This is a genomic window from Pseudoalteromonas sp. OF7H-1 (assembly GCF_022347825.1).
GTDB classification, from domain to species: domain Bacteria; phylum Pseudomonadota; class Gammaproteobacteria; order Enterobacterales; family Alteromonadaceae; genus Pseudoalteromonas; species Pseudoalteromonas maricaloris.
On sequence record NZ_JAKRFX010000007.1, the window covers coordinates 57,672 to 173,014 of the forward strand.

General features: G+C 41.1%; 110 protein-coding genes, 4 tRNA genes and 1 pseudogene (1 of these 115 only partly in view). 27 read left to right on the plus strand and 88 right to left on the minus strand.

Features of this window, described 5'->3' with window-relative positions:
• From MHN30_RS10375 to MHN30_RS10425, 11 genes are all read right to left on the minus strand, one after another.
• A protein-coding gene (locus tag MHN30_RS10375) for a DUF1302 domain-containing protein (protein ID WP_130163974.1) crosses the window boundary here: on the minus strand, positions 1 to 1,940 show its 5' portion. 160 nt of this gene lie to the left of the window's left edge; only the first 1,940 of its 2,100 coding nucleotides appear in the window; its start codon is at positions 1,938 to 1,940; its stop codon lies beyond the left edge, outside the window.
• Positions 1,941 to 2,189: 249 nt separating this feature from the next.
• Positions 2,190 to 2,411 carry a DUF2835 domain-containing protein gene (locus tag MHN30_RS10380; protein ID WP_010604628.1) on the minus strand — a complete coding sequence of 74 codons (222 nt, stop codon included), beginning with the start codon at positions 2,409 to 2,411 and terminating at the stop codon, positions 2,190 to 2,192.
• Positions 2,412 to 4,997 (minus strand): aminopeptidase N, encoded by a 2,586-nt coding sequence (pepN, locus tag MHN30_RS10385; RefSeq protein ID WP_239359500.1) that lies wholly within the window; start codon positions 4,995 to 4,997, stop codon positions 2,412 to 2,414.
• Between the two features lie 135 nt (positions 4,998 to 5,132).
• Positions 5,133 to 6,614, minus strand: a complete 1,482-nt coding sequence (nhaC, locus tag MHN30_RS10390) for a Na+/H+ antiporter NhaC (RefSeq protein WP_039495721.1) — start codon at positions 6,612 to 6,614, stop codon at positions 5,133 to 5,135.
• Positions 6,615 to 6,838: 224 nt separating this feature from the next.
• Positions 6,839 to 8,875, minus strand: a complete 2,037-nt coding sequence (prc, locus tag MHN30_RS10395; protein WP_239359502.1) for a carboxy terminal-processing peptidase — start codon at positions 8,873 to 8,875, stop codon at positions 6,839 to 6,841.
• Positions 8,876 to 8,885: 10 nt separating this feature from the next.
• Positions 8,886 to 9,536 carry an RNA chaperone ProQ gene (gene proQ / locus MHN30_RS10400; protein WP_039495719.1) on the minus strand — a complete coding sequence of 217 codons (651 nt, stop codon included), beginning with the start codon at positions 9,534 to 9,536 and terminating at the stop codon, positions 8,886 to 8,888.
• 15 nt (positions 9,537 to 9,551) lie between these two features.
• Complete coding sequence (locus MHN30_RS10405) at positions 9,552 to 9,830, minus strand: hypothetical protein (protein ID WP_010371557.1); 279 nt, start codon at positions 9,828 to 9,830, stop codon at positions 9,552 to 9,554.
• Positions 9,830 to 10,288, minus strand: a complete 459-nt coding sequence (locus tag MHN30_RS10410; RefSeq protein ID WP_010371559.1) for a GAF domain-containing protein — start codon at positions 10,286 to 10,288, stop codon at positions 9,830 to 9,832. The genes MHN30_RS10405 and MHN30_RS10410 overlap by 1 nt, the downstream gene beginning before the upstream one ends.
• Positions 10,289 to 10,409: 121 nt before the next feature.
• Entirely contained in the window at positions 10,410 to 10,787 is a 378-nt protein-coding gene (locus MHN30_RS10415; RefSeq protein WP_239359504.1) for a hypothetical protein, read from the minus strand.
• Between the two features lie 181 nt (positions 10,788 to 10,968).
• A tRNA-Ser gene (locus MHN30_RS10420) sits at positions 10,969 to 11,059 on the minus strand.
• Positions 11,060 to 11,101: 42 nt separating this feature from the next.
• Positions 11,102 to 11,192: transfer RNA gene (locus MHN30_RS10425), tRNA-Ser, on the minus strand.
• A gap of 297 nt (positions 11,193 to 11,489) precedes the next feature.
• Between MHN30_RS10425 and MHN30_RS10430 the strand changes: the two genes are divergently transcribed.
• The 5 genes from MHN30_RS10430 to MHN30_RS10450 are packed head-to-tail and all read left to right on the plus strand — an operon-like array spanning position 11,490 to position 13,506.
• Positions 11,490 to 12,155 (plus strand): Bax inhibitor-1/YccA family protein, encoded by a 666-nt coding sequence (locus tag MHN30_RS10430; protein WP_010604622.1) that lies wholly within the window; start codon positions 11,490 to 11,492, stop codon positions 12,153 to 12,155.
• Positions 12,156 to 12,210: 55 nt separating this feature from the next.
• Positions 12,211 to 12,564: a sulfurtransferase complex subunit TusD gene (gene tusD, locus MHN30_RS10435; protein WP_130163968.1), complete on the plus strand. Its 354-nt coding sequence runs from the start codon at positions 12,211 to 12,213 to the stop codon at positions 12,562 to 12,564.
• A complete protein-coding gene (locus MHN30_RS10440; protein ID WP_130163967.1) occupies positions 12,561 to 12,920 on the plus strand; it encodes a DsrE family protein in 360 nt (119 codons plus the stop codon). Before tusD ends, MHN30_RS10440 begins: the two co-directional genes overlap by 4 nt.
• On the plus strand, positions 12,917 to 13,171 hold the full coding sequence (locus MHN30_RS10445; protein ID WP_130163966.1) for a DsrH/TusB family sulfur metabolism protein: 255 nt from the start codon (positions 12,917 to 12,919) through the stop codon (positions 13,169 to 13,171). The genes MHN30_RS10440 and MHN30_RS10445 overlap by 4 nt, the downstream gene beginning before the upstream one ends.
• Positions 13,172 to 13,176: 5 nt before the next feature.
• Positions 13,177 to 13,506, plus strand: a complete 330-nt coding sequence (locus MHN30_RS10450) for a TusE/DsrC/DsvC family sulfur relay protein (RefSeq protein ID WP_045989037.1) — start codon at positions 13,177 to 13,179, stop codon at positions 13,504 to 13,506.
• Positions 13,507 to 13,574: 68 nt separating this feature from the next.
• On the opposite strand, the gene MHN30_RS10455 is transcribed toward MHN30_RS10450, so the two are convergent.
• The 5 genes from MHN30_RS10455 to MHN30_RS10475 form a co-directional block, all read right to left on the minus strand.
• Positions 13,575 to 13,928 (minus strand): hypothetical protein, encoded by a 354-nt coding sequence (locus MHN30_RS10455; RefSeq protein ID WP_130163965.1) that lies wholly within the window; start codon positions 13,926 to 13,928, stop codon positions 13,575 to 13,577.
• Positions 13,929 to 13,963: 35 nt separating this feature from the next.
• On the minus strand, positions 13,964 to 14,665 hold the full coding sequence (locus tag MHN30_RS10460; protein WP_130163964.1) for a hypothetical protein: 702 nt from the start codon (positions 14,663 to 14,665) through the stop codon (positions 13,964 to 13,966).
• A 47-nt stretch (positions 14,666 to 14,712) separates the two neighbouring features.
• Positions 14,713 to 15,612, minus strand: a complete 900-nt coding sequence (locus MHN30_RS10465) for a hypothetical protein (RefSeq protein WP_130163963.1) — start codon at positions 15,610 to 15,612, stop codon at positions 14,713 to 14,715.
• A 516-nt stretch (positions 15,613 to 16,128) separates the two neighbouring features.
• Positions 16,129 to 17,358, minus strand: coding sequence for an amidohydrolase family protein (locus MHN30_RS10470; RefSeq protein WP_239359506.1), 1,230 nt, complete (start codon positions 17,356 to 17,358; stop codon positions 16,129 to 16,131).
• A gap of 12 nt (positions 17,359 to 17,370) precedes the next feature.
• Positions 17,371 to 18,753 (minus strand): amidohydrolase, encoded by a 1,383-nt coding sequence (locus MHN30_RS10475; RefSeq protein ID WP_130163961.1) that lies wholly within the window; start codon positions 18,751 to 18,753, stop codon positions 17,371 to 17,373.
• Positions 18,754 to 19,205: 452 nt separating this feature from the next.
• Here MHN30_RS10475 and MHN30_RS10480 point away from each other — a divergent pair, with 452 nt between their 5' ends.
• Positions 19,206 to 19,550 (plus strand): DUF3718 domain-containing protein, encoded by a 345-nt coding sequence (locus MHN30_RS10480; protein WP_039495709.1) that lies wholly within the window; start codon positions 19,206 to 19,208, stop codon positions 19,548 to 19,550.
• Between the two features lie 71 nt (positions 19,551 to 19,621).
• Here MHN30_RS10480 and MHN30_RS10485 read toward each other — a convergent pair whose 3' ends face one another.
• On the minus strand, positions 19,622 to 20,314 hold the full coding sequence (locus MHN30_RS10485) for a DUF445 domain-containing protein (protein ID WP_193521782.1): 693 nt from the start codon (positions 20,312 to 20,314) through the stop codon (positions 19,622 to 19,624).
• A 125-nt stretch (positions 20,315 to 20,439) separates the two neighbouring features.
• Here MHN30_RS10485 and MHN30_RS10490 point away from each other — a divergent pair, with 125 nt between their 5' ends.
• Complete coding sequence (locus tag MHN30_RS10490; protein ID WP_045989032.1) at positions 20,440 to 21,294, plus strand: fructosamine kinase family protein; 855 nt, start codon at positions 20,440 to 20,442, stop codon at positions 21,292 to 21,294.
• Between the two features lie 70 nt (positions 21,295 to 21,364).
• Entirely contained in the window at positions 21,365 to 21,568 is a 204-nt protein-coding gene (locus tag MHN30_RS10495) for a CPXCG motif-containing cysteine-rich protein (RefSeq protein ID WP_039495704.1), read from the plus strand.
• Between the two features lie 124 nt (positions 21,569 to 21,692).
• Here MHN30_RS10495 and MHN30_RS10500 read toward each other — a convergent pair whose 3' ends face one another.
• Complete coding sequence (locus tag MHN30_RS10500; RefSeq protein ID WP_239359508.1) at positions 21,693 to 22,334, minus strand: riboflavin synthase subunit alpha; 642 nt, start codon at positions 22,332 to 22,334, stop codon at positions 21,693 to 21,695.
• Positions 22,335 to 22,509: 175 nt separating this feature from the next.
• Between MHN30_RS10500 and MHN30_RS10505 the strand changes: the two genes are divergently transcribed.
• From MHN30_RS10505 to opgC, 5 genes are all read left to right on the plus strand, one after another.
• Positions 22,510 to 23,868: an MATE family efflux transporter gene (locus MHN30_RS10505; protein ID WP_239359510.1), complete on the plus strand. Its 1,359-nt coding sequence runs from the start codon at positions 22,510 to 22,512 to the stop codon at positions 23,866 to 23,868.
• On the plus strand, positions 23,843 to 24,838 hold the full coding sequence (locus tag MHN30_RS10510) for a DUF3080 family protein (RefSeq protein WP_239359512.1): 996 nt from the start codon (positions 23,843 to 23,845) through the stop codon (positions 24,836 to 24,838). Before MHN30_RS10505 ends, MHN30_RS10510 begins: the two co-directional genes overlap by 26 nt.
• Before the next feature lie 124 nt (positions 24,839 to 24,962).
• Positions 24,963 to 25,039 (plus strand) — tRNA-Val (locus tag MHN30_RS10515).
• An 11-nt stretch (positions 25,040 to 25,050) separates the two neighbouring features.
• Positions 25,051 to 25,127: transfer RNA gene (locus MHN30_RS10520), tRNA-Val, on the plus strand.
• Between the two features lie 248 nt (positions 25,128 to 25,375).
• A complete protein-coding gene (opgC, locus tag MHN30_RS10525) occupies positions 25,376 to 26,476 on the plus strand; it encodes an OpgC domain-containing protein (RefSeq protein ID WP_130163956.1) in 1,101 nt (366 codons plus the stop codon).
• A 21-nt stretch (positions 26,477 to 26,497) separates the two neighbouring features.
• Here the strand turns inward: opgC and MHN30_RS10530 are convergent, their stop codons facing one another.
• Genes MHN30_RS10530 through MHN30_RS10540 form a run of 3 tightly spaced genes read right to left on the minus strand, consistent with a single transcriptional unit; the run spans position 26,498 to position 28,332 of the window.
• Entirely contained in the window at positions 26,498 to 26,911 is a 414-nt protein-coding gene (locus MHN30_RS10530) for a GNAT family N-acetyltransferase (RefSeq protein WP_239359514.1), read from the minus strand.
• A 57-nt stretch (positions 26,912 to 26,968) separates the two neighbouring features.
• Positions 26,969 to 27,961, minus strand: a complete 993-nt coding sequence (locus MHN30_RS10535) for an NAD(P)H-quinone oxidoreductase (RefSeq protein ID WP_206472824.1) — start codon at positions 27,959 to 27,961, stop codon at positions 26,969 to 26,971.
• Positions 27,943 to 28,332, minus strand: a complete 390-nt coding sequence (locus tag MHN30_RS10540) for a hypothetical protein (RefSeq protein WP_239359516.1) — start codon at positions 28,330 to 28,332, stop codon at positions 27,943 to 27,945. The genes MHN30_RS10535 and MHN30_RS10540 overlap by 19 nt, the downstream gene beginning before the upstream one ends.
• 134 nt (positions 28,333 to 28,466) lie before the next feature.
• Between MHN30_RS10540 and MHN30_RS10545 the strand changes: the two genes are divergently transcribed.
• On the plus strand, positions 28,467 to 29,303 hold the full coding sequence (locus tag MHN30_RS10545) for a hypothetical protein (protein WP_239359518.1): 837 nt from the start codon (positions 28,467 to 28,469) through the stop codon (positions 29,301 to 29,303).
• Positions 29,304 to 29,367: 64 nt separating this feature from the next.
• On the opposite strand, the gene MHN30_RS10550 is transcribed toward MHN30_RS10545, so the two are convergent.
• The 5 genes from MHN30_RS10550 to MHN30_RS10570 all read right to left on the minus strand — a co-directional run bounded on the left by MHN30_RS10550 (position 29,368) and on the right by MHN30_RS10570 (position 38,591).
• Positions 29,368 to 32,049 carry an ATP-binding protein gene (locus tag MHN30_RS10550; protein WP_239359520.1) on the minus strand — a complete coding sequence of 894 codons (2,682 nt, stop codon included), beginning with the start codon at positions 32,047 to 32,049 and terminating at the stop codon, positions 29,368 to 29,370.
• Between the two features lie 104 nt (positions 32,050 to 32,153).
• Complete coding sequence (locus MHN30_RS10555) at positions 32,154 to 34,394, minus strand: TonB-dependent receptor (protein ID WP_239359522.1); 2,241 nt, start codon at positions 34,392 to 34,394, stop codon at positions 32,154 to 32,156.
• 204 nt (positions 34,395 to 34,598) lie between these two features.
• Positions 34,599 to 36,842 carry an NAD(P)-binding protein gene (locus MHN30_RS10560; RefSeq protein ID WP_239359524.1) on the minus strand — a complete coding sequence of 748 codons (2,244 nt, stop codon included), beginning with the start codon at positions 36,840 to 36,842 and terminating at the stop codon, positions 34,599 to 34,601.
• A gap of 114 nt (positions 36,843 to 36,956) precedes the next feature.
• Positions 36,957 to 37,934, minus strand: coding sequence for an acetoacetate decarboxylase family protein (locus MHN30_RS10565; RefSeq protein WP_239359526.1), 978 nt, complete (start codon positions 37,932 to 37,934; stop codon positions 36,957 to 36,959).
• A gap of 69 nt (positions 37,935 to 38,003) precedes the next feature.
• Positions 38,004 to 38,591 carry a hypothetical protein gene (locus tag MHN30_RS10570; RefSeq protein ID WP_239359528.1) on the minus strand — a complete coding sequence of 196 codons (588 nt, stop codon included), beginning with the start codon at positions 38,589 to 38,591 and terminating at the stop codon, positions 38,004 to 38,006.
• A gap of 283 nt (positions 38,592 to 38,874) precedes the next feature.
• Between MHN30_RS10570 and MHN30_RS10575 the strand changes: the two genes are divergently transcribed.
• On the plus strand, positions 38,875 to 39,705 hold the full coding sequence (locus tag MHN30_RS10575; RefSeq protein WP_239359529.1) for a transporter substrate-binding domain-containing protein: 831 nt from the start codon (positions 38,875 to 38,877) through the stop codon (positions 39,703 to 39,705).
• Positions 39,706 to 39,891: 186 nt separating this feature from the next.
• Here MHN30_RS10575 and MHN30_RS10580 read toward each other — a convergent pair whose 3' ends face one another.
• From MHN30_RS10580 to MHN30_RS10595, 4 genes are all read right to left on the minus strand, one after another.
• Complete coding sequence (locus MHN30_RS10580) at positions 39,892 to 40,464, minus strand: YceI family protein (protein ID WP_017218664.1); 573 nt, start codon at positions 40,462 to 40,464, stop codon at positions 39,892 to 39,894.
• 3 nt (positions 40,465 to 40,467) lie between these two features.
• On the minus strand, positions 40,468 to 41,043 hold the full coding sequence (locus MHN30_RS10585; protein ID WP_130163945.1) for a cytochrome b: 576 nt from the start codon (positions 41,041 to 41,043) through the stop codon (positions 40,468 to 40,470).
• A 153-nt stretch (positions 41,044 to 41,196) separates the two neighbouring features.
• Positions 41,197 to 42,579: a cytochrome c oxidase accessory protein CcoG gene (gene ccoG / locus MHN30_RS10590; protein WP_069019052.1), complete on the minus strand. Its 1,383-nt coding sequence runs from the start codon at positions 42,577 to 42,579 to the stop codon at positions 41,197 to 41,199.
• 141 nt (positions 42,580 to 42,720) lie between these two features.
• Positions 42,721 to 44,148: a sigma 54-interacting transcriptional regulator gene (locus MHN30_RS10595; RefSeq protein WP_239359530.1), complete on the minus strand. Its 1,428-nt coding sequence runs from the start codon at positions 44,146 to 44,148 to the stop codon at positions 42,721 to 42,723.
• A gap of 154 nt (positions 44,149 to 44,302) precedes the next feature.
• On the opposite strand from MHN30_RS10595, the gene rsmF reads away from it, so the two are divergent.
• A complete protein-coding gene (gene rsmF / locus MHN30_RS10600; RefSeq protein WP_130163943.1) occupies positions 44,303 to 45,742 on the plus strand; it encodes a 16S rRNA (cytosine(1407)-C(5))-methyltransferase RsmF in 1,440 nt (479 codons plus the stop codon).
• Between the two features lie 263 nt (positions 45,743 to 46,005).
• Here the strand turns inward: rsmF and MHN30_RS10605 are convergent, their stop codons facing one another.
• The 20 genes and pseudogenes from MHN30_RS10605 to MHN30_RS10700 form a co-directional block, all read right to left on the minus strand.
• On the minus strand, positions 46,006 to 46,188 hold the full coding sequence (locus MHN30_RS10605; protein WP_239359635.1) for a Fe-S-cluster oxidoreductase: 183 nt from the start codon (positions 46,186 to 46,188) through the stop codon (positions 46,006 to 46,008).
• A 219-nt stretch (positions 46,189 to 46,407) separates the two neighbouring features.
• Positions 46,408 to 46,590 carry a hypothetical protein gene (locus MHN30_RS10610; protein ID WP_130163942.1) on the minus strand — a complete coding sequence of 61 codons (183 nt, stop codon included), beginning with the start codon at positions 46,588 to 46,590 and terminating at the stop codon, positions 46,408 to 46,410.
• Positions 46,591 to 47,431: 841 nt separating this feature from the next.
• The gene (locus MHN30_RS10615) at positions 47,432 to 48,136 is read right to left on the minus strand and encodes a hypothetical protein (protein ID WP_239359531.1); all 705 of its coding nucleotides are present in this window, start codon (positions 48,134 to 48,136) and stop codon (positions 47,432 to 47,434) included.
• A 15-nt stretch (positions 48,137 to 48,151) separates the two neighbouring features.
• Complete coding sequence (locus MHN30_RS10620; protein WP_165384094.1) at positions 48,152 to 49,045, minus strand: EamA family transporter; 894 nt, start codon at positions 49,043 to 49,045, stop codon at positions 48,152 to 48,154.
• Positions 49,035 to 50,459 carry an aminotransferase class V-fold PLP-dependent enzyme gene (locus MHN30_RS10625; protein WP_130163938.1) on the minus strand — a complete coding sequence of 475 codons (1,425 nt, stop codon included), beginning with the start codon at positions 50,457 to 50,459 and terminating at the stop codon, positions 49,035 to 49,037. The genes MHN30_RS10620 and MHN30_RS10625 overlap by 11 nt, the downstream gene beginning before the upstream one ends.
• Positions 50,460 to 50,472: 13 nt before the next feature.
• Positions 50,473 to 51,255 carry a hypothetical protein gene (locus tag MHN30_RS10630; RefSeq protein ID WP_239359532.1) on the minus strand — a complete coding sequence of 261 codons (783 nt, stop codon included), beginning with the start codon at positions 51,253 to 51,255 and terminating at the stop codon, positions 50,473 to 50,475.
• 243 nt (positions 51,256 to 51,498) lie between these two features.
• Positions 51,499 to 52,623 (minus strand): alanine racemase, encoded by a 1,125-nt coding sequence (gene alr / locus MHN30_RS10635; protein ID WP_239359533.1) that lies wholly within the window; start codon positions 52,621 to 52,623, stop codon positions 51,499 to 51,501.
• A gap of 3 nt (positions 52,624 to 52,626) precedes the next feature.
• Positions 52,627 to 54,672 (minus strand): amino acid adenylation domain-containing protein, encoded by a 2,046-nt coding sequence (locus MHN30_RS10640; protein ID WP_239359534.1) that lies wholly within the window; start codon positions 54,670 to 54,672, stop codon positions 52,627 to 52,629.
• A gap of 16 nt (positions 54,673 to 54,688) precedes the next feature.
• On the minus strand, positions 54,689 to 55,603 hold the full coding sequence (locus MHN30_RS10645) for a D-alanine--D-alanine ligase (protein WP_130163933.1): 915 nt from the start codon (positions 55,601 to 55,603) through the stop codon (positions 54,689 to 54,691).
• Positions 55,604 to 55,608: 5 nt separating this feature from the next.
• A complete protein-coding gene (locus MHN30_RS10650) occupies positions 55,609 to 56,358 on the minus strand; it encodes a thioesterase domain-containing protein (RefSeq protein ID WP_130163932.1) in 750 nt (249 codons plus the stop codon).
• A complete protein-coding gene (locus MHN30_RS10655) occupies positions 56,358 to 56,588 on the minus strand; it encodes an acyl carrier protein (RefSeq protein ID WP_130163931.1) in 231 nt (76 codons plus the stop codon). Before MHN30_RS10655 ends, MHN30_RS10650 begins: the two co-directional genes overlap by 1 nt.
• The gene (locus tag MHN30_RS10660) at positions 56,585 to 57,037 is read right to left on the minus strand and encodes a VOC family protein (protein ID WP_130163930.1); all 453 of its coding nucleotides are present in this window, start codon (positions 57,035 to 57,037) and stop codon (positions 56,585 to 56,587) included. Before MHN30_RS10660 ends, MHN30_RS10655 begins: the two co-directional genes overlap by 4 nt.
• Positions 57,038 to 57,040: 3 nt before the next feature.
• Entirely contained in the window at positions 57,041 to 57,901 is an 861-nt protein-coding gene (locus MHN30_RS10665) for a DMT family transporter (protein WP_165384092.1), read from the minus strand.
• 68 nt (positions 57,902 to 57,969) lie between these two features.
• Complete coding sequence (locus MHN30_RS10670; RefSeq protein ID WP_130163928.1) at positions 57,970 to 58,884, minus strand: chlorinating enzyme; 915 nt, start codon at positions 58,882 to 58,884, stop codon at positions 57,970 to 57,972.
• Between the two features lie 635 nt (positions 58,885 to 59,519).
• A pseudogene (locus MHN30_RS10675) lies at positions 59,520 to 60,684 on the minus strand (IS3 family transposase).
• A 154-nt stretch (positions 60,685 to 60,838) separates the two neighbouring features.
• Positions 60,839 to 62,001, minus strand: a protein-coding gene (locus tag MHN30_RS10680) for an IS3 family transposase (RefSeq protein WP_130163927.1) whose coding sequence is annotated in 2 segments (ribosomal slippage) — positions 60,839 to 61,746 and positions 61,746 to 62,001 — 1,164 coding nt in all. Because the reading frame shifts where the segments join, the coding sequence is not laid out codon by codon here.
• Between the two features lie 177 nt (positions 62,002 to 62,178).
• The gene (locus tag MHN30_RS10685; RefSeq protein ID WP_130163969.1) at positions 62,179 to 62,463 is read right to left on the minus strand and encodes a YkgJ family cysteine cluster protein; all 285 of its coding nucleotides are present in this window, start codon (positions 62,461 to 62,463) and stop codon (positions 62,179 to 62,181) included.
• Between the two features lie 107 nt (positions 62,464 to 62,570).
• Positions 62,571 to 62,876 (minus strand): hypothetical protein, encoded by a 306-nt coding sequence (locus tag MHN30_RS10690; protein WP_239359535.1) that lies wholly within the window; start codon positions 62,874 to 62,876, stop codon positions 62,571 to 62,573.
• A 236-nt stretch (positions 62,877 to 63,112) separates the two neighbouring features.
• Positions 63,113 to 63,931, minus strand: coding sequence for a hypothetical protein (locus tag MHN30_RS10695; RefSeq protein WP_130163920.1), 819 nt, complete (start codon positions 63,929 to 63,931; stop codon positions 63,113 to 63,115).
• A gap of 789 nt (positions 63,932 to 64,720) precedes the next feature.
• Positions 64,721 to 65,479: a hypothetical protein gene (locus tag MHN30_RS10700; protein ID WP_130163919.1), complete on the minus strand. Its 759-nt coding sequence runs from the start codon at positions 65,477 to 65,479 to the stop codon at positions 64,721 to 64,723.
• A 213-nt stretch (positions 65,480 to 65,692) separates the two neighbouring features.
• Between MHN30_RS10700 and MHN30_RS10705 the strand changes: the two genes are divergently transcribed.
• Positions 65,693 to 66,868, plus strand: a complete 1,176-nt coding sequence (locus MHN30_RS10705) for an efflux RND transporter periplasmic adaptor subunit (protein WP_239359536.1) — start codon at positions 65,693 to 65,695, stop codon at positions 66,866 to 66,868.
• Positions 66,869 to 66,873: 5 nt separating this feature from the next.
• Complete coding sequence (locus MHN30_RS10710) at positions 66,874 to 70,044, plus strand: efflux RND transporter permease subunit (protein ID WP_130163917.1); 3,171 nt, start codon at positions 66,874 to 66,876, stop codon at positions 70,042 to 70,044.
• Between the two features lie 67 nt (positions 70,045 to 70,111).
• Here MHN30_RS10710 and MHN30_RS10715 read toward each other — a convergent pair whose 3' ends face one another.
• On the minus strand, positions 70,112 to 71,326 hold the full coding sequence (locus MHN30_RS10715; RefSeq protein ID WP_069019047.1) for a pyridoxal phosphate-dependent aminotransferase: 1,215 nt from the start codon (positions 71,324 to 71,326) through the stop codon (positions 70,112 to 70,114).
• Positions 71,327 to 71,513: 187 nt separating this feature from the next.
• A complete protein-coding gene (locus MHN30_RS10720) occupies positions 71,514 to 71,858 on the minus strand; it encodes an Hpt domain-containing protein (protein ID WP_039495682.1) in 345 nt (114 codons plus the stop codon).
• A 119-nt stretch (positions 71,859 to 71,977) separates the two neighbouring features.
• On the opposite strand from MHN30_RS10720, the gene MHN30_RS10725 reads away from it, so the two are divergent.
• Complete coding sequence (locus MHN30_RS10725) at positions 71,978 to 72,568, plus strand: tRNA-uridine aminocarboxypropyltransferase (RefSeq protein ID WP_130163916.1); 591 nt, start codon at positions 71,978 to 71,980, stop codon at positions 72,566 to 72,568.
• A gap of 9 nt (positions 72,569 to 72,577) precedes the next feature.
• Entirely contained in the window at positions 72,578 to 73,366 is a 789-nt protein-coding gene (locus MHN30_RS10730; RefSeq protein WP_130163915.1) for a CLCA_X family protein, read from the plus strand.
• Here the strand turns inward: MHN30_RS10730 and MHN30_RS10735 are convergent.
• The 3 genes from MHN30_RS10735 to apbC form a co-directional block, all read right to left on the minus strand.
• On the minus strand, positions 73,326 to 75,791 hold the full coding sequence (locus MHN30_RS10735) for an EAL domain-containing protein (RefSeq protein WP_130163914.1): 2,466 nt from the start codon (positions 75,789 to 75,791) through the stop codon (positions 73,326 to 73,328). The two genes, MHN30_RS10730 and MHN30_RS10735, sit on opposite strands and share 41 nt — an antisense overlap.
• Before the next feature lie 622 nt (positions 75,792 to 76,413).
• Positions 76,414 to 76,998, minus strand: coding sequence for a dCTP deaminase (gene dcd / locus MHN30_RS10740; protein WP_010371648.1), 585 nt, complete (start codon positions 76,996 to 76,998; stop codon positions 76,414 to 76,416).
• Positions 76,999 to 77,000: 2 nt separating this feature from the next.
• Positions 77,001 to 78,104 carry an iron-sulfur cluster carrier protein ApbC gene (gene apbC, locus MHN30_RS10745; RefSeq protein WP_239359537.1) on the minus strand — a complete coding sequence of 368 codons (1,104 nt, stop codon included), beginning with the start codon at positions 78,102 to 78,104 and terminating at the stop codon, positions 77,001 to 77,003.
• A 202-nt stretch (positions 78,105 to 78,306) separates the two neighbouring features.
• Here apbC and metG point away from each other — a divergent pair, with 202 nt between their 5' ends.
• Positions 78,307 to 80,343, plus strand: coding sequence for a methionine--tRNA ligase (gene metG, locus MHN30_RS10750; protein WP_239359538.1), 2,037 nt, complete (start codon positions 78,307 to 78,309; stop codon positions 80,341 to 80,343).
• A gap of 56 nt (positions 80,344 to 80,399) precedes the next feature.
• Here metG and MHN30_RS10755 read toward each other — a convergent pair whose 3' ends face one another.
• The 8 genes from MHN30_RS10755 to MHN30_RS10790 form a co-directional block, all read right to left on the minus strand.
• The gene (locus MHN30_RS10755) at positions 80,400 to 81,023 is read right to left on the minus strand and encodes a LysE family translocator (RefSeq protein WP_130163911.1); all 624 of its coding nucleotides are present in this window, start codon (positions 81,021 to 81,023) and stop codon (positions 80,400 to 80,402) included.
• A 92-nt stretch (positions 81,024 to 81,115) separates the two neighbouring features.
• The gene (locus MHN30_RS23895) at positions 81,116 to 81,916 is read right to left on the minus strand and encodes an AraC family transcriptional regulator (RefSeq protein WP_130163910.1); all 801 of its coding nucleotides are present in this window, start codon (positions 81,914 to 81,916) and stop codon (positions 81,116 to 81,118) included.
• Positions 81,917 to 81,965: 49 nt separating this feature from the next.
• On the minus strand, positions 81,966 to 82,592 hold the full coding sequence (locus MHN30_RS10765) for a LysE family translocator (RefSeq protein ID WP_130163909.1): 627 nt from the start codon (positions 82,590 to 82,592) through the stop codon (positions 81,966 to 81,968).
• Between the two features lie 62 nt (positions 82,593 to 82,654).
• Complete coding sequence (locus tag MHN30_RS10770; protein WP_010371660.1) at positions 82,655 to 83,797, minus strand: ABC transporter permease; 1,143 nt, start codon at positions 83,795 to 83,797, stop codon at positions 82,655 to 82,657.
• The gene (locus MHN30_RS10775) at positions 83,781 to 84,713 is read right to left on the minus strand and encodes an ABC transporter ATP-binding protein (RefSeq protein WP_039495669.1); all 933 of its coding nucleotides are present in this window, start codon (positions 84,711 to 84,713) and stop codon (positions 83,781 to 83,783) included. Before MHN30_RS10775 ends, MHN30_RS10770 begins: the two co-directional genes overlap by 17 nt.
• Positions 84,710 to 85,657 carry an HlyD family efflux transporter periplasmic adaptor subunit gene (locus MHN30_RS10780; protein ID WP_239359540.1) on the minus strand — a complete coding sequence of 316 codons (948 nt, stop codon included), beginning with the start codon at positions 85,655 to 85,657 and terminating at the stop codon, positions 84,710 to 84,712. Before MHN30_RS10780 ends, MHN30_RS10775 begins: the two co-directional genes overlap by 4 nt.
• Positions 85,654 to 86,301 carry a TetR/AcrR family transcriptional regulator gene (locus MHN30_RS10785; protein WP_239359542.1) on the minus strand — a complete coding sequence of 216 codons (648 nt, stop codon included), beginning with the start codon at positions 86,299 to 86,301 and terminating at the stop codon, positions 85,654 to 85,656. Before MHN30_RS10785 ends, MHN30_RS10780 begins: the two co-directional genes overlap by 4 nt.
• A gap of 545 nt (positions 86,302 to 86,846) precedes the next feature.
• Positions 86,847 to 88,151, minus strand: coding sequence for an NAD(P)/FAD-dependent oxidoreductase (locus MHN30_RS10790; RefSeq protein ID WP_130163926.1), 1,305 nt, complete (start codon positions 88,149 to 88,151; stop codon positions 86,847 to 86,849).
• Between the two features lie 399 nt (positions 88,152 to 88,550).
• Between MHN30_RS10790 and MHN30_RS10795 the strand changes: the two genes are divergently transcribed.
• A complete protein-coding gene (locus tag MHN30_RS10795; protein WP_130163905.1) occupies positions 88,551 to 88,814 on the plus strand; it encodes a RebB family R body protein in 264 nt (87 codons plus the stop codon).
• 176 nt (positions 88,815 to 88,990) lie between these two features.
• Here MHN30_RS10795 and MHN30_RS10800 read toward each other — a convergent pair whose 3' ends face one another.
• Together MHN30_RS10800 and MHN30_RS10805 are read right to left on the minus strand one after the other, a co-directional pair.
• Positions 88,991 to 90,256 carry an amidohydrolase family protein gene (locus MHN30_RS10800; protein WP_239359544.1) on the minus strand — a complete coding sequence of 422 codons (1,266 nt, stop codon included), beginning with the start codon at positions 90,254 to 90,256 and terminating at the stop codon, positions 88,991 to 88,993.
• A gap of 90 nt (positions 90,257 to 90,346) precedes the next feature.
• Positions 90,347 to 92,092, minus strand: a complete 1,746-nt coding sequence (locus MHN30_RS10805; protein ID WP_239359546.1) for an MFS transporter — start codon at positions 92,090 to 92,092, stop codon at positions 90,347 to 90,349.
• Between the two features lie 74 nt (positions 92,093 to 92,166).
• Between MHN30_RS10805 and MHN30_RS10810 the strand changes: the two genes are divergently transcribed.
• Positions 92,167 to 94,581 carry a hypothetical protein gene (locus MHN30_RS10810; RefSeq protein ID WP_239359547.1) on the plus strand — a complete coding sequence of 805 codons (2,415 nt, stop codon included), beginning with the start codon at positions 92,167 to 92,169 and terminating at the stop codon, positions 94,579 to 94,581.
• A 167-nt stretch (positions 94,582 to 94,748) separates the two neighbouring features.
• Here the strand turns inward: MHN30_RS10810 and MHN30_RS10815 are convergent, their stop codons facing one another.
• From MHN30_RS10815 to MHN30_RS10855, 10 genes are all read right to left on the minus strand, one after another.
• Positions 94,749 to 95,723: a transposase gene (locus MHN30_RS10815; protein ID WP_239359548.1), complete on the minus strand. Its 975-nt coding sequence runs from the start codon at positions 95,721 to 95,723 to the stop codon at positions 94,749 to 94,751.
• Between the two features lie 175 nt (positions 95,724 to 95,898).
• Complete coding sequence (locus MHN30_RS23805) at positions 95,899 to 96,204, minus strand: GNAT family N-acetyltransferase (protein WP_343224342.1); 306 nt, start codon at positions 96,202 to 96,204, stop codon at positions 95,899 to 95,901.
• Between the two features lie 3 nt (positions 96,205 to 96,207).
• A complete protein-coding gene (locus MHN30_RS10820) occupies positions 96,208 to 96,399 on the minus strand; it encodes a hypothetical protein (protein WP_239359549.1) in 192 nt (63 codons plus the stop codon).
• Between the two features lie 261 nt (positions 96,400 to 96,660).
• The gene (locus MHN30_RS10825; protein WP_239359550.1) at positions 96,661 to 97,194 is read right to left on the minus strand and encodes a GrpB family protein; all 534 of its coding nucleotides are present in this window, start codon (positions 97,192 to 97,194) and stop codon (positions 96,661 to 96,663) included.
• Between the two features lie 31 nt (positions 97,195 to 97,225).
• On the minus strand, positions 97,226 to 97,774 hold the full coding sequence (locus MHN30_RS10830; RefSeq protein WP_039495654.1) for an HPP family protein: 549 nt from the start codon (positions 97,772 to 97,774) through the stop codon (positions 97,226 to 97,228).
• Positions 97,775 to 97,805: 31 nt separating this feature from the next.
• Entirely contained in the window at positions 97,806 to 98,201 is a 396-nt protein-coding gene (locus MHN30_RS10835) for an ACT domain-containing protein (protein WP_239359551.1), read from the minus strand.
• Positions 98,198 to 98,635: a GFA family protein gene (locus tag MHN30_RS10840; protein ID WP_239359552.1), complete on the minus strand. Its 438-nt coding sequence runs from the start codon at positions 98,633 to 98,635 to the stop codon at positions 98,198 to 98,200. The genes MHN30_RS10835 and MHN30_RS10840 overlap by 4 nt, the downstream gene beginning before the upstream one ends.
• A 2-nt stretch (positions 98,636 to 98,637) precedes the next feature.
• Positions 98,638 to 99,096 (minus strand): YaiI/YqxD family protein, encoded by a 459-nt coding sequence (locus tag MHN30_RS10845; RefSeq protein WP_010371749.1) that lies wholly within the window; start codon positions 99,094 to 99,096, stop codon positions 98,638 to 98,640.
• A gap of 35 nt (positions 99,097 to 99,131) precedes the next feature.
• Positions 99,132 to 99,578 carry a GNAT family N-acetyltransferase gene (locus tag MHN30_RS10850; protein ID WP_239359553.1) on the minus strand — a complete coding sequence of 149 codons (447 nt, stop codon included), beginning with the start codon at positions 99,576 to 99,578 and terminating at the stop codon, positions 99,132 to 99,134.
• Positions 99,565 to 100,362, minus strand: a complete 798-nt coding sequence (locus MHN30_RS10855) for a PhzF family phenazine biosynthesis protein (RefSeq protein WP_239359554.1) — start codon at positions 100,360 to 100,362, stop codon at positions 99,565 to 99,567. Before MHN30_RS10855 ends, MHN30_RS10850 begins: the two co-directional genes overlap by 14 nt.
• Positions 100,363 to 100,508: 146 nt before the next feature.
• Between MHN30_RS10855 and MHN30_RS10860 the strand changes: the two genes are divergently transcribed.
• Complete coding sequence (locus tag MHN30_RS10860) at positions 100,509 to 100,694, plus strand: hypothetical protein (RefSeq protein WP_010604566.1); 186 nt, start codon at positions 100,509 to 100,511, stop codon at positions 100,692 to 100,694.
• Positions 100,695 to 100,745: 51 nt separating this feature from the next.
• Here the strand turns inward: MHN30_RS10860 and MHN30_RS10865 are convergent, their stop codons facing one another.
• From MHN30_RS10865 to MHN30_RS10875, 3 genes are all read right to left on the minus strand, one after another.
• Positions 100,746 to 100,964, minus strand: a complete 219-nt coding sequence (locus MHN30_RS10865) for a DUF6500 family protein (protein ID WP_069019013.1) — start codon at positions 100,962 to 100,964, stop codon at positions 100,746 to 100,748.
• 119 nt (positions 100,965 to 101,083) lie between these two features.
• A complete protein-coding gene (locus MHN30_RS10870) occupies positions 101,084 to 101,554 on the minus strand; it encodes a DUF3291 domain-containing protein (RefSeq protein WP_239359555.1) in 471 nt (156 codons plus the stop codon).
• Positions 101,555 to 101,669: 115 nt separating this feature from the next.
• Positions 101,670 to 102,677: a phytanoyl-CoA dioxygenase family protein gene (locus MHN30_RS10875; protein ID WP_239359556.1), complete on the minus strand. Its 1,008-nt coding sequence runs from the start codon at positions 102,675 to 102,677 to the stop codon at positions 101,670 to 101,672.
• A 133-nt stretch (positions 102,678 to 102,810) separates the two neighbouring features.
• Between MHN30_RS10875 and MHN30_RS10880 the strand changes: the two genes are divergently transcribed.
• Positions 102,811 to 103,272 (plus strand): carboxymuconolactone decarboxylase family protein, encoded by a 462-nt coding sequence (locus MHN30_RS10880; protein ID WP_239359557.1) that lies wholly within the window; start codon positions 102,811 to 102,813, stop codon positions 103,270 to 103,272.
• Complete coding sequence (locus tag MHN30_RS10885; protein ID WP_239359558.1) at positions 103,250 to 104,014, plus strand: helix-turn-helix domain-containing protein; 765 nt, start codon at positions 103,250 to 103,252, stop codon at positions 104,012 to 104,014. The genes MHN30_RS10880 and MHN30_RS10885 overlap by 23 nt, the downstream gene beginning before the upstream one ends.
• Before the next feature lie 43 nt (positions 104,015 to 104,057).
• Here the strand turns inward: MHN30_RS10885 and MHN30_RS10890 are convergent, their stop codons facing one another.
• The 9 genes from MHN30_RS10890 to MHN30_RS10930 form a co-directional block, all read right to left on the minus strand.
• On the minus strand, positions 104,058 to 104,912 hold the full coding sequence (locus MHN30_RS10890; RefSeq protein ID WP_017218617.1) for an acyl-CoA thioester hydrolase/BAAT C-terminal domain-containing protein: 855 nt from the start codon (positions 104,910 to 104,912) through the stop codon (positions 104,058 to 104,060).
• A gap of 17 nt (positions 104,913 to 104,929) precedes the next feature.
• Positions 104,930 to 105,640, minus strand: coding sequence for a LytTR family DNA-binding domain-containing protein (locus tag MHN30_RS10895; RefSeq protein ID WP_239359560.1), 711 nt, complete (start codon positions 105,638 to 105,640; stop codon positions 104,930 to 104,932).
• Entirely contained in the window at positions 105,634 to 106,656 is a 1,023-nt protein-coding gene (locus MHN30_RS10900) for a histidine kinase (RefSeq protein WP_239359562.1), read from the minus strand. Before MHN30_RS10900 ends, MHN30_RS10895 begins: the two co-directional genes overlap by 7 nt.
• Positions 106,657 to 106,807: 151 nt before the next feature.
• Positions 106,808 to 107,740, minus strand: a complete 933-nt coding sequence (locus tag MHN30_RS10905; protein WP_239359564.1) for a class I SAM-dependent methyltransferase — start codon at positions 107,738 to 107,740, stop codon at positions 106,808 to 106,810.
• Between the two features lie 116 nt (positions 107,741 to 107,856).
• Positions 107,857 to 108,441: a GNAT family N-acetyltransferase gene (locus MHN30_RS10910; protein ID WP_174169005.1), complete on the minus strand. Its 585-nt coding sequence runs from the start codon at positions 108,439 to 108,441 to the stop codon at positions 107,857 to 107,859.
• 88 nt (positions 108,442 to 108,529) lie between these two features.
• Positions 108,530 to 109,753 (minus strand): DUF418 domain-containing protein, encoded by a 1,224-nt coding sequence (locus MHN30_RS10915; protein WP_239359566.1) that lies wholly within the window; start codon positions 109,751 to 109,753, stop codon positions 108,530 to 108,532.
• On the minus strand, positions 109,746 to 111,089 hold the full coding sequence (locus tag MHN30_RS10920; protein WP_239359568.1) for a peptidoglycan DD-metalloendopeptidase family protein: 1,344 nt from the start codon (positions 111,087 to 111,089) through the stop codon (positions 109,746 to 109,748). Before MHN30_RS10920 ends, MHN30_RS10915 begins: the two co-directional genes overlap by 8 nt.
• 1 nt (position 111,090) lies before the next feature.
• Positions 111,091 to 112,419 (minus strand): M23/M56 family metallopeptidase, encoded by a 1,329-nt coding sequence (locus MHN30_RS10925; protein WP_130163882.1) that lies wholly within the window; start codon positions 112,417 to 112,419, stop codon positions 111,091 to 111,093.
• Between the two features lie 3 nt (positions 112,420 to 112,422).
• The gene (locus MHN30_RS10930) at positions 112,423 to 112,803 is read right to left on the minus strand and encodes a BlaI/MecI/CopY family transcriptional regulator (protein ID WP_010371797.1); all 381 of its coding nucleotides are present in this window, start codon (positions 112,801 to 112,803) and stop codon (positions 112,423 to 112,425) included.
• A 159-nt stretch (positions 112,804 to 112,962) separates the two neighbouring features.
• Between MHN30_RS10930 and MHN30_RS23900 the strand changes: the two genes are divergently transcribed.
• Positions 112,963 to 114,522: an ATP-binding protein gene (locus tag MHN30_RS23900; RefSeq protein ID WP_239359569.1), complete on the plus strand. Its 1,560-nt coding sequence runs from the start codon at positions 112,963 to 112,965 to the stop codon at positions 114,520 to 114,522.
• A 24-nt stretch (positions 114,523 to 114,546) separates the two neighbouring features.
• On the opposite strand, the gene MHN30_RS10940 is transcribed toward MHN30_RS23900, so the two are convergent.
• Positions 114,547 to 115,302 carry an SDR family oxidoreductase gene (locus MHN30_RS10940; protein WP_239359571.1) on the minus strand — a complete coding sequence of 252 codons (756 nt, stop codon included), beginning with the start codon at positions 115,300 to 115,302 and terminating at the stop codon, positions 114,547 to 114,549.
• Positions 115,303 to 115,343 lie beyond the last annotated feature (41 nt).

Below are 115,343 nucleotides of genomic sequence, written 5' to 3' on the forward strand. Positions count from 1 at the left end.
AAGAACATAGGATCCGGGGTGATACCGTTAACATCATGTGAGAACACTACGCGTGGAGAAAAATTCACACCACTGAATAGGTTGTTATACTCACCCTTAGCAATAAGGCGATAGCCCCATGCAGAAGCCGATGGGAATGGATTGGTCTCTGGACCATTTGAAACCGCTTGGTGGATAAGATTGTAATCTCGGCCAGAAAGCCCCTCAATCGTGCCGCTTCGGCCAGTACCTGAAACATTCAAACGAAGCTCATCGTACTCTGGCATGTCTTTAATAGTAACAGCACCTACTTCACCAACCACTGCCCAGCTATCTGCGCCTAGCGATGGTCCAAACAAATGTGTTGCAGTAAACTGTGCTTGAATAGTGTCTCGCAAAATATAACCTTGCGCGACTTCACCAGGACCCACATAAGCAACATCGTCCCCTTGACTAAGCTGAGATAAACCAGCCAAATCATCACGCAGACCCGCAGCGGCTAACTGCTCAACCATACCCGCGTAAAGTAGTTCAACGTCATCTATCTGTAGTGGTTCATCTTGTCTATATGCCACTTCACCAGCAAATGCGGTTTCACCAATTGCGGTATTAAAACTTAAACCATACAGTTTGATGTCTTCTGGGTAGGTAATTTGCGCTTGAGTAAAGGCATTTAGGTTAGTGACATTGTCTGCGGTAATTTGATTTTGTGCGATGTAAGCTAAATCAGCCATGATCGCTTGCCCTGTAAAGTTAGAAGCTTTACCGGAAATCAGAGGTCTACGGCTGTGGTAATTAATGTAATACAAACCAAATTCAGTGTCGTTTAGCTCTGGAGAGAAAATACCTAAGCGTAAACCGTACTGACCACCATCATCAGGTTCGCTCTTACCGTTATTCCCTTTTCCTTTAAGCGCCACTTTAGTCGGATAAGCCATATACATGGACGCTGCAGCGCTGCCAACTGCTTGTGCTGTTGGCACTACGCCTTGAGCAACCAATGCGGCAGTTGCATCAGCATATAAACTGTTTAATGCGTCAGTGAGGTGATACAAATCGATATCAGGGTTTGAGGTAAAACCAAGCTGAACATTTTGCATATAACCATTTTCAGATGCAAAATCATTGGTTGAGAAGTAACTACCTGTTGCCGGCAATCTGGTTTCATGCCATTGATACTGATAAAAACCTTCAAGGTTGACGTTTTCAGACAAACCAATCGACGCCCAAAGCATACCTACAGGGATAAAGGCTTCTTTTACTTCAGAGCCAGGAGCTTTCAAACGGTCAATATCCACTGGGTTGACGTTAATGCCATGGGAAATAAGCGTACTTTCACCCCAGTTAACTACCTGCTGACCTAAACGCACGGAGAGCGGGTTTTTGCCATCATTGAGGTCAAAATCCGCCCAAACAAATGCATCTAGCAAGCGTAAATCCGAACAGACTTGTTTTCTGGTATCGTCGTCTTCACACGGGTCAACTTTTTTGCCTGAAACAGGGTTGCTATATGCAAAATCCCCATCTTCCATCGCAAAGTCGTAGAAATACATGAAACGAGTGAACAAACCATAGTTATCTTTGGTAATTGCTAAATCATGGGTACCTTTTAACAACTGAGAGAAAGTATCTCCAGAGTCAAAGTTTAGGTTACCAGCATCACCATTATTTGAATAGGCACCCTGTTGTGACCAGATCTGTGACGAAGAATAGATGGTATTGCCAGTGGTTGCTTTATAACCATCCCAGTTAAACTGTGGATGATTACTTTTACCGATGAAATCAAAGTTACGATCTTCAACGCGAATGCTTTGACCATAAGAAAAAGTCGAATCGAAGGTAATTTCGAAATCACCAACTTCAAAACTGGCCGCGTGTACTGACGTGGCGGCAGCTCCCATTACTGCCGCGCTAAGACCGAGCATGATTTTGTTTTTCACAAAGAGCGATCTTTTTATCATTATTTCTCCCCCTTTTGGCGGGTCATGTCTAGAGCTTAAGCTCTTAGAGTTATTGTTTTTTGTTGTCTAAACGATAGAAGCGAAACCGCGAAAATACAAATACTGCTCAACTAAATCAACGCTTTTTCGCCTCTAGGGGCGTATTTTACTCTTGGTAAGACGTCCTACCAGATAATTTATAACACGTATTTCAAGCTTATAACAAACTCATTTAACAAAAATAAAATATGTTTTGCAGTTTCACTTCGATTAAGTGACTTTTTCTAACGATAGAAACTTATTGCTATCATCCAAGATGAGACGGAATCTTCCCCTGATCCCAATTGATGAAATAAAGGGGCGAATACGCTCTGCGGGGAAGCGAATACTCTTCCCCCCATCTTCAATCACTTGCACTGAAGTATAGTGCCCGTAGTAGTAACCGAGGCACTTGTCATAGCTCAAATCCATGTAAAAGAAGTACTCTTTCATCTACTGCGCTAGCGCCTTCTCTACCTTCTCATATAAGTCGTCGCTCAAGCCTTCTAAGTTTGCCAAACGGCTCAACTGCCCACGCATCAGCTGTTGGCGCGTTTCATCATAACGCTTCCATGACATGAACGGCGTGATCATACGTGACGCATTTTGTGGATTGATGTTGTTTAGCTCCACTAATAAGTCTCCCAATAGCGCATAGCCCTTGCCATCTGTACGATGGAATTGCGCGGGGTTACTTCTTGCGAAGCTTCCTATCAATGCGCGAACACGGTTAGGATTGCCTTTGTCAAAACAAGGATGCGCATAAAGCGCATTTATATTCGATATCACCTCATCATTAGATAAGCTTGCACTTAATGCAAACCATTTATCCATGACTAGACTATCGTGACGCCATTGACTATCGAATTGACTGAACAAGCTTTCCATCTTTGTGTGCTGCGCGGCGACGGCGGCTTTTAATGATGCCAACTTAGTGGTCATATTGCTTGAAGAAAATTGATTATCTAGCGCGCTCTCAACACTATCGGAATCTGTTTTCGCTAAGTAATAAAGCGCTTTATTTTTAAAGGCTCTGATCGCGACATCCTTTGCTTCTAATGAGCCTGAGTCTTGCAAAGACAAATAAGCGTGTTCAAACACCGATTGCAGTGATTGCGCAATTTGCATTTCAAATGCATCGGAAATTGAAACGAGTTTGTCTACTGGGATAATTTCAAATTGACTAGCTAGCGTATCAAACGTTGGTAAAGTCAATAACTCGGCCAATAGCGCAAGGTCTCCATCTAATGTTTCCACCAATGCGGACAACGCATCGAGGACTTTTGGATCCAGTTTGAAATCGCCTGACGTAACCGCTCGTTTAACTTCAATCATAAAGATTTGCTGCACTGCTTCCCAACGAGCGTAATCACTACGCGCAAAACGCAATATGTGTAGTAACTCATCAATGGTATAGCTGTACTCCATAAGCACAGGCGCTGAGAAATCTTCTAGTAATACAGGAACGGGTTTACTTACAACTTGCTCAAACTCAAACCGCTGTTCAAATTCAGTAATATCTAACGCTCGTTGTATTTCTCCGTGCTTTGTTAGCAACGGAATGCTTTCACCTTGCCCATCCAAAAGCTCTAGCTTAAAAGGAATATGCAGTGGCACTTTTACGGGGTCGCCATCAGCATGGCTTTGGCTCACCGTAATTGAATATGTTTGTGCCTGTTTGTCATACTCGGTAGCCACTTTTACTCTTGGCGTGCCAAATTGCTCGTACCATAGTTTAAATTGCGTTAAATCGACACCAGAAGCATCCATCATTGCATTAACGAAATCATCGCACGTCACTGCTTGTCCGTCATGACGCTCAAAGTAGAGTTTCATCCCTTTTTGGAAGTTTGCTTCCCCCAATAAGGTATGCATCATGCGGATCACTTCAGCGCCTTTGTTATAAACAGTTACGGTATAGAAGTTATTCATTTCGATAACTTGCTGTGGCCTTATCGGATGTGCCATCGGTCCCGCGTCTTCTGCAAACTGATGCGTACGCATCGCCATTACTGCGTCGATACGGTTGAGGCCTCGAGAACCTAAATCGCTGCTAAACTCCTGATCTCTAAATACGGTTAGGCCTTCTTTTAAACTAAGCTGAAACCAATCACGGCAAGTAACCCGGTTCCCAGTCCAGTTATGGAAGTATTCATGTCCAACTATCGATTCAATGGTGTGAAAGTCTCGGTCTGTCGCAGTCTCTTGGCTTGCCAACACACAGGCACTATTAAAAACATTTAGTCCCTTGTTTTCCATTGCCCCCATATTGAAAAAATCAACCGCGACAATCATGTATATATCGAGATCATATTCCAAATCAAACCTTGACTCATCCCACTCCATGGCCTTTTTTAGTGACGTCATAGCATGGGGAGCTTTATGTAAATTGCCTTTATCGACAAATAGCGCCAACTTCACCTCTCTACCCGACTTTGTGCTGTAATTGTCTTCTAATACGTCAAAATCGCCGGCAACCAAGGCAAACAAATAGCTTGGTTTTTTGTGTGGGTCGTGCCATTTTGCAAAATGTCTGCCGTCACTTAAGCTCCCTTCTTCAACTTTATTGCCATTTGATAATAAGTAACGATACTTTGACTCACCGATGATCGTCACCGTATAAGTCGTCAGTACATCAGGTCTATCCATAAAGTAGGTGATTTTTCTAAAACCTTCCGCTTCACATTGCGTACAATAAGCGCCGTCAGAGAGGTATAAACCTTCAAGTGAGGTGTTTGTTTGCGGCGAAATTTTAGTGACAATTTTGAGCTCAAAGGCCTTTGGCAAGTTAGAAAGAATCAATTCAGAGTCAGATTTTTCAAGGCTTTGCCACTCTTCACCATTTACCTGACAAGATGCTAACTCTAAGTCGACACCATCCAATATTAATTGTGTCGCATTGCCCACCGCGACAAACTGACTTACGGCAGTCACTATGGTATTTCTTGGGCTTAACTCAAAGGTCAAGCAAAGCGTATCAACGGTATGGCTTGGTGCAAGGTAATCTTTAAGAAATTTGGCTTGTGGTTTTTGAGTCATATATAGTCCTTACAAAAACGCCCCAAAAAGGGGCGAGTGATAAAACAAATTTGATATCGCCAATTCTAAGGATAGGCGTTTAATTTCTATTTGACCTGTTGGAAAAGGCCTGAGCAAGATTGCAAATGCACTATTTTATGCACGGCCTGCTGTCTCATTTGGTTCTTCTGCGTTTACCGTAGGTGGCGTAATCTTAAGGATCTTGATACCAAGATACGCGTAGATGACCGCCAGCACAGGATTGATCAAGTTAAAGAATGCGTACATGGCATAATCAAACGGATTGATCAGTAGTACGCTCTGCATATATGCGCCGCAGGTGTTCCAAGGGATCAGTGGACTAGTGATTGTGCCACCGTCTTCCAGCGTACGAGAGAGGTTTACACTCTTCAAACCGCGCTTTTTGTATTCTTCTTTGAACATACGACCAGGAACAACAATCGCGATGTACTGATCCGCGGCAACTAGATTTGTACCAATACAAGTTGCAATAGTCGAGGCAATTAGTGAGCCCGTGCTTTTTGCAATTTTAAGAATGCTGCGTACAAAGACATCAAGTAAGCCAGTTTTTTCCATAATGGCACCAAACATCAATGCCGTCATCACCAGCCAAGTTGTCGTTAGCATTGATGACATGCCACCGCCACTTAACAAGTCGTCCATTTTTGCATCGCCTGTTTGCAATGCAAAACCATCAAAGAAAGTCGCCCACACCAATTTCACATAGCCCACTAACTCGCCTTGGCTAGCATCAATTTGACTTGCAATAAGATCACCTTGGAACAGCACTGCCCATATCGCCCCTATCACCGCGCCGATTGAAATCGCCGGAAAAGCAGGCATTTTCTTGATAGCAAGCCCAAGCAGCACCAGCAAAGGAACTAGCATTAACAGGTTAATGTTGAAATTAGTTTGTAGTATCGAAACAATTTCATCTATTCGTCCCGCCTCGCTTGACGCTTCAGCATTAAAGCCCATGACAATAAATATAATAAGTGCGATTACAAAGCTAGGTACTGTGGTCCAAAGCATATGTTGAATATGATCAAATAAATCACTACCGGCAACTGCAGGCGCTAAGTTCGTGGTTTCAGACAATGGGCTTAACTTATCGCCAAAATAAGCACCTGAAATGACTGCACCCGCGGTTACGACTTGATCTAAGCCAAGCCCTGTAGCCACACCTAGTAGAGCGACACCTATGGTTGCGGCCGTCGTCCATGAGCTACCTATACTCATCGCAACAATCCCACAAATCAAACAACTCGCGGCATAAAACCAACTTGGATTGATAATTTGTAGTCCGTAATAAATCAGTGTGGGAACGGTACCAGACAGCAGCCAAGTACCTATTAGGGCACCTACCATCAATAAAATGATAATGGCACCAAGAGAGATAGTGATCCCCTTTATCATCGCTTCTTCAAGCGTCTTCCACGTAAAACCATTTTTTAGGCCGACGAGCGCTGCAGTGAATGTTGCAAAAAGCAAGGCTATTTGGTTTGGACCTGATGATGAACTGTCACCATAGAGGTACACCGCAGCACCGAGCAAAGCGACCAACAAAGTGATCGGTATAAGAGCGTCAATAAATGACGGCTGTTTTTGTTGTTTCAAAAGGAATACTCCTACGCACGACGACCCATGCTTATAATTATTTTATTTGCAGTATACCGTTTTGAGCCGTTTTGAGTAGCTAGGTTGCCAGTGGTCGAGCCACGCACCATTCTCAAAAAGCCTCAAAAGAGTATCAGCTTAGAAAATCTGGCAGATGATAACAAAATTTGTAAAGTAAAAGTAAGTGTAAAAGGCATAATAAAAGGCGCTTGAAGCGCCTTTTATTATTTATTAACTTCGTTTTTGGCTATCCGCCCGTATGAAATTAGGTCCTGCGTGATTAGCGCAGCCTCTTCAAGGTAGGGGTCTAACTCCGAAATAACCTCTGGTGCATCATCCAAATCTTTAACCGGTTCTAAACCGAGACGTTTCAACCTTTCATTAGTACGTTTCAATACCAGATCATCGCGTTCTTCACGCTCCTTGATACGCTCGGCTTCAACTAATGAAATCGCCTTATCATCTTTGCGCGCTTTGTATTCTTCAATATCTTTATAAATATATTCGAATTCTGGCTCTGCTTTTACTCGCTCATCATGGCGCTTACTCAAGTATTGAATAGTTGGCGACAAGTTATCTAGACTCGCATATTTTGCTCGAACAATACTATCCCAAGGCAGTGCATTATCTTCTTGGCTCTCTCCCCACTCTTCAGGATTGATTGCCGAAGGTAGCAAGATATCAGGGATCACGCCTTTATGTTGCGTACTGCCACCGTCGATACGGTAAAACTTCGCAATAGTGTAGGTTACACTTCCCAAAGGATTCTCGAATAAATCGTAATTTTTACCGAGGCCACGATGTTGTTGCACGGTGCCTTTACCAAAGGTTTGCTCACCAATCACCACTGCTCGGCCATAATCTTGCATCGCAGCAGCAAAAATCTCAGATGCCGATGCACTATAGCGGTCAACCAAAACAGTCAAAGGTCCATCGTAGAAGGTAATGCCATCTCTATCTTGTTGACTTTCAACCCGGTTATAAGCGGTATGGATCTGAACAACTGGACCTTGGTCAAAGAATAGACCGGATAGCTGGGTCGCTTCGTAAAGTGAGCCACCACCATTTTGGCGAAGATCAATGATAACCCCATCTACTTTGGCTTCTTTAAGTTTAGCGATTTCAGTTTTTACATCTTGAGAAAGATTATTGTAGAAACTCGGGATTTCTATCACGCCTATTTTGCTTTGTAGCTCAGAATACTTGGCTTCAAAGACAGAAGACTTAACTGCGCGATCTTCCAATTTTACTTTGTCACGAACAATTTCAACGACTTTAGGCGTACCGTGACTATCAGTACCTTTAAGGTATTGAAGTCGAACCTTGGTCCCCTTCGGGCCTTTGATGAGATCAACCACATCATCTAAACGCCAGCCGATAACGTCTACAAATTCTTTATCATCTTGTGCTACGCCGATGATTTTGTCGTCCGGCTTAAGCTTTTCGGTTTTGTCCGCAGGGCCGCCAGGAACTAAACTACGGATCACAGTGTAATCTTCATCGTAACTTAATACCGCACCAATACCTTCCAGCTCTAAGTCCATATCCATTTTGAACTGTTCGGCTCGGCGTGGCGAGAGATAGGAAGTGTGCGCTTCAATACTGCGTGCAAACGCATTCATGATTACTTGAAATGCATCTTCACTGTTCGTTTGGACTAGGCGTTTTTGCGCGTTTTTATAGCGCTTGGTAAGGACTTCTTTGATCTCTTCCCAATTTTTGCCAGTCAACTTTAAGCGCAGCGCATCAGATTTAACACGCTGGCGCCAATATTCGTCAAGTTCGCTTGTCACGGTTGCATAATTTTGCTCTTCTCTATCAAAAATGAACTCATCTTTTTTGTCAAAGTTCATTTCTTTGTCGAGTAAGGCAATGGCAAAATCATAGCGCTCAAAGCGACGCTTCATGCTTAGATTAAACATATCATAAGCAAAACCCAGTTTTCCTGAGATCAATGCATCATCAAATTGCTTACGATATTGTTGAAAACTATCGATATCCGACTGTAGAAGCAAAGACTTATTAAAGTCGATGGCTTCTACGTAACGATCGAAAATTTTATCCGATAAGCTGTCATCAAAGCTGAAGCGTTTGTAGTGTTGTCGAGTAAATAGGTTAGTCACTCGTTTACTAGCCGTTGTATGTTGCGCTTCAGGTTTAAGAACCGGCAAGTCCTTAATAGTGACTGTGCTTGTTGAGGCTAAAGTAACACTCGATACGAACGCGGCGACTAGGGAAATGAGTGGTAACTTTTTACTCATATACAACTCCTTACTGGATATATAGGCTATCTGCTTTAGTTTTAACTTGCATTCCTGTTACAAGCTCTACGTGCACTTCATCATTTTTGACTTCAGTGATAGTAGCGTTAACAAGTGCTTGACCAAGTTTAACTTTAACTTTGTTATTAACCTTGACCTGTTCAGCCGGTAAAGGTTCAACTTTACCACTACGCTTTGGTTTAACTTCAGCAGGTTTACTACTCATTTTAGGGCGCTTTTGGTCTTGACGATCCCTAGAGTGAGGTTTCTTTTTGTAAGATTTTGTTTCGCCATCGCGATTGTTTGGACGCTGTGGCTTTTTACGCTTAGCCATTTTTGCACGGCTCTCGGCCAATGCTTTTTCTGCGTGTTCAACGTGCTCTTGTTCAACCTTTTCTGCTTGATTGCCGTCTAGGTCTACACGAAACTCGTTCTTAGTGACTGCTTCGAGATAACGCCAGTTTGAAGTGTATTTACGAAGTGCTTGACGTACTTGAGTTTTACTGACTTTGTCAGACCCCTCAATACGCTCAGCGATATCTTTGAAAATACCAACCTTTAATGGCTTAATCCCTTCCTTTTGCTTGAAGCAGTTAGGAAATTCTGAAAATAAGAAGTCTAATACTTCATTTGTGTCTTTTAGCTTGTTTGTGGTTTCCATTTTTAAACCTATTAATTACATCTGCTCATCGAGCGACGAGTTTATATAGTGTGTAACCCAGTCAATTAGCTCTTCTATATCTGCTTCAAGAAGCGCTAAATCACCGCGAAGATGTTCCCAAATACCTTCTATGAGCCTATCTATTGTGTCACAGTCTAAATCTTCGGGAAGCAAATCCCATGCGTGATGAATAAGTTCATTTAAGCGTTCTGCAACAACTTCTTCTTCGCCTTCCCAATCACCAACGTCGGCGTAGGAAAACAAATAATCTTGTACCTGAAGCATATCTTTCATTAAAGCGTTTCCTCAAACGCTTTAACTAACGCTTCTAATCCGATCTTATCCTGCTCGTCAAATCTTGCCAGACTAGGACTGTCAATGTCTAGCACGGCAATCACTTTATTATCTTTAAAAACAGGGATCACAATTTCTGAATTTGATGCTGCATCGCAAGCAATGTGGCCAGCAAACGCATGAACATCCTCAACCAATTGCGTTTCACAAGTTGCTGCGGCTGTACCACATACCCCTTTACCAACAGGAATTCGGATGCAAGCGGGGTTGCCTTGGAATGGCCCAAGAACCAACTCTTCAGCGCTATCCATAAGATAAAAGCCTGCCCAGTTGATATCTTCAAGCGTTGTAAATAAAAGCGCACTCAAGTTTGCCATATTGGCAATCACATTGTGTTCACCACTGATTAGCCCTTGAGCTTGTTTAACTAAAGTCTGATAAAAGTCTTGCTTTTGCATTACCATCAAATTCACGAATTGAACGACAAAAGCTAAAGGTACTCTTTCGGAGAAATAATTAAAACCTTTTCGACTGAAAAAGTATTAATTATCTGTAAAACTGACACTGCTCGGTTAATTATCACTCAGTTTTACGATGACCTGCCCGTAAACCAAACAAGAATAGCCCCGCGGCGAGCATTGACATTAAGGCGTTAACAATAAAACCGATACCCGATTGTGCCGCGAAAAGATAGCTAAATACCGCACCACCAAGTAAGCCCAGTGTTAACAGACCACCATATTGCACCTTGTTGTACCTAAACATAAGGATATATCCAGGAACAACGAAAAGGCACATTGCAAGACCAACGATATATGCGTTAGAAATTGCGCTCAGTAGTAAGTTAAAGAACATTTCACTGCGACCGAGTGTAAAGCTGTAGTAAATCCCAAGCACACCACCCACGATTAACGGTGATAATAAAGAGAACCCAACCCCTTTGCTAACTTGTTTCATATTCAACACTCTCTACACTTATTATTCATTCAACTCTATTGAGTATTGTGCAAGCAGTGCCTCGGCACTAGCCGACTTTGGTCTAATAGGTATTTTTTCGAGAGGATACTGGTGAAATCGCAATACGGGAGATTTCTGATATCAGAAACAAAAAAGCCCTCAAATTTGAGGGCTTTGAATGTGGCGGAGAGATAGGGATTTGAACCCTAGATACGCTATTAACGTATGCCGGTTTTCAAGACCGGTGCTTTCAACCACTCAGCCATCTCTCCAAAACCTGTTATCCACGCTCAATAGCATGAATCTAAAATAAGTGGCGGAGAGATAGGGATTTGAACCCTAGATACGCTATTAACGTATGCCGGTTTTCAAGACCGGTGCTTTCAACCACTCAGCCATCTCTCCGCAGCGGGGCGAATAATAGAGAATCCCTATCCGCTTGTGAAGCTTTTTTTTCAATTATTTGATCGTTTGCGTAAAATTTGGCTCAATCGTCTAAGAACCAGTCAAAATTATGCGTATTTTTAATATTTCAGCGAACTTTTGAAAATATTCAAAGTCTTACGTATTGAGTAAATATTGCCGTAGAGACCCAATTAACGACAGATATTGATCCAGAAATCATTGCCCCAACATATAACAATTGATACTCTTATCTTAGTTATTTTTGGGATCAGCATGTTTTATTAAGGAGCTTGAATCATGGCATTCAATCATTCATACAACACTGCAAAACCTGTCATGTCGACAATGGAAACAAACAAAGTGTTGAAAAACACTTACTTCCTATTGGCAATGACATTAGCGTTTAGTGCAGTAACAGCCGCAATTTCAATGACAATGGCATTACCAGCATTTACCGGTATTGTTTGTTCATTAGTTGCATTTGGTTTGCTATTTGTTATCGGTAAAAAAGCAAACTCATCTTCTGCTATCGGTCTTGTATTCTTATTTACTGGTATTTTAGGTTTCGGCCTTGGGCCTATGCTTAATCACTATGCTGCACTACCAAATGGTGGCATGTTGATAGCACAAGCACTTGGCACAACAGCGTTAATTTTCTTCGGTTTATCAGCTTATGCACTAACTACGAAAAAAGACTTCTCGTTTATGGGTGGCTTTTTAACGGTTGGTTTAATCGTGGTTATTATCTCAAGCCTAGTAAACTTGTTCATTGGATCAAGCATCGCGTTCATGGCAATTAACGCGGCAGTCGTTTTATTAATGTCTGGCTTTATCCTTTACGATACAAGCCGCATCATCAACGGCGGCGAGACAAACTACGTGCTTGCGACTGTGAGCTTGTATTTAAGTATTTATAACTTATTCACCAGTATCCTTGCCCTTTTAGGCGCGTCGGATGACTAACTCAGAATTTCTGATAAAATAAGCCCCATTACGGGGCTTTTTTTATGAGTAAAATTTGAGTCAAATAGCCATATCAGTGCACTTTGGCGTAGCTGCACAGTCAAAGTTAACTTTACTAGAGCGATATGTCGATGCAGCTATTAAAAGTGACCATCAAATCGCGTGCATCTTTCTATATCAAGATGGTGTCTATCACGCCAGTCAAAATATCATACACGCTTCCGACGAATTGCAAGTCAACGCGATTTGGCAACGCATCAAAGATAAAGGGATCCCCCTGTTGTTGTGTGTCACCGCTGCGGAAAAACGCGGCGTTAGCATCGAAGACGTTAGCCCTTTCACCGTTGCAGGCCTTGCGGAGTTTGCCATGCTCTCGAGTAAGTCTGATAAGTGGATGCAGTTTAAATGAGTAAAAACGTGTTAATTATTTCTCAAACCAGTCCATTTGACCAAAATAGTCTGAAAGAAGCGCTCGATGTCGCACTAATCTATGCAGCGATTGATCAACAAGTAAGTTGGCTTTTTACCGGTTCTGCTGTGCTATCGCTCCAGAAAACCCTCAATGCTCCACTACTGGGTTTAAAAGACATGTTTAAGCAATTAAAAACTCTGGAAATTTATGATGTCGAGCGGGTTTATGCCTGTCAGTCTGCGATGCAGGAGTTTAACATATCGCCACACTCCCTTGCTGTTGATACTGAAATCAAAAATCAACATGAAATCCTTGCGTTAATCAAACAACATGACTTTGTGGTGACACTATGAGTACGCTACATATTATTTCTAGTATCGAAGCATGCGATCAGCTGCAGTTTGTATCCCATCACGACACAATTTTATTATGTAATGATGGCTGCTTTGGGCAAACGCGTATCTCAGCTGGAGATGCAAATGTGGTGATGCTGCAAACTTGCGCCTGTGCCAGAGGCATTGTCCCAGAGGCCGGAGTAGAGCTTATCTCTGACAAAGATTGGGTTGAGCTGACCATTACGATGAACAATTCAATTACTTGGTAATCATCATGCTAGAATTTAACAACCAAACTATCGAGACAGATAAACAAGGCTATTTGCTAGACCATACTCAATGGACTAAAGATTTAGCACCACTTCTAGCCGCAGAAGAAAATATTGAGCTTTCAGATGCACATTGGGAAGTCATTGAGTTTGTGAGAAATTTTTATCTCGAATACAATACCAGCCCCGCGATCCGCATGCTGGTAAAAGCAATGGCTAAAGCACTAGGCGAAGATAAAGGAAATAGCATCTATTTATATAAGCTATTTCCAAAAGGCCCAGCCAAACAAGCAACAAAAATAGCCGGATTGCCAAAACCCGCCAAATGTATTTGATAATACTTGATAAAAAATATGAAGCTTATTACTCCATAAGCTTCATATTTAATCATAATAAGTTAAAATTAGTTTGAAGCAATTACCCCATCAAAAACTTTATCAATCATTACTTGAGCCAACCGTTCATCTATAGACAATGGTTCAGGCACTGCATAATCAATATCCACAACGCCATTGTCCGTCAATACCAACTTAGATGCTATTTGATATTTTGACAAGCTTCGTGAGCTATAGTCATAGACATAAACCTTTTCTCCTAATTGCCCCGTATGCGCTCTAATTGCCTCACTTTGTTTTTTTAGCTCAGAGCACATATGACAGCTGGTTAAGACATTATATTTAGCTTGAAAACCACAGTATGCTATAAAGCTAACTAATGAGAGAAATATTAATAATAGCCCTAAAAGATATTTTTTCATATTAGCTCCTAATTAAGCATTTGGAATCAGTTCTCTTAGTACGTTTCCAACACGTTATGCTGGCTATCGTAAGCTTTAAGTACTTTAAAATCCTCACCGTCACTTTGCTCACTTTCAACCGCAAGCACATAACTTCCATCGGTAAACACTAATTTATGAAGGAGCTTTAAATCTACAAGTTCATTGCTATCCATATCCAAAATATCTCTAATTGAAATTAGCAAAGGCTTGATACGACTTTTTAGATTAACAATAATTTCCTTATTTAAGCTACTTCTCATCGCCGATGTTAAGATAAAATCATTTGCATTATCCTTGCTCCAATCCCCTTCAACCTGATGAGCTGCTATCAAGTAGGGAGACTCGCTCAAATAGCTACCATAATTCAAGCTTTCCAGAAATAATGATTCTAGTGGTTCAAGCGCCATTGACTCTTTTTCAGTTAAAGAAAGTACTCTGTGTTGCGGTATGTAAACTTGCTCACCCTCAACACTCGCTTTATCATGATAAATTTCGACCTTGCTCAGGTTTCTATTTACAAAATCATAAATAAAAACAATGCCATTATTGCCTATGCCTAATATTTCTATTGCAACACTTCTAGCCTCAATATCTTGGCATCCATGGCAACCACCTAATAATCTAAATTGATTACTACTCATTTTCTCTGTGCTTGAATGGCAAATAAAACTGAAAAATAAGATAAATACAAATAAGATCTTAAAGTTAATATTCATAATTATTCCTTTTTATATATAATATTAATGAGTTACAAAGTCACTGACTAACTACAAGACGCTAAGCAGGTCATCCGACTATTGTCAGAGGAAATAGTGCAACTCGTCTTTATTCTCGGGCAAGAACGAGACAATTCAGCTTGTCGCATTCTTAGGCCTAGCTCTGACATATACTCTTTGAAATTTTCATAACGAGCCCATTGCCTATGCTGATAATACTGTGGTGTATTGGGGGGCGTGACAGGGATGGTGTTGCCGTCTCCATCTTTAACTTCAACTATGTTATAGGTTTGTCTATGTAGGTTAGGTTCAACTTTTACATATGAGCCATCTGGAAAAATGATATTAAAATCAAACTTCTCTGAAAGTATAGCAAACCTTTTTATGTTTAGAGCAGAAGTAATCCTATTAACTAAGGTTGACACTCTATTATATCCAAGCCGAAAGTGCGTATCAAATAGCTCATTTCGCATTTGTGAACTCCGAACAAAGTCAAAAGCGCTATCACCATAAGGACTTGAGCTAACAACTATATCAGTATGGAGAGCACCTTGGTATACTTCGTAGGTTAAAGAGCGTTCTTTAAAATCATTAAAGACTTGAACAATATTTTGCCCATACTCTCTTTCTCCAGATGATAATACTTCAGCTCTCACTCTTTTTATTGGCACTCGTTGGTAAGGGTCAACTTGGATCCACTCATAATATACATAATACTTTTTAAGTGTTCTTGCAGGGTAATTAAATACGAAAACAGTGCCACTGTCCCCCGGCTCCCATGCACTTTTAGCGGCAGATTGACTATAACTTTCACTACACCCATGGCAGGCTGTCATAAGATGTTTAAGATCAGTGTTTTGTTCAGAGTTGGCCTGAGTATTACAGCTTAAGACTAGAACAAAAGCAAGGTAGATTAAAAAATTATTGATTTCAAATGTTTTTTCCATATATTTATCCTTAAATATTCATTTTAAAATCAAATAAAAAATAGATCGAAAATCAAAGAACGTCAACATTAATAGAAATTAAAAATTAAAAATCATTATTACAATTTAAACAACAATATAATTAAAATAGCGGTTTCAACTCTTTGTGGCGACACCTGATAACCTCAATCTAAACTTCGCTATATACTAGTAACAAAAAGAAACAGGCGCCTATATAGTTGCTTTTCAGGCTAATGGAAAAGTACACAAACAGGGGGGAAAGCCTAAGCAAATTGCGCATATAAAACAGGCGCTCAATGCGAGGCCAAGAAAATGTCTAGGGTTTAGGTAATCAGCGGTGATATTCGATGAATTACGCAAAGTAGCCTAATTTAGCGAGTAGAGCACTTCGGACTTGAATTCGCGAGTACAAAAATCTGTTTGAGAAATGGCGACACCATGCAGAGTTATTCATAATTTAAAAAAGCCTAAAACCGTAGATGATTTTAGGCTTTTTACAAGCTACTCTTGACGACGTTACTTCGTATACGCTCTAGGCATATCAGAATCTGTCGTATATCTGTCTCTTAGTTTATCGTGGCGTGACTCAGTAGACACTTCCTCACCATTGATCCAGATTTTATCGATTGTGGTGCTGAATTCGAAAGGATCCGCACTCCACATTACGATGTCTGCACGTTTACCAGCTTCAATCACACCGCCATCAATGCCCAGTGCTTTTGCTGGGTTAGCGGTAACTGCCTTAAGTGCGCCGTCATGACTCATGCCATTTGCTACAGCAATACCCGCATCAAAGCGTAGCTGGTAGACGTTATGACTACCGTCACCACCAATTGACAGGATGATATTGACACCCGCTTTCTCAAGCTTACCTGCGTTATCTAGGCTTGCATGCATTGAGTCAAAGCTAGCTGGTAGATTTGATACCGCACTCAAAATAACAGGTACTTTCGCCTCAGCTAATTGCTCAGCGACCACTACCGCATCATCTGCACCCTGAATAATCAGATCTAAACCAAACTTTTCTTTTAGCTTAATCGCTTCAAGAATATCCGACGCCCTTGAAAGCGTCGCTATCACAGGCATATCACCCGCAAGCACTTGAGTTAACACTTGTTCTTCTGAACTCGGTTTTCCCTCGTCTTTTTTGTCTTTCTTAGCAAGCTTTTCTTGCTGTGCTTCAAGCTTTTTAACAACGTTATCTAACGCTTTTGCACGAGACCCTTTGCTTTTGGCACCCAGATGAATAATTAACGCTGTTTGCTTGTCAGTCACACTGTTAAATTCACCAGATAAGTCAACAACAAAACCAAGCCCTGCAAACTCACTTTTACCACCCCAAGGTGCGACAAAGTTTTGCGTTACACCGCCTTTTCTTGCATAGGCAATTAAGCTACTACGTGGATTAAATGCGGTGCTTGCGTCAAAGTCTACGCCGGCATCGTCATCACCAGCATCACGAGAAGCAGCAACAGCACCGACTTCAACTAAACCAAGCTGGTTCATTGAGCCGATAAAGCCAGGAGTGATAACCTTACCGCTGGCGTCAATCGTTACATCAGCAGTCACGTTATCTGGATTAATCGCTTTTATTTTACCGTTCTCGATAACTAAAGTCGCACCTTCAAGTACGCCAGCATCTGTCGCGGTATGGATCGTTGCATTAGTAATTGCGGTAACATTGGCAAAAGCTACAGAGTGAGCTAGCAATGCGCTAGTGATCATGGTTAGTTTCATGGTTTTCATCTCATCAACTCCTTACTTTTGACCTAACATAAAATCACTAACCGCTTGATATTTTTCATCGTGACGATCATAGACTTTACCACCATCTACAAAGACCTGCTCTGCACGAGAGTACACGCTAAACGGATTGGTGTTCCAAATTACTACATCGGCTTGTTTGCCTTGCTCAAGCGATCCAGTTTTATCCTGAATGCCTAACGATTTAGCTGCGTTCGAGGTGATCCACTTAATTGCATGCTGCTCGTTGATGTTAAAGCCAGACTGGTTAGCTGTGTTCATCACTTTTGCGGCTTCATGATTCAAGCGTTGGATTGTGGTATCTGAATCAGAATGAACTATCGCACATGAGTTTTTCACTGCATCTACAATTGCTACATTTTCCTGAACCATATCATAGGCTTCCATCTTAAAGCCCCACCAATCTGGCCAAAGCGCAGCACAATTACCGTTTTCACCTAACAGATCTGCAATCTTGTATGCTTCAATACCGTGGTGGAACGTCCCTGCGTGATAACCAAACTCTTTAGACAAGTCGATCATCATTGCCATTTCTTCTGCTTTATAACAATGGTTATGGATCAGGATTTCACCATCTAACACACCACGAAGCGTATCGAACTTGATATCACGTTTTGGTGCATCCGGATTCAATCCAGCAGCATATTCGGCTTCGTACTGTTCCCAAGCGCGCTTATATTCACCAGCTTCAATCCAAGCTTCACGATATCCTGCCATGTTACCCATACGCGTATAAGGGGCAACACCTTTGGAGCCGTATACACGCTTTGGATTCTCACCACATGCCATCTTTAACCCATATGGCGCATCTGGGAATTTCATTGCCTGCATTGTTGGTGCCGGCACATTCTTTAAGGTAACACCACGACCACCAAATAGGTTTGCAGAGCCAGGTAAGATTTGTAGCGTGGTGATCCCCCCTTCTCTAGCTCGGTTAAAGCCTGGATCTTGCGGCCATACAGAATGCTCAACCCATACTTGAGAAGTATTAGGGTTAATCATTTCATTGCCATCACTGTGCGATTCTACACTTGGGCTGGGGTAAGCTCCTAAATGAGAGTGCACATCGATAATGCCAGGTGTTACCCATTTGCCTTCAGCATCAATGGTAATATCTGCCGTGACAGATAGGTCTTTACCAACTTGCTTGATTTTACCGTCAACAATAAATACATCACCTTGTTCTATTTTTTCACCCGTTCCGGTTAAAACGGTAGCATTAGTGATTAGGGTGGACTGAGAAGGTACAGGCTTGTAGGTACTTGGGTATGGGTTTTTCTCTATGGTAACTTTTTCTTTTTGTGGGCCGTTATCCTGACAGCCCATCAAAGCTGCGGCAATGCCAGCTACGACTAGGGAGGGAGCAAATTTATACATTTTTGTCATCTCTATTGTTTTTTTGTGACTTTAACTCATGCCATCGCACTTTACGCAATTATGAGTTTTAGTGACAAGTAATTACGACGAACGTCCGAACATTATAACGCATGTTGTCATCAGTGAGTAATTTAGAAAAGCCTTAGTTGCCATAACTGAATGTAAATTAGCGTCAATATTGACACGTTTTGACACATCAAGTGGCATAAGTAACAAAGAGGAAGTAAATCTAAGAATGAAGTGTTAAATTATCGATAATGGTATTTTATAGTGAAAAAAGTTTTTACTATTTGTATCCTTAGAAACAAAATAATTTATTAATTTACAGATAGATAGAAAGCCTGCACACATTTGACATACTCTATTACATTCGGAATTACTTGATTTACAGCATTCTGCAGCAACTTTAGTAATACTAAGAACGTGTCCTAGAGATAGCCAAGGAGCTAACCATGAAACTGTTCAATTTAGTATGTGCAACCTCGCTTTTGATCGCAGGTACCGCATCTGCGGCAGACTTTGTTGCTGCGGATAATAGTAAAGCGACTAAAGTTTGTATGTCGGTAGTCAAAGACAATAAGATTCACTTGTTCCACACCATTAAAGAAAACCACCTAAAAAGACGTGTTGTAGAAGAAAAACTACACTGTAATGATATGCCAGTCGGCAAATTTGCAGCAACCTACGGATTTAATAAGGCTGCGGACTTCCTTGGTGTAGACAGTAATGTAGAAACCAGTATTAAAGACATCGCTAAACTTGATAAAAAGACCATTTTTGTCTCAGGTTCAAAGTAGCCATGTCGACATATTTGTAAACAAAAAAGCAAGGCGTAGCAATCCCTGACTGCGCCTTTTTCTTTGTTCAGCTATACAACTGCAGCCAATAACCCAAATAGACCCCCAAAGACGCCTCCCCATACAACTAACCAACCTAAGTGAGTCTTAATCATGTTTTGTACAATCTCCTTTACCATTTTCGGCGTTAGCTCATTAAGTCGCTCATCTACCGCTTTTTCAATGGTTTGATGTAAATCATCACCGAGTAGACCGTTACTAAGCGACTCACTAATTGCAGCATCAAACTCAGGCTGTTCACCGAGCTCAACTATTGCTAATCGCATTTTCTCAATAAATGGCTCTCGCAGCGGTTGCACAGCTTCAGTTCCACCAAACATCTGCAGCATCGCACCAAATTGCGACGCATCAATGACACTTAACAAACGGTCAAACGCTGGATTTAAATCGACTTTATTGGCTATCGGCGCCAAGTCAAACTTTGGATGCTCCTTGCCGAGAAATTTTTCTAGTTTTTCTTTACTAAAAAACTCGCTCAAAATGAGCTCTCGAATCGATGCTTTAAACGATTCGAACTTAAGCGTAATAATCCCTGAACCATAGAGGAAAGGCACTTTCTCAAATAACATATGTACTGCTAACCAATTCGTCAGAGCACCAGATAGAGCAAACAATCCAACCGAAAACAACACGTCGTTTTCTAGTGCGAAGCCAGTACCTGTTAGCAGTATCGCGAGTAAATTGGTGATGATATTTTTATTCAATGTACTTCCCTTGGATAAAATGACAGACGCGATATTTTATTTTTTTTAGAAAAAGGCCTCAAGTATTTGTGATCTTGAGAATTTCAACCATATTTTAGAGTAAGTGAATATGTTGGATCTAGCTTATGTGGAACAAAGTCAACCAACAAATCTCTGAATCTCTCCATGACACTTTTGAGTTTACTTCAAAGCAAACCTTAAAAAGTTATGGGTCTAAAAAACTTTATAAGATTGCAGACGATACCCATCGATTTTTGGTCAAAGTAGCCCCAATTCAGGCTTTAGAGCGCTTTGAATGTGAAGCATCTAATCGTGAAAAGCTTATTCGCGACTCTGATTTCCTCGTGGCCGATACAATTACGCTAGGTACGAGTGTTGAGTTCTGCTTTATTGTGCTGGAATGGTTAGAACTTGATCATCGCAATGAAAACTGGCTTGAGTGCGGTCAAAGCCTTGCTAAAATGCACCAACGTCATGAACAGGAAATGTACGGCCTGGAAGAAGATAATTATATTCATGAGCTGCCGCAACCAAATCAATGGCACAAAAAATGGGAAGTTTTTTTTGCTGAGGAAAGAATTGGTTGGCAACTGCAACTGCTTGCTGAAAAAGGGATTATCCTCACTGATATTGACACATTTGTGGAGCAGCTTAAGCCACTCCTTCCGCACCAAGTTCAACCGTCTCTGGTTCATGGTAATTTTTGGCATGGTAACATTGGCTTTAGCCATCAAAAACCCGTGCTATTTTCCCCAGCTTGCTATTACGGTGATAGAGAAGTTGATATTGCGATGGCTTCGTTATTCGCTCCGCTGCCAGATGACTTCTATCGTGGTTACGAGTCTATCTATCCACTCGCAGAAAATGCACCTGAGCGATTAGATATTTATCGCTTATATCCTCTTTTAGTGCAAGCAAACTTGTTTGCTGGCAAGTACATACGGGACGCGGCTGAACAAGTGCAAGCCCTGCTCAAATAACTGCCATATTTTCGTCACAATGCGCTATAGTTAAAAGGTATTTAGTTTGGCCAATTCAGGTGGAGGGCCAATGAAAAACCTATATCAACAACGTATTGAATGTCCTCATTGTGGACATCATATTTTTGTCAATCTTGATGCGAGTGAAGGCGATCAGGACTACTACGAAGACTGTGCTGCTTGTTGCAATCCAATACACCTAAATATGCACTTAGACCAACTGCACAATAAGCTTGAGCTTAGGGTTGATAGCGACGACGAGCAAGTGTTTTAACCAAAGCAGAAGTGCTATAGATAAAGGGCAGCTCATTTGCGAGCTGCTTATCAGGTTGGCACAACATCAGCCTGTACTTTTGGTGCCTACAGATAGACGTAAAGGGTATTACTCGGGCAAGGTACTAGTTGTGCTTCAATAGAGTTTGCTTTTTCATATAGTTTTCAACGGTATTAATAATCGTATAGGTTTGTTGGTCAACCTCAATATTCACCGTATCTCCCACACGCATCGTACCCAAATTGGTAAGCGCCAGCGTTTCAGGTATTAGGTGTAACCAAAAGCCGGTATGATCAAGCTCCCCCACTGTCAAACTCGCACCATTTACCGCGATAAAGCCTTTGTACATAACATACTTATGCCAGACTTCTGGCAACGCTACATGCATCCTACAATTGCCTTCGTTGCGATGTATTTCACTGATATTCGCGCTTGTTTGAATGTGACCTGAAATTATATGTCCGCCGAGTTCTGTCCCAAACGTCATCGAGCGTTCAAAATTTACCTGCGACCCTCTTTGTACCTCACCTAGATTAGTGAGTCTCAATGTTTCATCAATCACATCAAAGCAAACTTGCCCTACCACATCATTTTCTGGCTGTTCGAAGTGCACCACCGTTAGGCAGCATCCGTTAATTGCGATGCTCGCTCCCAAGGTCAGCTTATCAAGGTATTCAGCACCAACAGAAATAACTAATTTTAAAATATTATCGACCTGCTTTGCCGACACCACCGTCGCTTTTGTTTGAACAATTCCTGTAAACATATCTACCCTCTTAATTTATCCTTGAGATTGTAGCGAAATCGCACTAAGAGATGTACTTAATTTGTATTGAATATCCAACTAGATAAAATTAGTTGCGACCGCTAGCCGCAAAATTTTGCTAAAAACAAAGCACTAAAATAAACTTACGTTTTTACGCCTTAAGTAGTATCTCACCATGAATTTTTCAACTTGGGAAGCCAGACGCTTGCTTCAACTTGCGATCCCCGTTTTTCTCGCTCAAGTTACTTTAGTTTTAATGACCGTCGTTGATACGATGATGGCAGGTCAAGTCAGTGCTGAGGACTTGGCTGCTCTTTCTATTGCTACGGGTGTTTGGAACCCTTTGATTTTTAGTTTACAAGGGATCTTACTTGCACTTACGAGTATTGTTGCGCATTGCCATGGTGCTAATGACATCGCAGGGATCAAACGATTTTTCCAGCAAAGCTTGTATCTTGCTTTAGCGCTTTTTACCGTCGGTTTGGTTTTAGCGAACTTTACTTCTATGGTTTTTTCAAATATAGGAGCAAGTGAGAATGTTCAGACCCTCGCTCAAGGCTATATTGATTTTGTGAAATGGGGTCTCTTGGGCTTTTTGATCTTTACGGTATACCGCAATGTCACCGAAGGGATCGGCCAAACAAAGCCTGCTTTTTACATCAGTATTGTTGGTCTTTGTATCAATGTCGTTGCTAACTATATTTTCATCTATGGTAAATTTGGCGCGCCAGCGCTTGGTAGTGCGGGCTGTGGCCTCGCTACATCTATCGTGCTTTGGTCAATGGCAATTGCACAGTGGGTGTATAGCTTGAAGAGTAAACACATAGATGGAAAGGCCCTAATCAGCGGTTTTACTAAACCAAGTCTATCTATGATGAAATATGTTGCAGCACTTGGCTTTCCAATTGCATTGGCAACCTTCTTTGAAGTTACGCTATTCGCGTGCATTCCTTTATTTATTGCAGATCTAGGTCCTATTTCCGTATCTGGTCACCAAATTGCTGCCAGCGTCACTACTATGCTGTTTATGATGCCTTTAAGTTTGTCGATGGCTATTGCAATACGGATCGGTAATCTAACTGGACAAGGTGCCTTAGACCAACTCAAACTTTCAGTGAATACCGCGTTTCTTTTGGCCACCTTAATTGCACTATTTGTCGCTCTCATTACGTATATAGGAAGAGATCAGATTGTTTGGCTCTATACCAACAATACTGAAGTAGCCGCTCTTGCAACCAGCATTATGGTACTGGCTTGTTTGTATCAATTACCCGATGCATTACAAGTCTCAGCAAATGGTGTGTTAAGGGGGCTCAAATATACTAAACCAATATCTTGGGTTACCTTTGTATCATATTGGCTAATTGGGTTTTCGTTAGGCTATGTATTAGCAAAGACCGATTTAATAACGCCTGCGATGGGTCCTCAAGGCTTTTGGATTGGTATTATTATTGGCTTGAGTACGGCGGCAGTATTATTGGTGACATGCGTAAACAAACGGGTGAAATTTGAGATTAGTCAAGCGAATAGCTAGTACGCTAATACTTTTTACTTTGGCCGGCTGCAGCAAGCAGCCGAGCGATATTGCTGTTGAATATCAACAACGTTTGGCGAGCGCGACTGACATAGAGGTGGTACACACAGCACCACTTTACAATCCGGAGGTACAAAAAGTACCATTGCCGACAAGTGAGCTAACTATCTCTATGTTAGACATCGTGACCGCTGGACACTGCAAAGTCACAAATCTCATCGCTGCGCACAATAATCAATTAGGGAAAGTTAGTTACCCAAGCGAACGCTTGAAATACAACATCTTATTTATTCAACAAGCGCCTCACTGCATTCAGCACCCAAACACAAGCGACGAGCTGCAACAAACATTAACTCAAGCAGTTCAGGAAAAGAAACAACAGCTTCCACGTTACTTTCTTCATATGATGACATTTGAAAGAGAATTGGCAAGTTTGAGTTTGTTACTCGCTGAAGAGGTGCCGCTAGAGCTGCCAGCAGCCCACAGCAACATGCTAGAGGCCGTTAACGAGCTTGCAGAGCTGGTAATAAACATGGATACGCCAGAAAATCTCAGTCCAACTACACTCACACCCGCTATAAAGATGCTTTCTCAGCGATTTATCTCATCTTTGGTGACGAGCGTTCGTAAACAGACTCAGCTGAATAATGCGACTACAAGCCAATTACAACAACTTAGGCTGAGAGATGATATTTGCAAAAGTGGCGGAAATAAAAAGCAGGCACAGATCATAAACAATATCTTCAATAAGTATTATTTATCCGTTCTTCAGCCTTATCAGGCGATGCTCTCTCTTTCTATGGAAGAGTTGATCTCAGCCTGGCAACCTATCCACCTATTGTATCAAAATAATAACCTTGCCGATCCGCTCACGCTTCAACAACACCTGGATAACCTTAAAGATTCTGCGAAAGCACACGTAAAATGGTGGCAAAAATTTTACGAGCTGTGTGAAATCCCTCCAGTATGAACAAAAAAAAGGCAAACAATCAAAAAATTACTGAAAGCCGCTTGATCCGTTAGCTGAGTCACTATATATTACAACGCGTTGACAGGCACAGACCTGAAAACAATTAATAAGAAAATGTTATTGTACGACCGTAGCTCAGTTGGTTAGAGCACTACCTTGACATGGTAGGGGTCGGTGGTTCGAATCCACTCGGTCGTACCAAATCTTATAATACAACCGTAGCTCAGTTGGTTAGAGCACTACCTTGACATGGTAGGGGTCGGTGGTTCGAATCCACTCGGTTGTACCACTCCACAATATTTAACTATCTAGTTAAATCCAAAAAGAAAAAGCATTACCTACTCTATAACCCGCGCCAAGGGTCGATAATTCGGATCCACTCGTTGTACCAATTTTAAATCTTTATAATTCAACTAAAGTCGAAAAAGATAGCACTTTCTCCACTATAATCAGGTCTATATTAAATTATTTCATTAGCATGATAAGTAAAAAAGGTACAGAGTAATAGATTAACTTTCAGGCTTTGGGGTAGGAACAGTGAAAAGGAATTTAGCATACGATGGCCTACGTGGCTGGCTGCTAATTATTATTGCCTGTAACCATTTATATGGTCACTTCGTCCCTCAACTCACTAGAGCACCCTTAGGTTTTGTAACAGCAGCTGAGGGTTTCGTATTCTTGTCTGGATTTGTCGCATATCTTGTCTACGGACGGTTAAGCAGTAATAAAACACAGCTTCAACGCAAAGTATGGCGGCGCTGTTTAACCATATATGGATTTCATATTACAGCCATTACCATCAGTTTCATATTCGTTTGGATATTTCCGTTTTATATCCAACAATGGACAGTTTTTTTTAATGCAGCAAATTGGTTCAACAATCCCTTTCAAAGTTATATTTCGGCTATTTTATTGCTTGAACACCCAGGTTATCATGACATACTTATCTTATATCTTGTGCCAATGATATTTCTGCCTTTTGCAATACTTGCTATAAATCGTGGCCAACTTTGGTTAGTCGCAACTTCTTCTGTCCTGATATGGCTTTTATCGCAACACGTCACAATTCAGCCTTTAGCTGGTCCATTTAACGTTATATTTCCCGATATCACAATTAATGTGAGCTACTTTGACCCTTTAGCGTGGCAAATATACTTTTATATGGGTTTTATTCTAAGCTACCTAAAACACCATAAAGGCTATTCTTTTGATTTTCCCATTGCCGTACGGATATGCTTGCTCACATGTATCACCGCTCTGTTTATTACTAAACATTGGTTTCCAGCACTGATGGAGCCGTATCTCTTAGGAAGTGGTAATGCCTCAGTAGTTTATCAATTGAGTTTATTATTAGCCGTTTACCTGTTTATGTTATTAAACCGGCATATACCGAGGCTCTTTACGCTGAAGTATCCCGTATTTTTAGGGCAACATGCGTTACCCGTATTTGCTTTCCATACCGTAGTCATTTACTTTCTGCAACCTTGGAGCCAGGCTTACACAACGCAAACTTGGTATTGGGATTTACTCATCTGCATATTTTTCATCGGGTTACTTGCGATACCTGCAAAACTTGACCAAAGATGGCGTTCCAGCAACCGAAGAAACCAACTTGGAGTACAGAGCAAGGCAGCGTAAATGCGTGGTGTTTGGGAAGATTCAGTCTTTATCCACTGTAAACCTCTTTGTCATTCCTTGACTCGCTGGAGATACAAGGCGGTAACCCAGTTTTTTATAAAAAGCAGGTTCGTCCGCAATCATTGAAACATAAGAGCCCGGCAAAACATTTGTTGCTAAGTAACCATCAATATATTCCATCACTGTACGCCCTAATCCCTGCCCTTGATAAAGCGGATTGACGGCAACATCGACGACCTCAAAATTGCAACCACCGTCTCCAACCACTCGCCCCATCGCCACAAGTTGTTCGTTATGTCGAATTGCAACCCCGTATAATGAGTTAGGTAGTCCCCTTGTGGCTGCTTCTAAAGATTTTGCAGATAATCCAGCGGCTATTCGCAAATCACAATATTCCTCTGGGCAAGGTACTTTCTCTTCAATTTTGAACGTCAAAATAATCACTCCTCTAATCACTAAGAGTGATAGCATAACAACTGTATAAATAAACAGTCAACTAACTCTAACTATCACCTTCCCGAGGTTCTGGTTGTGTTCGAGAATATCGTGGGCTTGCTCAATTTCATCCCAATATAACTCCTTATATATTGGTATCTTCATTGTCTGATCCGGCAGGTCCGAGCCAAACTCATTCAGAAAATCTTTCACTAATTCCGTTTTATAGTCCAATGAGCGGTTTCTCAACGTACTTCCGTGCAAGTTAAACCTTTTCGCGAGTAACTTGGCAAAGTCTAGTTCTGTATATCTTCCGCCTAGCATAGCGAGCATCACACAGTGACAATCCATTGCTGCAACTCTCAGGTTCGCTCTGAGGTATTCACCACCGACTGGATCAAGAATGACATTTGCTTTCAAACCAAGCTTTTTCATTTCTTCAGCAAAATCACAGTCTAAATAATTAATAGTGTAATCCGCCCCCAGAGCCTTTGCGTACTTGGCCTTTTCCTTGCTACTTTGGGTCGTAATGACCGTTGCACCTAGCCTTTTTGCAATCCTTATGGCAGCACTGCCAACACCCGAAGCTCCGCCATGGCACAGTAAAATCCCATTAGAATTTAGCTGCCCAGTTCGCACAATCGCATCATAGGCCGTAAGATATACTTCTGCTAAGCCTGCCGCATAACTCAATGACAAGCCTTTGGTTAACGGCATGAGTAATTCACTTTGTGCAACCACGTACTCAGCATAGCCGCCTCCAGAGGTTAAACAGAACACTTGATCACCAAGTAAATATTCAAACTCAGGAGACGCCACTTGAACTATCGTTCCAGACACTTCCAGACCCAATATCTCACTATCGCCTTCAGGCGCAGGGTATTTCCCTTGCTTTTGCAAAATGTCTGCTCTATTAACCCCAAACGCATGCACTTTGATTAGCACTTGCTTTGCACTCAATGTTGGTGTTTCGGTGTACTGGATTTGAAGCTGAGAAGATGCGTGACTGATATAACGCATCTTCTTTGGGATCACTGAACTTTTTTCCATACTTCCTTCTCGACGAACTTACCATCTTCATACAGTTCATGATGCCATAAATTACCATCAATCTTGTAGCTGAATGACATCGTTCGACCGAGTAAGGTAGTAACATTTCCATATTCATAGGTTTCGATAAATCTATCTCCCTCTATTTTGTAACTCCCTCCACCAGCGTATTTAAACTTTCCTTCACTTTGCGTAATGTAGCTGTGGTGAGCCTCAGTAATTAACTTTATCGACGTCAAGCTCGGCGCTTGCGCTGATACAATGCCATCGGTAGTGGCATATTTTCCCTCAACAAACTCCCAAGTACCTAAAAGTGGGTTTGCCAAAGCAACAGGACTCAATAACAATAAACTAAATGCGGTGACTTTCATCTTATTTCCTTTTAACGTTGTTTTATTCAGTTTTACACAATCACCCAATCAGGTCAGTTGAGATAATCTCAACATCAAGAATGAAATAATGCGTTCTCAGGTCTACTTACGAAGTAACCCTTGTAGAGAAAATAATGAAATTATTAATGCTAATACTGTCGTTAAATTTAATTGTATCTACACAGGCAGCCGAAATTGAAATCGAATATAAGGGCTGGATAAGTAGCAGCGATAAACAACATGTGGAAACGTGGCTAAAGCGCGGTGTTGAAACAACAGAGCATTCCTTGGGAACACTACAACAGCAGACGCTTCCATTTATTGTTGAACCGAGCTTATTCGCATCTGAGCCAGTGCCATGGGGTATGGTTCAACGTGGCGAACCCGATGCTATTCTACTCCAAATCAAACGATTTACCTCAAGCCGAGTGCTGATTAAAGATTGGACCTTGTACCATGAAATTGCTCACCTTTATCATCCTTTGCTTGACCACTCAGATTTCTGGCTTGCAGAAGGACTTGCTACCTATTTACAAAATGTCATTATGCTAGAGAACAATATTTTTAATGTTGGGGAGTTTCATACAAGATTAATTTCAGGGCTCAGCCGAGGCGCAAAAAATACGCTAATGAATAAAGGGTCACTTAAAAGAGTGAGCGAACAAATGTGGTCATTAAACGCGCAACAAAGAGTCTATTGGAGTGGGGTTGCATTCTTTATAGAAGCAGAAATTGCACTACAGGATATGGGCAACAAGAATACTATCAGAACGCTTATTTCCTTATTTCAGCAGTGCTGTAAAAGCAGTGTAATATCGGGAGACAAAAACAGTGGACGTTTATTTATTGCGAGCCTAGATAAACTATCCAAAACCACCATATTTTCCAATCTATATGCTAACTATAAGCAGCGGAAGGATTTCCCTAACTTAAGTAAAACTCAAATCTATAGTCTGCAGCCATTAAGATAAAGTGTTTTATAGCATCCTTGAACGGTCACTCTATCCGCTGTAAATATTTATAAGGCGTAGAAAACTAAGCTTGTTTGGTTTGCTGCTTTTCTGACTCAATAGCGGCTGTCATTGCGCCAAGTAATTCAGTTAGCTGCACTTCCACACACTCTAGTTGTTTATTCTTTAGCTTAACATCCAACTCGTTTGCGATTTTATGAATATCAATACAATCAAACATCGCAGCAGTGCCTTTAATCGCGTGAACTGTTTTTGCTAACGCATCGTAATCCTGATACTTAGCTTGGTTCTTGATCTGAATGATTTGCTCATGCAGCCCAGAAATATACTGTTGCTTTAACTGATAAAATTCAGCTTCGGGCAGATCAACTTCCTCATCGACTTGGATATCCAAATAATAGGCTATTTTTTGACTGAACACGACTCTATCGATAGGTTTTGCGAGATGATCACTAAATCCAAGTTTTAAATAACGCTCAATTTCATGCTGCATGGTGTTAGCAGTTAATGCAATCACAGGCGTGCTACACCCCGTAGCCTGAATAAAGCTAAACGCCTGTTCACCATCCATTACCGGCATTTGAATATCCATTAATATCAAATCGAAATCACCATCTAGTACCGCCTGTACCGCTAGCTGACCATTTTCAACCGCCGTCACAGATAAGCCCATACGCTCTAAAATACGCTTAATAAGCTTACTATTGTCTGTGTTATCTTCAGCTAATAACACTTCACCTTTAAGCTCTTGAGTTATTTCATCAGGTATTGTGCCTTGTTCACGAACATCGCCAATTTGAGCGAGACTTTGCACCCACTTTGTTTTCTCGGTGGTATATAGGCCAACAGTAAGAGTAAAGGCAGTACCTGAACCTACCTCACTTTCTACCGAAATATCACCATCTAACTTTCTCGCTAAGCTTTTGGAAATATTTAGTCCAAGCCCTGTTCCACCATATTTCCTTGATGTGGAAGAGTCGGCTTGATAAAACGCACTGAATAATTCTTTTTGTTCATCCGCTGTCATTCCTATCCCGGTATCTCGTACCGTGATCATAAGGCGCTCGTTTTGACACGCCACATCAATCGAGATTTTACCAACCGTCGTAAACTTCATTGCGTTAGATGTGAGATTTAGTAATATCTGCCGCAATCGAGTGGGATCAATAACCACAAAATCAGGCAGTGGAAAGTGATAATTCAATGCAAACTCAAGCCCTTTATCTCTAATTTGCTTACCCAATAACGAATCGACATGCGCAATTGCTTGAAAAAGGTTTGACTCCACCAACTCAACTTCTAGTTTATTAGCCTCAATTTTAGACATATCCAAAATGTCATTAATTAGTCCAAGTACATGACGCGAGTTTTGTAAAATAACAGAGATTGCGTGATTACGCTCATGCGGCTTGATATCTCCGAGCATAATACCATCGGCATAACCAATAATTGACGTCATTGGTGTTCTTATTTCATGGCTCATGTTCGCCAAAAATCGACTTTTTGCCTCACTAGCATCTCTAAGCTCTGAGGCCACCTGCTCTAACTCATAAGTACGTTTTAACACCTTTGCTTCAAGGTTTTTATTGAGCTCTATATTTTCTTCACTGGTTATTCTAAATTTGTCCGCAACCGCAAAAGCCAACAGTAATGCATCAAGCGCAGTACCTATTAAACCGTAAAGATATAAGTTACTCGACGATTCAGGCAGCAAACTTAAGTTAGTTAAATTGCCCACCATATTGGGGATCGCCATTGCGATATATGCCATCACAAAATAACGAGCTGGTTTAAAGCCCTCAACCCAGCGCTTAATGCCGACAAATAGTCCGAAACAGAGCGCTAATCCCGTTACCAATGTTGCCCAAATAAAGCCAAAACCTGGGAAAAGAATACAAAACGGTAGTCCAAGAGCAGCTATCACTCCAAGCCAGATAGAAATCGACACATAGTTTGGATGAACATCCTTGAGTTTTAAAAGATGGATATAAAATAACGCGTTGGTTAATGGCGCAAGCGCAAAACCTAACCAATGCAAGTTTGCAGAGTAAAATCCAAATAGCTCGTCGGGAATATGAAAGAAATGGCTCCATGCAAATACCCACACACAAGTGAATAATGCGTAATAAAAATGAGTGATATCTTTCGAGCCGATGTAGATTAATAAGTTATATAGCCCAAGAACAATACCGACACCAAAACAAAGCGTCATGATAAGGTTTTCATAGACCACTTCCTGCTGAAAATCTCTCAGAGGCTCAATGGTCAATTTTACAGGAGTGTAAAAGAAATCACTCTCGAAGAGCGTAACGATATAATAATCTTGGTTCGGTTCTAACGTGACTTGATTACCATAATGAAATGCAAATTCATTTTCGACCTTGCCCCCAGAAAAAACTCGCAAGACCGTTTCTGGTGTATATATCCTCGACTCAATTTTGCTCAATACCGTATTGTATGGATAGAGCACAAATTCATTCAATGGCGTTTCATTTCTGACTTTAGTCACCAAGAAATAACGACCAGAAAACAGCGCTCTCTTCTTTAGTGGCTCATGAATAGATTCCCATGCACTCAACTCATCCCAGCTTTGAGGAAACCTTGTACTAGAACTTGCCTCATAAGCCTTTCCAACATGATGTAAATTTTGATATTGCCAAGGCTGCGTCAATTTCAACACAGCCTGATCTGCATAGGCGAAACTAGAACACAGAATTATGCTGAAAATGATCAGTAGTAAACGCATTCTAGCCAGTTACCTTAGTAAAGTTACCTGTGGTTCGGTATTTAATCTGCAAGTTTTCTACCCCCAAGTCAGGTGACTTATCTCTATATAGTGCTCAAAAAAAATCAAAAGCGATATGTTACATCCATGCCTACCCTTCTCCCCTCACCTTTAAAGTCTTCCAACATTCCCAAAAAGCTACTTAGGTCAAATTTAAGATGGCTATACTCTTTATCTAGAAGATTTTTACCCCAAATACCTAACTGCCAGTCTCTATACTCCACCTGTAGATTGGCATTCCAAAGCATATAACTGGGCTGCTTAGCATAGGGAGATTCGTTTTGGTCAAAGTAATATTCGCTTTGATAATCAAATGCTATTCTACTTTTTATACTAACTTCATCCCAATTAAATGCATAATTTATTTGTCCAGAGATATTCCATTCGGATGTAAACGGTAAGCGATTGTCGGTCAATACAACGCCAACTGGATCAATAAATTCCTCAAAGTTAGCTTCAGGTATATACCCTATATCCAAGCTTATCTGAGTTTGCTCCGATAGATACCAAGTGTTTTCTATTTCAGCACCATAGATTTTTGACTTACCTACGTTTTCAAGTAACTGATAAGGCGGTGCTCCAGGTACTTCTGAAGCCTGATTCATAAATACCTGTTGGTCTTTATAATCATAGTAAAAAGCGGCCAAATTTGTACGAAGTTTAAGCTCATTAAATAACAGCTTTGCTCCTATTTCATGGGCGATTAGTTCTTCGGGGCCATAACTTGCCTGTATCGCGGCATCCTTCGAAATAAGGAAGCCACCGTTATAGCCGCCGCTTTTTGCACCATTAGATAAACTATAATAAACACTTTTATCTGGTTTAACTTTATGGATAACTGACAACTTTCCAGACAAATTACTATCGGACTCTTTTCCCTCAATGTCGTAGGCAGGGACTAAAATGCCAGCGAGGTTATCTCCAAACGGTACATTTAGGTATGAGAAAGAGTCATAATTTACCTTTTCATCGCTGTACCTTACTCCTACAAGTACATCTGTATGTTCACTGATTTCATATTCATATTGGCCAAACAAAGCCATTGATTTTACTTTGATATCATTGTCATAGAAAAAGGTTGCCGCACTAGCACCATTAGGGGTTCCCCTAAAATCACGTAATAAGTCATTGAAATTATCTTGGTAAATACGCTCTTCTAGTTGAAATAAGCCTACCGTCAGAAAGCCGGTTTCCATACTTTGCTCAAACCTAAGCTCATTCACCAGCTTTTCATTTTTAAGCCCTAACTCACCTTCACATAATGAAAATGGACTTCCATCACAATTAAATCCATGTATCCTATCTAAGCGATTGAAAGCCCCAAGATAAATAAGTTGAGACCGGTCATCCAGTGCATACGCGATCTCTGTTGTAACACCTTTGCTTATACTGTGATGTTTTTGATAATTATTGACCCGCACAGCCCAAAAATCGTCGCTGCCAATATTAAAGCCAAGCGCATCAACGCAGTTGCTAGTGCCCGCTTGCGCTGGAGAACATAATGAACCATCCAAAGGGTTTAAGAATAATCCGATATTCCCGACCGGCTGAACCAGTCCATTCCAATGACCATAATCTAATTTCACAAAAACACTGAACTTATCAAACTCGCCAAAATAACTTAGTCGAACATCATTTTGTTCCATATACGCCTCAGGAGCGTCAGGCTGTAAGTTATACGTTGTGTACTCATAGTTATTGTGGCTTGCGGCAAGTCGCACCGCGCTATTTTGATCTAGGCTATAGTTGAGCATCGTACGTGCTCTTGTTAAAGAATCCGAACCGCCCCCCACACTGACAGAAGCAAAATTACCATCTGTTGGGCGCGCCGTGCGCACTAAAATTGCCCCCCCAGTGGTATTTCTACCAAAAAGTGTACCTTGTGGACCTTTCAATACTTCTACTTGCTCAACATCAAACAAGTTAATGATTTGATTATTCGCAGACCCAACAGATATACCATCTAAATACACCCCAACCGGAGAAGTGTTGGCCGTATTGTAATCGACAAGTCCGACACCTCGAATGCTGACCGCTGGAGGCGTGCCCTCAGCTGCATTTTGACTGATTTTTACATTCGCAACTAAACTACCCAGTTCGGTCGTATCTTTCAGTGCCGCGTCAGTGATGACTTGTCCGGATATGGGTTTAACAGCGATAGCAACATCATTGATAGATTGCTTTCTTTTTTGAGCGTATACCTCAATGACTTCGATTTCTTCTTCGACTTGTGCTGACGTTTCCATCGAAACTACTGAGAGTAATGTTAGTGTTATCGTATTTAACAGCACATTTGGATGTGGCATAGTTTGAATCCCGAGCTATATCATGCAATTGCACTATCAGTATAGCTGAATTAAAAAGACCCCCAAACAAATGAACCCGATTACCTTTTTAAGGTTCAAGCTATCATTCATAACGCATACAAATTATACCCAGATGGGATTTAAGCCCTGCAAATTGCAAGGCTTGAAATGTAGTTGGGCTACTCCGTCAGTATGACTAACTACTCAAACGTTAAACGGCTCAAATCCTGATTCTCCACTAATGCTTTGAGGATATCCAGTGATAGCTCTACTCGTTTGCATGCCAGCCATCACAGCAGCTTCAACACAACCTGCATTGACACCGGTTTTAATCCAATCTCCGGTAATGTAGAGGTTATTGAAGACGCTGCCGTCCGTAGGTAGTCGAAATTGACTACTATCAACAACACTTAACACATAACGCTCACTGGGGTCGACATTCACCCTCCAATACTGAGTGTTGAACCTAACTTCGCCTTCATTATTATCAACATCAAACAATACGTTCCAATCGAAGTCGTCACCATGATAAGCCTCTGGCCACAGTGGCTGCATCTGTAATCTAAGTTTTTGCAATGCGTTTTCTTTTACCTGAGCTTTCATGCGTTCAGGAAACTCATGATCGCTCGGAGGTGGATAATCTGCGCAGGTAAAAGCACTACAAAAGTAGGCAATGTTCTTGGGCTGAGTATTTGGCCAATCTTCAACCTCAAGTAAATTAGACATCGCAGCCCAAGTATCAAAGGGTTGAGAAAATGCGCTTAATATTGGTGGCTCATTACTGCCAGAAGGGTCGTGAAAACCCAGTTCATTGTCAGTTTTAGTGAGCCACAACTGTAAAGCTTGAGTCGCAACAGTTTTGACCTTTTCGGCTTGCAACTTTAAGTTGTTATCTTTAGCCAATAATTGCTGGCAAAGTGGCTCAAGACCTGCCACTGAGATCCCAAAAATCACTAAATCAAAATCAGTACCTTTATTTAGTGTTTTTCTCGGTAACCTCTGTCCAAATGCTTGTTGGTAAACCGTCTCCCAATTAGACCAGTAAGACTCTAGGTTAATCTCATGTTCTTTAAGTAGTGCCGCTTGCTGCGGGTCGATTTGTTGCCACAGTGGAAAGCTTGGCCAACATGGCAAGTCTTTGACTAATTCCAGAGGCTCGTAATTTTGCGTCTCTTTTAGTTTAACCTGTTGAATTAATTGAATACTATCAACATAATGACCATCATCATCCTGTGCACAGTGTAACGACTCAACCTGATGAAAAAACGCAAACTTAACGCCTCGATGTTTGAGCAGCTCATAGATAGGAGAGAAAATAATATCTCCCATCCCCGCTTGCATTTTCCACATCACACCACCGCGATAACACAGCATAATCCGAAGCATAGCCAAAGCCGCAACTCCCGCTTCGACATTCGGCTTTTTAAAATCACCGTCCTCATAGCCAAAAACGAGGTCATAAAAGCCGCGGACAGGCGCAGACTCCACAGACAGCGATTCATTTGCGCCATTGCGCTTGAGCCACTGTTTAAAATCGTATCGATCAAGATAACCAAACCCTCGTGAATAGACTTTGTCACGGAGCATGCCAATGGTCATCGCAACACCTAAATCTATACATATATACAGACGTCTAATGACAGGGTTGTCATCAATTAAGTCGTTTACTTCAGACTGCAACCAACGCCTAATTTTTCGAACCATATACCAAACAACTAAGTGATCTTTCTTATTCTCTAAACGATGATCAGCTTCACGCACCGTTAAAAAATTACTGAGTTGCGTTATTAACAGCTTTGGTGTGGATACAACCTCTTGAACATGGTTTTCTGCGTCATCAAATAAGGTCTTGGCTTTATCTTCGACACTATCAAAAAAGCTTTTAACTTCCTGCCCCAAGTGAGCAAGCAGCGTTTTATCTCTTTCTTTTTTAGTTTTGAGTTGTGTGGATTTGTGCGTTTTCTCAACTTCACACTCCAAATCATCAACCCACTTGTGTAGCCAAGCCGCAAGTAATTTTAAAATCTGCCAAAAATGTAAATCGAGAGTGCCATTTGCTGGATTACCTGGTATCTCAGGGAAATCTACTGACCAAGTTTGCCATTGCTGGTCGATATATTCTTGCAACACCACCAAACTATGCGGTTTTAGTGCTTGTTGCCAAGTGTGAATAGGGACATCACTTGAGCGCTCAAGCTTATTATAAACTGTCTCAATTGCCCTAAAAGAATTGACATAGGCACCAAACCAAACGTGAAGACCATGCTCCTCTATACGCTCGCCGTATTCAGCATTACGACCACTCGCCCCTTTGCCCCCTAAACGCCAACCTTGCTGATAAACGGTAATATCATAGCGCTCTTGCCAATCTTCTTGTTCAGTCATGTATACCGCAGCTGTCATCGCCGAAACGCCGCCGCCAAGTATTGCTACTTTTTGTTTACTCATAAACCTTCCTTTTTCAAACGTGTTGACGAGCAACACCTAAAGCCACATAGGAAGACAACTAAACATGCAAACATCGCTTTAGTAAAAAATCGTGTTTTTTATGCCACAAATACACTAACGATGGAGATTAGCCATACTCTGAGCACTGGAAACAATTTCTTCCACTCCTGCCTGATCGAAGTCCATTTTCACAAAGTAAGGTAGTTTGACCTCGCTCTTGCCTAATGGAATGCCAAACATTTTATCGAGTGGAAACGCATCCATTCGTTGTAGATTCAAGCTTAAATCATCTTTAATAAAACCAATTTTGTGGATTTTCTTCACCTCTGAAGGGGAATGCACCACTGCCGAATATACAGACTTCTCGGCATGGCCATCTGGGAACTGCTTAAATAATATTTGATCCATTTGCGGGTGGGTAAAACCCGATAAGAACTGCTTAAGAAATTGGCTATCGACATCTAAATCAGACACCGAATCTTTGAAAAGTTCTGCAATTCCTTCACCCACTTCCAACACTTCTTTTAGCCATGACTCCCCGTCATCCTCAGGTTCAATGGATAACAATTCATGCCATGCCATTTTGACGTTGGGATCAAATTCCTTAAAGGTCTCCAAAGAGAGGGAAAAGTTCAGTGGGTCACCAAAGTTATCAGGCATTTCGTAGCGACATAAATATTTGTTGTAGCCCCATATTTCTCGACCATTTATCAGCGCGTTAATGTTGTTGACAGAGATAAACGCAGGATACCAATACAGATGCTCTGCTTTTAACGTTTCGAGATTGACTTGCAGAATTGGTAACCAGACAATGACATCGGTTTCTTGCATATATCCATAATTACTAAATGGCGGCACTTTTGATGCGATATTTTCAATATCCGTAAAGGTCAATAAGCACCAATCCGTTAAAGCCCTGAATACAAATTCACTACTAGAAACCGAATTCAGCGTTTTATCAACATAGGCTTGGATTGTTGATTTCTTTCCTTTGACAAAGAAGCCATACATTTGTGCATTTAGCATTCTACATGGAGGTTTGGCGATCGGATTACTATAAAAATGTTGATAATCAGGCAACTCGGGATACATCTTTCACTCCTTAAAGTATGATAAGTTAGTGTTTAGTGTAGTTCGCTCAAGCCGCTTTTGCGTATGTTGTTACGAAAACTCCGCCTCTCGTTGCACAACCTCGATATAGTTGCGTGCCTCTCGCTGGCAAAAATACTGATAATGCGAGTATGCGTACTCATCATAGTTACCCGAGAGCTTGTTCATAAAACCGTGTAAATATCGCGTTCGGATACAATCCAGCCCTTTTTTATCTTTTAACTGTTCTATAACGGGCTCAACGTCAAAATGAGATTCAACTTGAGCAAAGAAGATAGACACATCGCAACTAGGCTTAATATTTAGATGGTTACGTATTTGGCTAGGATAAAATGCGATAAGCTGCTCAACAGAGTGAGATGCACCTTGTTCAGACAATGCAATCCACGCTGCAGCTCCGCCTGCACTAAAGCCAATAATAAGTTTTGGTTTGTATTCAGAAATCGCTGCTGATACTTTGTCAGCATATAAACGATGACCACACTGCGCCAAAAACAGCTCATAACAATCCGACTCAGAGACACTGTTTGGTTCTTCTATAAATGGTGAAAGCACCTGCACGTCACTTCCAAGCGATTTAGCAAAACGATCAATATGATCCGTATGACCGAAAATATCGGTAACGATTAATATAGCCATCGGTTTTCCTTATTAATAATTTATAGTTATTGGCTTGTATGACTTTCCTTGCCATGCGGCCTTATCTACTTATATTGGATTGACGCGCTGCAATCAAACTCTATATTCGATCGCTTAACTACGCTTTAACTAGCGCGCTTTTACCCAAAACTAAAACCTCTTTTAAAGCTAGCATACCGCCAACCTCTGTAAACATTAAATACAAATTAAATAAACATTAATTTAATCATCAATATCGCAAACAATGCTAAGCTTATTGTAAGTTCAGCAAGAGTGACCCAATTTGATCAAAATCATCTTACTCCTCTTCATTACCTTTCAATCCAGTTTTGTATTTGCAAAACAAATAACTTGGATTGCGATAGACTTCGCGCCTTATTATATCCTTTCTGACGATTTGGAGGGACAAGGACGGGACGAGTTATTGATAAAACTCATCCAACAACAGATGCCTGACTACACCTTCAATTATAAAGTGTTCCCCGCATCGAGGGCGATACATGAGCTCTCTAATTTCAACAACCAATATTGTATGATCTCCCTCTATAAAACACCCGAGCGGCAAAGACATATCGCTTTTAGTGATGAGTATTCTACCATTGGATTGTCAACCTCTGCCGCACTAAGGAAAGATGTCGCACAGTCGCTTGGCATTGCCAACAGCGCAATTGATTTGGAAACGCTTGTAACTGAGCACGGCCTAACCGTAGGTGTGGCGGCAAATCGGTCGTTTGGTCATGAAATTGATGCGTTATTGGCGAGTTTGCCTACCAAGCAAGTGCTTGTAAGACCAGGAAGAGATACATTAGAGAGTTTGACTATCATGCTACTCAAAAAAAGAGTCGACGTGATACTGGGATACCCAAGTGAACACCACTACCACAAATTGCATGTTGATAAGCAAGATGAATTGACACAAGTTAGATTGAGTATCGCCTCGCAAATAACTGCTGGATATGCAGGCTGTAATAACAATGCGATTGGTAAGGAACAGATAGCTGCAATTAGCGAAGCGTTAAAACAAGCCCACAAAACCGAGCTGTTTAGACTAGCCATGTCTCGTTGGTTACCAGAGCAATTTCAGCCACAGCTAGCTAGTATTTTTAAAAACTAACTTTGTAAAACTAGGGCCTGTTGATCTTTGCTGTTTGATTTTTGTTCTCCTGAGTGTATTTTGGTCGCGACGCTCGACTTGCCGCCTAGTAATCTAAGCAAAAGTTGAGCAACAATGAACAAAGCGCACTCAGGTGAACCCAAAGCGCAGCACCACGTATGTAGTAACACGTGGTGCAAGTTGAGATTACTTACGAATACCTTCTAAGTGCAAACCAATAGTAACGTGCGTTGATGCCGGACCTAAATCATAGTCGATGTCATAATCAGCAAGTTTTAACTGGGTTTCGCCTTCAAAGCCAACTCGGTATCCACCCCAAGGATCTTTACCTTCGCCCACTTTTTGAATATCAAACTCGATATTCTTTGTTACCCCATTGAGCGTGAAGCTTCCTTTCACCTTCGCATTTGTATCATCGCTAAAAGTAATTGAGTTACTCTTAAAAGTCGCCTTAGGGTTTGCTTTAACGTTTAAAAAATCATTACCGCGCAAATGCTTATCACGCTCTGCATGGTTCGAATCAACAGAAGCGGTATCGATCACTACATTGATTTTTGATGCATTTGGATTTTTTGCATCATAGCTGAAGTCGCCTTCGAAGCTATTAAATCGACCATGCAACCAGCTGTATCCTAAATGTTTAATTTTAAAGTTTACAAAGGCATGTGCACCTTTAGTATCAATTACATAATCCGCGGCATTTACTCCGGCCGATAAGGTCATAGCCGCCATGCTTAATGCAATGATTGTTTTTTTCATGTTTTAATCCTCAACTTTTGTAGCGTTTGGTACCTTGAGCATTCGAACTAAGGTACGATCTCTATTAATAAAGTGGTGTTTTAGCGCTCCCACGATGTGTAGCGCTACTAATCCAATAAGTCCCCATGCAATGTAAAAATGCACAGTGCCTGCAATATCGCTTTGTTCTTCAAATAGCTCTCCAATACCCGGAACAGAAAACCAGTTAAATACCTCGATTGCTCTGCCATCCGAGGTAGAGATTAAGTAACCTGTGACAAACAGCCCAAACAAGCCAAGATACAAAACGACGTGAACGACATGTGCTATTATGTTTTGCAATTTATCCATGGGAGTTGCTTCGCTTTCGGGCTTCACTTTAGGGTTAGTGAACTTCCAAATCAGCCTAAGTACTATCAAAGCTGCCAGCAGTATCCCGATACTTTTGTGAATGTGTAAGCCGTCACGGTAGAAAGGATCGTAATAACTGAGTTCAACCATGTACAACCCAAGACCAAACATGCCAAATACCACAAGCGCACTGAGCCAATGAAAGATGATGGCTAACAAACCATAGTTTTGTGATGTATTTTTAAACATAATATTCAGCTAATAAAACTCATTCTCAATAAGAGTAAGCTTATACGCTAAAAGTTCAGAGAGAAAGCCATAAATTTAGCGTCAGATTGTGCATATATGCACACAAAAAAGGCGCTTCATAATACAAGCGCCTTGAGTCGGGGGGAGTGTAAACTAATTTTTATAGAAGTAGCTGTCCTTGGTGATGCTAATCTTGGCATCTTGCTGCGACTCTATCGTGAATTGGATTGGAGTCCGTTTACCTTTTAGCTCATAGCCATCAGCGGTGACCGTTACAGGGATTAATGCCATGTCGCCGCCAGCAATATGCGTTGTGATTGGGGCTGTTAATTTCGCATCTGGTAGCCCCTTTAAGCTCACGGTGTAAGTTAAATCATGCTGTGTTTTGTTTATGACACTTAAGGTGTATGGGTTCTCGACTAATCCCTCATAATTAACACGATAAAGCGCATTACGGTCGCGAATGACAGAAGCTTCTATTGGTGTACGATTAAATGCCCAAATCACCATTGTGACTACTATCAATACGGTAATGGCACCATAACCCACTATTTTTAACCTAAATGGATTCGACTTTTTACCCGCTTGTTGATGCTCACTTTGATACTTAATCAAATCTGGCTGATACCCGAATTTATTCATCGTTTCGTTACACGCATCGATACATAAACCACAGTTAATGCATTCGTATTGCAAGCCATTACGAATATCAATACCAGCAGGGCAAACTTCAACACATAAATTACAGTCTACACAGTCGCCGAGCCCCAGCTGTTTTGGGTCTTCTTTGCGTTTACGACGACCCCTATTTTCACCTCGTTCACTATCATAGGTGACGACTAACGTATCTTTGTCAAACATAACCGATTGGAAACGAGAATATGGACACGCCACAGTACACATTTTTTCTCGTAGAAAGCCTGCGTTTCCATAGGTACAAAGTGCGAACAAAAATACCCAGAAGGAAGTAAGGCCTGTCCACTCAAGCGTAAACATGTCTAGATACAGCTCTTTTGCAGGTATAAAATAGGCCATAAATGAAGTGGCAGTAAACACCGAAATTATCAACCAAATAGCGTGTTTGGCCGTTTTCTTAGCGACTTTTTTGCTATCCCAGTTTGATTTGTCCAACTTTATTCTTTGGTTGCGAGTCCCCTCCACTCGGTGCTCAACCCAAGTGAACATCAGCATCCAAATTGTTTGTGGGCAAGTATAACCACACCACACGCGACCCAGCCAAGTCGTGACAAAGAATAAAGCAAAGGCACCCACCATAAAAATCCAGGCTAGAATCATAAAGTCTTGAGGGAGAAAGGTGGCACCAAATATCCTAAATTGCTGCTTACCAAAATCAAGCAAGATGGCCTGCTGCTCGTTGTACGGGATCCAAGGAATGAGAACGAAAGTTAACATTAAAAACCAGCCAAGGTTTCTTCTTATTTTTTGGAAAAAACCTTTTTGCTCTCTGACGTAAATAGGCCCTTCTTGTTTATAGGGCTTAATGATCATGTCTTCTTCTTTGATATCAAACTTCATGTTATTTGCTACATTGGTAATACACGAGTTTGATATTGCAACTTTCAGACCAATCTGAAAGTTTATAAAACTTTGATTTTTATTGTATTTATTTTTATGATATTTTCAATATCGCGAAATATCACGAATGGGCGCGAAATATCACGAAAGTTTAGCAATTTTTAGTTTTTTCATTTTCGACCTTAGCGTACTTTCGGGTAGTCCTAACTTATCAGCCGCCCCGTTGCTGCCAGCGATCTTCCAGTTACTTATTTCTAGCACTCTTAATATGTGCTCAGCTTCCGCTTGTGCTAGAGTCAGTTCACCGTTTTCAGATTTATGCTGCTCAGTAGCGTTAAGTGCTTGAGATAAGTCAAGTAAACGACCTTTAGATAATATCGCTTCGCGCTCCAACACGTTTTGGAGTTCTCGAATATTGCCTGGCCAATCATAACCCTGTAACGCATGAATAGCCTTTTTTGAGATCCCGCGTAGTTGCTTACCCAGCTTTTTGTTGAGCTGCACGATGAGGTTGTTGGCCAATACTGGTATATCCTCTATACGCTCTCGCAGTGCAGGCACTCGAATAGGAAAAACGTTTAAACGATAATATAAATCCATTCTAAACCCTCCCTCTTCGACCATTTTCCATAAATCTCTGTTGGTCGCCGCGACTATTCGTATATCTACTTGGATCGACTTACTTCCCCCTACACGCTCAAACTCTCGCTCTTGTAGTACCCGTAATAACTTGCTTTGCGCTTCTAGCGGTAACTCACCAATTTCATCTAAAAATATGGTCCCTTTATCCGCCAACTCAAAACGTCCTTTACGTCTTTCATTCGCTCCAGTAAATGCACCTTTTTCATGTCCAAACAACTCAGATTCGATCAAAGTTGGTGAAAAAGCTGCGCAATTTACTTTAACGAAAGGTTGCGATGAACGCTCACTAAGGCGGTGCAGATTTCTGGCAACAAGCTCTTTACCCGTGCCATTTTCCCCTAAAACCAATACCGTACTGTCGGTCTGACTAACCAGTTCTAGCTGCGCCAACATGGCCTGAAATATTGCGCTACTGCCCACTAAACCCGAGTCTTGCCAATTTTCATTTAATGTTTCTAGCAGGTAGGCATTTTCATCTTTAAGTTGCTCAGTAAGTACTTGAACTTTATTCAGCGCCTCTCTTAGGGCATTTTCAGTTTTGTGCTGTTGCGATACATCGCGAAATATCGCGACTGCACCGATAATTTGCTGCTCTTTAAAAATTGGCGTAGAGGTGTATTCCACAGGAAAACAACTTCCATCTTTACGCCAGAACACCTCATTGGTTACCTGTCGTGTTTTACCATCAAACATTGTTTTGTAGATGTTACATTCATCAGCAGGATACTCACTCCCATCTGCATGACTATGATGATGGTACTGATGTATTTTTTCCCCCAAAAGCTCATCACTTTGCCACCCAGTCATACGCTCTGCGGCCGGGTTTACAAAAACAGCGTTGCCAGAAAGGTCAAAACCATAGATCCCCTCTCCAACCGCATTCAATAATAATTTAGGGTCCGCCAAAAAGTGTTTGATAATAGACATAGCAATCCTCGCGATATTTCGCGAGCATTATATAACCATAGCTTTTTATTGTCAGCCATGAGTTTTGCTTAATAATCAGCATCGTCACAACAAATATGCATTTTTCACCCATGAAAGTGTAAAATGAGAGAAAGCTTATAACTTGAGTAACTGCGTGGACAAATCAACTTATATTCCCAGCGCGTTTCTGGACGACATAAAAACCTACTTACCAGATCACCTTAGCATCGAAGACTTTATAGATAAGTGCCAGTCTCCTTTACGCCGAGCAGTCAGAGTCAATACCCTAAAAATGTCTATCACGGAATTCTTAACCTACTGCGAAAAAAGTGATTGGCAGGCAGAGCCGATCCCTTGGTGTGAGGAAGGGTTTTGGATATCAAGAAGTGAACAAGAAGAAACTAATCTTGCTATCGGCAACACAGATATCCATTTAAGTGGCTGCATCTATGTCCAAGAAGCAAGTTCTATGTTGCCGCCAACAGCACTTAAATCGACTATCTGCAGTGATGATATTAATTTGGATATGGCGTCAGCACCGGGTTCGAAAACTTCGCAACTCGCAGCTTATATGGATGGACGCGGCGTACTAATCGCTAATGAGCTATCGTCATCTCGACTCAAAGCGCTTGCAGCAAATATGAAACGTATGGGCATACGAAATGTTGCGTTGTCTCACTTTGACGGCTGTATCTTTGGCGATTATATGCATGAATGTTTTGATAACATCTTACTTGATGCACCATGCTCTGGAGAAGGCACTGTTAGAAAGGACCCTAATGCCCTTAAAAACTGGTCAATTGAGTCTAATGTTGAAATAGCACAAGTGCAGAAGCAACTGATAGACAGCGCATTTCAAGCCTTAAAGCCAGGTGGTACCTTAGTATATTCAACTTGCACATTAACACCATTGGAAAATCAGCAAGTATGCCAACACCTCATTGATAATTACCCTCAAGCAGTAGCAGTCGAAAACCTATCGACTTTATTTGAGGGTGCTGAAAAAGCAACAACGTCCGAAGGGTACTTGCATGTGTGGCCTCAGCTATATGATAGCGAAGGGTTTTTCATTGCTCGATTTAAGAAGCTACACTCTGTTGCCGTTAAAAACCCAAAACAGAAAAAAGGCGCTTTCCCTTTTGAAGAACTAGACAAGAAAACCACTCAACTATTGTTATCCGTACTAAAAAAGCAGTTTGGTATTGCCCAACTTGACGGTAAGTTGATGCAGCGCGATAAAGAGGTGTGGTTATTTCCTGACAACTTTGAAGCAATCCAAGATAAGATCAAATATTCTCGCATAGGAATTTTAATCGGTACTACCCATAAAAACGGGGTAAGATTAGAGCATGAGTTTGCCACTACTTTCGGTCACTTAGCGTCTAAAAACACTTTAGCACTAACAAAAGAGCAAGCAAAAGATTACTTTAATGGCAAGGATATACGCCTAGATGAAGTTACCAAACTAACGGGAGAGGTGATCCTCACGCTATGTGGCAGTGCCATCGGGTTAGGAAAATGGCAAAAGAATAAAGTTAAAAACAGTTTGCCTCGGGATTTAATTAAAGACGGCCTGTTGATAACTTGGGTATAACCTGAATATACCCTTTTGATATTTTTAAGACCAATTATGAATATAAAGAACAACTCTTTGTTTTATATAAACTTAATAAATGATTCATTTATTTGTAAAAAGAATGAAAGGTTAACTAAACTTAACAGTACTTTCTACTTCTCCCTACAGTCTTAGAAGGTGTTTTTAGTTAGCGCACGGCTCAATCTTGAGCCTTTCCCTAGGCCCAGAACTTAGCAGGTAAGTTTCTGGGCGTTTTTTTTTATCAGTTAACCAGAGGCTAGTTAGGTCAACATTTCGAGTTCTGTGATGATCTGCATCGCTGCTTCATTACTGTCACCGCACACATCTTCCATGGCCTTAAATTGCAAACACACCTGTGGGCGCTCTGGCTGGTTAAACAGTTTACACAGATTATTTTCATCTAGTTGAATACACCGCTCCCCAGCAGCTTTACCATTTGGCATACCGGGAATGGGTGTTGAAATACTTGGTGCTATACAACAAATCACGTACCTTTGTTTTTTATAATTAGAAGTACCCTAACCCTATGAAAGTTGATAACTGATATTTTTCTAAAATTTCGAAATTTACACCTCGCTTTCGTGAAAAATCCATATTTCTCCACGTCATATTTCTAAATATGTAGCCTGGCAATACGATCTCACACTTTATTTTTCTGGAATTTACTTCACCCTGTTTACTTCACCCGTTCTCAAGTACGTGACATCACCAGCCCAAACTTGATTTGCTGCTACTGGATTGAAGCCTTTATTCAATAAGTTATCAGCTACGCTATCACTGTGTTTGCGCTTCGTCGTCACCTTATAAGCAACCCGTTGTGTCACGGTTAAGCTAAGCTTTTTCATGAGCTGTTGAACTCCATAATTACTCACCTGAAAGCCCTTTTTGCATAACCGTTTCTTTAACTCTCGGTAACCCAAGCTATTTCGACTGCTTTTAAAATAGCTTTGGCTCTTCGATATAGATTAAGCTGCTCAGGTGCAATGCGCTTCACAAGCCTATTCAGCCAAGCATAATAAGCACTGCGACTCACTCCTATTACTCTGCAAAGCTGCGTAACAGGAAATATCGACGAGAGTTGTTTTATCGTTTTAAACGCTATTTGGTTTCCTTTAGCAAGAGGCTATTGCATAGCGCACGACTAGCATATTTTAAGGACTTTCTTTTCCATCCTAAGCTCTTTATTTTCCTTACGAAGTTTCAACAACTCAGCTCGCTCATCAGCATTTAAGCTTGTTCCAGATTGCTCTGCTTCTAAATTTGGCTTTCCAGTTGTATAGTGTTTCTGGTGTACCCCCCAGTTTATCCGAAATCGATACTAGCGCAGCCCACAGTGAGGAAAACTCATGCTGTTGAGTAATAACAAGCCCAACTGCTCGTTCACGAAATTCTGATGTATAGCGATTTGATTTTTTCATAGTTCCAGTTTTTCAAGTTATTGAGTCTCTGGTAAACTCGGGGCGATCCAGTTCACTGCACGCTTACACACTTCCCCTCTATCGCACCCGCAAAACATAAGCCTATATGCAATGTGCCGACAGGATATCGGCCACTCGCATAGGGATGTACCTTACAAGCTGATTACACTATATCGGCTAAGGATTTAAGGAGTCAGTGTTATTACTCCTAATTTTACTTGACAACTAAGAATTACACTATTCGAGACCCTAAGAATGAAAAGAGATATTATTTAACAAATCTGAGCGAATACGCTGTTTCAGCAACTCTCTTGGCTAATAAATCAGAGATATCGATAAAGTTCTTATCAAATTTATCTAGCGGTAACAATGGCAAATCTGTACAAGCCAAGATCAAAAAATCTGAATTAAGCTCATCAATAATAGCTTGAAACATTTCAAAAGCTAAATCGTCTTCACCACCATGTAGTTTTATATGCTTGACTAGATCATCCATTTTTCTTAGTGGAGGAGTTTCTATAAGTTTACTCATTGAAACCTCTCTAAAAGGTGAGTAGGCACCAAAATCAATGACCTTGCTAATTGATAGCATTGCAACTGAGCTGTGTTTGTCAGTAATACTTTCTACTACATCAATGACAGAAATAAACTCGAACTGATATTTTTTTTCCTTTATTTTTGAGGAAAAGTAATGCAAAACATTGCATGCTATACAAACGACATCGACCTTATGATTAAGTGTATTTAGTGATTTTTCTAAGCTTAACCACAACCTTTCTTCATTATTACTAATATCAATCGCATAGCCGAGTTCAGGGAGTGAATACATAAGTACTTCAGGTGAGCTTAGATCCCCTGCATATTCGTTTCCCCACAACTCCTTATTATGATGTAGTATTTTAGAAAAAAGGTCCAATCCAGCATCTGGTCCTGCTCCAGTTATAATACCAATTCGTCCTTTACCAAAAACCATTTAAACTCCAAAAAGCTAACTATATTTAAAAAAAGACTTAATCTGCTTAAATACATGATTAAGTGAAGACTCAAAAAAAATAATTACGAGACTCGACGATATTAAAAAAAATGAAATAAAAACACTGCCTGAAAAAGTTTCTCCTAAAAGTATTGAGGATGAGAAAAGAGCAAAAAATGGAATAAGTAAATTGAAAGGAGCTACTGTGCTGACTGGATAGATAGACAACAATCTACCCCAGAGTATAAATGCCAACACTGTTGCAATAATAGAGGTATAATAAACCGAAAAAACACCAACAGCATCAATATTGATTAGTGATTGAATTTGTTGAGACTCATAGAAATAAGACAAAATTAATAATGGAATAGGAGGAATAATACTTGACCAAACCATGAGAGGGAAAAGCTCCAAAGAGCCACCAGATTTTTTAATAATCACAGTACAAAGAGCATTAAAGAAAGAAGCGAGAACCACAATCAAGAATCCAATAAAGGAAGCCTTATAATCTCCATCTATAGCAATTAACAATATACCAATAGAACCCACTAAGAGGGCTATAAACTGTGTTAAGCTGAACACTTCTTTGAAAAAAAAACACGACAATAGTACTGAAAAAAGTACCGTACTCTGAAGTATTAATGATGATAACCCTGATGGAACCCCCGAGTATATCCCTAAATAAATTAGGGAAAAAGTACAAGTATAACTAATCCCTAAAAAGCAAACATAATGAAATCCAACATTGGGCCTTTTTACAAAAAATACCAGTGGAAACACAACGGTTATGAATCGAATTGCGACATTAAAAATGGGGGGGAAATCACTAAGCCCTATTTCAACTATAGAAAAACCTACTCCCCATATCAATGCAACAAAAATTGCAGTTAATGCGTGGTTAAGCGTCAATTGAAACCTCACGAATACATGATAACTTTTCAAAAACTGCGTCCGGATCGAAGTAATTTTTGAGCTCAACATCGTAATTTAAATGCTTAAAACTACTTCCCATTAATTTATATTTCCCAGTAAAGTAAACTCTATTATCGATAATCTCTCTGATTGCTTCACACAACGCATCTATATCTTCAATTGTCGAGTAGAGGCCTAGACTTGCTCGAACCATCCCTTGGTATAACTCAACTTCATCTTCATTATCAATTTCCCATAACTCATCAAGTAAACATTCCCTGACATAAGGGTGTGCGCAGAAACATTCATTTCTCACAGCAATTCCAAAGTAATCATTTAAAATTAATGATAGTAACTGATGGGGAACATTTTTAAGGTTAAAGCTAATAGCACTGATTCGCATTGATGTATCTTTATCAGCATAAATATTGACACCAGGTATAGATCTTAAGCTTTTAATCATATAATTTGTGAGGTAAATCTCTTTTTCATATATATTATTTATTCCTATCTTATCTAGAAATTTAAATACATTCGCTAATTTAAAAATCCCAGATATATTTAAGGTTCCAGCATGCTCTTTATCAAAATCATCTTCTGAGACAATATAATCACTTTTTGAAACAGTACTTACCATTCCTCCGCCATAGAACTCTGGCTTCATTCTTCTTAGTAAATCATTGCGTCCAAGTAATACTCCAGGTGACCCTGGAGCATATGCTTTATGTCCAGAAAAGACAAAGAAATCAATACTTCTCTTTGGATTGACTTGACTCATTACTATTGGCATGTGGGCTGCGACTTGAGCTCCATCAACAATGATATATGCCCCATGTTCGTGCGCAATTTCCGCAATATCATAAATTTCATTTAAATGACCTGATACGTTACTTGCGGCAGTTATGGCAACATACTTTATCTGTCCGTTATTTTTCTCAAAAATTTCTCTTACAGTATCAATTTCTACTCCTACAAACTCACCGGTCTTATCAAAAACGGGGATTGTTAGAACTTCTTTACTATTTACTCTATGTGGCAAATCATTGGAATGATGCTCCATCATTGAAATCAATACTTTTTGCTTTTCCATATCTAAGCTTGCTAGCCCTCTAGCTAACCTATTAATTGGTGATGTGGCCCCCCCTCCAAGATAAACAACGCTATAGTCCTCATTACACCCGAAAAAAGATTTAAGAACATTGGAAGACCAAGAGACGATTTCTGTGCTAATTTGTGCAGATAAATGCACTGTAGAATGTGTATTAGAATAATATTTTAAAAATTCGTTTACTGCCGCTTGCGCTGGTTTTAACGCAAGTGTTGAAGCAGCTGAGTCCAAATAAACTCTAGTAACAGATTCTCCATTTGCGTTTGTAAATTTAAAGTTAGTTCCGTAAAAAAAATCCTTCATATCTATTCCTTGGTTATTCACTTTTAGACGTTTCTTCTAAATGACAATAATCATCGTCGCAGAAGAAGTTTATAAACTGGCTATTGGAACCAAAAACTTTTTCAAAAACATAGATACCAAGTTCAATCCTTTCAATATAAATATCATTGAAGAAATTAATAAAGAAATGACTCTCAAAACTAGAGTAAATTGATTTGAAAAGTGTAGCTAATATAAGGTTGCACTTAGGGTTACTCCCTTCCCTCATAACCAACGGTGCATTATTAGGCCCATCAATTGCATAGGCTTTTTTATCGATAGTAATATCACAGAACTCATTATCCACACATCTAATTAAAGTACTATCATTGCTGTCATACATTTTCACTAAATCAGGGTTGGCCTTGCTTGATTTAGATAAATATTTCAGAGCTTTATTTCTAGTTGAGCTTTCAAAAACGACCTCTATATCTGAACAGCTTAGGCCAGCGTTTTCCAATATAACTTTATAGTTACTTGGAATACTAAAATCTTTTTTAATAGAAGCCCGTTCATTAGGTGATATTCCTATATCATTAACCCATAGATATAACCTGGAAACAACACCATCAATTTTTAATTTCTTATGAAATTCGACTCCTGATTTAAATGACAACTCTTCAGATTCTGAAAAATTTGATAAATCAGATAACTCAGTAGAAATACAATAATGCCCTGCCAAAATCGCCACACGCTTTTCATTAAAGTTAAATAAATCAACACTATCAAAATACCTGTTATCAACTCTATTACCCTCACAACTTGAAGAACTCATCATCAAACCCCATTAAATTTTTTCTACAAACGCTACGTATGAGCCTTTCTCATAATTCAGATTAGTTATTTTACACTTCCCTTTTGAGCAGAACCTTTCCAAATCCAGCTTGGTATTTTCATCGTCAAATATAATTTTAACTTTCTCTCCGCTCGCCATATTTTTTAATTCCCTCTTAGTCAACATAAGAGGAATAGGACATGACTTACCCTTCAATTCCAATAAAACATCGAAAATCATCTATATTTACCCAATATTATTTATATATTTTCTCGTTACTCTTTGATGTAGCCTTGTTATTAATTCATAACAGAGTAAATTGGACCAATCAGCAACTTCAGACAATAAAATATTTTCTCCCCAGATTTCTGCAAAATCGCCTATGGTTGTAGTGGGAATGTCTGTAATATCAATAGCCATCATATCCATAGAAACAGCCCCTATTACCCGCGCTCTTTTTTTATTTATGTAAACAAATGCATCTCCTTTTGAGAACCGAGGATAGCCATCAGCATAACCAATACCAAGTATTGCAACGCGCGCCCCCCGTTCAGCTTTCCAATGTCCGCCATAACCAATAGTCTGACCTTTTGCAACTTTTTGAATAGATATCACCTTACATGAAAGTGTCATAACAGGTTTGAGATCAAGACTTCTCGCTGTTATCTTTTTGAAAGGTGAGCAACCATAAATACTCAATCCAGGTCGACACCAATCTTGCTGGTACCTTTGTTCACTAAACAAAGCTGCACTATTTGCTAAACTTATTTGTATATTTAGCGACTTCGATATTGACTTTAACTTCTCTAGTTGTTGAAGATTTGACATATGCTCTGGTTCATCTGCACAGGCCATATGCGACATTAGTACCGGCACTTCTGCTTTACCTGAACCTCTCAATGAATCCAATGCTGCTGTGACTTCATCAGCAGAGAAGCCAAGTCTATTCAACCCAGTGTTTACTTTTAACCAGCAATTTATTCGACCAGTGAGATCTGCATTCTTTATGCTTTGGATCTGGTAAAAACTATGTACAACAACCCAAAACTTATAGATTTGTGCTAATTTTGCCTCTTCAGAACTGAATATACCTTGCAATATTAAAATGGGGCTTGCAATACCACCTTCACGCAGTGCTACAGCTTCTTCTAGGGAAGCAACTGCATAACCGTGAACCTTACCTTCTAAAGCTTTTGCTATCACTAAGGAACCATGCCCATATGCATCAGCCTTAACAACTGCAATAATTTTACTTTGTTGGGCAACACTGGATATGACCTCAATATTATTTCCGATAGCATCAAGATCTATTGTCGCTAAACTTCCTACACTACACCTTTGCATATTGCCCCCACCAAAAACTAAAACCACAACTTAATTATCACCAAGCATCGAAAGTTTCTTAATATCTAGTTTTCCATTCTTGTTAACAGGAAAAAAATCAACAATATTAATCTTATCTGGAATCATATAATGCGGTAACAACTCAGAAATTTTACTTTTTATTTCACCGGCAGATAGTTTATTATTAGGTTTTACATATGCTGCTAAAAGCCTATTTTCATAATTATCACCTTCGACCGTAATGTGACTAGAATCAACCTTTTCTAAACTATTTATGGCGTTTTCAATTTCACCTTTTTCGATTCTAAAGCCCCTAAGCTTTATTTGATCATCCTTTCGACCCAAAAATATCAAATTCCCAGAAAAATCCATTAAACCCAGATCTCCAGTCCTATAAACTCGACGTTCATCAAGAATATTAAAAAATGACTCGTTAGATTTCTTTAGATTGTTAAGATAACCATTTGCAACCCTATTACCACCAATATATATCTCACCGATGACTCCCTTTGGCACGACATTAAAATCCTTATCTAATATATAAAGATCAGTGTCCTTAATCGCCTTTCCAATCGGAATTTTTTTCCAACTTTTATCGAATTCACTTATTAGGAAATGACTAGAGAAAGTTGTACACTCAGTAGGTCCATAAATATTTGTAATTTTAGTATCAACAAATTTTAATGTAGCTCGTTTAACATGATAAAGAGAAGCCTCTTCCCCTCCAAAAAGAACATGATCAAGTTTATTTAGTATTTCACTTCCTTGATCTACTAAAAAGTTAAACATAGTTGCTGTAAAGAACATTGAGTTTACAGAATGCTCTGAAACTAATTCATAAACTCTTTTTTCATAGATTCTTTGTTTATCATATATTACACAAACACCACCATTTAATATTGGATACCATATTTCAAATGTTGCAGCATCAAAAGAGTATGGTGCGATATGTAAAGTTTTTACTTTACCCTTAATATTTAGGTAATTTTGATTCTGGGTTAAACCAAGAACACCGCTCTGATTAACCACAACTGCCTTAGGCTTTCCCGAAGTACCTGAAGTATAATTTATATAAGATGGTGAACAAGGTGATTGCTCACTATCAATTGAATATTCAAAACTACCGTCTGTACACAACAAATTGTCTAAATCAATATATTTAATTCCAAACTCATTCCTTAACTGGCTATCTTTCTTAGTTAATATTAGTTCTACACCTGCATCATCAAGTATATATTTCAATCTCTCAACTGGCATCTTTGAATCAAGAGGTAAATACGCATTACCAGATTTTAGAATAGCAAGCATTGCTATTATTTCTTCAAAAGACTTAGGAATATCCAGTGCAACAATTGAATTATTATCAAGATTAAATAGATCTATATTATCAGCAAGAAGGTTGGAATAATTATCAAGTTCTTTGTATGAAAGAGCCTTACCATTATATATAAGAGCTGTACAAGATCCATATTTATCTACAACATCAGAAAAGCACTCTGCAATATTTTTAAAAGAACAACCAGTATCCTCACCATTTATTACAGAGCTTAATGTTGAATCAACCTCTTTAAAAAAACTTGATGTATTTAAACCACAAAACTTTAAATAACTCTTAAAAAATGATTTAAAATGCAAACCTGGTTGGTTTCTAGAATTTACTCTCAATATGAATACAGTCTCTACTTCACCAACATCAACAGAAAGCTCAACCTCATTATCGTTTAAATTTAAGCCAGAATGAGAACCAAAGCAAAAATAAAGTTTCAGCGGGCAATTATCGGGTGAGTGAAAATTATTAGAAGAATCACTCGTTAGACGATCAATATCACCTACATTATAAAATGAATCATCAAAAAAACCTTTATTATAGTTAAAAAGACCACATAAACTAACACCACCTTTATCAAATATAAAATATGGAAAAACCACTTCATCACTATAAGAATAAAAACTCAAATTATAGGACAAAGCCTTTCTAAAAAAATCAAATTGTGATTTATAGTTTTCACATTCAAAATCACCAGTCTCAACCTTAAATTCTAACTTATATGTATCTTTATTTATGTTTTCAGACAAGTTAATCACTCCAAAACTAATCCCTACTGATTTTCATAGACTCAGATATTATAATCTCAAAAACCTCATCTCTACTTAAACCACTTTCTTTTGCAGAATCTAAGAAAATACTCGCATAAGTCATACCTGGAATAGTATTAATCTCGAGTAGGAAAGGCTTTTTACTACTTTCGCAATATATTAAATCAACCCGCCCATAAACTTGACCACCTATTGATTTAAAGGCATCCAATGCGACTTGACCAATATTTTCAATTTCTTTACTAGAAAGATCTGGACTTAAAACTCTTTTAGTTTCTCCAGAATTGAATTTAGATTCATAGTCAAATACTTTATTCTCAGGAATTATTTCAACTGGGCCTAAGTACCTATCATTTAATATAGGTATAGTAAACTCTCTACCTTTAATATAACTTTCTAAAATTATAGTTTCTGAGTATTCCATTGCTTTTTCTATTGCCAAGAAAATAGCATCTTTGCTTTCTACAAGACTAAGACCAAAACTACATCCATCTCTATTTGGCTTAACAATTAAAGGTAAACCAAGCTGCATAATATCGTCTAAATTTAATTGTTTATTCTTCTCAATTACTAAGAAATCAGGGGTAGAAAGCCCGTTATATTTCCATATCATTTTTGCTAAGTGTTTTTCCATAGCAATTGCTGAAGCTGCAACCCCGCATCCGGAATAAGGGATACCAATTGAACTCAAAACAGCCTGTGCAACACCATCTTCACCGCCTTTACCATGAAGAGCTATAAACGCAAAATCCCACTCATTTTTTTTTAATTCTGTTAATTTTGTTTTCTGAGTATCGATCATATGCGCATCATGCCCCATTGCTAAAAGGGCCTTTAATGAGCTCTCTGCAGTTTGCAAAGACACCTCTCTTTCGGTAGAGTTTCCACCACATAAAATTGCTATTTTCACTTACGTTACCTTACTTTATTCTGATAAAAAACATTATTTAACACTGTAAATAATTTGCTAACATCATCATCTATAAAAAAATGCTTTCCTGAAAAACTGTGATATTCGACATCATTAAAAAAATTTGACCAACCTTTAATGTCCGATTCAGAAACAATTACATCTTTATCGCCATATAAAACTGTCGAATTTACGTCAATTTTTTGAAATAGATCTCGTTCAATTTTCCATTCTGCTAACTTAAAATCTGCACGCAATGATTTAGAAAAAACCTTATAAATAGTCTCATCAAAAGCAAACTCCGGTTTGGTTGCTCCAATCTTTATTAGTGCTCGCTTAAAGTCATCATCAGACTTTAAGAATAGACCTTCATATAAGTAGGGTAAATCAGGTGCCCTACAGCCCGAAGAAATGAAATGGTTTATATTTAAGCCACTCTCATAGAATCTATATACTAATTGGTATCCAATTAACGCCCCTAAGCTATGGCCAAATATTATTGTTTTTTTATTAGTCAAAACACTTATCTCATTGACAAGAATATCCACAAGTTTGCGCATATTTGAAATGGGCTTTTCCTTTATCCTTCCAAATCTCCCAGGAAGGTAAACAGGAAACATACTCACAAACTCAGGTAAATATTCGGCCCATTTATAAAAAATCTGTGGACCACCACCAGCATAGGGTATACAAATTAAGTTGATTTCACTATCAGACCGCATAAAGCGGTCTTCATACCATAATGACTTTGGCATTAAACAACCTGTTCTTTTTCAGTTACTATCTCAATTAAAAAGTCAAGTGTAGAATTGTCAAAAAAATCTTCCATATCAATATCCAAACCAAATTCTTCATTAACCTTTTGTACAAGTTTCATCGCTAATAATGAATTTCCAGATAAATCAAAAAAGTCAACTGACGAGTCACATTCTTGAATACTTAAGCTATCTAACCAAATTTTTCTTAAAACTTCTAACTTACTCATAGTAATTCACTCCTTTTACAACCAAATATTTCAAACATACCAAGTGAAGGGTGGTACATATGTGACACCATATACCCTTCAAATAAATAACTCTCAAATGGCTTTGTTAAAACCAAAGCTCCTTTATTTTTCATTTCTTTATGTGTTTTATAGAAATCATTCACCCTAAAACAAATGTGGTAAATACAACAGTCTTCATTTTTCAACACTTCATCTATAGGGCTTCTCTTTGAAATATCGAGAGATTCCACTAACTCCAATACATCGCCCTTAGAATTTTTCATTTTAGTGGCGTATATATTAAGCGGAACAATTTCTTTTTTATAAATTACAGTTTCAAAGCCGAGCAGAGAAAATAACTTCAATGTAGAGTCAGTGTTTCTTGTTGCATAAGCAACATGATCCACACCAAACTCTTCTGCTATTAGCGCGGAAATATCTTCACTCATATATTAAAAACCCTTAACTTTACTAATGACAATTAGTGGTACAAATATAAAAAAACAGCCAATAGAAAACATCCAATCAACATTCTCTCCAAAATATAAAAAACCGAGAATAGCAGACCAAACCAATCCTAAGTATTCAAAACTTGCAATTCTTGATGGCTCGCAAACTTTATATAGATAAAGATTAACAAGACTAAATAATAAAGTTAAAAGTGAAACGATAACTGCCAATCCAAAATGTTCCGCATTGATTTCAAAACCCGAAAAGTACAATAAAACTAGCGATGGTGGTAAAGCCCATAAATAATAATACGTTAAAGATTGCAGATAACTACAATCATTTGGTATTTTCTTTATAATAAGGTTGCTACCTGCTACCGATACAGCTGACACCAACGCACTGAACATTGAATATTCAAGATCATTTGGTTTTACAATAATCAAAACGCCACAAAAACCAATAAAAACACTTATAATTACACTTTTACCGACCCTAACTTTTAACAAAAACAAACTTATTAAAACAACAAAAATTGGGGATGAATAAAAAACTGCTGTCGCTGTTGCTATTGGCAGATTCTGAATTGCGTAAACAGAAGAAAGTCCTGCTAAATAGCCAAGCTGTGCTCTTATTAGATGCAACCACCACAAATCATTATTAACTTTGTTTTTTTTAACTTCGCTCCAAAAAAAAACAGGAAGAAGAATTGTCAAGGAAAATAAAACCCTAACAAAAATAAATTGGAAAACATCAAGCTCGCCTTCAAATTTAATAAAAAAGCCAGGTAAAACAGATGTAAAGCTTGCAATAAAGAGAAGGAAAACAATCGTCAAGCTAAAATTATTACTTGCTTTTAATTCCATTAAAAAACCTGTATACATTTTCTTTCAGCTGCTCCAACAAATTAAAAGCAACTGAAATATACTATTAATTAGAAAGTATTGTGACCAAACTTATCTTCACCAGAGACAAGAACACATTTATGTTTATTTAAAGAAGCCCCACCTCCAAATTCGTTAAGCCCTTTTGAATATGGGTATACTTTTACAGATGTAGGTAAATATCTAGTCGCATAACCCAATCTCATAGCATTAGTTTTACCTGAATGAGGATGTGATGCATGCATTAATGTAGACCAAAAAATAATAAATTGACCTGCCTTCATAACCATAGATTCTGCTTTAGACTCATCAGGTTTCCAATTTGGGTCTATTTGAAGTTGCCGATAGTCATACCCAAAGAAACCTCTTTTAATACCGTCTTTTTCTTCTTGGTTTATACTATTTTCATCATAGTCAATTACTTTACTTTCATCATATTTTAACTCCCTATGTGTCTCAGGAATAAACTGTAAACACCCATTTTCAATTGTAGAATCTGTTAAAGCAGCCCATACCGTTATAGTACCGCCAAAATCAGAGCCGTCAGGCCATTCTATTTGTGGCTTTTTATCACCTGCAACACCTGAAAAATTTGATGCTTGATGCCAATCGGTACCTTCATCACCAGGGTATTTTGGAAAGAACTCTGTTCGCCAAACTAATAAATCTCTACCTAATATACTTTCGACTCTATCAACAATCTCTGGCCGATGAATATGCTTATCCAGGAAGTCAACATCTAAATGTCGATCATAATTCGCTAAATTTGTGCTTCCAGAAATACTATTATCATTGGCATAAGCTGCTTCTTTAGTGTTAAATAGCTTTTTTCTAAGAGCTTTAAACTCTGCGGCTATTTCCTCAGAGTCATATAAATCAAACGGACCTATAAAACCTTGCTTTTCAAACTTACTTAACTCCTCATCAGTTAATCTATAATTTTTATTTGAATCAACTCTTCTCATTTTAACTCCTCCATTTATTAAAAGCATTAATCCGCCTCCCTTTATAGGAACAACATTTCACACACTACTTTAAATATGCAGTTTCCACAAGCTATAAAAAAAATCAATTATTTAAATTTTAATAATTATAAAAATCAAATTAATCCAAATGTAGACAACAATAAAGAGGCTGGGCGGGATCATACTTCGCGCACTTCTTAACCAAACCGTATTCGAGCATGAAATCTGGGGGCGAAAATTCCGGAAAACACATATTTTAGTTTAATAAACAAACAACGCGCCTTCAAAGTGAACGATTAAGTTAGTGAGATCCCACTCAGGACTAAGAAATGACACTTATAACAAACTAATAAGCAATACTTTAGGATGGCAAAATATGTCGATTAGTACGAACTATCCTTAAATAGTTAACAAAAATGATTACCCCTTTAAAAGACCGAAATTTCTCCTAAACATGGCGATACATCATCTCTCAAGTATTTTTTACACTCGGTGTAGTTACTTAAAAGTTTTAGAAAGTCACTTAATTTCATGGTCAAGTGATATGGATTTTTAAGTGCACAATAAATACAAACCCAAAAGAAAATTACAAAATATTTATAAAAAACCCTTAAAATTAACAGATAACTTACAACTCAAATTAATAATACGCATGAAAAAATTAAAATTAGGGCTGATTGTCCACTCCACCCGTTAGTGAGACACCTGTGAGCTAGAGTTTCCAATTTTGCTCGGTAAGCTGCGGGCGGCAGGTCACCAAGGCTTTCATGTGTGCGTTCTTCGTTGTAATCCAATCGCCAGAACCACGCCATTTCTTTTACTTAATTGATACTTTCAAACAAGTCAGCATCTAAAAATTCTCGTCTAAATGATCCATTAAACCGCTCAACAAACCCGTTTTGCTGTGGCTTTCCAGGCTTGATATAAACTAATTCGATGTTATGCGCTGCGCACCAATCAGTTAAACGCGCTGAGATTAACTCAGGCCCGTTATCTACTCGAATTTGTTTCAGTAAACCGCGCTCTTCTTTCAATTGTTCAAGTGTTCTAACAACTCGTTCCGCTGGCAGCGAAGTATCTACTTCAATAGCCAAACACTCCCGTGTGCCTTCATCAACAATATTGAGCGTTCTGAATCGTTTTCCGCAGTATAAAGAATCATGCATAAAATCTAAGCCCCATTGGTGATTAGCTTGAGCTATTACTTCTAATGGCTGTGCGACTCGTTTTGGCAAGACGTGTTTCACTCTACGCTTTAGTTTAAACCCATTTGACAATACACCAGATAAACACGCTTATGGTTAAACGGATACCCTTTAAAACGAAGACGACCATAGCATTTCCAGAACCTTGCTCTGGGAGACTTTTTTAACTCTGCATTGATGGCATCAATGACAGCTGCGTCAGACTTTCGCCAGTCTCGTTCTGGCCGGTAATAGGTAGCGCGACCAATACCGACAAACTTACACGCTTTTACAATACTTAAACCCGCCTGAACCAGTTCGCTGGCGCAACTTCGCTTCTGCGCTGTCACCAAACCTTTTTTGCGAATAGCTCCTTTATCGCATGGTTTTCCAGGCTCACGTCAGCGTACATCTTTTTAAGCTTGGCATTTTCTTCTTCAAGCTCTTTTAGACGCTTAACATCTGACGCTTCCATACCACCATATTTGGCTTTCCAGTTGTAGTATGTGGCGCTGCTGACCCCATGCTTGCGGCATACTTCTTCAACTTTCATATCTGCATCTGTTTCTTTGAGCACAGCTATGATCTGAGATTCTGTAAAACGTGACTTTTTCATCGTTGTCTCCTGATTTTGATATTACAGAAAACTCTAATTAAACATGTCTCATGTTAAGGGAAGTGGACAGATCTGTCTCCCGCAGCTTACCGAGCAAAATTGGAAAACTTTAGTTTACGTGTAGGTCCGCTTCTGGCAGAAATGGTTGTAGTGGTCAACTAATTCCGGACAGTGAATTAAGTTTTTCTTCTGCTACTGCTGGAGCTTGCATATCGTTATGACTATGAGGCCTTCTCCAGTTGTAATAGTTCATCAAGTAAAAGCTAACGCCTTGTTCAGCTTCTTTAAATGAACTGTAGCCTGTACTTGGAAGCCATTCCGTTTTGAGACTTCTAAATAAACGCTCCATCGGGGCATTGTCCCAACAATTTCCTCTGCGGCTCATACTTTGTGTTATTTGATATCGCCATAGTCTTTGTCTAAATTTGATTGAGCTGTACTGACTGCCTTGGTCAGAATGGAACATAACTCCCCTAGGTTTGCCTCTTTGTTCATATGCTCTATCTAATGCTTTGATAGTTAATGCTGTATTTGGCTTTTCTGACATCGCCCAACCGACAACTCGCCGCGCGCATAAATCAATAACTACTGCTAAGTATGACCACTTCTGACCAGTCCAAATATACGTAATATCTCCACACCACACTTGATTTGGATTTTGCACATCGAACTCTCTATTTAACGAGTTTGGTATATCAGGGCGTTCATTCACGGCTACTTTATAAACGTGTGGTCCTGGTTGTTTCGACACAAGGTGCATATCACGCATTATCCGCCTGACCTTGAATAAACCTGCCTCAATCTTTAAATCTGCAAGCATTGCTAAGAGTGTACGACTACCCGCAGCGCCTCGACTGAGATTAAAGCAAGCGTTTAGTTGAGCTCTCAGCTTAACATCATTGACGTCAATGATGTTACGACGTCTTTTATAGTCATAAAAACTTGAACGAGCAATATCAAAGACGTTACAGACCATTTCTACCGGTTCGTGCTCACTTAATTGGTCTATTAACGAATATTGTTCATTTCTTCTGACATTAAGAGAGCTGTAGCCTTTTTTAGTATCGATTTTTCTCGCTCTAAGCGATTGATCCTGGCTTCAAGCTCTTGAATCTTTTGCTGTTCAGGGGTCAACGCTTTAGACGTAGGCGTTTCACCGCTTCGTTCACGCTCAAGCTGTTGTACCCAGCGCCTTAAGGCGGTTTCACCAATATCCAAAGAGTGGCATGCATCTTGGTGGGAGTAGCCTTTATCTAAAACTAAACAAGCTGCTTCAAGTTTGAATTCTTTACTAAATGTTCGACGTTTTCTTGCCATTGGACACCTCTAGTTGAGTGGTAATGATACCACCTAAAATAGTGTCCGGGTTTATTGAACCACAACAGGTCCTGTCCTGTATGGCAATCAATGATGAGCTTATATTGGAGTTAAAAAATGACTTGGAGTTTCTCAAATCAATGTCCCTTGATAATGACATTAGCCCTTTTGCAAAAGCTAGGAGGTTAGAGCCTCAAGCTTAATTAAATAATTGTGAGCATGCTCCTTACCGTTGAAACAAATTTCCATATCGCTGTCAAAATCCAAGCATACTTGTGGCCTTTCTGGTTTACCAAACAGTTTACATAGGTTACGATTATCTAGTTGAACACACCTTACACCAGAAGGTTTGCCATTTGGCATGCCTGGGATAGGTGTTGTAATTGATGGTGCCACACAACACGCACCACAGCCTCTGCCATCTCTATCAATACATGGAGATGATTCTACGGTTATGAACATACCATCGGACATAAATTTAAGCACTCAATCTTTGTTAGATTTTAATGTTGAGTATTTTAGTGCATTCTATTCTTGATCTTCAACACATTCAAACTCATCAATAAGCTTCAATGCAAGAAATAGCTGATATCCTCTTTCAGTTTATCTCTCTCGACTCGATATTTTTCTTTGAGGGCAATTTCATGATTGAGCTTACCTCTGAGTCTATAGATATCTTTACTGGAAGGAAGACATTCAGCTCGTTTCAATTCACAAATTTTCTCTTTAAAAGTTTCGTATAAGGGATGTGAATAGTTTAAGGTACCGTTTGATAGCTCAGCTCTTTTTTCTAAAGCACTAACGTTGACCCTTTTTCCCTCTTCAATTAGCTCTTTCAGAGCCTGACGAGCAAGCTTCAAGTTTTCCTCAATCATAGTCGACTTCTTCCCCAAAGAACTCTAATGCCTGCCTATATACCTCTAACTCCAGCCTTAAGAATTCAATACTTGCATCTGGTAATTTTTTCAATTTTGCTTGTTCCAGTAATTCTTTGTACCTCTTAAATCTACTTTCCAGATTGTAATTGATTGTCGATCTGCCACCAAGTTTTCGCAGTTAACATTACATTTAGATGACTGGATCACACCATTGAACTCGCATTTAGTACCGTTCATACAATACATGCCATTTCCAAGCGACATAATTCTCGAACTCCCTCTTTTAGCCATAGATAAAGCCTGTAGTGGTAAAGTTTTTTATTAGGAGCCAAATTCTTTTGCTTCATCAATGCTTGTCCACCACCTCCAAATAGTTGTTCACTTTCTTGGAAAGCTATAGCAAGAGAAGCAGACCTCTCCAAACCTGCTTTATCAAGCTCAGATATAAAAGCCCTTGCAAGGTTTCCTAACGACTTACTATTTGCTGGAGTACCACTGCAATACCAGTCAGTGACTGTTTTATACATGTGTTTAAATTGTACTACCAAATATCTCGTAGAAACGAGTTCTAGTCGATTTAAATGCACAGCAATACTTCTTCTATATTGATGGGAACGAATTGACCATTTACCTCCAACATAAATCACTTTTTCAACTATTACTCTATTAGAAATATTAGGATTTAAAACCCAAAATTCATGCACATCCTTTTCATCTAGAGTGATGTCATTTACATCACTCCAATTAAGATATGAATCTACTTTCCGCTGGGTCTTCATGTGCTTAACTACCTTTGAAGACCTATATTTCCTTGGGTCAGATTTTAAGTAAATTTCATCTAGTTCCCTGCCAGAGACACCAAAAAACTTCTCTGCAATTGGTCTAATCTTTATGAAAATCTTTTTTATATAAGGACCTGCTGCCCAGATTTCGATAGAACCACCCTCTGGGGCATTTTTAAACAGCCTTGTTTTTGCACCTACCCAAGAATTTTCTTCAATCAATGAGCCAAACTTCAGACAATTTGATTCTGATACTCTCATACCAGTCATAGCCTGAATTGCTTCACAACCAATTCGCACTAAGTTATTGTAAAATCAATCAACCACTTCTACTTTGAGATAATATCTGGATAGGCATTGCACCCTGCATCAGTACGATTAAAAAACTGTTTTAGCTCTTCAGCTGTTCTTCGAATTACCATACTGCTCTTAGCACAATGTTTATCATCATAAATTTTAGCCAGACTCTCTTGGTAGTATTTATCCAAGTACATAGCCCAATTTCGACTAGTTTTTTTACTCCTTTCTTCTTAACGTACTTATCAAAATCAAAAATAATTTCACAAATCTTAGACCAATTACTTTCCTCAACATTAAAATGATCAAAAAAATTCATATATGAACTCCAATAATCATTTAAAATACGCATAGGCATACAATATGTCTGATTGCTTTTTCTTGTTGGCCCCCATGAAGTTTCTAGTGACATCCAAAGCAATCTCTACACTTACACCAACTTCATTGATGGCAATATTAAGCAATGAAGTGGCAAAGGTTGCTCTTAGATCATGAGGCTTATGGTTGAAGTTAGCCCTGAAGCAATCAAGGTACTTCTTTTTTAATCGATACCAAGAAGAGTAAAATGCACACTTAGTGTAAGGTCTTCCGAGATTTGACTGGAAAAGTCGACCTCGAAAAGGTTTTTTTTCCTATCTCAAAGTTCAGTATTTCATTTGCAAGGCGTGTCGTACGGAATAGATATCTTTCTTTTGAAAACTTCGTTTTCGTGCCGTTTGCTGGCCCTATTCTCAATCCACGTACAAGATATTTGCCTTCACATTAGGCTAAAGAGCTCTCAGTAATAAGTACACAGGGAAAGGATAAAGCCTCGCCCAGTCTTAACCCTGAGAAAAGCATCAACTTTATTGCAAGCCTGAAAGGTAGCGATTCAAGCTCAATCAACTGAATAAAATGAGAAAATTCAGACTTTGTTAGCGGATTTAATGGATTACTTCTGGGGGTTGGAATCGTTAAATCACTAGCAGTAATTTTACGAAAACCATCAATAACACTTAACCGGCGTTTAAAAAAAAGCTCTTGCTTAATAAGCTTCTCTTCATCAAGCATTTGGTAGAAACTTTTGATAACTAATATGTATGAGTTTGCAGTAGTTGAACTCAGTGTTTTCTGTTCAATAACTCTATCGAGTAAGAACTGCCTGAAACCATATGTAGGGCTAACAATCTTGTATTTTCCTTCATCCAGTGCTTGAACATTGTTGTCTGAAAACCACGTCATCCACGTGTAAAGCGCCTTTGCTGTCGTAGATAAATCTCTACAACCCCTACAAGCTTTTAATACAATGAAATTATTAACTAAAAAGATGAGTCTTTCATCAAAACCATGAAAAAGAGGGACTTTCACTATTCTGAAGTTACTTGAGAAAGACAAAGGTTCATCGAAGCTTTGACTTCTATTTATTTTTCCAACTCTGACGGTAACATCATTAACAAAACTGAGTGGCATGAGGCTATAAACTTCTAAGGATAGCGCCACAACCAAGCCTACAATCCATTCTGTTTCTCGCAATTTTGACAATAAGTGGTGCATTTTATCGAAAAATCGACTACACGTAAAAGCACCAATCGCTTTTAAGAATGTAACGATAAATTTAGGTACGCAAAGCTTTGTTACATATTCAGTCTGGATTTAAACACCTCGACATAACTATTCGCGTATTCTTAAGCTTATCGATGATCTAGAGCCGTTAATCTGGGTCATTAAAAATCATTCAACAGGAAGGATTTTAACGTGGCTAGTAAAAAACAAATAATTCTACCAATTGCCGTTCTTACGGTGGGAATTGCAGCGGCCGTTGCCATGTCTGCAATGAAACAACCTCCAGAAGAGAAGAAAGAAGAAATAGTACATCCTCTCGTACAGGTTCAACCTATTCATATTGACCAAGTTAAGCTTAACGTATCGTCATACGGTATCGTGATGCCAAAATACAGTACTGAGCTTGTTGCTCAGGTCAGTGGTCAAGTCATTTCATTGTCTGACAAGTTTGTCAAAGGTGGCTTTGTCAAAGAAGGCGACGTGCTTGCTCGCATCGACCCGAATGACTATGAAGCGTCGCTGATTGAAGCTGAAGCGGCTTTAGCACAAGCCAGCTCAGCGCTAGAAATAGAACAAGCTCAGGTGCAAGTAGCAAAAGCAGAATGGCAAAGGATTAAAGCAAACGCTAACGAAAAAATACCTTCCGAGCTCTATTTAAGAAAACCTCAGCTCGCTGAAAAGTTAGCAAGCTTTAAAGCGGCGCAGGCTGCAGTGAAAAGAGCGAACCGAAATTTAGAGCGTACTTATATCAAAGCGCCTTACGATGCGATTATAGAGTCTCGTACCGTAAGCCTTGGTAGTGTAGTTAATCCCGGTAATGGCTTTGGTAAACTCAATGCGACATCTGTTGCAGAAGTACGCCTCCCTGTTGCCGATAATGAATTGAAATACTTACCGCAACAAGGCGTTGGCACCGATGTCGTGATCACAGCAGAAGTCGCTGGTCAACCGATGAGTTGGAAAGGCGAGATTGTCCGCAGTGAAGGCGTTATCGATAACAAAAGTCGCATGACCTACCTTGTTGCTCAAGTCGAACAGCCTTATCACAACAACGTAAAACCACTACGTTTTGGCGCTTATATCAATGCTGATATTCAAGGTTTGTTAGTGCAAAATGCCACTATGCTTCCTCATCACTTAGTGAAAGAAGGTCGCGTTGCAACATTGGATGACGATAACAAGCTGAGTTACAAAAAGGTCAATATTATTAGAGAGTACAATGGCATGGTCGTCGTTGATAACGGTGTTGAGTCAGGCCAACAGCTCATTACTTCAGCGCTAGACTATCCTTCTGAAGGGATGCAACTACGTACAGACGATACTCCTTCGCAAAGCGCAAACACCCAATTGGCGCTCAAAGAGGAGTAAGGTTTATGCAGAGTCAAAGCACAGAAAAAGGCTTAATTGCTTGGTTTGCACGTAACCCAGTCGCAGCAAACTTATTGATGATATTTATTATTGTGGGCGGCTTGCTTACCGCGTTTTCGATCCGCAAGCAAATGTTTCCACAATACGACAGTAACTGGATAAGTGTTCAAGCTGTGTATCCGGGCGCGGCACCTCAAGAGGTCGAGGAAGGGATCACGATTAAGATCGAGGAATCCATGGAAGGTCTCGAAGGGATCAAACGCTTGATCACCTACTCTAATCGCGGTTACTCGCAAACTTGGATAGAAGTAGACGAGCAGTACAACACCAAAGAGGTACTCGACGAAGTCAAGATGCAAGTAGACTCCGTCTCAACTTTCCCATCAGGAATGGAACGCCCTATTGTACGTCACGACAAGGCAACCCAAGAAGTGATGTGGTTGTCGCTCAATGGCGACTTGAGTCCCCATGATCTTAAAGAGCTTGGTAATCGCATTCATGAAGAAATGCTGTCGTTACCTGGCGTTAACCTTGTACGCTTTGATGGTGGCCTGAACTATGAAATCTCTATTGAGATAAGCCCTGATAAAATGCGCGAATACGGCCTAAGTTTTAGAGCAATTTCGGATGCAGTAAAGAGCTTCTCAGCGAACATGTCTGCTGGCCAAATTCGCTCCGAAAATGGCTATATTTCAATGCGAGTTGAAAACCAAGCCTATCGCGGTGACGAGTTTAGAAAGCTCCCCTTACTAACTCTACCAGACGGCGCACAGGTTAGCTTAGGCGATGTCGCCACCATTAACGATGGCTTTGAAGAAGGACTGCAATACTCTAAATACAATGGTAAGAACTCACTGGTGTATGAAGTTAGCGCGTCAAAAGACCAAGACATCACCAAAGTTGCAGATATCATTAAGAACTATCTTGAGGCCAAGAAAGGCTCACTGCCACAAGGCGTAGAACTTGAACCTTTTATTGACTTGACCTATTACCTCAATGGCCGCCTTAACATGATGCTGGAAAATATGGCGTTAGGTGGGGTATTAGTTATGCTAATGCTTGCTCTATTTTTACGTGTGCGTTTAGCATTTTGGGTAATGATGGGGTTGCCAGTTAGCTTCTTAGGTGCATTTTTAATGATGCCAATGGGCTATTTAGACGTAACGATTAACTTAGCCTCACTGTTTGCCTTTATTTTGGTGTTGGGGATTGTCGTTGATGACGCGATAGTCGTCGGTGAATCCGCCCATGCTGAAATAGAAAAACATGGTCATAGCCTAGATAATGTCGTTCGTGGCGTAAAACGTGTTGCTATCCCAGCCACTTTTGGTGTGCTTACTACTGTTGCTGCTTTCTTGCCGCAAACATTAGCAACTGGCCCAACGGCAGCATTTTCTAAAGCAATTGGTGGCGTAATAATTCTTTGCTTACTATTCTCTTTGGTTGAATCTAAGCTGGTTTTACCTGCGCATTTAGCAGCAATGAAAGACAAACCAAGCAACCCTAAAAATCCGTTCCACCGCCTCAGGGAAAAAATGGATAGCGGCCTTCAATCTTTCATTGAAAACACGTACCGCCCATTCATTGTACGCTGTATTCACTACCGTTATACCGTTATCGTTGGCTTTTTAACCATTTTAATTGTCAGCGCGGGGATGTTTGCTGGTGGCTTAGTGAAGTTTGTTGCTAACCCAAAAATCCCACATGATTTTCCACGTATCTCGATTGATATGAACTTATCTTCGTCAGAAAACGCGACGCTTGAGTCAATTCAAAAAATTGAGCAAATGGTACTGAATGTCGACAAAGAAATTGAGGCTGAGTATGGCAAGAAAATGATCCGTGATTACATGGTGAATATGAATGGCCGCACAAGCGCAAATATTATGGTGATCTTGGTTGAACCAGATGCACGCCCAATCGATACCTTTGCACTCAGCGCCCGCTGGCGTGATGCAATGCCTGCACTGCCTGGTGTTAAATCGCTAAACATTCAAGATAGCATCATGAATGGTGGTCGTGATGACGGAGATATTAGCTTTAGATTAGAAGGTAAACACAAAGAAGAGCTTCGCGAAGTCGCACAGAAACTAAAAGACAAGCTAGCAACTATTGAAGGTGTTGGTGATATCAATGACTCTATGCAATCAGCAACCGATGAAGTGCAGCTTGAGCTTAAACCATTAGCGTATAGCCTTGGACTGACATTGGCGGATGTTGCATCTCAAGTAAACTTCAGTTACTACGGCCTTGAAGCACAGCGTATTTTACGTGATGGTGAGGAGATCAAAGTAATGATCCGTTACCCTAAAGAACATCGTGATGCCATTAGTGACATTCAGGACGTGCGTATTTTAACGCCTCAAGGTGCAGAAGTGCCGTTGGTAGAAGTGGCTGATGTAAAATTGGTTGATGGTGTGAACCGAATTCGCCGCGAAAACGCCAAACGCACGATTAATGTTTGGGCATCAGTTGATACAGAAATCGCACAACCATTTGAGATAGCAAAACAGGTTCGTGACGAATATCTTCCTAGTCTATTAAAGAACTACCCTGGCGTTCAGAGTGCAGTGGCGGGTCGCGTACAAGAAGAAATGGACAGTGTTGCTGAGCAAATTCGTGACTTTGCCCTGTCATTAATGATTATCTTCGCACTACTGGCAATTCCACTACGTTCTTATTCTCAGCCTGTCATCATCATGTCTGTGATCCCATTTGGTGTGGTCGGCGCGGTATTCGGTCATATGATATTGGGAATGACAATGAGTAGTTTGTCGTTCTTTGGAATTATTGCCGTGGCAGGGGTTGTGGTAAACGACTCTTTGGTTATGGTGGATTTTGTCAATAAAGCACGCGAAGAAGGTATCGATTTAAAAGCCGCGGCCGTCGAGGCCGGATGTAAACGCTTTAGAGCAATCTTGCTCACTTCGTTGACCACCTTTATCGGACTTGTACCAATCATTATGGAAACCAGCCTGCAAGCTAAAATTGTCATTCCAATGGCAGTATCGCTTGCGTTTGGTGTGTTGTTTGCCACGGTGATCACCCTCGTACTTATCCCTTGTCAATATGTGGCACTTGAAGATGTTAAACGCGTTGGCCGCAAATGGTTTAAAGGTAAAGGCTCGGCTGATAGCCAACAAACGACACCGGAGCTAAATTCTAATACTCACTAAGTAACACATTACTAGCCCACAAAAAAGCTCGGAAACTTCCGAGCTTTTTTATTTTTTAATACAGATGTTACTGACTGTAATGCGCAAAAAAGCGCTTTACTCTATCCATTGCAGGCTGTAAATCATCTTTATGTGGTAAAAACACTAATCTAAAATGATCCGCACTAGGCCAATTAAAAGCACGTCCGTGGACAAGTAGAATTTTTTCTTCTTTGAGCAAATCCAGCACCATGCGCTCATCATTCTTAATATTAAACCGCTTTACGTCGACTTTTGGAAACGCATAAAGCGCGCCCTTTGGCTTTACACAGCTTATCCCTTCGATATCGTTTAAACCTTTAAACGCAATATCACGCTGCTCATACAAACGCCCACCCGGTTCAATGAGTTGGTCGATGGATTGTATGCCTCCAAGCGCTTGTTGAATGGCAAACTGTGCAGGAACATTGGCGCATAATCGCATAGACGCAAGCATTTCTAAGCCTGTGATCAAATCCCGCATCACTGAATGCTTACCACTGATCACCATCCAGCCCATGCGGATCCCGGCCGCACGATAGGTTTTCGCTAAACCATTAAAAGTAATAACCGGGATATCATCGCAAAGACTCGCAATTGAAAAATGCTCCGCATCGTCATATAAAATCTTTTCGTAGATCTCATCACTCAGTATTAATAGCTTGTGTTCTCTGGCAACGTTAATTAATGCTTCGAGCAATGCTTTGTCATATACAGCACCGGTCGGATTATTTGGGTTGATCAGCACCAATGCCTTTGTGCGACTCGTGATTTTACGCTTGATATCTTCGATATCTGGAAACCAGTCTTGCTCTTCATCACAAAGGTAATGCACTGGATTACCGCCTGATAATTTAACAGCGGCAGTCCATAGCGGATAATCCGGTGCGGGGATCAACACTTCGTCACCATCATTGAGTAAGGCTTGTGCGGTCATTTGGATCAATTCACTGACGCCATTGCCAATGAAGATGTTATCGACACTAATATTAGGAAAACTTTTTTGCTGATAATATTGATACACGGCAACTCGGGCAGAATACAATCCTTTTGAGTCGCAATAGCCCTGTGCAGAATATAAGTTTTTTATGATGTCTCGGTGCATATCTTCTGGCATATCAAAGCCAAATGCCGCCGGATTGCCAATATTTAATTTGAGGACTTTCATGCCCTCGTCTTCCATTTTTCTTGCTTGATCCAATACTGGACCACGAATATCGTAACTCACCCCGTTGAGCTTATTACTTTTTGTTATTTGTAGCATCTATAACCCCCTCATTTTGCTCAAGCATATATCACAATGCCGTCTAAATTCTATGCTTGTGATAACTTTTTATGCTTCAAAAAAGCAACTTACAAAGTGAAGTGGTTGGAGTGGGATGAATAAGAGCAATATCAATAAAAAAGGCCGTATAAACGACCTCATTTCCGCTCTTTGGCTGATGCTGGATTTAAGATTGAGCACTCACCCACTGCTGCAATTTCGCTTTTGAACCTGCAACTTGTGCTGCCAGCTTCTCAATAGAGTCATCAACAATATCCTGCTCCCCTTGCATGAGGGCATGCTCAATCGTCTTTGCCAAATCGCTCAAACTAGCAGCCCCAAACTGGGCAGCATTAGATTTTAAACTGTGAGCATGACGAATGGCAGCTTCTTGATCCTGATTCAAATTCAGCATCAACTCCGATTCTAACCGCTCGAATTCAGAACAACAAAAATGAACCGTATCTTCGAATTGCTCGCCCAGTAACATTTGCATGTTCTCTAGGGCACCTTCATCTATTACGATGCTCATAATTTTCCTTAAATTTAATATTCTATTACTTATGCTAGCCAAATCTGGTTTCTTGTGCAAAGTAAATGCGGGCAAGATATGATAAAATATGACTTATATTAAGAAACACCTCATCAAACATGAAACGTAATACCTGTCCAGTCTGCCAGTTTCCCACAAAAACTTGCGTATGCTCCTATATTGGTAACGTGATACCAAATGCGACTCAAGTTATTATCATGCAGCATCCGAGCGAAGTAAAAGTCGCCAAAAATACCGCAAAGCTCCTCGCCTTGCAGTTAGGCAGTTTTGCGCTGTATGTTGGAGAAAATACCACTGACTTTGAAGAGTTGATTAACTTCTGCAACGAAAACCATGTAGCACTGCTCTACCCAAACAGCCACGCTAAGACCTTAACTACAGAGTATAATCACGCTCAAAAGCTTGATGCCATCATCTTATTGGACGGTACTTGGAAGAAAGCCACTAAGCTTTATAACCTCAATCCGTGGCTAAGCCAGTTGCCCAGTTTCCAGTTCGATTCGGTCAATGCAAGTGAATATACTATTCGTAAATCTAGACATGAATACAGTTTATCAACACTTGAAGCGGCAGCTCAATTTCTCGAGATTGTAGATCAATGCGAAACTTCGGTTCTCTACAAACTTCAAGCTGGTATGGTGAAAGAGCAGATGAAGCGAATGCCTGATGATGTTAAGGCTCGGTATTAAAGGAAGAGAATGCCAAGGTCGAGACTACAGCGCGGATACACTCGCCGAGGACCCGATTATCGATTCGGCGATCAAGTTGATTTCAGTGAAATCAAACAGACCTTTGGCTTTAAAACCATGACCATTGGTCATTGGGTTACGCCTGAAGAAACCCGTTTATCCGCCAATTTAATTTATGATGCCCTCGCAGATCTAGCCCAAATACTACAAGTACCGCCACAGGTCATTGGCCTTCGGGGAACACTTAATTTTGATTTTGGCACAGGCGGTCAACAAGGTGTTCAAGCGCATTACGCAGCAAATACTAGAACACTCGCCTTGGCAAAAAATGCCGGTGGTGGCGCACTTGCCCACGAGTGGTGGCATGCATTTGATCACTATATTTGCCAGCATTTAATAACTCAGCCAAAAAAGCCTTTTGCATCATCAGCTTGGTTACTTTCTACTGAAACCGTAATACACCCTCTGAACAATGCTTTAGCAACGTTTTTTGCGCATACCTTTCTAGATGAAGAACATCAACAACCAAATCGGTATTTTCATACCGCCAAGATTGCTGATAGCGCAAACAAACAGATTTATTACGCACTGCCCGAGGAGCTAACAGCTCGGATGTTCGAGGCCATTATTGCCTACCACAGCGATATATCAAATTCATTTTTGGCCGCGGGAATTAAAGGTTCAGAACAAGAAAAACTGGGGGTTTACCCAAAGCATGAACATAGAAAACGATGCGCTGAGCCCATTTTTCACTACTTCAGCGAACTAGGAAAGATTTTATATCGCCGGCATAGGTGACTTTACCTAGCCAACTCTTAAACTCCGTGAACGGCAACGGACGTGAAATAAAATAGCCCTGTGCAAAGTCGCAGCCATAGGCCTGCAAACGAATGTAGCTATTGATATCCTCAACCCCTTCAGCCACCACCCTTGAGCCTAAACTGTGCGCCATATCACACGTCGCTTTACATATTGTTTGGTTGCTCTTAGATGTCTCAATATCCATCACAAAACTTTTATCAATTTTAAGTTCATCAAATCCAAGTTTACTCAAATATGCAAGTGACGAATATCCAGTACCAAAATCATCAATCGCCACTTTTACGCCGATTGAACGATAATCATCTAACACCCCTTTAAGTTCAGCTTCTTTTCCTATTGTTACAGATTCCGTGATCTCTATCATTATTTGAGAAGGTGCGAGTGATAATTCATTGATAAGCGTAATGAGCTGTACCGACAACTCTCTTCTACTCAAGTCACGACCAGATACGTTGATTGAAATAACGTGCTCAGGCAATAACTTGGTTATCTCGGCTTGATAATGAAGCGCATGCTCAATCACCCATTCTGTGATCTCGTAAATTTGCCCTGAAGACTCAGCAATCGGAATAAATTCGTCAGGTGGTATGTAACCAAGCTCAGGGTGAAGCCAGCGCAGTAGCACTTCAGAGCCGAATACCCTGCCAGTCCTGAGATCTACCTGCGGCTGAAAGAATAAACTGAACTGTTCATGTTCTATCGCACTTTTAAGAAACGAGGTGAGCTTCAATTGTCGCTCAGTCGAGATAGAGCTTTCAACATCAAATAGATGCCAACGTTGACCATTGTGTGACTTAGTATTAAGAGCCTGCAGCGCACGCTGGATAAGCTTCTCTGTGGATTTTGCATGCATTGGATAATTCGCAACCCCAACCTCTAGACTATCGACAATCTGCGTGTCTTTATACCCAACCCCTTCTTCGAATACAGCTGATAAAATACATACATATTGCTCAACTTGACTGACCTCTATTTTACCATCAAGCACGATGGCAAACACTTGGTCTTCTAGGCGGTAAATAGGTGTGTTTCCTTTATTTGCAACGGCAGCGCTACCATAAGTATTGATTTGCTCAGAGACCTCTTTGAATAACTTATTGATGTGCTGATTTGCAAAGGTTAAGCCAAAACTCAGTCTTATTGATGGCAGGATCAGTGGTTTAAAAAGCAACAATGTATGCGCTTTATTTTGCTCCTCAAGCTTAGCGAGCGAACCAAACAGGGCGAATTTATTGGGCAGTGCTGTCTCTTTATCAAACTCAGCATAATGAATATACATACGCCGCTTTTCCGCATCATGCCAAACCACAAACAGTAGTAAGAGCATTAAATGTAGGCTGATCAACACATGGTTTACGATTGATATTTGCTCACTTGGTTGTATTAATTGACTCCCAGCAAAGCCAATTAGTACCGCCACCATAGGAGACCAAATTGCGCAGCAGAAATAGACTTCTTTACGACTGTCTTTATCTTGATTTACCAAAATCATCGTGCTTAATACAATTGCACCAATAACCATTATGGACTGAAGTGCAAACGGTAAATCCACTTTCGCAAACGCCACAACGACACCGCTTAGTAAGTAGATATATGCGGTCGTCTTGATGGTTAGCTTTATCTTTCTATCAAGCCTATTTTTAGTAAGGAAATGATGAAAAAACAAAAGGCTAAAGCCAAGTGCAAAACACACAAAGCTGCCACTGTAATGTAAAAAATGAATGCTATTTTGGTAGCTGAAAAAGATATCAGCGAGTCCTTTATGGGTGACGTAAAGGCAGGCTAATGACAGCAAATAGCCACCAACCGAAAGCAGGCTTGCGCGTTTCGAAATAATACCGGTACTGAGCATGAAAATACTCAATAAAAACATTACCCCCAGAAACAACCCAGTTAAAAATAGATGAGCATTGGTATCTTCTATATAAACTTCATAAGGTTCAATACTCACTCTGGACAAGGAAACATAGGGTGATTGAACTTTAACAATGATCGGCTCAATATGGCTATTTGCATCAATTACCAAATGGGGTGAAAAATGGGATAACGATGTATGATTGTTACTTTCGGGGATTTGAGTTAATTTTCCAATAGGGTCTGTGGTAAAAAACTCCACACTACCCATGGATGGACGTGCGACTGTTAGCACTTGGTCTGACAGATCATCGCGAACGAGGCTTGTGATTCGAAGCCAAACCGCAACGCCCTTTGGAATAATTACCGTTTCTTGCGATACACTAAACTGGGCCTCGGAAAAGTCACCATAGCCTACTGAAATTAAAGGTCTTGCTTCTACAGTTTCTGCTGCCAGCTGCGTTTCAGCAGTAGCACACATCGCAAAGATGCAACACACAATTATCGTAAACACCAGCGTGGCATACCTAGCAGCGCTAAGCCACATACCCATTCTCCTTGAGTCACTTTGACGGTGATTTATCAGCCTATTCGTTATGCAAAGAACCAAGCGTTAACGTTCAAGAAAAACACCAACTCGAAAATATTGGCCTTAAGCTTCTCTTTGCAAATCAGGAAGCAACGTCATTCGCGCACTAATACCAGTTGTATTAAGTAAATGATCTATTTTGAAGCAAGGAAATAGCTTTAGTAGCAAGGCAAAAATTTTGCTATTTAGTTGATCTAAATGAGAAATTTTTAACTAAGCTAATATGCTATTTCACCCTTCAAATTGATTAGAGAATTAATTCAATTGGTATAATACCTATTTCACTTTGTCTACTGCTGTCATTCGCATGACGCTTTCGCCGACAATATAAAAAACGCATTACAATAAGTATGGTTTGGATCAAAGCAAATGCAAAAATATTATTGAATTTAAATCGTTATGGCTATTTGGTGGGAGATCAAAAATGTAAAGATGGCATGCCGTTAAAGTCAGTTAAGGGACTAGTCTAAACTCGGAATAACAACTGGTACTCTAGCCGCTGTTATTCCCAAGCTAAGCGTCAGATTTGCTTGTAATAGGCCAACCATTTACACACAAATCCTCTCGCCTACCTATTCAATTAACTGTCGTCACTAATACGCGAAGCAACCGCACTATTTTGATCCTTATATTTGGCGTCTTTACGCTCGTTATAAGGGAATTGCGCAGCACTTGTCATCGTTTCAAAGCTCATCGCACCTATTTTCATATTCGGCCTAAGTGCCAAAGGCAACTTACCTGAGTTATAGAACTCTAATACGATGTTTCCAGACCAACCGGGATCGATACGATGCGCAGTAACATGAACCATTAAACCTAACCTCGCCAGCGACGAGCGGCCATCTAACCAACCAACAAGGTCGGCAGGTAGCGTTACCTTTTCATACGTCATTGCCAGCGCAAGCTCACCAGGGTGCAAGAAAAACGCTTGGCCATCTTCTAACACAATTTCGTCACTCATGATGGATTCCATCGCGGCATTGATCTGATCTTTAGGACCACTGAGATCAACGTAAGGCGCGGCATGGTCCTGAAACACTCTAAACTTGTTACCCAGTCTTAAATCCACGGTAACGCCTGAAATCATATCTGGCTTAGGTGTAGGTTCGATGATTATGCGTTGTTGTTCAATCGCTTCTCGAATATGGGTATCCGATAATCTCATTCTTAGTCTTCCGTCATCACAATCTCAACACCCGATGTTGAGTCTGATTGGTAATATAACATACTGGCAACCAGTTGGGCACAATCAACATAGTGATCTGCTATACCATGATTGTCAGTCTTACTTTCTGAATTAGGCTCACGGACTGTGGCAATGATATCTTCGCCCTGCTCCGTTGCTGCTCTGATCTGTTCGTTAAGCGGTACTTCCGCGAGCAGAGGCACACCATAGCGACTCGCCAACGTGGTGCCACCAGAGTGACCAAAAATATGGTTGCGGCTACCACATTGCTCACAATTGAAGTAACTCATATTTTCGACCAAACCTAAAATGGGGAGCTGCACTTTTTCAAACATCGCGATGCCCTTCTGTGCATCTGCTAGCGCCAAGGTCTGCGGTGTAGTGACAATCACCGCACCACTGGCTGGCACTTTTTGCGTCATGGTCAGTTGGATATCTCCTGTGCCTGGTGGCATATCAACAATCAGATAATCCAGCTCACCCCAATCCGTTTCATTTAACAATTGAGTAAGCGCTTGAGAAGCCATTGGTCCTCGCCAAACAGTGGCGTCCTCTGCTGGGACCAAAAAGCCGATAGACATGGCTTTAATGCCCGACTTTTCAATTGGTAGTAGGGTTTTATCATCTTTCGCCTGAGGTTTTTCATCCTCAAGAGCCAATAAGCTAGGTAGTGAAGGGCCATAAATATCAGCATCTAGCACACCAACTTTCGCACCTTGAGCACGTAGCGCATACGCCAGATTAATCGCAGTGGTAGACTTACCCACCCCGCCCTTACCTGAGGCAACAAGAATAATATGTTTAATGGCTTTAAATTTTGGTCTGCCGACAACGACGACTTTCGATGTCACCTCAACGGGCTTGCCTAAGTGTTGCTGTAGATAACTAGCAACATCTTGGTCGCATTGGATGGCAAATGGAAAATTAATTTGTACTTGAATTTGCGCCTTTGATTCTTGTGTTTTGATCACCCAATTTGCATCAATGCCCACTGGTAATGCGGCACTACGATAGCCATTTAAAAGCTCAATGATTGCCTGTTTGGTGTTTTTTCCCTTGGCAAACCATTTTTCCAGTCCAAACATACAAATTAAACTCCTCTGGATGATGAAAATAGCCACGGAATTATGTAACATTCAACTCATTAAAACCAGTCAATTCGCGGTTCATGGTCTGAACTAAGGTTAGTCACTAAGCACACTTGTCCATTCAAGTGTTAACTCGGTGAATAATCAACCAATTCAACACCATCAATTAGAAAGATCGCGCTAAATTCATGGAATCGTTATGACGAAGAGAAAAATTCTCATTACCAGTGCATTACCATACGCAAATGGCCCCACACACTTAGGCCACTTGCTGGAATATATTCAAACCGATATTTGGGCTCGCTTCCAAAAGCTACAAGGCCATGAAGCCTATTATGTATGTGCGGACGATGCGCACGGCACGCCAATCATGCTAAATGCACAGAAGCAAGGTATCACGCCTGAAGAAATGGTTAAGCAGGTGAGTATTGAGCGTCAGCGTGACTTTGCAGACTTCAATATCGAGTTTGATAACTATCACAGCACACACAGTGACGAAAACCGTGAACTAAGCGAGCTAATCTACACTCGTTTAGACGAAAAAGGCTATATCAAAAAGCGCACGATTTCACAGTTATTTGACCCAGAGAAAGGCATTTTCCTACCAGATCGTTTTGTTACTGGTACTTGCCCGACTTGTAAGTCTGAAGATCAAAATGGCGACAGCTGTGATGCCTGCGGTGCAACCTACAGCCCAACAGAGTTGATTGAGCCAAAATCGGTGATGTCTGGTGCGACACCCATCTTGAAAGATTCAGAGCATTACTTCTTTGACTTACCTGCATTCGAAGACATGCTAAAAACATGGCTACGCTCAGGTAGTCTGCAATCTGAAATGGCGAACAAGCTAGACGAATGGTTTGCAGACGGCTTGCAGCAGTGGGATATCAGCCGTGACGCCCCCTATTTTGGTTTTGAAATCCCAGGCGCGCCTGGCAAATATTTATATGTTTGGTTGGATGCACCAATCGGTTACATGGCAAGCTTCAAAAACCTTTGCGAGAAACAAGGCCTAAACTTTGACGAGTTTTGGGGCGAAGGCTCTGACGCCGAGCTTTATCACTTTATCGGTAAAGACATCATCTACTTCCACAGCCTATTTTGGCCTGCAATGCTTGATGGCGCTAATTTCCGTAAACCAAATAACGTATTCGCTCACGGTTTTGTCACCGTGAATGGCGCTAAGATGTCTAAGTCAAAAGGCACTTTTGTAAAGGCTCGTACCTACCTTGAACACTTAGACCCTGAATATTTACGTTATTACTACGCGGCTAAACTAAACAGCGGCGTTACGGATTTAGACCTCAACTTAGAAGATTTCGCGGCACGCGTAAACTCAGACTTAGTGGGCAAAGTGGTAAACATCGCGAGTCGCTGCGCAGGCTTTATTACTAAGAAATTTGACGGCAAGCTAAGCGGCTCTATTATGGACGAAGCGCTACTAACTAGCTTTGTTGCTGCAAAGGATTCAATCGCGACACATTTTGAAAACCGCGAATACAGCCGCGCAGTGCGTGAAATCATGACCCTTGCTGACAAAGCAAACCAGTTTATTGATGCCGAAGCGCCTTGGGTGCTTGCAAAGAATGAAGAGACACTTGAGCGTGCACATCAAGTGTGCTCTATGGGTCTTAACCTATTCCGCGTACTACTGACTTATTTAAAACCTATCCTTCCAGGTATGGCGAAAAATGTAGAAGCTTTCTTAAACACTGAACTAAGTTGGGAAAGCGTTGACAACGCCCTTGTTGATCATGAAATCAATAAGTTCAAGGCACTAATGCAGCGTGTTGAACTTGATAAAGTGAATGCGATGATCGAGTCGTCTAAAGAAAGTCTTGAAAAGAAAGTGGGTGGTCAATCTGTAGCAGCAGATCCGAATAGCCCGCTTGCCAAAGAGCCAATCGCTGCGGAAATCGAATTCGATGATTTTGCCAAAGTTGATCTGCGTGTCGCAAAAATTGCCAACGCAGAGCATGTTGAAAGTGCAGATAAACTGCTTAAACTTACGCTTGATTTAGGTGGTGAAACGCGCCAAGTGTTTGCAGGCATTAAGTCGGCTTATGCACCTGAAGATCTTATCGGCAAGTTAACAGTAATGGTTGCAAACCTAAAACCTCGCAAGATGCGTTTTGGTATGTCAGAAGGCATGGTGTTAGCTGCAGGCCCAGGTGGTAAAGAAATTTACATCTTGAACCCAGACGATGGCTCACAGCCTGGCATGCGAGTGATGTAATCACCCTATTACTTGTATACAAATAAAGGCTTCTATTTAGAAGCCTTTATTTTTGCTCAGATCAAACCTTCGTGCCAAATTTCATTATCGAAAATTAACCAAGCCGCGACCAGATACAAACAGCCGCCGTAAAACCGATTCAACCATTTATTATAATTTGGGTCATTCGACACTCGCGCCAACAAATCACCAGCTTTAATCCACACCAAATGCACCAAAATGTTGAGTATCGCAAGCCATAACACCAGAATTAAATTGCCCAACGCGCCGAAGGTATCATTTGCTTGTTCACTAAAAAGCGTAAACATAATAAAGACTAATACCCATCCTTTGCTATTCAAGATTTGCAGCAACGCCCCATCTATAAAACCTAATTTTTTGTTATCATTTGCAGAGATGTTCTTAGTCGCGGCAAAAAACTTCGTTGCCAGATAAATAAGGTATATAGCACCTATCAATTGCATAATATTCAAAGCCATGGGGTAAGACTCAACGACTTTGCCAAGACCATACCCCACCAGCAGCGACTTTAGAATATACACAATGTCAACTCCGGCCAAGAGTCCTAATGATCGCCTCACTCCGACATTGGCACCTGATGCGGCAAATACGATATTTGCAGGTCCTGGACTAAAAACTAACGGGAACATGGCACTAAACCAAATGATAAACAAACTCATGCTTGAAACTTCTCCTTTGTGAAAGCACACAAAGTACAGAAATTGCAAGGCATGTTCTTGTACAAAATTGAAATAAGCCAAAGGCCTAGATATCAGCACCTGTAATTAGACGGTGATACCCCATATGCCCGCTTAAAGTTTCGACTAAAATGGCTTTGATCATAAAAGCCACAGGTTAGCGCCGTGTCTACACACGTCATGCCCTTAGCAAGCAGCAGCTTGGCTTTTTGGATTTTAATTTGCAGGAGGAATTGGTGTGGAGTCAGGCCAAATGCAGAATTAAAGCCTTTAATTAATTGAAACCGGGTGCTGTCCGTTAAACACTCTAACTCATCGAGTGAAATATTTTCTTGCCAGTTATCAAAAAGGTAATCTCTTGCACGAAACACGCTGTGAGTATCAATAAAAGCAGTGTTTTCAGGGTTTGTCACTGAGCCATACTGAGTAAACACCTTTTCTAAAGTCATCAGCAACAACGACTCTTTTGTCAGTGTGAAACTGGCTTGCTCCATGGCTTGATGAAGCTGCAATAAACCTAAAAATAGACGATTATCATCAATGATGGTGCGATTAACAATGGGCTCTAAGTGCACACTCATATTGTCAAAAAGTCGCTGTAGAAATGCGAGATCAAAATAAAACATTCGATAGCGCCACCCACTTGGCACACCAGGGAATCCGGTGTGCACTTCAGAAGGGTTGATAGCAACAACATGATGTTTAGGCACAATTAACTTTTGCCCGCCATAGAGAATACCTTCAGCACCTTCTTCTATCACGCCAATGGCCAGCTCATCATGCCAATGTTTAGCAAACTCAAACTTAGTATATTGTGCTGATAAAAGCTCGACACCCTCAACAGACTTGTCTTTCCAGATTTTAGACTTTTCCACGTGTAACTCTACTACATTGATTTACCTTGTTTGGTCACCCTTGACTACTCTACTTCTCGCTCGCGATAACTTTTCCAGCCAATCCCAGCAGCAATACGCCCGAGACACCTTCAAGTGCACGAGAGTACCGCTTAGCATTAGGACGATTGAATAGCCAGCTTCCGGCTACCGCGTAGATCAAGTTACAAACTGTCGCCAAGGCACTAAACAACATGCCGAGCATTAAAATTTGCAGCGAGGTGGACTGTGCTGAAAGGTCAACAAATTGTGGTAAAAAAGATAGGAAAAACAGCGCCACTTTAGGGTTTAAAACACTCACTAATACCCCCTGCATAAAGACGTTGCCTGCTGCAACCTCGGTTTGCTTTACCTGCAGTTGGCTATCGCCACGCCACATTGATAATAACGACTGAACACCCAAATAAACTAGGTAAACAGCGCCGAGCCATTTCACCACACTAAACGCGAAAGCTGAGCTCAAAATAATCGCTGATAATCCTAAACAAGCGGCAATAGTATGAACGAAATAACCGGTGCCTAAACCCAGCGCAGCCTTTAGCCCTGCTGACATTTTGCCTTTCATTGTGTTGGACACAATATAGATCACATCGGGGCCAGGGATGAGGTTAATCGCGAGACACGCTACCGCAAACACGGCGAGAGATTGCAAGTCCATCAAAATTTTCCTTTTAAAACAACACTTCGCTGTAAGTTATCAGTACCTACATATTTACACAACTAATCTAATCGCTTTTTAAAGCGCATCGTCGCAATCATAAAGCCAATCACACTAAAGGCGACCAAACAGAGTAAATCAAAATACAAATCGCTAAAGTGCGCGCCTCGAAGCACCACAGCTCGGATCGACCTTACGTAATGTGTGGCAGGTAAGATCTCTGCAAGGTATTGCGCCGCTCTTGGCATCGCGGCAAATGGGAACATAAACCCAGATAGCAATATTGCAGGCAGTAACACAAAAACCGTCATTTGCATTGCCTGCAATTGGTTTTTGGCTTTAGTGGAGATTAGCAGCCCTAAGGTAAGGCTCGCGGTGATAAACAACAACGTCACGATAAGTAGACTTGGCATATCAAAATTGAGCGGTACATCAAATAGCCAATGTCCTAAAAATAGTATTATCGCCATTTGAATAAAGCCAACAAGAATGTAAGGTAGAATTTTACCTAACATTAGTTCGGTTGGCCGAACCGGTGTGGTGATAAGAAATTCCATATTACCCTGCTCACGCTCTCTAACCAGCGCTGATGAGGTAAATAGGATCATCGTCATCGTTAATATAATAGCAATCAAACCGGGAATAATATTAACCGACGAACGTTTCTCTGGATTAAAGTAATTTTGCAGCGCAAAAGCTGGATCTGGCAGTGCAGGCATAGGTAACCTTTTGATGCTAATAGGCAACTTACTGAGCCCTGCCACGGCACCACTTAATAACGGATCGGAACCATCAATCAACCACTGCGCAACGCTATGTTGCGCTGTACTATTACCCACTTTATAGCCACTTAGTTGATAATCACGATTGAGCTGCCGACGCACAAAATCAGCAGGAATAACCAACACGGTATTCACCTTTCCTCTGGTAATGGCCTGCTCAGCCGCCGCAATTGAATCGTAATAGCCGATAAAGTCAACAACTTGAGTGTTGGCTGCGGTTTGTATCAACTGTCTGGATTGATAAGTCTGACTAAAATCAACAATACCTGCGGAAACATGTCTCACATCAGTATTAATTGCATAACCAAATAGCAACAGCTGCGCCAATGGCAACATCACAATCATCGCAAAGGTAATACGGTCGCGTGCCAGCTGCATAAACTCTTTACTGACGATGGCATTTAACCTACGCAAGCTCAGCATAGCCCCTCCCTGTGCTCGTTACAAACACATCCTCGAGGTTAGCGCGAGTGAAATCCACTTCGTAACCACCTCCAGATTCAGCTCGCAATAATGCCAGAGGTTGTGATTCTTTTTTGTTTATCAACACCCTAAGGCGAGCACCTATTTGGGAGACGGAAATCACACTCGGTAATGAAGCTAAACGTGTTTTTAATGCCGCGACGTCGTCACCCACAACTTCGCACACCGAAACCTTTAACTGTTCCATCAGCGCGATGGGACTATCATCCGCACGCTTTACACCTTGCTCTAAGATAGCTAGGCGGTGACAACGCTCTGCCTCGTCCATATAATGGGTAGACACTAAAATGGTCGTGCCCTGCGCACTTAAACTAAATAACTGCTCCCAAAATGCACGACGATTTTCCGGGTCAACCGCTGACGTCGGCTCATCTAAAAAGAGCAACTCTGGTTTATGAATAACAGCGGCGGCAAGCGCTAGGCGTTGTTTTTGTCCACCACTCAATGCACCGGACTGCACCGATTTTTTATCTTCTAATTGGTATTCCTGTAGCAGCTCAGCCACTCTACGCTTAACATCATTGCGTGATAAACCATAAATTTTCGCCACAAACTCGAGATTCTCCAGCACGCTTAGCGACTCGTATAGGGAGAATTTTTGCGTCATGTAGCCTAATCGATTACGTAAGCTTTCACCATGTGCCTGCACATCCTTTCCCATAATACTGACATGACCTGTGGTTGGCGTTAACAGTCCAGTCAACATCCGGATAGTGGTTGATTTTCCACAGCCATTTGGCCCCAGAAAACCGTAAATTTCGCCCTGTTTTACGGTAAGGTCTAGGTCTGAAACCGCCCAATAGTCGTTAAACTGCTTACCCAACCCTTCACTTTGGATCACGATTTCCTTGGTCATTCTTGCAGCTCCACCCAAACCGGCGTGCCTGACGGGACAGTCACTTTATCAGTGAGCAGCACTTCCACCACATACATCAAACGTGCTCTTTCCTCTTGTGAAAGTGCAAAGTAAGGCGTGAAGCTCGCGCTTTGGCTAATGTAGCTGACGGTGCCTTGTAGACTTTTATCACTGCCATCGAAATGCACATTTAGCACACTTCCCAAAGAGACTTTAGCAAGCTGGGTTTGCGGCAGATAAAGTCGAGCGAATGTTTTGTCGTCAGCAGCCAGCAAAATAATCGGTGCACCTTTAATGGGACGCTCACCAACAAGCCAAGGTAAATCCTCGACAATGCCGGAAGCGGGTGCTTTAAGGGTAAGATCAGCGAGCTGCTTGTTGGCAATAATTAGCTGTGTTTGTGCTTCTGTAATTGCGATTTTTGCTTGTTCGATTGTCTCCTCTCTCGTGCCATTTTCAAGCTCTTTCAAACGCGCTTGGGCCTCTTGCAAAATACCAAGTGTCGACTCGACATTGGCTGAGGCGGCATCAACCCTATCTTGAGAGGTCAACTTGTCTTTGATTAACTGCCTCTGTCGAACAAGTTGCCGCTGAGCTTCTTCCCAAGCGGCCTGTGCTGCATGGGCCCTTGCTTTGGCTTGTTTGACTTGTTCAACTCGGGTGCCAGAGAGTAACAATCTATATTGCGCTTGCAAGCGCGCGATTTGCTGTTCAATAGCATTAACCTGTTGTTGCTGCACTACGTCATCGATTTTCGCCAGTGGCTGCCCTTTTACCACTTTATCGCCGCGCTCGACCAGCAACTCAACTAATAACTCTCCGGTTGGGCTGCTGATCTGCACCTGCGGTCGTTCGATAATGCCGAAGATTTTACGCTCGGGTTTAGAGCAACCAACCAAAAGCGTCAATAACACAAAACTAATGATGTAAAACGGTGTTTTCATGATGTTTTCCGTTCAATATGCTGGGATAGAAACACGTTAAAAATAGCTTGCTGATGTTTGCCAAGGGAGCGCCACTGCTCAGTATCCGAGTTTTCGATACCAAGTAGCGGCTGCATCACAGGTGGCACCAAAAAAGGAAATGCCGACAAGCCAAGACAGGTTAAAAGTAACCATTCAGCTCGAATGGGCTCTGCAGGCGAAAACGTTTGAAAGGTCGAATTTAAGGTACTGACACCGTTCTCTACATGCTCAAAGAAAATCTTTTTTATGATTTCATGCTCTTTAGAGTGCGTATCATGTAGTGCCATAAAAATGATCTTAGGTAGCGTTGGGTATTGGCTCATCACCTGAAAGTAGCGCTCTATAAACTGAGTTAAAATGAGCGGTGAGAGTTCGCGTAACTGTGATTTTTTAATCCCTTCAAGCAAGCTCAGTAGAGGTGCTGCAACTTCGCGAAATACCGCTTCAAACAGCCCCGCTTTATCGCCGAAGTAGTACTTAATCAAAGCAATGTTTACCTCTGCAAGGTCCGCAATTGCTCTGGTCGTGACTCGATTATATCCGCGGTTAATAAACAAACATTTACCAGCGGTGATGAGCTTTTCTCTCGGGGTAACAGCGGCTTCCGTTAGCTTATTTGTCATGTTTCAACTCCATTAATCACTTGATTAATATACTAGGACAAATGTGCAAGCTTCACGACAGCTTTCGTTAATCAAAAAAGAGGAAATGATTAATCACTAATCTACATCAAGCTTTCATTGGTTATCTGACCTTTTCATGGACCTTTTCATGGACAGGCACACAAATTGAGTAAGTTATGACGTGATTACAAGGCCATTATCGTGGACAGTCACTTAACAGTTGATATTCAAACAGCGAAGCCAACAAAGCAAAAAGCCGAATTTCATAGGCCGTTATCATGGACAGTCACTTAATAGTTGATATTCAAATAGCGAAGTCAACAAAGCAAAAAGGCCGAATTTCATCGGCTTTTGAAATGCTAAAAATTGCTTCACTTAGCCAGAGAGTTTTGAGGATAACTCTGCTCTCGTGCCCTGCTATCACGCTGGTACCTACATCCTGTAGGCAAGGCGTATTTACGCACCAATAGCTGGAAGCGATTTCAACGCAGCTAGCGCTAAAACTAGCTGCTAGAAAGACATTAATTATCTGAAGTCAGATTAACTTAGTGCAGTTTCATTTTTGGCCGCACCACTCTAAGCACCTTTTCGCTTATCCATAGTGCAAAGGTTTTTGCGATACCATGGATTGCGCGCTGATGCATTCTATACAATGAGATGTACATGAATCGCGCTATCTTGCCTTCAATAAAAAAGCTATTGCTGGTTAGGTTTCCCATTAAACTACCAACGGTGCTATAACGAGATAAATTCACTAAAGAGCCGTGATCACTATAGGTAAACTCGTATAAAGGCTGATTTTTTAGTGTTGCGATTAGATTTTTCTCTACACATTGCGCCATTTGATGGGCCGACTGAGCACGCGGCGGCACTTGAGTACCATCCGCTTGGGTAAATGCGCAGCAATCACCGATGACATAAATATGCTCATCTACACTGCTTTGTAAGTATTGATTTACCTTAATTTGATTATTGCGAGTAAGCTCGAACAGCCCAATATCTTTAATAAAGTCAGGAGCTTTTACCCCCGCAGCCCACACCTTGATGTCTGCCTTTAGCTGTTCATCTTCTTTAGTAATAAAACTGTCTTCAGTTGCCTGCTTTACCTGGGTGCCTTCTCGCACCGTGACACCGAGCTTCACAAGCTCCCGTTTGGCTGAATTAGCAATACGCTCAGGTAATGCAGGTAATATTCGAGGACCTGCTTCTATTAAATCAATACGAAGGCGTTTGGCTGTCATTTTACTCAGCCCGTACATTTTCAACATGTCTGATACATGATACAGCTCAGCAGAAAGCTCAACGCCAGTAGCGCCACCACCAACAATGCCAATGGTTAACGAGTGCTTCGGGTCATCGTCTTGGTGTAAGCGTGTAAAGTTATCGAGGAGTGCATGCTGAAATCGCTCAGCTTGCTGATTTGAATCGAGAAAGAAGCAATGATCCTTGACCCCCGGCGTATTAAAATCATTGCTAATACTACCAATGGCAAGCACTAAATAGTCATAGCTAACTTGTCGCTTTGGGAGAATACGATGACCGAGTTCGTCTTTTAGCTCGCTCAGCGTGATGGTGTTATTGGTTGAGTCTACGTGGCTAAAACTGCCGAGTTGAAACTGATAATAATGCTTTGCTGCATGAGCAGAATAAACCACTCCATCTAAGTCAGCGTCAATAGACCCTGTCGCGACTTCATGAAGCAGCGGTTTCCAAATATGACTGCGATTTTTATCAATTAATAAGATTTCCGCTTGGCGTTTTTTTCCGAGTTTATGCCCTAATTGTGTTGCCAGCTCTAAGCCACCAGCACCACCACCGACTATCACGATTTTAGGAAGTTGCGTATTCATCATGTTGCCCTTAAAAGTATAATACTTAAGTACTCTAGGGTCTTGGAAAAGCACTTAGGTATTTCAAATCCATCATGAAATACCTTGTCTGGCAACGCCTACTATTGTGCGCCTTTTTAGCTCATTTGTCAGCGGATAACGTCAAAATTATTCAACAGTTTTCCCAAGTCCAAGGACGCTCAGAGCCAAAAAATGCGGTTCGTATAACCGCGAAGGTAACCCCCCTGCCGCTCAATTTTACATTCAGTTCTAGATAATTGTTGTACTAACCTTCAAGGTTGAATGCACTTTCTAATATAGAGACTAGACTGAATGTAAGCATACTCTGAGCCGAGAATAGTATCTCTGCACTTCACGGGTTATGTGTCTTTTTGTATTAGCTATTTAAAGGAGATATACATGGCATTTCCAACTGCAGTAAATAGTCAAGTTACCGATTCAGTGTCTCAAACAAACGCTAAAGTGCTTGGAGACTCACCAGCATTAGCAACAAGTAAGCTCATGCTTGCCGTGAGCCAAGCATTGTCAAACGCCGCACATAACGCTATCAATGGGCAACAAAATAACAATGTCACTGCTCAAGCGGCTTTGACACAGGGAGTGAATACCCTAATGAATGTGGATACCGCAGCATCAATGGTTGCTATGAAAATTTACAGATAGTAACAAACACGCCCTATTCCCCGAGTCAATGCAAGGAAAAACTATGGGCAGTGCAGGAAAGCTTCCTTATAACCTCTAAGGCAGCCTAGCATGCTAGAGTGAGGCTAAAAAAAATTCCAACCAGCTTCTCATCGCGTCTACGCAGAACTTAGAGCAAGTTCTGCGTATACGCTAAATTATTGCTTTTCTACTTTGCCGTCTTTCATCACAAAGGTGACGTTTTCCATTGCACTAATGTCTTTTAGTGGGTTGCCTTTAACCGCAATAATATCAGCAAGTTTCCCCGCCTCAAGCGAGCCTAATTGTGTATTTTGCTTGAGTAACGTCGCCGAGTTAATAGTGGCAGCCTGTAAGGCTTGTAGTTCAGTCATGCCAAATTTCACCATGCGGCTAAACTGCTTACCATTGTCACCGTGAGGATAAACGCCAGCGTCAGAGCCAAACACCATATTCACGCCTGCTTTTACCGCTTTTGTGAAACTGGTACGCTGAGTAGCACCCACTTTACGCTCTTTATCTAAACTCTCTGGTAAAATTCCTGCCTTTTCGCCCTCACCAAGGATATATTCCGTATTGTAGATATCCATAGAGAAGTACGTGCCTTTGTCTTTGGCTAGCTGAATGGCTTCATCATCCACAAAACTTACATGCTCTACTGAGTTCACTCCTGCTTTAATTGCAGACTTGATACCATCCGTGCCGTGCGCGTGGGCAGCAACCGTTAAACCGCGTAAGTGTGCTTCGGTCACAATCGCTGTCATTTCCTCTTGGGAATATTGCTGAGCACCCACTTTAGTGCCTTTAGATAGTACGCCACCCGTTGCACAGAACTTGATTAAGTTAGCGCCATATTTAATATTTTCACGTACCTTTTGCCTTACTGCCCAAGGTCCATCAGCCACCCCTTCTGAAAATACTTTATGCTCATGGGTTAGGAGGTTGTTGTCACAATGGCCGCCAGTGATCCCAAGTGAAGGACCTGCTGCGTTTACACGTGGGCCTGATACGTCACCATCAATAATGGCATCGCGCAGCGCGATGTCAGCATAGCCAGCAGCACCAAGGTTACGAACTGACGTAAAGCCCGCATCTAGTGTGCGCTTGGCGTTTCTAACACCAGTAATTGCCGCACGAGGTGCAGTGCGTTGCAACCTTTTGTAGCCATGAACATGTGCGTCTGAAGTTAAGTGGACATGCATATCAAATAGACCGGGTAATAATGTGTGGCCACTTAGGTCTATCACCTCAGCACCTTTTGGATAGGCTTTACGATTTGATTTTCCGACTGAGATAATCTTATTGTCTTCAACGACCACAGTTGCAGGTGAGATAAGCTTGCCTGACACCACATCAATCGCAGAGTCAGCATTTAAAACATACGTTTGCGCGTACACACTACTTGAAACAAAGAGTGCCGTACTCATCCATATTTTTTTATTCATGTTACTTCCTCATTTTTTGCTTGAGTGTAGAAAGAATATGGCTTGCAAACAAACCGATCGCGACCAATAACTGTTCCTATTTCAAAAAAACTATGTTTTTCTGTCTATTATCACTTTGTTAAACCAGAATAATGCAATGGCGGTTATAAGTGCGATAGCGGCAAATAGCCCCCACATTAACTCTGGTGCCGCCATTTCTTGCACCAACACTTTATAACTCCAACCAGATAAAAATCCAGCAAATAAGAAGCCCAGCGCCATAGAAACAAAGTAGTATCCCATATACAACGCAGCTTGAGATTGAGGTGCGATACTCGCGACATACTCTTGGCTTTTGGGAGAGGCAAGCATTTCACCAAGCGCGATAAGCAATATGACAGTGACAATGAGCTGACCGCTTAACCAGTCGCTATCGCTAAGTAATGCGATAAACGCAACCGCCATCACCAGTAAGCCTGTGACTAACACATAAAATGGTCTAAATCGCTGACAGAGAAAGCTCACCAAAATTTGTGCGACTACGATCGCCGCAAAGTCTAAATTAATGAGATACTCAGGGTTGATTTGACGATATTGTACGAGTTGTGCAGCAAGGGTTTGCGCTTGGTGCTGTGAAAGTGCCTGTCCATTATCGTGAAGCGCATTTAGGGTTTGCAGTATCAACTGTATTTGCTCATGCGGGACATTCACTTTGAGGTGAACCCATTCAAGCCTAATGGTTTCAATGGATACTGCGCCGCTTTCCTTAAGCTCGTTGAACAGCGCAAAAATGGCAGCAGTTAACTTATCAATATCAACATGTGCTAAAAACGCGACGCCAGAATCGCCAAACCACGCCAATATATCTCGGGTATCTGCATAATCACGGATATACACAGGTAAAGTATAAAAAAGCTGATTATAAACAGTCCAAAAGCCTGCAAGGATCAGCAAATATAACGCAAACGGCAGGTTACTCACCTTCATCGGTTGTTGCCACCAAGCATTAGTCGGTGCTCGATTTATGAGCACTCTGTCCCACACCCAGTTAGCTACTAACCATATTGCAATCCAAGTAAACGCTTGACTGTAGTTAGAAAATCCAACTCCTGCTGACATCAATAGCGCCAGTGCGACAAACAGCGTAAGTGCTAAACGCGTATTACCCAGCACCGACTGCGCGGTTTTTAATACTTGAGTAAAAGATTGCTTGGTTTTAGGTAATGTTTGCGGATCTTTGTAAAATAACATCAAGGGAATAAAGTTTATGGCAATCCAAATCGCCGACATCATAAATACCGCATCCCAGCTAATGGCTCGCATATATCCCGCAACCAATGGACCTAAAAATCCACCAATATTCACCATGGTATAAAAGATCCCAAACCCAAGACCACGATTACCATCGTTTGTGCTGTGGCTTACGGTGCCAACGACCACAGGTTTAAAGCAGGCGGCACCTAGGGCAACAAAGCTCAGCGCGGTAAAGAACGGCCAAAAACTCTGTGCCTGTCCCAATAAATAATAGCTTGGCGTCATGATCAAAAATGCAAAAAAGAACATCTTTTTATACCCAACGCGATCTCCTAGCGCACCAGTTACAACAGGCAAAAGATATAAAAAGAAGGGAATAATCCCCTGTACCGCGCCACGCTCTATATCAGTAAAGCCAATACCACCTTGCGACTTCGGTGTTGTCATGTAAATTGATGACACGGCGAAGAAGCCATACCAAGCGAGCCGCTCAAATATTTCCATGATATTCGCAATGTAAAAAGTTCGACCAAACCCAGAAGACGACTTTGACCGATTTGCCTCATTGAGATCTGGTTCACACCACTGCTGCTGATTTTGCATAATGACAATACCTGTTATCTTTGTTATTTTATATTGCATACAATATACACAAATAATAACGAGAGAAAAGTATCATGTCTTTATTTTATCTATTCCATACCTTTTATTGGCGAATACCCTCTATCCAAAAGCCGCGGCTAGTATTTGCTCCTCTAATTGTAATACTTGCTTTACTCAGCGGGTGTAAAACTACGAGAAGCGATATTGCCGCTATTCCAAGCCCCGCTGATATGCACTCTGAAATAAGCGTTAATGGTCGAGTCAGCACGTTGAGACACATTGATATCCAACATGTTGGTAAACAAATTCCGCTGACTTATAGCGATGGAAAAATAGCCAACTCGCGGGGCTATGACTGGTGGGTGAGTAAACATTTTGCGCTAAAAAGTGACTTTCCTGAGGACAAAGTAAAACTCTATTTAGAATTACTAGAAATGTCTTACCCTCACTATGTTGAATTGTTTGGTATGGCGCCTGCAGCGATTGATAAAAAGAGAATTGCTGTCGTTTATGGCAGTTCACGCCAACGTACAAAAGAAGCCATGCTGGACGACGGTTTTTTGCGAGGCGTACATGAAACGGCTGGTGGCGAAACCATGTTTTATAACCGCGCAGGGTACAACTTTCCGAGTCATCGCCAGCATCACCAGCGCTACATCGTGATCCATGAAACCATGCATGCGTTTCATATGGCTCTGAACGGTCACTCAACTTGGGCACCCAATTGGATCACTGAGGGGATGGCAGATGCCATTGCAAGCCACGTATATGATCCAAATAAAAAGCAGTTAACTGTGATGGTTTTCGACCGTGCTCCAATGAATTATCTGCACTTAGGTTTACAGCAGTATCACCAAAATGGACAGCCATCTTTCGAAGCAATCAATGATGATCCATCACTCAAACGCGGGCTCAACTTTTTTATCGTACATTTTTTATTGAGCGACCCTGAGCGATATCAATATTTTGAACGCTTTATCGGCAAATTAATGGACGCAAACCCGCACTCTGAAAACACCTTGCCAACTGCCAATGCACTCTTAAAACAGACCTTCCCCAATTGGCCCCAGCTTGAACAGCAGTTTGCAGCGTTTGTGCGCTCTGCCACGCCAAGTTTTTATATTGTCGATGGGCCTTGGGAGCAAAACGGTGCTGCATATTGGCTCAGAAATACCGAAAGCAAAGCACTTAATCGTCTTGACATTCATCCAAACTTTTCTTCTACACATGTCGTGATGGATTTTCCCGCATCAGATAAAACACCTCTAATCAACTCACTTGATGAGAATAGTGTTGCAGCACTAATCGACTTCGAGCCGGAGCAGATTAGACGTGGGGAAATTGGCTTTGCGTTAATCGCTGATTTAACAAACCAAAGCTTAGATGCGCGTCTTGGACGCTCCAAAGTTGAAGAAGTTGATTTTAGTAAAGACAACTTACTGCAATTTACCCTTCAAGAAGGAGTAAAGTTAACGGTCTCAAGCAATCAAGCATTGTTTTCCGCAAAATCTATCGCATTGCTGCCGCAATTACGCATGGATATCAAGCAATATCATCAACTTGCGCTCACGCTTTCAAAGCAGGACGATGCGCTAGTTATTAAAATGAAAACACAACACCATGAGCAACTGGCTAGGTTACAATTGAGCCAAATCGACATTTCAGCGCTTAGCTTGCAAAAAATAAGTCTTCTTGGCCGAAATAATAATCACAGAGTAGCGCCCTACTTTGCCGCGCATGATTACTTGATCACGAATGAACAAACCGCTAATCCTTGGCACTTTAAAGGTGCATCGCTACTTCGCAGAGCCTTTAACACCTGTGTGGAATATAGCGCTCAGCTAAGTGACTGTATGACCCCACTTCGCGAAATATTTAGCAAGCAGAAATCAAGGACAGTCACTCAAACTGAGAATAAAACCCTCAAGCGCTTGATGCAGCAATGGCAATCAACCCTTGGCGACGATGCGCTCTTTACGCTAAGTGGTATCAACATCCAGGACTACTTTTCTGATGGATTGCACTATCTTTACGTCAACAATCCCAGTATCCATGATATTGCGCTAACTTACGGTAACTACAAAAAAATTCTAGCTTCAGGTGAACACCGTGTTCTATTGCCAAAACATACCTTTCAGAACTTAGTGATTAGTTGGAACGGATTAACACAACAAAAGCCTCTTCGAACGCCAGAGAAACCTTTTGATGGGGTAAAAATGGGAGTAACTATTCGAGACAATATAACCATTACGCTAACCGGTCCCTATTCAGGTGCATCGAGTGGCATATTACGCGTCGATTTTACTCCATTTCAATCATTTCAAAATGAAGGTTCACTTTGGCAGCGGCCAGTTACTTTCTTACCTTATCAAACACAAGTAATTGAAATAGATAAGTTACAAGGATTAAAAAATGGATTACTTGAGATTAAGGGTGAGTTTGACGTTGATGGTGAACTAATTAGGCTGGTTAAAATAGTCAATTTGTAGAAACAATTAATTGAAAATCTGCAAAGCCAAATAAAGTAGAAACGACGGTTTTGTGCAAATAAGATTGAGTGTTTTATACAACATACACGACTAACTGCTCCCTCAACCTGAGTGAGCAGTTAGACACTTACAATCCATATTAAATTGGCCATTTACGTTAGTTTATATTACGTAAAAAGTCGCTGGCTTTGCGAAATATTACTGCGTCGCCGTAAATTGCGATGCTCACAATAAGCCTCTATCGAATCTGCGCTACCAATCGCACCGTGAAAAGTTTGCTCAAGCTGGGTAGTAAGTTTCAGCCAATTACGTGCTTCTAGACCTAATTGCTCCAAAATGGGTTTTTGACGCGGATCGATAAATCCCGCTTTATCAGCACGAATGCTTCTTCCAGTAGAATCAACTAAGTCTAGATATGACCGTAATTCAAAGGGTATACCTTTGTGCATATGTTTTTTGGTATTTCCTAAAAACCGCGCTAGATACTTTGGCTGTTTGCATCTTTTTGCAAACTCACACCTAAGTTTTATACTAGTGTGTTCTGAATCTTCGGGGTTACTAGCTAATTTTGCACGAATGGGGTTTAAGTCTACGTAAGCCATACATGCCAACAAGGCTGAAGCATCAAGCAAGGCCTGAGATTTAAATCTCCCTTCCCAAAAGTGTCCGGTACATTCATCCTCTTGATTGGCGCGTCGAGCTATGTGCTCATTGAGCCCTCTCATAAACCAGCTAATACTCGCTAAGCGGCTTCTATATTCATTTATTTCTTTGCTCAACACACCTTTTTGCCCCTCATTTAAGCAGTCACCTTGGAGGAACTGCCGAGCGCGCGAAGATATCTTATAAAGCTTGCTCCAGCGTAGCAAAATAGCTTTATCATTGAGTCTTTGTGCTTTTTTATCATCGATATACAACACCACATGGGTGTGATTAGGCATTACCGCGTAAGCGCAAACATCCAAGCAAAATATTTTGGATAGAAAAAGTAATCGCACTTCAACCCAGGCCCGTCGATGCTCATAAGACTTGCCAGTCAGCATGTCTTCACCGCACAAAAAGGCGCGGCGGACGCAACGTGACACACAATGATAATAATGTGTATTTGACAAGTTGATTTGATACTTCCTTGCTAATCCCATTGTTCACTCCTTGAACATGCAAATGCTAATTGAAGAAATTAAAGCTTAGGCACATACCTTCAATTTGTAAACATCAACATAAATGTACCTGTCCATAGTTATTCGTTACTTTTTATTCCGAAAAATGGGGTGAATCTGCAACTTTCAGAGCTGTACTCAACACCACGATTTACCGCTAAGGTTTTGGAAGAAAATAAATATCTCGGCTCAGGCCATCGTTAAATTGTTGCCGTCTTACCTTAACGCCACCTAGCTTTTCAACCAAAGCTCGAGCAGCGCCATTATCATCATTCATGTAAGTCTCGACAGTTTCCCAATTAAATACATTGTAAGCATGTTTTAATACAGCGAGCGAAGCTTCCGTTGCAACTCCTTGGCCTCTCGCCTCGGGTAGCACCCACCATGTTAATTCTTTCGGCCATTCTTTGCCTTGCCAAAAACCACATGTACCAACATAGCTATCATTCGACTTTAGTTGAATTACCTACACACCAAAACCAAGTAAATACCAAGAGCCTACATCAGCTTTAAGCCTAGCCCAAGTTTGCTCTATTCCTAGTGGACCACCATACATTTTCGAAGCAGATCCGTCTGTATAAAATTTTTTATAGGTTTCAAAAGCGTCTTTATTGGGTGCGACCAATCTTAATCGATTCGTTTCAATCGTTGGGATCATATCTGCTATTCCTTTATTTTACGGTTTAATGTTGCTGTACAAGCAAAACAAAATAACACTGTATATCAAAACAGATATCTAGAATCAAACAACAAAAGATTACGCAATTATCTAAAGCGACATAGGTTAAGCTTAAGTGCCTGTCCTTTAAAACTTATAACTAGATAAACACCAATAAAGTAAATAGCAAGCTGTTAGCGTTAGGTCTTAGTCGTTGTCCTAACACTAACAGCTATAAAGATATGATTAATCAGGCTTTAGTTAATTAAAGTGGATGTCCTTTAAAGTGCGCTTTACAAATGGCGCTTTAGCTTTTCCATACTCATCTTGGGAGGCTATACCTTGCGCTATTACTAATTGTTTCTGAGTTTCATACTCCGCACGCGCGTCAGGATTACTGAGCATAAAAGCTTTAAACTTTTCTTGCTTGATATATTCTTCACTCCCTTTTTCAATAGCATGAGCATGCACTTGAAACAACTCGCCTTGATACATCACCGCGATGTCTTTTCTAGGACGAGTATCAGGAAATGGATTATCGCTGTGCTGATCTTTAAAGCCTACATTTTTAAGATGTTCAACAGCTTGCGTTAGTTTCCCTGGTTTGTATAACACAGATATATCGATGATCCCTTTGCCGGCAACCTTAAAAGAGCTAGAACCAAAGTGTAGAAATTCAAGCTCAGGGTGTGCTAATGCCACCATCACTTCTTCTGCCACTTCAACAAATATTTCACGCCATGGATTAAAGCTAGCTGGGACTAATTGGTAAGGGACGAATTCAATTTTTGACATGCCTGTCCTTTTAAATTTTTATATAAAATAGTTAGAACCAATAAACTGGGTAATGCCGCTTGGGGTTGCGCGACATATTGTTCACAGACAGCGCGACCAATAACATCAGCAGAGCCCCCATCAACACGGGATAAAATGCATACATATATCCCAAGTTATGAACCGACTCACCACCAATAATGGCGATTAGCGCGGTCGCTCCACCGGGTGGATGCAAGGTTCGAGTAAAGTGCATTACAACAATTGAGAGCGATACCGCAAGCGGTGCTGCAAACAGACTCTCTTCTCCAAGCAAAATAAAAATGCTGACGCCGAGTAAAGCTGAAAAGAAATGCCCGCCCAGTAAATTCCTCGGTTGAGAGAACTCTGCCATAGGAGCGCCATAGAGTAAAACAGCAGTTGCACCAAAAGAGCCAATGAGCAATGCGCTGCCAACACCATATGGTAAAGCGAGGTTAGAAATCACCGTAATCAACAAGATCCCCACCATTGCACCAACCCATGACCAAAGGATTTTCTTAAGCGGTTTTCTCGGAGGACACACACCTTTGGAGGCCATTCTTTTAAAGTAAACTTTCATGCCACCTAACAACCTTCGAGATTTATCAATGTCATTTTGTCAACGTTTGTATCGCGTGTACCGCCCGCTTAGCATCATTTACGGGTACGAAAATATGATCATGATAGAAGCCCGCAATTACATTCGCGCTAATATCAACATTTTTCAGTGCATTGGAAAATGCAGCCGTTAATCCCACAGCCTCTAGGCTCGAATGCACTTGCAAGGTAATTTTATTCATCACACAGCTGTAATCCAATCCATGCTCGTCTGCCATTTGCTTGGTGACTACCAGCGTTAACCCCTCGCGCTCCATAAAGGTCGCAATTGGATTGAAAATTACACACTCAGCGAGGCTTTTTTGCACTGTACAAAATACAAAAGGTGTTTCATCAAGCGTCGGGGAAATGTCTTTTAATAATTGCGATAAATTACTAATACCCGTCACAAATTACCTCCCGATGTTGTTGATAAATCACGGCTAGGTTCAAATGCATCATAACGAGGAAGCGGCGCGTCTAAGTCGTCCCAATTGGCTTTTGAAGAGATAAAATTATGTGATATTGGCCGCTCTTTGATATCCGAGTCCAAAATGCCAAGTCTTAACCTCACCCGCTTTGGATCGTTTTCGTTCGAACTAAAAATTGGACTTGCACAATGTTTGCAAAAATGGCGCTTTCTTCCAGGTTTAAACTCGAAGATGCTTAGTGCCTCTTCGCCACTGAGAATCACAAAATCACTCCACAGCACAAAACCATTAGTCGCATAAGCTGTGCCAGTAGACTTACGACATAAAGAGCAATGACAATGAATGATATCGCTGATTGGTCCACGGATCTCAACTTGAACCGCTTTACACAAACAACTCGCCTTGTAAGCCATACCTACCCCTTTGTGTTTCTGGTGATCCAAGTATCCAATTGATTGGCGAAATTTTGCTTATCAGCTTGAGACAAAGGCGGTGGCCCTTGAGTTTGCACGCCGCTGGCACGCATCGTGTCCATAAAGTCACGAATATTTAAGCGAGATTTTATGTTTTCTTTCGTCAGCAATTCACCGCGCGTGTTAAGTGCGGTGCACTTTTTCTCAATGACTTCGTCTGCAAGTGGAATGTCGCCAGTAATAACCAAATCACCTTCATTCACGCGCTTCACGATTTCGTTATCCGCAATATCAAACCCCTTCGGGACTTGAAGCTTTTGAATAAAAGGAGATGGAGGCGTTTTTAGATATTGATTTGCAACCAATGTAACCGTGGTAGAAGTACGCACTGCAGCGCGAAACAGCATTTCTTTTATCACCACGGGACAGGCATCGGCATCTACCCATATTTGTTTTGCCATAACAACTCTTTTAAATTTAAATTGTCTAGAGAATACTAAATTTGGGGATTAGGTTCACGCCTAAAATGAAACTCATATTCATCGTCATCAAACTGCACAAATCCCAATTTTTCGTATAAACGCTTCGCTGGATTCGCTTTAAGCACCGTCAATACCCAAGGCAATGTTGAGTGGGATTCTATCAAGCTTTTGATGACTTGCGCACCGAGCCCCTTTCCTTGTTGCTGGGGCTCTATTTGCAGCTGAAAGAGGTAATAGTCATGTTCACGTTGTTTAAACTTAGCCAAGCCAACACACTTTTCGTTCACGTATATCAAATGTGAGCTTGGGTATTCGTATAATACTCGGGCTTTATGTTCAGCTTCAGTCAAAAACAGTCCGGCATTTTCTAAGTGCGGCAACATGGTCGCTTTACGCAGTGCCACTAGGTAATCAAAGTCACTTTCTTTTGCCTGTATGAAGTGAATCTTATTCGTCCTCAATTTCGAATATTCCTTTTGCGTAAAGTACACCAAACCCAGATACGATGACATTCGTATCAGTCACTTCACAAAATAGCTCACCGCCACGTTTTGAAACCTGATGTGCATGAAGTTTTTGTTTGTTTAGCGCCTTTGCCCAATATGGCGCTAACCCGGCATGAATTGAACCGGTAACCGGATCTTCATCGCCCCCATTTGCAGGCCAAAAGTAACGAGACACAAAATCAACGTCATCGCCTTTTGCTGTCACCACAACATCAAAAGGCGCAAGGGTTTTCAGTTTATCGCTGTCGTACTCACAGCTGCGTACTTGCTGCTCAGTCTCAACAATCACAAAGTACGCTTGGCGATTTTTAAGTACCCGCGTCGGTGTTACGTTAAGCCCTTCCAGCAATGCGTCGGGGGCTTTAGTTAACTCAGGGGCTAATTTCGGAAATTCCATCACAATGCGACCATCAGCCACTTGCTTAACAGTGAGTGTCCCGACTTCTTGGGTTTGAAATTTTATCTCTCCGGACTTTCCCTTGTGATTAAGAAGTACATACGCCGCGGCAAGCGTGGCATGACCACAAAAGTCAATTTCAGTAATTGGAGAAAACCACCGGATCTCATAATGATTGTTACCAGTTGGCTTCAAAAAGGCGGTTTCGGAAAGGTTATTTTCGGTGGCTATCTGCTGCATTAGGGCGTCGCTAAGCCAATTTTCAACCTCAACGATTGCAGCGTTATTGCCACCGAAACGTTTACGCGTAAATGCGTCAACCACAAAATACTCAACTTGCATCTTTTACTCCTTTCAGAAACACCTAAAAACACAGTATAATTTACTGTAATTAGAAGCGAATACAACTTAAATAAACGTGTATTGAGGTTGATCTGTGTGACCATGATGCACGTAGTTAAAATGAGTAGAACCAAGTCGAGGCTTATATGTTTACAGATGCTACTTTATCAATCTTATGCTTATATTCATTAGCAATGTTTGTCACCAGCCTGCTAATGATAGCAACAGCCCCTAAAACTGATGATGAGAAACGCAAACAAACTATCACCGAGTACACTATGTTTGCACTTGCATCTGTTGCAGTATTTTTTGTGTCGTTTTACACGCTGTAACTGCCAGTTGGGTCATCTCGATTGATGGCCCAAGAGCATGTCCTTTAAGGCCTATTTTCCACTTTCAACCATTGCTTTTATCTTTAACGCCTTTTCGAAGTGGTCTAGTTCGTGAGTTTGTATCCACCAAGTCGCCGCTTCCATAAGTAGTGCAGGGTCCGTGTTTTTATTGGCAAAAAAAGCGTAAAATGATACGCCAACGTTATCCCCTTTTTGTGCGATTTTTTTATCACATACTTCTATTATCTTGCTTCTTAGTGCTGAGCGCATTTTTGGTTAAATCCATACATAATGATCTGCGATAAGTGTACCACCAACATCATCAGTATTCACCACTCCACGCGGCTCTACACCTTTACAGTTGATTATCATTTCATCAGTGCACAAGATTAATCTTCTTCACAAGCCTCCCTCTCCCTTACGTCTAGTTCGGTGAAACTATTTCTAAACGTAAAGGCATAAGCCGAATCTCCAAAACGACGCAGGTAATCGAGTCTTTCTTTGGCCTCATCTAGCGTCGGAATATGGCCCTCTTCAACCCACCATAACACGTAGGTTTCCTGTTCAGCGCGGTGAAACCATTCCTTTTTACGCGCCAAAAATTCCTTATGCGCGGTTTTAAACATAAAATCTTTGAGCGCTTGCTCCGACTGCCATACAGACATATTCACGATAATATTTGGATCATCAAACGCCTTAATCTCTATTGCATTACCGGTTTCATCTTTTAAGCGCCAAATAAAGCCAGGGCTTTGCTCTGCGAGTAAATTAATGCGGTCTAGACTTTCTACAAAGTATTGAATTTCTGGCGCATCCATTTGGTATTTAGCGGTGGCTATATTGAGTTGTGCTAATTGCATCGACGGCTTTTCCTTGTGGTGAGTTGCTACATTCTCCCAAACTTCACAATCATACTACTGTTTGCTCGTCGCCAAGTTAAGACAAAATTTAACCAAATAGAGATTTTTTCACCTTCTACATTTCTGGAAATGGATGCATATTAATGTATTGCACTATACGAGGTGCGCTTGCTGTATTCGCGCTACCACCATGGGGTAAAAACTGGTGCCAAATCACCATATCTCCGGCATTGGCTGCAATTGCTTTGGAACCCAGTTGATGTAAGTATTCTGTGTTTGGAATACATGGATCCCATGGAGCCGTTGCAAGCCATGACTCTAGCTTTGTATGAAATCCTGGCACAACCGTTGTTGCACCCTGTTTTTCTTCAGTGTCTGATAGATACAAAACCCCTTGCGTGCCAAACTTGAGTTGCTTAGAGAAATCTAAATCCCAATGTAGATCAGGACCTTGAAAACTAGATTGCACAGTTTCAGGCGGGTTGAACCCACACTGATCGGCTGAAACTATCAGTTGTTCGCTTTGCCATAACTGGCTAAATGCCTTATGAATTCTCATTGAATTCCGATTGTCTTCCAGTGCTTTATGTTGTACCAAATGCACCATACTACGACTCAATTTTTCGTGGTTAACCTTATACCAAGTCTTTGGTTCTGCTAATTCAATCTCCAAATAGTCTTGGATGGCGTTTCTCGCATTGGCACAGCCTTCGGCACTCACTGCATTTTTAACGATGACATAGCCGTTGTCCTGCCAGCATTTCAGGTCGTCCCCAGTGAGTACATCCGGCATATTCTGAACAGCAGCTATTTTTTCTTGATAACTGTCGGGGCAAGGTAAGTGGCAGGTGACATGTTTTAGCAATGCTATTTTTTCACTACTCGGCTGAGCAATTGTAACAATTGCATCAATAAAGCTATCGTAATCATGGGCATATTGAAACTGTATATGATGTGCTTGAGATTGACTTAGCCCAAGTATGTCAAAAGTCGCTTTATATAATTCGAACTCGACAGACTCTCCTTGCTGCTGTCTATTTGTGAAAGTGTTGTTGGCTTGAAGCCAGATTTTTTTGAGTATGGATAAATGATAAAGCGCTAGAGCAAGGTTTACATCGCACATTATTTTACAACCATCCTTTAAAGTAGAGTTGTGTGTTCCCTCCTTAAAATTTTATTACAAAGACGTTTTTTTTCAATTTTTACCGCTTACACCTCATTACACTATACGTATCACTAAACATGAGGATCCAGAAATGAAAAGAGCAGACTACTTCAATCAGGCACCTGAACTTATTCAGCACTTATTGGGACAAGAGGAATTATTAAAACAGCAAGCCCACGCAACTTTTGGAATCACAATCTGGGAGCTTGTTAAACTTAGAGCATCACAAATCAATCAATGCGCTTTTTGTATTGCAATGCACACTAAACAGGCACTAGAGTATGGTGAAACCACTAATCGAATTATTGGATTAAGTGCATGGCAAGACATGCCCTTATACACCAATAAAGAAAAACTGGCATTAGCGCTTTGTGAAAAGCTGACAAGCGCACAAGTGATTGATGATGCTTTTTATCAAACACTTAATGTAGAATTTGATGATAAAGAATTGACCACGTTAACTGTCGCTATTAATGCCATCAACAGCTGGAATCGGATCGTGAAAATGTTTAAGCCGAATGTAGAGTTCAATGAGCACAGAACTAACGCTTGAATTAATAAACCCAACAGGTGAAATCGCTAACTATGTGCAAGCTATCTGGTTTGCACAATCACATAAGCGCGGAGAAACTTGGCTTCCAAGCGACGGGGCAACTGGATTTATTTTCCCTCTTCGTGGGCTTGTTAGCTTCAATGACAATCAGCTCACAGCCCCCTTTTATCTGCAACCAATTGCCATTCAGTCTAGCAAAGTCAACTATTCTGAACAGGCATGTTTTTTCGGGATCCGCTTTAAACCCGCGGGACTGGCATTTTTGAAAACGCTGCAACACCCTATAGCAAATCCCAATAATATATTGCCCTTGTTGAACACGCTGCAAACTAGTGCCAACCTGACAGCATTACTTCGACTTCTAGAGCCGATATTGAATATGCCAATTCCTCGACAGAATTCTATCCTACATACCCAAATACTCCTTGAGCATATTGTTTCAATGACCCCTTTAGAGCAAGCATATGCTCAAACTCCGATCGGAAAACGGCAATTAGAGAGACAAGTTAAAACACATTGTGGGATCACCCCAAAACATTTAGCTCGCATTTATAGAGTTCGATTGGCTAAACAAAAACTGAGAGAAACGCCTGACATTAACATCGCTCAACTCGCGCTAGATTGCGGCTACGCTGATCAATCCCATCTTATTCGCGAGTTTAAAACTATCTTTCAGATCACACCGGCAAAATACACAAAGCGACTAAAAGCTGCAGACACAACGTTACCTGCAGCTCGGTAAATTTTTCAACGACCAGCAATACAAAAGCAAGGTGAATTTATTACTATTTATTCGCGCAACGTGCTACCAAGGTTTCGCTTAAAAATTGATTTACCTCAGTTTGCACTTTTTTGTTAAAGCTGTAGTGACCCGAGTTAAGTGCGATATGTTTAAATGGATGAGAAAAACTAGCTTCGCGTAAATCAGCTTCAATATATCCGGCCATTTTGTACGATGGCCAAATTTCATCGTGTTTGGCAGAGACCAGCAGCACTGGCCCATTGGTGTTTTCAACCGGGATGCGAGCGGCTGCAATTGCTTCAGGCGTTGCCTCTGCCAATGCAGCCTCAAAGGCAGGTGTAAACTCTCCCGTTACGTTCCCCTTTTGCATTTTCCATGACAACAGGGGTGCATCAATGTAGTCCAGAGCATTGCCGCTAAGTGTCCAGCTCGAGCGAGAAGACAAGGTCTTAACAGCATTCCAGCTTACGTGACTAGGCATAACGGACACTACATGGTTTATCTCATCAAAGTGCGCCCCGAGTAATAACGCAAGCTCCGCTCCTTTAGAAAAGCCATACACCGCTACGCAATTTGGGTTTATCTTTGGATCTGCACTCAATGCTTTTATCCGTTTGGCTATATCATTCAAAGATAATTCAGCTGCACTGCTCGATGTATTTTCAGTGCCATAATAACCAAGTGCCGCTACTGAGACACCAATATCATTAAACCCATCTAAAAATGGTTTCCACTGAGGATTAGCGAGTGTATTCCCCCCTTCGCTGCCACCTAACACCACAACCAATGGATGAGTCTGACCATCATCGATAAACTGACGTTTAACATCTGGTATAGTCGTGTTTGAACAGGCCGCAAGAAGCCCTACCAAAGAAAATGGCATTATAGTTTTCATCATTTTATTACCTTTTTGAGTTAGCTGAGCCCTATGTTGCTCAGTTGTTGTTTGAGTAGTTTTGCACCGCCCCGGCTAGTCACAACTTGTAAATTGCTATCTCGCAACTTGACAAGGTAACCCCCTGTAACCCAGCGTTCAAACGCAGTTATCGCGCTTTGGTTTACAATGGCATTACGGTGAACTCTTAAGAAATGTGTTGGCAATTGCTGTTGGATCTCCTCAAGGGAGCCATCAATGGGATATTGCTGTCCATTACTAAACGCAATGGCTTGACCGTATTCCAGCTTGATAAGTTCGATACTGCTGACATCAATTAGTGAGGTTTTCCCCGCCACCTTACTCGTTAAAGTAGCGGCTAATCCTGTCGTGATAACACGATTAACTCTTGATAGTGCCAGGGCTAAGCGTTCAGTACTATACGGTTTGAGCAAATAATCAACCGCGCCGAGCGTAAAGGCCTCAACCGCAAACTCACTGTAGGCCGTGGTAAAAATTATCGCACCTGCAAACCCCGTCCCTTGAAGTTTCTCGACCAGAGTAACACCATTGCATTCTGGCAAGTTAATATCGACAAAGACAATATCTATCGCCAGTTCTCGATATGTATCAAGAAATACTAATGGCGTGTTACAAGTCAGTACCAAGTTGTGCTTGGTGATCTGGCTAAGTTGTTCCGTTAATTTATCAATGGCTGGTTGCTCATCTTCCACAATGGCAATGTTCAACATTCCTTTGCTCCTCGTGTGAGTAAAAAGCTGACAACCGCACCACCTGTGTGCATGTCGTTACCAAGCCTAGGTTCAGCATTTTCTTCTAACTTTAATCGTGAGCGCGTGATCGAAAGACCGAGTCCCGCATCTGACGAACCCAATATGTCCTGCTCCTTAAAGCCCACCCCGTTGTCACTGATTTTAAACATTAACTGGTTCGCTAACTTTTTGATTAATACATCAATGTGAAGCGGCTTTCTGTTGCCATGTTTCACTGCATTTTCCAAAAGCGGCTGTAAAATCATTGGCGGTATTACTTCGCTCAATAATGCATCGTCGATATCAAAGTCGATGATAAGCGCATCCCCAAACCGGCTTTGCTCTATCTCGCACCATTGATTTAGTGCAATTAGCTCATCGGCAACGGACACTTTGCTCGGTATTTTTCCGCTTGTCACAGAATGCGTTAATGAATATCTTAATACCGCAGCGAGATTATGAACCAAAGACCGTGCTGCTTCTGGTTGATTTGGTACAAAGGCTGCAATTGTGTTGAGGCTGTTGAACATAAAGTGCGGGTTTAACTGACTGTGTAATAGCTTAATTTCAGCGAGTTGGCGAAGCTGTTTTTCTTGTTTTAACAACTTTTGGGAAAGGTAGAACTTAATCACCACAAAAATACCGCTAGACCAAGGCAGTGCGATGGTTAGCGCCTCAAACAGTGAAAATGCATGGGTATTTAACATTCCACTTCTGAGTACACCCCAACATAAACAGCCCATTACCATCAGTCCATAAAAACCGATATATTGCAGCGGCCAATTGCCTATCTTGAAACGGATAATGAGTACGTAACTTATCACCATAGGTAACCAGTAGAGGAACACAACCGCCAAAATAGAAGAAAGCGCGATATTTGCCGACAACAACATGCCCCGCTGCACCCAATCGGTAAGACTGATAGCAAAACTTATTGCGGCAACGATGGCTAAAATTGCGAATTGTTCATTTCGCTGCAATGTGAGATTGACCATAATCAATACAAATAGTGACTGAATACGTTCATGGTACGCATTTAGCGTCGAAAAGCACTCTGAATATTGCTGAATGGTCGCTTTTCAATGCTAAATGGTTATCTGTATTAGTCCACACTTTTACATCCAAGTTAAAGTGCTAAAAAATAGATTAACTTGCTTTAAATCTTAAACACTTGAGGCTGCTTTGCTCATCAATGTCTTTAAATTCAGGTGGGTTTTGTAAACGTTCAACAAATGTGAGCGTTGGTGCCTCTCTGGTCATTTCATCAATCAGAAATTGGCTTGAAACATCGGGAGAATTCACACACGCCAACACTTGGGCATTTGGCGTAAGTAACTCAGGAAGCTTTCTTAAAATACGTTGATAGTCTTTGGTCAATGCAAAGCTGCCTTTTTGAAAGCTTGGCGGATCAATTACGATAAGGTCGTACGGCCCATATTTACGCACTTTTCCCCAAGATTTAAACAAATCATGGCCTAAAAAAGACACCTTGCTGAGGTCGTGTTCATTGAGTTGGTGGTTGACTCGGCCTTGCTTGAGCGCCGCTTTTGCCATATCTAGATTCACAACATGGGCAGCACCGCCCGCAATCGCCGCGACGGAAAACCCACAAGTATAAGAAAACAGATTAAGTACCCGAGCCCCCGCTGACTGAGCTTTAACAAACTCACGACCCAAACGCATATCTAAAAACAGTCCCATGTTCTGCTTTACGCCAAGCTTTAAGCCATATTTAAGTCCATTTTCTTCAACGATAGGCATAGCGGTTAATTCACCATACAAAACCTCAAGATCTGAGTCAGGCAAATAACGATGTTGCAGCAAAATAGCAGAGAGTTTTCCGTTAAATGCTTTGGTCTCCACAAGCGATAATAATGCCAGCTTTAACGACGCTATCAAGTCAACGTCGTGCTCCTTGAATAAAGAGACTAAAAGCTGACCTTGTAACCAATCTACTGTGATTTGTTCAAGCCCTTCATAGCAACGACCACGTCCATGAAATAGACGTCTAAGCTCGTTTGGTACGGCTTGGGTTTGCAAATGATTAAGGAGGGTCGATACAGGGTTTATTGCTGTCATGTCGGTGTCTGGTTATGCGTAAAGTTCGGCATTTTACTTGTTACTTCATAGCAAAAGCAAATGCCTAAGGTCTGCTTATCTTTCACGTTTATTTTTTGCAGCAAAGGAAACCAGTCTTATGGACGCCACAACATCGTTGTTGCCCCGCTAAAACCGATTAACCAATTGAGATAAGAAAAATCTTCATGATGGGAGGCAACAAAGCCCATTCTCATATAAAGCTTTTTTGCCTGAGGATTAGAATCAATGACATCAAGTCGTAAAGCGTGAAACCCGCTTTGTTTGGTATAGCGCTGCAGTGCCACTAAAAGCGCAGTGCCAACACCTTGTCCTCTGACCGATTCTGCAACTGCGATGCCGTCCATCACCACTTCATTGGGCGCAGGCTTTCGCTCAAATAGGGTAAACACCGCTGCGGCTTTAACCCCGCCTAGTAAGCCTAATTCATCAATGAGTCCAGTAAAGCCCATATTTGATGTAAAACCGCTTTTGCCATATTGAAAGCCCGCAACCCCCACTAACTTGCCGTCTGCAAAGGCAGCAAACGAGTATTCTGAGATGAAGCTCTTCGCGATAATAGTGATCAGCTTATTGCGATCCGGCACTGCGGCTTTGAATTTGCTACCAAACGCATCAACATAAAGCTCAGCAGCCGCTTGCGCATGCTCAATGTCCCATCCTTGTGTTATTTCTATTTCCATACCTTACCTCAAGCTAACGTATAGACATCAATTTTAGGTCAAAGTTAGCTTAGGTATGAAGTTCGAATTTGTAAAAAATTCGAGTCGATTATGCATGTAACTTAATTGTTAGTTTGCGCCATACACGTTCAACGGGACCCACCTTAAAGAATCGCCCGTAAATCACATTTAATAGCAGCTGCACTGCCATAATAACAAGCCATAAGAGCAAGAGCTCACTGCGACTTAGCGTATTATGTAATCCAAAGCCATAAAATATCACCACCAATAACAGTGACTGTCCAATGTAATTACTCAGCGCAAATCGACCCACTTGATTTATCGCCTCAAGGGGTTTGAACCGATGCAACCAACGGTTATATAGCAAAGATAACAAAACCAAGTAAACAATCGCTTGCAGCTCCCGGTTAAGTACGATGACCATTTGTTTAGCGTAAGACAACACTGGGATATGTGAACTTTGTAGCCAATGATAATAGCGAGCTTGAGTGGCATAACATGACACCGCAATCAAGCAAAGCAGTGCCACTACCGCAAATGGGCTAAGTTTAGTCTTTGAGAACAATCCCCATTGAAACAGCTGCGAGCCTATCAGCATCATCATTAGCGTGGACCAAAAAATACTTGAATAAAACAGCTTACCTTTGTGGACTTGCTGGCTGTCAAAGTTTTCCTGCCAATACTCAGTTAAGCTTGGCGTTTCTTCCAAAGTACGATGGATGGCTGTCCGTGGTTCGGTTTTATTCTGCCACCGATTAATCGCTTTTTGCTGGTCTCGTGTGCGAGACGCTTCGTCCACATTGAGTGCTGCTTGGTAAGCATCGTATTGGGCGATGGTGCGCTCTGCTCTGCCAAAACCTGCAACTAACATAAACGCCAAACAAATTACTATGCTGACTTTGATGGCCCGGGAGCCAAGTAATATGACGGTGGTGGCAATCATTCCTATCACGGCATAGTGATAGAGAATGTCGCCACTCCAAATACAATAAGCATGAACAAGGCCGAGTATAAATAAAGCCACTAGCCTTGCCGCACTTAATTTAATAGCAAATTCAAATGGCTGTTTTTGAAGAATAATGGTGAGACCTGCGCCAAATAACATCGCCAACAGTCCGTAAAACTTGCCCTGAGCAAATACATAAACCCAGTACCTTACCTCACTGTCTATATCCGTCATAAAGCCATATTGGTAACTGCCCCATGGATTGGGATAGGCAAAGCTTTCGATGTTGATAAGTAAAATACATAGGATTGCTATCCCGCGAATAAAGTCGAGGCTGTTAATACGATTTCTTTCAGGACTAGTCATCGGCATTACCTATGCGGCCCGACTGTCCATCATGGTGAGCTAGCTTTGTGTTTTCGCTATCGAGCAGTGTGGTAATTTGTGCAACCTGCGCGCTAAATTCATCAAATTGCGTGTCACTTAGCTTGGTGTTTTTTGGTTGTTTTAGGGTGAGTGGATTGATGGCTTTTCCATCTTTATGCACTTCATAATGTAAGTGACGCGCCTGCGACAGGCCGGTATTCCCAAGATAACCAATCACATCGCCTTGCTTTACTCGCCCCCCAGCCTTGAGACCGTTCGCAAAGCCATTTAAGTGAGCATAAAGTGTTTGATAGCCTTTACCGTGATCTAACACTACGCGATTACCAAAGCCGCCGCCCCACCCAGCTTTGAGTACTTTTCCAGAACCCGCAGCCATAATAGGCGTACCAACAGGCGCACCAAAATCGATCCCTTTGTGCATTCGGGTATAGCCCAATACTGGGTGATGACGTTTACCGAAGTTTGACGATAATCGAGCACCGTTAAGGGGCGTTTTCATTAGAAAGCTTTGCGCGAGGGTACCATCTGAGTGGTAAAAAGCGGTCGTTCCACCATTATCAGTAAACCGGTATAAGCGGTATTTTTCTTTTCCTGAAAGTAGCGCAACATGTTGTAATTCTATAGGTTTGGAGATTTGCTTGAGTAACTCTTCGGCTGCCACAAGCTGCTGTTCTTGAAATACAAAATCAATTTGATCGCCGGCATATACTTCTCTTTGAAAATCGACAAGGTGAGATAAGGCGACAATACTTTGATTGATAATGTCGTTAGGCACCCCGATTTTTCTGGCGTCCACAAAAAAGCTAGAATCTATGCTTGTCGATAAACGCTTTGTTTGCGTGACGGTTTCAAGCTCACTTAGCGATGCATGCCACTGCTCATCCACTCTTTTAATCTCAATAACCTGGGCAAATGCATATTCAAAGCGGATCTGCTGTACTTGTCCGTCTACAAGCTCTGCTTCTATTAACTGTCCAGCCTTGAGCTTAGTCAGTGATGTCCACGTACTCACGGCTTGTTCTACCAGCCAACTATCGCGATCACTGAATGCAAACTCACTTAAAAGATTCGCTAAACTCTCACCCGATTTAAGTTCAAGTAAACGAATATCTTGAACTGGCTTTAGCTCCTGGGTGATTTGGGCCGCGACTGAGTCTTCAGCGGATCCATTATGTACAACAGCTTGCTCTTGATCTGCTTGCGCCGACACAAAGGTGTTCTCTTGCGCTTTATTGACCGAATGAGTCTGCTCGGGTTGTTTCGAGCAGCCAAAAGTTGCCATCATTGCAATGGCGATAGAAAGCTTTTTAATCATGTTAATTTTCCAATAAGGTAAGCGGATCAATGCGCGTGTTGTTATGTAGAGCTTCTAGATGTAGATGTGGACCAGTGACTCGACCGGTTTCACCTATGGTACCGATCACTTCTCCTTGTGATACTTGCTCACCCACCTCAACATCAATGCTATCAAGATGTGCGTAGAGACTTTGATAACCATTGTCATGATGGATCAACACCACTTTACCGTAATTCTCAGGCAAGGTTTTATCATCGGCAATCGTGACCGTACCGCTGGCAACCGCCATCGCAGGTTCACCAACGCCGCCAGCTAAATCCAGCCCTTGATGTGCTTTATTGTGACGAAAATTCGATACATGCCCAAACCTTGATGTTATTTCAGGGGTGGCGACCGGGTATGTCCATGTTTTACTCACCATTGCCGTTCCCATTGTCCATTGAATATTGCCATAGGCTAAACCTGAACTAAGCAACACAAAAAACCCTATCAACACAAGGTTACTAGGCTTCTTTTTAGATTTAAGAATAACGCTAAAACGCTTTTTATAATCATCTAAAGTCAATGAGTTAGATGCAAAATTTGCTGTCATATTCATCGTTTTCGGCGGAGCAGCAGCCCGTTTTAAAGAGTTCATTAATGCTTTGCTATAAGCCAAAGGCTCAAGGCTGTGCTTCGCTATCGTCACCTCATCACAGCAATATTCCATCGCTCGAATAAAGCCCAGTTCCATTTTCGCAATAAACGGATTAAACCAAGCAAGCGTCGCGAGTATTCGCCAAATTACGACGGCAATATGGTCGCCCTTATCTATGTGGGTTAACTCATGCAGAATAAGTGCTTGCTGCTCTGCCTCTGGTAGCGTGTCAAATTCCACCGGCAAATACACTTTAGGTTGCCACAGTCCGAACACAAAAGGAGAGCAAGTAATTGGCAATTGATAGCAACTCCGTGCACCGAGCTTTATTTTTGAGGCGGTGCTACAGAGGCGTGTTACTCGCCAATACTGTCGCCCAAGTACCAAAAGATGAGCGATTAGCCCAACGCAATAGACCAGAAATACAGCCATAAGCGTCAGGTTTAGCCAGTCAGACGCAACTTGAGTGCGCTTCGTCATTGCCAGCAGCGGCTCTGCAAGTTGTTGTAAATTGGCATTAAACAATACGGCTGGAATGGCATTGTGTTGCTCCATGTGTTCAAGTGGGATCCAAGGCAAAAAAGTCACTGCCAGCACGCCCCACCAAAGTCCTTTATTCTGTACATACCGAGCGGAAAATTTCACACCTAGTGCGTACGTTAAGCCACTAAGCGCCACCCACAGCAAGACCGAAAGTAATATTAGTTCCATACCTTACTCTTTATCACCTTGCGTCTTAGCTAACTCATCTAACATGGCTTCTAATTCATCTAATTCATCCGCTGCAATTAACTTACTATCTGAAAACATAGCGATTGGCAGAGGCTCATCCAACTCCATGATTTGCTTTGCAAACTCTTGGGCATAAAGTGCGAGAGTCGGTACCTTAGCAAGGACAGCTGAGTATATTTTTTTATTGCCTTGCATTTGCTCGGCGAGATAACCCTTTTCACACATTCTCTCAAGAGTTTTTCGAGTTGATGAGTAGCTCCAGCTGAGCTTTGATCCTATTTCTGTGTGAATTTCTTTACCCGTTCTTGGCTGTTCACGCCAAAGGATCTTTAAAACGATTAGTTCGGTTGAGTTAGGTTTCATTGTTTTTCTCACAACTGCGACACATGTCACACATTAACAAACAAAAAAGTGCGACACAAGTCGCACATCGTGCTTTTTTTAATTTTCACCACGAAAAATGGCGACATTATCAACAGCACTTATACTTCAAGTTGATATGCAAAAAATGAGTTATCTGTAGTGCTAGAGCTAATTAATATTCGCCATAAATTATGGCTGCTAATTGTGTTTCCCGTCATTGCGCTTGCCTTATTGCTTGGATATGCTTTTAACCGTTACGCTCACCTTGAGTCAGAAGTAGAATCTCTATACGCCGATCGTGTTGTGCCGCTTATTCAAATAAAAAAAGTATCAGATCACGGTGCGATTCAGATTGTCGACATACTTCATAAGTATCGTGCAGGGCTGGTCTCCCAAGACGAGGTGTTGATGCAAATAGCAGATGCTACTCGGGTCATGAACGACGCGTGGCAAAGCTATCTAAACACATATTTGGTGACGGCGGAGCAAGTCAAAGTTGAACTCATTGAGTTCCAAATGCAGGCCGTATTTACGCATATTGCCACGCTCCAAAGCGCGATAAATCAAGGGACATTTTTAGCGATTCCACAAAATCAGTTTGTTACTGCACTTTATGAAAAGTTCGATCCGTTAACTGCGTCACTACAAGCACTCACCGAGGTACAAAATGACGTCGCACTCAGTATTGTGGAGCAAACCGAGCAACAATTTAGCCAACTAAAGTTGTTGCTCATTATTTTTTCTGGGATTGTATTGGTGAGCTTAATCGCCGTTGGCTTAGCTTTATATCGCTCTATTCAACATCCAATCAATCATATTCGCTCGCAAATCAATCACATTATTGAGAGCTCGAGTCTCGAAAAACGTATCGACATTGATAACCACAATGAATTGACTGATGTTAGCCTTGCCATCAATCAGCTCCTTAGCCACATTCATGTGATCCACCAGCAACTGGTAGAGGCGGAAAAATTATCGAGCCTAGGTAGTTTAGTTTCGGGATTGGCTCACGAGGTAAATACCCCACTTGGCGTTTCGATTACCGCAGTGTCATCCTGCCAAGAGCAAGTGGATGTGATGGAAACCGGCATGAAAGCGCAGCGTTTGTCGCACGCTGAGTTTTTAGAAATTATGGCAGCATTGGATTCTGGGTTGTCTATCGCAGAGCGAAATCTCGGCAAAACGGCAAAGCTAGTACAAGAGTTCAAGAATATCTCCGCAGAGCAAGAAACTGACGTCGAGCAACTTGTCGACCTAGAAGCCGTTATTCGCGATTATTGCGAACAAACGGCCCGTTTCCAGTTAAAGATGCGCGTTGAATTTAGCGCAACAGGAAAACTGGAACAACTGGTCAAAATCAACGTTAAGGCGCTACAGCAAATCTTGTTGCAGCTGCTAGAGAATGCCCGAGTGCATGGTTTTAGTAATGATAGCGACACCCAGCCGTTTGCCGCTGTTCGTTTAGAGATCACTGACAATAAAATATTTATTCGAGTCAAAGACGAAGGCGTCGGTATGAGTAATGAGGTCCTAAACCGGATCTTTGAGCCCTTTTACACCACAGCTCGCCAACATGGTCATGCCGGGCTTGGACTTTCCGTCACCTATAATCTCGTCAAAAAACATTTAGAAGGTGACTTAAAAGTCAATTCCAAAGCCGGAAATGGCACAACGTTTACCATCTTGTTGGCGAACAAAACGTTGGCACAAACCGCCTAACCAACTTGTGCCCTCATAGCATACTTAACGAGTGACAAAGCCTCCGTTAACAAACAAAGTTTGCCCAGTCGTCCAGCGTGATTGCTCCGACGCAAGATAAAGCACCGCAGGGGTAATATCGTCTACTTGCCCTAGTCGGTTCATTACACTTGCAGACTGCAAATAATTAACGGTTTGCTCGTTTTCTTCGCCATGGAAAAAGTCAGTGTCAATTGGACCTGGTGCGATGGTATTGACGGTCACTCCTCGATGTCCGATTTCCTTTGCTAGCGCACGGGTGAAATGCTCAAGTGGTGCTTTTGAGCCAGCATAGAGCGCATAATTTCCAGTAAATGCTGCCAGCAGCGAAGTGCCCATATTAATGATCCGACCGTTATCACGAATATGTTTAGCGGCTTCTTGCATCACAAAAAATGCCCCTTTACAGTTGATCCCAAATAGCCTGTCAAAATCTTCCTCGCTATACTCAACAAACGGTTTTTTGCTGATAGTACCGGCATTATTGATAACGATATCTACGCCGCCAAACTCACTAATAATATGCTCAAATATATTCATTACCTGCGCTTTATTGCTGACATCTCCGTGTACTAGCGTCGTCCTAACACCCAGCGCTTCAACTTCCTTCTGGGTTTCAAGTGCTTGTGGTTTAGAATGCTCACTATGATAGTGAATAACAAGATCAGCGCCTTGCTTTGCCAGCGCTATGGCAAAATCCTTGCCCATATTTTTGGCTGACCCTGTGATAAACGCAACCTTACCTGTTAATTGCTTAGACATACCTATTTCTCCTACTTGAAATATTCAATCGACTTTTAGTG

Excerpts from the sequence above, each read along its gene's own strand:
- MHN30_RS10500 (WP_239359508.1), bottom strand. The coding sequence starts at position 22,334 with ATGTTTACAGGAATTGTTCAAACAAAAGCGACGGTGGTGTCGGCAAAG.
- MHN30_RS10825 (WP_239359550.1), bottom strand. The coding sequence starts at position 97,194 with ATGTCAAAAATTGAATTCGTCCCTTACCAATTAGTCCCAGCTAGCTTT.
- MHN30_RS10580 (WP_017218664.1), bottom strand. The coding sequence starts at position 40,464 with ATGAAAAAAACAATCATTGCATTAAGCATGGCGGCTATGACCTTATCG.
- MHN30_RS10410 (WP_010371559.1), bottom strand. The coding sequence starts at position 10,288 with ATGCAAAAGCAAGACTTTTATCAGACTTTAGTTAAACAAGCTCAAGGG.
- MHN30_RS10625 (WP_130163938.1), bottom strand. The coding sequence starts at position 50,459 with ATGAAGGATTTTTTTTACGGAACTAACTTTAAATTTACAAACGCAAAT.
- MHN30_RS10880 (WP_239359557.1), top strand. The coding sequence starts at position 102,811 with ATGAAAAGAGCAGACTACTTCAATCAGGCACCTGAACTTATTCAGCAC.
- MHN30_RS10915 (WP_239359566.1), bottom strand. The coding sequence starts at position 109,753 with ATGACTAGTCCTGAAAGAAATCGTATTAACAGCCTCGACTTTATTCGC.
- MHN30_RS10730 (WP_130163915.1), top strand. The coding sequence starts at position 72,578 with ATGCCAAGGTCGAGACTACAGCGCGGATACACTCGCCGAGGACCCGAT.
- MHN30_RS10720 (WP_039495682.1), bottom strand. The coding sequence starts at position 71,858 with ATGAGCATCGTAATAGATGAAGGTGCCCTAGAGAACATGCAAATGTTA.
- MHN30_RS10655 (WP_130163931.1), bottom strand. The coding sequence starts at position 56,588 with ATGAGTAAGTTAGAAGTTTTAAGAAAAATTTGGTTAGATAGCTTAAGT.
- MHN30_RS10570 (WP_239359528.1), bottom strand. The coding sequence starts at position 38,591 with ATGGCTATATTAATCGTTACCGATATTTTCGGTCATACGGATCATATT.
- MHN30_RS10755 (WP_130163911.1), bottom strand. The coding sequence starts at position 81,023 with ATGAGTTTGTTTATCATTTGGTTTAGTGCCATGTTCCCGTTAGTTTTT.
- MHN30_RS10905 (WP_239359564.1), bottom strand. The coding sequence starts at position 107,740 with ATGACAGCAATAAACCCTGTATCGACCCTCCTTAATCATTTGCAAACC.
- MHN30_RS10845 (WP_010371749.1), bottom strand. The coding sequence starts at position 99,096 with ATGGCAAAACAAATATGGGTAGATGCCGATGCCTGTCCCGTGGTGATA.
- MHN30_RS10465 (WP_130163963.1), bottom strand. The coding sequence starts at position 15,612 with ATGGAAAAAACATTTGAAATCAATAATTTTTTAATCTACCTTGCTTTT.
- MHN30_RS10890 (WP_017218617.1), bottom strand. The coding sequence starts at position 104,912 with ATGATGAAAACTATAATGCCATTTTCTTTGGTAGGGCTTCTTGCGGCC.
- prc (WP_239359502.1), bottom strand. The coding sequence starts at position 8,875 with ATGAGTAAAAAGTTACCACTCATTTCCCTAGTCGCCGCGTTCGTATCG.
- MHN30_RS10830 (WP_039495654.1), bottom strand. The coding sequence starts at position 97,774 with ATGAAAGTTTACTTTAAAAGAATGGCCTCCAAAGGTGTGTGTCCTCCG.
- MHN30_RS10795 (WP_130163905.1), top strand. The coding sequence starts at position 88,551 with ATGGCATTTCCAACTGCAGTAAATAGTCAAGTTACCGATTCAGTGTCT.
- MHN30_RS10480 (WP_039495709.1), top strand. The coding sequence starts at position 19,206 with ATGAAACTGTTCAATTTAGTATGTGCAACCTCGCTTTTGATCGCAGGT.
- metG (WP_239359538.1), top strand. The coding sequence starts at position 78,307 with ATGACGAAGAGAAAAATTCTCATTACCAGTGCATTACCATACGCAAAT.
- MHN30_RS10855 (WP_239359554.1), bottom strand. The coding sequence starts at position 100,362 with ATGCAAGTTGAGTATTTTGTGGTTGACGCATTTACGCGTAAACGTTTC.
- MHN30_RS10585 (WP_130163945.1), bottom strand. The coding sequence starts at position 41,043 with ATGTTTAAAAATACATCACAAAACTATGGTTTGTTAGCCATCATCTTT.
- MHN30_RS10555 (WP_239359522.1), bottom strand. The coding sequence starts at position 34,394 with ATGCCACATCCAAATGTGCTGTTAAATACGATAACACTAACATTACTC.
- MHN30_RS10815 (WP_239359548.1), bottom strand. The coding sequence starts at position 95,723 with ATGGGATTAGCAAGGAAGTATCAAATCAACTTGTCAAATACACATTAT.
- MHN30_RS10735 (WP_130163914.1), bottom strand. The coding sequence starts at position 75,791 with ATGTGGCTTAGCGCTGCTAGGTATGCCACGCTGGTGTTTACGATAATT.
- MHN30_RS10540 (WP_239359516.1), bottom strand. The coding sequence starts at position 28,332 with ATGAAAGTCACCGCATTTAGTTTATTGTTATTGAGTCCTGTTGCTTTG.
- MHN30_RS10550 (WP_239359520.1), bottom strand. The coding sequence starts at position 32,049 with ATGCGTTTACTACTGATCATTTTCAGCATAATTCTGTGTTCTAGTTTC.
- MHN30_RS10840 (WP_239359552.1), bottom strand. The coding sequence starts at position 98,635 with ATGGCTTACAAGGCGAGTTGTTTGTGTAAAGCGGTTCAAGTTGAGATC.
- MHN30_RS10415 (WP_239359504.1), bottom strand. The coding sequence starts at position 10,787 with ATGAAACAAGTTAGCAAAGGGGTTGGGTTCTCTTTATTATCACCGTTA.
- MHN30_RS10450 (WP_045989037.1), top strand. The coding sequence starts at position 13,177 with ATGCTAGAATTTAACAACCAAACTATCGAGACAGATAAACAAGGCTAT.
- MHN30_RS10765 (WP_130163909.1), bottom strand. The coding sequence starts at position 82,592 with ATGGACTTGCAATCTCTCGCCGTGTTTGCGGTAGCGTGTCTCGCGATT.
- MHN30_RS10490 (WP_045989032.1), top strand. The coding sequence starts at position 20,440 with ATGTGGAACAAAGTCAACCAACAAATCTCTGAATCTCTCCATGACACT.
- MHN30_RS10380 (WP_010604628.1), bottom strand. The coding sequence starts at position 2,411 with ATGAAAGAGTACTTCTTTTACATGGATTTGAGCTATGACAAGTGCCTC.
- MHN30_RS10920 (WP_239359568.1), bottom strand. The coding sequence starts at position 111,089 with ATGATTAAAAAGCTTTCTATCGCCATTGCAATGATGGCAACTTTTGGC.
- MHN30_RS10780 (WP_239359540.1), bottom strand. The coding sequence starts at position 85,657 with ATGAAAACACCGTTTTACATCATTAGTTTTGTGTTATTGACGCTTTTG.
- MHN30_RS10595 (WP_239359530.1), bottom strand. The coding sequence starts at position 44,148 with ATGTCTATTATCAAACACTTTTTGGCGGACCCTAAATTATTATTGAAT.
- MHN30_RS10710 (WP_130163917.1), top strand. The coding sequence starts at position 66,874 with ATGCAGAGTCAAAGCACAGAAAAAGGCTTAATTGCTTGGTTTGCACGT.
- MHN30_RS10870 (WP_239359555.1), bottom strand. The coding sequence starts at position 101,554 with ATGCAATTAGCACAACTCAATATAGCCACCGCTAAATACCAAATGGAT.
- MHN30_RS10785 (WP_239359542.1), bottom strand. The coding sequence starts at position 86,301 with ATGACAAATAAGCTAACGGAAGCCGCTGTTACCCCGAGAGAAAAGCTC.
- MHN30_RS10895 (WP_239359560.1), bottom strand. The coding sequence starts at position 105,640 with ATGTTGAACATTGCCATTGTGGAAGATGAGCAACCAGCCATTGATAAA.
- MHN30_RS10565 (WP_239359526.1), bottom strand. The coding sequence starts at position 37,934 with ATGTATCCCGAGTTGCCTGATTATCAACATTTTTATAGTAATCCGATC.
- MHN30_RS10660 (WP_130163930.1), bottom strand. The coding sequence starts at position 57,037 with ATGAGTGAAGATATTTCCGCGCTAATAGCAGAAGAGTTTGGTGTGGAT.
- MHN30_RS10685 (WP_130163969.1), bottom strand. The coding sequence starts at position 62,463 with ATGTTCATAACCGTAGAATCATCTCCATGTATTGATAGAGATGGCAGA.
- MHN30_RS10810 (WP_239359547.1), top strand. The coding sequence starts at position 92,167 with ATGTCTTTATTTTATCTATTCCATACCTTTTATTGGCGAATACCCTCT.
- MHN30_RS10430 (WP_010604622.1), top strand. The coding sequence starts at position 11,490 with ATGGCATTCAATCATTCATACAACACTGCAAAACCTGTCATGTCGACA.
- MHN30_RS10860 (WP_010604566.1), top strand. The coding sequence starts at position 100,509 with ATGTTTACAGATGCTACTTTATCAATCTTATGCTTATATTCATTAGCA.
- MHN30_RS10885 (WP_239359558.1), top strand. The coding sequence starts at position 103,250 with ATGAGCACAGAACTAACGCTTGAATTAATAAACCCAACAGGTGAAATC.
- MHN30_RS10535 (WP_206472824.1), bottom strand. The coding sequence starts at position 27,961 with ATGGAAAAAAGTTCAGTGATCCCAAAGAAGATGCGTTATATCAGTCAC.
- apbC (WP_239359537.1), bottom strand. The coding sequence starts at position 78,104 with ATGTTTGGACTGGAAAAATGGTTTGCCAAGGGAAAAAACACCAAACAG.
- MHN30_RS10460 (WP_130163964.1), bottom strand. The coding sequence starts at position 14,665 with ATGAATATTAACTTTAAGATCTTATTTGTATTTATCTTATTTTTCAGT.
- MHN30_RS10925 (WP_130163882.1), bottom strand. The coding sequence starts at position 112,419 with ATGGAACTAATATTACTTTCGGTCTTGCTGTGGGTGGCGCTTAGTGGC.
- MHN30_RS10770 (WP_010371660.1), bottom strand. The coding sequence starts at position 83,797 with ATGCTGAGCTTGCGTAGGTTAAATGCCATCGTCAGTAAAGAGTTTATG.
- MHN30_RS10800 (WP_239359544.1), bottom strand. The coding sequence starts at position 90,256 with ATGAATAAAAAAATATGGATGAGTACGGCACTCTTTGTTTCAAGTAGT.
- MHN30_RS10910 (WP_174169005.1), bottom strand. The coding sequence starts at position 108,441 with ATGGAAATAGAAATAACACAAGGATGGGACATTGAGCATGCGCAAGCG.
- MHN30_RS10930 (WP_010371797.1), bottom strand. The coding sequence starts at position 112,803 with ATGAAACCTAACTCAACCGAACTAATCGTTTTAAAGATCCTTTGGCGT.
- proQ (WP_039495719.1), bottom strand. The coding sequence starts at position 9,536 with ATGGAAACCACAAACAAGCTAAAAGACACAAATGAAGTATTAGACTTC.
- MHN30_RS10615 (WP_239359531.1), bottom strand. The coding sequence starts at position 48,136 with ATGGTTTTTGGTAAAGGACGAATTGGTATTATAACTGGAGCAGGACCA.
- MHN30_RS10690 (WP_239359535.1), bottom strand. The coding sequence starts at position 62,876 with ATGATTGAGGAAAACTTGAAGCTTGCTCGTCAGGCTCTGAAAGAGCTA.
- MHN30_RS10560 (WP_239359524.1), bottom strand. The coding sequence starts at position 36,842 with ATGAGTAAACAAAAAGTAGCAATACTTGGCGGCGGCGTTTCGGCGATG.
- MHN30_RS10900 (WP_239359562.1), bottom strand. The coding sequence starts at position 106,656 with ATGGTCAATCTCACATTGCAGCGAAATGAACAATTCGCAATTTTAGCC.
- MHN30_RS10605 (WP_239359635.1), bottom strand. The coding sequence starts at position 46,188 with ATGCCAAATGGTAAAGCTGCTGGGGAGCGGTGTATTCAACTAGATGAA.
- MHN30_RS10715 (WP_069019047.1), bottom strand. The coding sequence starts at position 71,326 with ATGCTACAAATAACAAAAAGTAATAAGCTCAACGGGGTGAGTTACGAT.
- MHN30_RS10475 (WP_130163961.1), bottom strand. The coding sequence starts at position 18,753 with ATGTATAAATTTGCTCCCTCCCTAGTCGTAGCTGGCATTGCCGCAGCT.
- MHN30_RS10545 (WP_239359518.1), top strand. The coding sequence starts at position 28,467 with ATGAAATTATTAATGCTAATACTGTCGTTAAATTTAATTGTATCTACA.
- MHN30_RS10865 (WP_069019013.1), bottom strand. The coding sequence starts at position 100,964 with ATGCGCTCAGCACTAAGAAGCAAGATAATAGAAGTATGTGATAAAAAA.
- MHN30_RS10650 (WP_130163932.1), bottom strand. The coding sequence starts at position 56,358 with ATGCCAAAGTCATTATGGTATGAAGACCGCTTTATGCGGTCTGATAGT.
- MHN30_RS10940 (WP_239359571.1), bottom strand. The coding sequence starts at position 115,302 with ATGTCTAAGCAATTAACAGGTAAGGTTGCGTTTATCACAGGGTCAGCC.
- dcd (WP_010371648.1), bottom strand. The coding sequence starts at position 76,998 with ATGAGATTATCGGATACCCATATTCGAGAAGCGATTGAACAACAACGC.
- ccoG (WP_069019052.1), bottom strand. The coding sequence starts at position 42,579 with ATGAAGTTTGATATCAAAGAAGAAGACATGATCATTAAGCCCTATAAA.
- MHN30_RS10405 (WP_010371557.1), bottom strand. The coding sequence starts at position 9,830 with ATGAAAGATATGCTTCAGGTACAAGATTATTTGTTTTCCTACGCCGAC.
- MHN30_RS10725 (WP_130163916.1), top strand. The coding sequence starts at position 71,978 with ATGAAACGTAATACCTGTCCAGTCTGCCAGTTTCCCACAAAAACTTGC.
- MHN30_RS10695 (WP_130163920.1), bottom strand. The coding sequence starts at position 63,931 with ATGACTGGTATGAGAGTATCAGAATCAAATTGTCTGAAGTTTGGCTCA.
- MHN30_RS10455 (WP_130163965.1), bottom strand. The coding sequence starts at position 13,928 with ATGAAAAAATATCTTTTAGGGCTATTATTAATATTTCTCTCATTAGTT.
- MHN30_RS10630 (WP_239359532.1), bottom strand. The coding sequence starts at position 51,255 with ATGATGAGTTCTTCAAGTTGTGAGGGTAATAGAGTTGATAACAGGTAT.
- MHN30_RS10875 (WP_239359556.1), bottom strand. The coding sequence starts at position 102,677 with ATGTGCGATGTAAACCTTGCTCTAGCGCTTTATCATTTATCCATACTC.
- MHN30_RS10610 (WP_130163942.1), bottom strand. The coding sequence starts at position 46,590 with ATGAAAAAGCTTAGCTTAACCGTGACACAACGGGTTGCTTATAAGGTG.
- MHN30_RS10820 (WP_239359549.1), bottom strand. The coding sequence starts at position 96,399 with ATGATCCCAACGATTGAAACGAATCGATTAAGATTGGTCGCACCCAAT.
- MHN30_RS10665 (WP_165384092.1), bottom strand. The coding sequence starts at position 57,901 with ATGGAATTAAAAGCAAGTAATAATTTTAGCTTGACGATTGTTTTCCTT.
- MHN30_RS10670 (WP_130163928.1), bottom strand. The coding sequence starts at position 58,884 with ATGAGAAGAGTTGATTCAAATAAAAATTATAGATTAACTGATGAGGAG.
- MHN30_RS10470 (WP_239359506.1), bottom strand. The coding sequence starts at position 17,358 with ATGAAAACCATGAAACTAACCATGATCACTAGCGCATTGCTAGCTCAC.
- pepN (WP_239359500.1), bottom strand. The coding sequence starts at position 4,997 with ATGACTCAAAAACCACAAGCCAAATTTCTTAAAGATTACCTTGCACCA.
- MHN30_RS10790 (WP_130163926.1), bottom strand. The coding sequence starts at position 88,151 with ATGAATACGCAACTTCCTAAAATCGTGATAGTCGGTGGTGGTGCTGGT.
- MHN30_RS10505 (WP_239359510.1), top strand. The coding sequence starts at position 22,510 with ATGAATTTTTCAACTTGGGAAGCCAGACGCTTGCTTCAACTTGCGATC.
- MHN30_RS10495 (WP_039495704.1), top strand. The coding sequence starts at position 21,365 with ATGAAAAACCTATATCAACAACGTATTGAATGTCCTCATTGTGGACAT.
- MHN30_RS10445 (WP_130163966.1), top strand. The coding sequence starts at position 12,917 with ATGAGTACGCTACATATTATTTCTAGTATCGAAGCATGCGATCAGCTG.
- MHN30_RS10775 (WP_039495669.1), bottom strand. The coding sequence starts at position 84,713 with ATGACCAAGGAAATCGTGATCCAAAGTGAAGGGTTGGGTAAGCAGTTT.
- MHN30_RS10440 (WP_130163967.1), top strand. The coding sequence starts at position 12,561 with ATGAGTAAAAACGTGTTAATTATTTCTCAAACCAGTCCATTTGACCAA.
- MHN30_RS10805 (WP_239359546.1), bottom strand. The coding sequence starts at position 92,092 with ATGCAAAATCAGCAGCAGTGGTGTGAACCAGATCTCAATGAGGCAAAT.